At 61.1% G+C, this 112,452-nt stretch carries 102 protein-coding genes, 3 tRNA genes and 9 pseudogenes (1 of these 114 only partly in view); 55 read left to right on the top strand and 59 right to left on the bottom strand.

Annotation, left to right across the window (positions count from 1 at the left end):
* From gorA to ABI582_RS16020, 4 genes are all read left to right on the top strand, one after another.
* On the top strand, nt 1-188 hold the final stretch of the coding sequence (gene gorA / locus ABI582_RS16035) for a glutathione-disulfide reductase (RefSeq protein WP_442119683.1). Its footprint begins 1,168 nt before the window's first position; 188 of the gene's 1,356 nt are visible here — the last part of the coding sequence; its start codon lies beyond the left edge, outside the window; its stop codon occupies nt 186-188.
* Between the two features lie 313 nt (nt 189-501).
* The gene (gene ahpC, locus ABI582_RS16030) at nt 502-1,065 is read left to right on the top strand and encodes an alkyl hydroperoxide reductase subunit C (RefSeq protein WP_004375926.1); all 564 of its coding nucleotides are present in this window, start codon (nt 502-504) and stop codon (nt 1,063-1,065) included.
* 125 nt (nt 1,066-1,190) lie between these two features.
* Nucleotides 1,191-2,753, top strand: a complete 1,563-nt coding sequence (gene ahpF / locus ABI582_RS16025) for an alkyl hydroperoxide reductase subunit F (protein ID WP_442119682.1) — start codon at nt 1,191-1,193, stop codon at nt 2,751-2,753.
* Nucleotides 2,754-2,921: 168 nt separating this feature from the next.
* Entirely contained in the window at nt 2,922-3,110 is a 189-nt protein-coding gene (locus ABI582_RS16020) for a hypothetical protein (protein WP_016498965.1), read from the top strand.
* Nucleotides 3,111-3,114: 4 nt separating this feature from the next.
* On the opposite strand, the gene ABI582_RS16015 is transcribed toward ABI582_RS16020, so the two are convergent.
* The 3 genes from ABI582_RS16015 to nhaR all read right to left on the bottom strand — a co-directional run bounded on the left by ABI582_RS16015 (nt 3,115) and on the right by nhaR (nt 6,141).
* Nucleotides 3,115-3,762: a YceH family protein gene (locus tag ABI582_RS16015; protein ID WP_338744507.1), complete on the bottom strand. Its 648-nt coding sequence runs from the start codon at nt 3,760-3,762 to the stop codon at nt 3,115-3,117.
* Nucleotides 3,763-3,882: 120 nt separating this feature from the next.
* Entirely contained in the window at nt 3,883-5,094 is a 1,212-nt protein-coding gene (gene sstT / locus ABI582_RS16010; RefSeq protein ID WP_338744506.1) for a serine/threonine transporter SstT, read from the bottom strand.
* 153 nt (nt 5,095-5,247) lie between these two features.
* On the bottom strand, nt 5,248-6,141 hold the full coding sequence (nhaR, locus tag ABI582_RS16005) for a transcriptional activator NhaR (RefSeq protein ID WP_259139253.1): 894 nt from the start codon (nt 6,139-6,141) through the stop codon (nt 5,248-5,250).
* 131 nt (nt 6,142-6,272) lie between these two features.
* On the opposite strand from nhaR, the gene ABI582_RS16000 reads away from it, so the two are divergent.
* Nucleotides 6,273-6,512 (top strand): hypothetical protein, encoded by a 240-nt coding sequence (locus ABI582_RS16000; RefSeq protein WP_019473606.1) that lies wholly within the window; start codon nt 6,273-6,275, stop codon nt 6,510-6,512.
* Nucleotides 6,513-6,541: 29 nt separating this feature from the next.
* Nucleotides 6,542-7,294, top strand: a complete 753-nt coding sequence (locus ABI582_RS15995) for a TerC family protein (protein WP_391136514.1) — start codon at nt 6,542-6,544, stop codon at nt 7,292-7,294.
* 62 nt (nt 7,295-7,356) lie between these two features.
* On the opposite strand, the gene ABI582_RS15990 is transcribed toward ABI582_RS15995, so the two are convergent.
* On the bottom strand, nt 7,357-7,533 hold the full coding sequence (locus tag ABI582_RS15990) for a hypothetical protein (protein WP_176393894.1): 177 nt from the start codon (nt 7,531-7,533) through the stop codon (nt 7,357-7,359).
* Nucleotides 7,534-7,698: 165 nt separating this feature from the next.
* On the opposite strand from ABI582_RS15990, the gene ABI582_RS15985 reads away from it, so the two are divergent.
* On the top strand, nt 7,699-8,433 hold the full coding sequence (locus tag ABI582_RS15985; protein WP_338744505.1) for a peptidase C39 family protein: 735 nt from the start codon (nt 7,699-7,701) through the stop codon (nt 8,431-8,433).
* A gap of 93 nt (nt 8,434-8,526) precedes the next feature.
* Here the strand turns inward: ABI582_RS15985 and ABI582_RS15980 are convergent, their stop codons facing one another.
* Complete coding sequence (locus ABI582_RS15980; protein WP_172287248.1) at nt 8,527-9,810, bottom strand: NAD(P)/FAD-dependent oxidoreductase; 1,284 nt, start codon at nt 9,808-9,810, stop codon at nt 8,527-8,529.
* A gap of 203 nt (nt 9,811-10,013) precedes the next feature.
* Here ABI582_RS15980 and ABI582_RS15975 point away from each other — a divergent pair.
* Together ABI582_RS15975 and ABI582_RS15970 are read left to right on the top strand one after the other, a co-directional pair.
* Nucleotides 10,014-10,090, top strand: a tRNA-Val gene (locus ABI582_RS15975).
* 169 nt (nt 10,091-10,259) lie between these two features.
* Nucleotides 10,260-10,336: transfer RNA gene (locus tag ABI582_RS15970), tRNA-Val, on the top strand.
* Nucleotides 10,337-10,385: 49 nt separating this feature from the next.
* On the opposite strand, the gene ABI582_RS15965 is transcribed toward ABI582_RS15970, so the two are convergent.
* The 4 genes from ABI582_RS15965 to ABI582_RS15950 are packed head-to-tail and all read right to left on the bottom strand — an operon-like array spanning nt 10,386 to nt 14,061.
* The gene (locus ABI582_RS15965; protein ID WP_442119681.1) at nt 10,386-11,666 is read right to left on the bottom strand and encodes a TRAP transporter large permease; all 1,281 of its coding nucleotides are present in this window, start codon (nt 11,664-11,666) and stop codon (nt 10,386-10,388) included.
* Entirely contained in the window at nt 11,660-12,265 is a 606-nt protein-coding gene (locus ABI582_RS15960) for a TRAP transporter small permease subunit (protein ID WP_442119680.1), read from the bottom strand. The genes ABI582_RS15965 and ABI582_RS15960 overlap by 7 nt, the downstream gene beginning before the upstream one ends.
* 25 nt (nt 12,266-12,290) lie before the next feature.
* Nucleotides 12,291-13,340, bottom strand: a complete 1,050-nt coding sequence (locus ABI582_RS15955; RefSeq protein ID WP_442119679.1) for a TRAP transporter substrate-binding protein — start codon at nt 13,338-13,340, stop codon at nt 12,291-12,293.
* A gap of 49 nt (nt 13,341-13,389) precedes the next feature.
* Nucleotides 13,390-14,061, bottom strand: coding sequence for an RraA family protein (locus tag ABI582_RS15950; protein WP_442119678.1), 672 nt, complete (start codon nt 14,059-14,061; stop codon nt 13,390-13,392).
* Between the two features lie 112 nt (nt 14,062-14,173).
* On the opposite strand from ABI582_RS15950, the gene ABI582_RS15945 reads away from it, so the two are divergent.
* Nucleotides 14,174-15,073 carry a LysR family transcriptional regulator gene (locus ABI582_RS15945; protein WP_442119677.1) on the top strand — a complete coding sequence of 300 codons (900 nt, stop codon included), beginning with the start codon at nt 14,174-14,176 and terminating at the stop codon, nt 15,071-15,073.
* A 78-nt stretch (nt 15,074-15,151) separates the two neighbouring features.
* Here ABI582_RS15945 and ABI582_RS15940 read toward each other — a convergent pair whose 3' ends face one another.
* The 5 genes from ABI582_RS15940 to ABI582_RS15920 are packed head-to-tail and all read right to left on the bottom strand — an operon-like array spanning nt 15,152 to nt 19,649.
* The gene (locus tag ABI582_RS15940) at nt 15,152-15,952 is read right to left on the bottom strand and encodes an HpcH/HpaI aldolase family protein (protein ID WP_258653185.1); all 801 of its coding nucleotides are present in this window, start codon (nt 15,950-15,952) and stop codon (nt 15,152-15,154) included.
* An 18-nt stretch (nt 15,953-15,970) separates the two neighbouring features.
* Entirely contained in the window at nt 15,971-16,774 is an 804-nt protein-coding gene (locus ABI582_RS15935) for a carbon-nitrogen hydrolase family protein (protein ID WP_258653182.1), read from the bottom strand.
* Between the two features lie 51 nt (nt 16,775-16,825).
* Nucleotides 16,826-17,821: a TRAP transporter substrate-binding protein gene (locus ABI582_RS15930; RefSeq protein WP_442119676.1), complete on the bottom strand. Its 996-nt coding sequence runs from the start codon at nt 17,819-17,821 to the stop codon at nt 16,826-16,828.
* Between the two features lie 29 nt (nt 17,822-17,850).
* A complete protein-coding gene (locus ABI582_RS15925) occupies nt 17,851-19,134 on the bottom strand; it encodes a TRAP transporter large permease subunit (RefSeq protein WP_019473954.1) in 1,284 nt (427 codons plus the stop codon).
* The gene (locus ABI582_RS15920; protein ID WP_019473955.1) at nt 19,134-19,649 is read right to left on the bottom strand and encodes a TRAP transporter small permease; all 516 of its coding nucleotides are present in this window, start codon (nt 19,647-19,649) and stop codon (nt 19,134-19,136) included. Before ABI582_RS15920 ends, ABI582_RS15925 begins: the two co-directional genes overlap by 1 nt.
* 330 nt (nt 19,650-19,979) lie before the next feature.
* Between ABI582_RS15920 and ABI582_RS15915 the strand changes: the two genes are divergently transcribed.
* Complete coding sequence (locus ABI582_RS15915; RefSeq protein WP_063426967.1) at nt 19,980-20,549, top strand: SPOR domain-containing protein; 570 nt, start codon at nt 19,980-19,982, stop codon at nt 20,547-20,549.
* A 249-nt stretch (nt 20,550-20,798) separates the two neighbouring features.
* A complete protein-coding gene (locus tag ABI582_RS15910; protein WP_028613309.1) occupies nt 20,799-21,224 on the top strand; it encodes a bifunctional (p)ppGpp synthetase/guanosine-3',5'-bis(diphosphate) 3'-pyrophosphohydrolase in 426 nt (141 codons plus the stop codon).
* A 3-nt stretch (nt 21,225-21,227) separates the two neighbouring features.
* Here the strand turns inward: ABI582_RS15910 and ABI582_RS15905 are convergent, their stop codons facing one another.
* Nucleotides 21,228-21,920 carry an endonuclease gene (locus ABI582_RS15905; protein WP_442119675.1) on the bottom strand — a complete coding sequence of 231 codons (693 nt, stop codon included), beginning with the start codon at nt 21,918-21,920 and terminating at the stop codon, nt 21,228-21,230.
* A gap of 6 nt (nt 21,921-21,926) precedes the next feature.
* Nucleotides 21,927-22,169, bottom strand: coding sequence for a DUF1654 domain-containing protein (locus tag ABI582_RS15900; RefSeq protein WP_016498977.1), 243 nt, complete (start codon nt 22,167-22,169; stop codon nt 21,927-21,929).
* A gap of 200 nt (nt 22,170-22,369) precedes the next feature.
* Here ABI582_RS15900 and ABI582_RS15895 point away from each other — a divergent pair, with 200 nt between their 5' ends.
* Nucleotides 22,370-24,415, top strand: a complete 2,046-nt coding sequence (locus tag ABI582_RS15895) for a TonB-dependent receptor family protein (protein ID WP_442119674.1) — start codon at nt 22,370-22,372, stop codon at nt 24,413-24,415.
* 25 nt (nt 24,416-24,440) lie between these two features.
* On the opposite strand, the gene ABI582_RS15890 is transcribed toward ABI582_RS15895, so the two are convergent.
* The 6 genes from ABI582_RS15890 to ABI582_RS15865 all read right to left on the bottom strand — a co-directional run bounded on the left by ABI582_RS15890 (nt 24,441) and on the right by ABI582_RS15865 (nt 31,951).
* Entirely contained in the window at nt 24,441-25,736 is a 1,296-nt protein-coding gene (locus ABI582_RS15890) for an NAD(P)/FAD-dependent oxidoreductase (protein WP_442119673.1), read from the bottom strand.
* Nucleotides 25,737-25,790: 54 nt separating this feature from the next.
* The gene (locus ABI582_RS15885; protein WP_028613304.1) at nt 25,791-26,213 is read right to left on the bottom strand and encodes a RidA family protein; all 423 of its coding nucleotides are present in this window, start codon (nt 26,211-26,213) and stop codon (nt 25,791-25,793) included.
* Nucleotides 26,214-26,244: 31 nt separating this feature from the next.
* Entirely contained in the window at nt 26,245-27,384 is a 1,140-nt protein-coding gene (locus tag ABI582_RS15880) for a tyramine oxidase subunit B (RefSeq protein WP_442119672.1), read from the bottom strand.
* A gap of 125 nt (nt 27,385-27,509) precedes the next feature.
* Entirely contained in the window at nt 27,510-28,727 is a 1,218-nt protein-coding gene (locus ABI582_RS15875) for a multidrug effflux MFS transporter (protein ID WP_442119671.1), read from the bottom strand.
* A gap of 246 nt (nt 28,728-28,973) precedes the next feature.
* Nucleotides 28,974-30,284, bottom strand: coding sequence for an alginate export family protein (locus ABI582_RS15870; RefSeq protein ID WP_442119670.1), 1,311 nt, complete (start codon nt 30,282-30,284; stop codon nt 28,974-28,976).
* 179 nt (nt 30,285-30,463) lie between these two features.
* The gene (locus ABI582_RS15865; RefSeq protein ID WP_442119669.1) at nt 30,464-31,951 is read right to left on the bottom strand and encodes an aldehyde dehydrogenase family protein; all 1,488 of its coding nucleotides are present in this window, start codon (nt 31,949-31,951) and stop codon (nt 30,464-30,466) included.
* A gap of 375 nt (nt 31,952-32,326) precedes the next feature.
* Here ABI582_RS15865 and ABI582_RS15860 point away from each other — a divergent pair, with 375 nt between their 5' ends.
* The 3 genes from ABI582_RS15860 (at nt 32,327) to feaR (ending at nt 35,432) form a co-directional block, all read left to right on the top strand.
* A complete protein-coding gene (locus ABI582_RS15860; RefSeq protein WP_442119668.1) occupies nt 32,327-33,823 on the top strand; it encodes an APC family permease in 1,497 nt (498 codons plus the stop codon).
* On the top strand, nt 33,804-34,376 hold the full coding sequence (locus tag ABI582_RS15855; RefSeq protein ID WP_338744495.1) for a DUF3156 family protein: 573 nt from the start codon (nt 33,804-33,806) through the stop codon (nt 34,374-34,376). The genes ABI582_RS15860 and ABI582_RS15855 overlap by 20 nt, the downstream gene beginning before the upstream one ends.
* A gap of 114 nt (nt 34,377-34,490) precedes the next feature.
* Nucleotides 34,491-35,432: a transcriptional regulator FeaR gene (gene feaR, locus ABI582_RS15850; protein ID WP_442119667.1), complete on the top strand. Its 942-nt coding sequence runs from the start codon at nt 34,491-34,493 to the stop codon at nt 35,430-35,432.
* A gap of 18 nt (nt 35,433-35,450) precedes the next feature.
* On the opposite strand, the pseudogene ABI582_RS15845 reads toward feaR, so the two are convergent.
* Nucleotides 35,451-36,749: pseudogene (locus ABI582_RS15845) on the bottom strand (NAD(P)/FAD-dependent oxidoreductase).
* A 107-nt stretch (nt 36,750-36,856) separates the two neighbouring features.
* Here ABI582_RS15845 and hpaR (ABI582_RS15840) point away from each other — a divergent pair.
* Entirely contained in the window at nt 36,857-37,279 is a 423-nt protein-coding gene (gene hpaR, locus ABI582_RS15840; protein WP_442119666.1) for a homoprotocatechuate degradation operon regulator HpaR, read from the top strand.
* A gap of 11 nt (nt 37,280-37,290) precedes the next feature.
* Here hpaR (ABI582_RS15840) and ABI582_RS15835 read toward each other — a convergent pair whose 3' ends face one another.
* Nucleotides 37,291-37,890 carry a TetR/AcrR family transcriptional regulator gene (locus tag ABI582_RS15835; RefSeq protein ID WP_033741991.1) on the bottom strand — a complete coding sequence of 200 codons (600 nt, stop codon included), beginning with the start codon at nt 37,888-37,890 and terminating at the stop codon, nt 37,291-37,293.
* Between the two features lie 202 nt (nt 37,891-38,092).
* Here ABI582_RS15835 and ABI582_RS15830 point away from each other — a divergent pair, with 202 nt between their 5' ends.
* Complete coding sequence (locus ABI582_RS15830; RefSeq protein WP_442119665.1) at nt 38,093-39,262, top strand: p-hydroxyphenylacetate 3-hydroxylase oxygenase component; 1,170 nt, start codon at nt 38,093-38,095, stop codon at nt 39,260-39,262.
* Nucleotides 39,263-39,341: 79 nt separating this feature from the next.
* A complete protein-coding gene (locus ABI582_RS15825; RefSeq protein ID WP_442119664.1) occupies nt 39,342-40,271 on the top strand; it encodes a p-hydroxyphenylacetate 3-hydroxylase reductase component in 930 nt (309 codons plus the stop codon).
* 149 nt (nt 40,272-40,420) lie between these two features.
* Here ABI582_RS15825 and ABI582_RS15820 read toward each other — a convergent pair.
* The 9 genes and pseudogenes from ABI582_RS15820 to ABI582_RS15780 all read right to left on the bottom strand — a co-directional run.
* Nucleotides 40,421-40,546 (bottom strand): annotated as a pseudogene (locus ABI582_RS15820) (2-keto-3-deoxy-L-rhamnonate aldolase); the annotation flags it as partial.
* A 97-nt stretch (nt 40,547-40,643) separates the two neighbouring features.
* Nucleotides 40,644-41,447, bottom strand: a complete 804-nt coding sequence (gene hpaI, locus ABI582_RS15815) for a 4-hydroxy-2-oxoheptanedioate aldolase (RefSeq protein ID WP_442119663.1) — start codon at nt 41,445-41,447, stop codon at nt 40,644-40,646.
* A gap of 10 nt (nt 41,448-41,457) precedes the next feature.
* Nucleotides 41,458-42,261 (bottom strand): 2-oxo-hept-4-ene-1,7-dioate hydratase, encoded by an 804-nt coding sequence (gene hpaH / locus ABI582_RS15810; protein ID WP_442119662.1) that lies wholly within the window; start codon nt 42,259-42,261, stop codon nt 41,458-41,460.
* Between the two features lie 17 nt (nt 42,262-42,278).
* The gene (locus ABI582_RS15805) at nt 42,279-43,586 is read right to left on the bottom strand and encodes an MFS transporter (RefSeq protein ID WP_442119661.1); all 1,308 of its coding nucleotides are present in this window, start codon (nt 43,584-43,586) and stop codon (nt 42,279-42,281) included.
* A 55-nt stretch (nt 43,587-43,641) separates the two neighbouring features.
* Nucleotides 43,642-44,046, bottom strand: coding sequence for a 5-carboxymethyl-2-hydroxymuconate isomerase (locus ABI582_RS15800; protein WP_426808790.1), 405 nt, complete (start codon nt 44,044-44,046; stop codon nt 43,642-43,644).
* 62 nt (nt 44,047-44,108) lie between these two features.
* On the bottom strand, nt 44,109-45,032 hold the full coding sequence (gene hpaD, locus ABI582_RS15795) for a 3,4-dihydroxyphenylacetate 2,3-dioxygenase (protein ID WP_442119660.1): 924 nt from the start codon (nt 45,030-45,032) through the stop codon (nt 44,109-44,111).
* Between the two features lie 193 nt (nt 45,033-45,225).
* A complete protein-coding gene (gene hpaE, locus ABI582_RS15790; RefSeq protein ID WP_043199800.1) occupies nt 45,226-46,686 on the bottom strand; it encodes a 5-carboxymethyl-2-hydroxymuconate semialdehyde dehydrogenase in 1,461 nt (486 codons plus the stop codon).
* A 5-nt stretch (nt 46,687-46,691) separates the two neighbouring features.
* Nucleotides 46,692-47,456, bottom strand: a complete 765-nt coding sequence (locus tag ABI582_RS15785; protein ID WP_049274710.1) for a fumarylacetoacetate hydrolase family protein — start codon at nt 47,454-47,456, stop codon at nt 46,692-46,694.
* Nucleotides 47,457-47,466: 10 nt separating this feature from the next.
* Nucleotides 47,467-48,126 (bottom strand): fumarylacetoacetate hydrolase family protein, encoded by a 660-nt coding sequence (locus ABI582_RS15780; protein ID WP_442119659.1) that lies wholly within the window; start codon nt 48,124-48,126, stop codon nt 47,467-47,469.
* Nucleotides 48,127-48,297: 171 nt separating this feature from the next.
* On the opposite strand from ABI582_RS15780, the gene hpaA reads away from it, so the two are divergent.
* A complete protein-coding gene (gene hpaA, locus ABI582_RS15775) occupies nt 48,298-49,203 on the top strand; it encodes a 4-hydroxyphenylacetate catabolism regulatory protein HpaA (protein WP_442119658.1) in 906 nt (301 codons plus the stop codon).
* 155 nt (nt 49,204-49,358) lie between these two features.
* Nucleotides 49,359-49,781, top strand: a complete 423-nt coding sequence (gene hpaR / locus ABI582_RS15770) for a homoprotocatechuate degradation operon regulator HpaR (RefSeq protein ID WP_258909067.1) — start codon at nt 49,359-49,361, stop codon at nt 49,779-49,781.
* Nucleotides 49,782-49,931: 150 nt separating this feature from the next.
* On the opposite strand, the gene ABI582_RS15765 is transcribed toward hpaR (ABI582_RS15770), so the two are convergent.
* Nucleotides 49,932-51,020 carry an asparaginase gene (locus ABI582_RS15765; RefSeq protein WP_197899402.1) on the bottom strand — a complete coding sequence of 363 codons (1,089 nt, stop codon included), beginning with the start codon at nt 51,018-51,020 and terminating at the stop codon, nt 49,932-49,934.
* A gap of 405 nt (nt 51,021-51,425) precedes the next feature.
* Here ABI582_RS15765 and ABI582_RS15760 point away from each other — a divergent pair, with 405 nt between their 5' ends.
* From ABI582_RS15760 to ABI582_RS15730, 7 genes are all read left to right on the top strand, one after another.
* Entirely contained in the window at nt 51,426-52,385 is a 960-nt protein-coding gene (locus ABI582_RS15760; protein WP_442119657.1) for a sugar ABC transporter substrate-binding protein, read from the top strand.
* Nucleotides 52,386-52,405: 20 nt separating this feature from the next.
* The gene (locus ABI582_RS15755; protein WP_442119656.1) at nt 52,406-53,959 is read left to right on the top strand and encodes a sugar ABC transporter ATP-binding protein; all 1,554 of its coding nucleotides are present in this window, start codon (nt 52,406-52,408) and stop codon (nt 53,957-53,959) included.
* Nucleotides 53,956-54,951, top strand: coding sequence for an ABC transporter permease (locus tag ABI582_RS15750; protein ID WP_132841548.1), 996 nt, complete (start codon nt 53,956-53,958; stop codon nt 54,949-54,951). Before ABI582_RS15755 ends, ABI582_RS15750 begins: the two co-directional genes overlap by 4 nt.
* Before the next feature lie 4 nt (nt 54,952-54,955).
* Nucleotides 54,956-55,978: a LacI family DNA-binding transcriptional regulator gene (locus tag ABI582_RS15745; protein ID WP_028613277.1), complete on the top strand. Its 1,023-nt coding sequence runs from the start codon at nt 54,956-54,958 to the stop codon at nt 55,976-55,978.
* 15 nt (nt 55,979-55,993) lie between these two features.
* Nucleotides 55,994-56,902: a ribokinase gene (gene rbsK, locus ABI582_RS15740; protein ID WP_442119655.1), complete on the top strand. Its 909-nt coding sequence runs from the start codon at nt 55,994-55,996 to the stop codon at nt 56,900-56,902.
* The gene (gene rbsD, locus ABI582_RS15735; protein WP_043199736.1) at nt 56,899-57,297 is read left to right on the top strand and encodes a D-ribose pyranase; all 399 of its coding nucleotides are present in this window, start codon (nt 56,899-56,901) and stop codon (nt 57,295-57,297) included. Before rbsK ends, rbsD begins: the two co-directional genes overlap by 4 nt.
* A 181-nt stretch (nt 57,298-57,478) precedes the next feature.
* Entirely contained in the window at nt 57,479-58,480 is a 1,002-nt protein-coding gene (locus tag ABI582_RS15730; protein ID WP_442119654.1) for a nucleoside hydrolase, read from the top strand.
* Here ABI582_RS15730 and ABI582_RS15725 read toward each other — a convergent pair.
* Nucleotides 58,452-58,664, bottom strand: a complete 213-nt coding sequence (locus ABI582_RS15725) for a hypothetical protein (RefSeq protein WP_016499011.1) — start codon at nt 58,662-58,664, stop codon at nt 58,452-58,454. The two genes, ABI582_RS15730 and ABI582_RS15725, sit on opposite strands and share 29 nt — an antisense overlap.
* 274 nt (nt 58,665-58,938) lie before the next feature.
* On the opposite strand from ABI582_RS15725, the gene ABI582_RS15720 reads away from it, so the two are divergent.
* The gene (locus ABI582_RS15720) at nt 58,939-59,268 is read left to right on the top strand and encodes an I78 family peptidase inhibitor (protein ID WP_338744474.1); all 330 of its coding nucleotides are present in this window, start codon (nt 58,939-58,941) and stop codon (nt 59,266-59,268) included.
* Nucleotides 59,269-59,433: 165 nt separating this feature from the next.
* Here ABI582_RS15720 and ABI582_RS15715 read toward each other — a convergent pair whose 3' ends face one another.
* Entirely contained in the window at nt 59,434-59,646 is a 213-nt protein-coding gene (locus ABI582_RS15715; RefSeq protein ID WP_016499013.1) for a cold-shock protein, read from the bottom strand.
* Nucleotides 59,647-59,809: 163 nt separating this feature from the next.
* Entirely contained in the window at nt 59,810-60,115 is a 306-nt protein-coding gene (locus ABI582_RS15710; protein ID WP_016499014.1) for a hypothetical protein, read from the bottom strand.
* 337 nt (nt 60,116-60,452) lie between these two features.
* Here ABI582_RS15710 and thrS point away from each other — a divergent pair, with 337 nt between their 5' ends.
* The 9 genes from thrS (at nt 60,453) to ABI582_RS15665 (ending at nt 67,941) form a co-directional block, all read left to right on the top strand.
* Nucleotides 60,453-62,375 (top strand): threonine--tRNA ligase, encoded by a 1,923-nt coding sequence (gene thrS / locus ABI582_RS15705; RefSeq protein WP_442119653.1) that lies wholly within the window; start codon nt 60,453-60,455, stop codon nt 62,373-62,375.
* On the top strand, nt 62,375-62,926 hold the full coding sequence (gene infC / locus ABI582_RS15700) for a translation initiation factor IF-3 (RefSeq protein ID WP_016499016.1): 552 nt from the start codon (nt 62,375-62,377) through the stop codon (nt 62,924-62,926). Before thrS ends, infC begins: the two co-directional genes overlap by 1 nt.
* 61 nt (nt 62,927-62,987) lie before the next feature.
* Nucleotides 62,988-63,182 (top strand): 50S ribosomal protein L35, encoded by a 195-nt coding sequence (rpmI, locus tag ABI582_RS15695; protein ID WP_003250667.1) that lies wholly within the window; start codon nt 62,988-62,990, stop codon nt 63,180-63,182.
* A 27-nt stretch (nt 63,183-63,209) separates the two neighbouring features.
* Nucleotides 63,210-63,566 carry a 50S ribosomal protein L20 gene (gene rplT / locus ABI582_RS15690; RefSeq protein WP_009394046.1) on the top strand — a complete coding sequence of 119 codons (357 nt, stop codon included), beginning with the start codon at nt 63,210-63,212 and terminating at the stop codon, nt 63,564-63,566.
* Between the two features lie 109 nt (nt 63,567-63,675).
* Nucleotides 63,676-64,692: a phenylalanine--tRNA ligase subunit alpha gene (gene pheS, locus ABI582_RS15685; RefSeq protein WP_016487883.1), complete on the top strand. Its 1,017-nt coding sequence runs from the start codon at nt 63,676-63,678 to the stop codon at nt 64,690-64,692.
* A 31-nt stretch (nt 64,693-64,723) separates the two neighbouring features.
* Nucleotides 64,724-67,105 carry a phenylalanine--tRNA ligase subunit beta gene (gene pheT / locus ABI582_RS15680; protein WP_059395896.1) on the top strand — a complete coding sequence of 794 codons (2,382 nt, stop codon included), beginning with the start codon at nt 64,724-64,726 and terminating at the stop codon, nt 67,103-67,105.
* A gap of 4 nt (nt 67,106-67,109) precedes the next feature.
* Nucleotides 67,110-67,412 (top strand): integration host factor subunit alpha, encoded by a 303-nt coding sequence (ihfA, locus tag ABI582_RS15675; RefSeq protein ID WP_003250679.1) that lies wholly within the window; start codon nt 67,110-67,112, stop codon nt 67,410-67,412.
* The gene (locus ABI582_RS15670) at nt 67,393-67,749 is read left to right on the top strand and encodes a MerR family transcriptional regulator (protein ID WP_003250681.1); all 357 of its coding nucleotides are present in this window, start codon (nt 67,393-67,395) and stop codon (nt 67,747-67,749) included. Before ihfA ends, ABI582_RS15670 begins: the two co-directional genes overlap by 20 nt.
* Before the next feature lie 115 nt (nt 67,750-67,864).
* Nucleotides 67,865-67,941, top strand: a tRNA-Pro gene (locus tag ABI582_RS15665).
* A gap of 78 nt (nt 67,942-68,019) precedes the next feature.
* On the opposite strand, the pseudogene ABI582_RS15660 reads toward ABI582_RS15665, so the two are convergent.
* From ABI582_RS15660 to ABI582_RS15625, 8 genes and pseudogenes are all read right to left on the bottom strand, one after another.
* Nucleotides 68,020-68,151 (bottom strand): annotated as a pseudogene (locus tag ABI582_RS15660) (integrase); the annotation flags it as partial.
* Between the two features lie 431 nt (nt 68,152-68,582).
* Nucleotides 68,583-73,091, bottom strand: a complete 4,509-nt coding sequence (locus tag ABI582_RS15655) for an RHS repeat-associated core domain-containing protein (RefSeq protein WP_442119652.1) — start codon at nt 73,089-73,091, stop codon at nt 68,583-68,585.
* Nucleotides 73,088-77,938, bottom strand: a complete 4,851-nt coding sequence (locus ABI582_RS15650) for a hypothetical protein (protein ID WP_442119651.1) — start codon at nt 77,936-77,938, stop codon at nt 73,088-73,090. Before ABI582_RS15650 ends, ABI582_RS15655 begins: the two co-directional genes overlap by 4 nt.
* A 477-nt stretch (nt 77,939-78,415) precedes the next feature.
* A pseudogene (locus tag ABI582_RS15645) lies at nt 78,416-78,595 on the bottom strand (GFA family protein); the annotation flags it as partial.
* A gap of 197 nt (nt 78,596-78,792) precedes the next feature.
* Complete coding sequence (locus tag ABI582_RS15640) at nt 78,793-78,927, bottom strand: hypothetical protein (RefSeq protein WP_338744469.1); 135 nt, start codon at nt 78,925-78,927, stop codon at nt 78,793-78,795.
* A 96-nt stretch (nt 78,928-79,023) separates the two neighbouring features.
* Nucleotides 79,024-79,374 (bottom strand): annotated as a pseudogene (locus ABI582_RS15635) (polysaccharide lyase family 7 protein); the annotation flags it as partial.
* Between the two features lie 166 nt (nt 79,375-79,540).
* Nucleotides 79,541-80,572 (bottom strand): annotated as a pseudogene (locus tag ABI582_RS15630) (AAA family ATPase).
* Nucleotides 80,573-80,636: 64 nt separating this feature from the next.
* Nucleotides 80,637-80,801 (bottom strand): annotated as a pseudogene (locus ABI582_RS15625) (DUF3077 domain-containing protein); the annotation flags it as partial.
* Between the two features lie 442 nt (nt 80,802-81,243).
* On the opposite strand from ABI582_RS15625, the gene ABI582_RS15620 reads away from it, so the two are divergent.
* Nucleotides 81,244-81,753 carry a GNAT family N-acetyltransferase gene (locus tag ABI582_RS15620; RefSeq protein WP_442119650.1) on the top strand — a complete coding sequence of 170 codons (510 nt, stop codon included), beginning with the start codon at nt 81,244-81,246 and terminating at the stop codon, nt 81,751-81,753.
* Between the two features lie 116 nt (nt 81,754-81,869).
* On the opposite strand, the gene ABI582_RS15615 is transcribed toward ABI582_RS15620, so the two are convergent.
* Complete coding sequence (locus ABI582_RS15615) at nt 81,870-83,393, bottom strand: Fic family protein (protein WP_442119649.1); 1,524 nt, start codon at nt 83,391-83,393, stop codon at nt 81,870-81,872.
* 457 nt (nt 83,394-83,850) lie between these two features.
* Here ABI582_RS15615 and ABI582_RS15610 point away from each other — a divergent pair, with 457 nt between their 5' ends.
* From ABI582_RS15610 to ABI582_RS15580, 7 genes and pseudogenes are all read left to right on the top strand, one after another.
* Nucleotides 83,851-85,350 carry a DUF3375 domain-containing protein gene (locus tag ABI582_RS15610; RefSeq protein ID WP_442119648.1) on the top strand — a complete coding sequence of 500 codons (1,500 nt, stop codon included), beginning with the start codon at nt 83,851-83,853 and terminating at the stop codon, nt 85,348-85,350.
* Nucleotides 85,351-85,352: 2 nt separating this feature from the next.
* Nucleotides 85,353-86,090, top strand: coding sequence for a DUF4194 domain-containing protein (locus ABI582_RS15605; RefSeq protein ID WP_442119647.1), 738 nt, complete (start codon nt 85,353-85,355; stop codon nt 86,088-86,090).
* 2 nt (nt 86,091-86,092) lie between these two features.
* On the top strand, nt 86,093-89,383 hold the full coding sequence (locus tag ABI582_RS15600) for an ATP-binding protein (RefSeq protein ID WP_442119646.1): 3,291 nt from the start codon (nt 86,093-86,095) through the stop codon (nt 89,381-89,383).
* Nucleotides 89,380-90,570: a DUF3322 domain-containing protein gene (locus ABI582_RS15595; RefSeq protein ID WP_442119645.1), complete on the top strand. Its 1,191-nt coding sequence runs from the start codon at nt 89,380-89,382 to the stop codon at nt 90,568-90,570. Before ABI582_RS15600 ends, ABI582_RS15595 begins: the two co-directional genes overlap by 4 nt.
* A 22-nt stretch (nt 90,571-90,592) precedes the next feature.
* Nucleotides 90,593-90,838: pseudogene (locus tag ABI582_RS15590) on the top strand (hypothetical protein); the annotation flags it as partial.
* 20 nt (nt 90,839-90,858) lie between these two features.
* Entirely contained in the window at nt 90,859-91,524 is a 666-nt protein-coding gene (locus ABI582_RS15585) for an HD domain-containing protein (protein WP_442119644.1), read from the top strand.
* Nucleotides 91,525-91,731: 207 nt separating this feature from the next.
* Nucleotides 91,732-92,103, top strand: coding sequence for a hypothetical protein (locus tag ABI582_RS15580; protein WP_442119643.1), 372 nt, complete (start codon nt 91,732-91,734; stop codon nt 92,101-92,103).
* A 243-nt stretch (nt 92,104-92,346) separates the two neighbouring features.
* Here ABI582_RS15580 and ABI582_RS15575 read toward each other — a convergent pair whose 3' ends face one another.
* Nucleotides 92,347-93,102, bottom strand: a complete 756-nt coding sequence (locus tag ABI582_RS15575; protein ID WP_442119642.1) for a hypothetical protein — start codon at nt 93,100-93,102, stop codon at nt 92,347-92,349.
* A gap of 617 nt (nt 93,103-93,719) precedes the next feature.
* Between ABI582_RS15575 and ABI582_RS15570 the strand changes: the two genes are divergently transcribed.
* The gene (locus ABI582_RS15570; RefSeq protein ID WP_442119641.1) at nt 93,720-94,793 is read left to right on the top strand and encodes an aldo/keto reductase; all 1,074 of its coding nucleotides are present in this window, start codon (nt 93,720-93,722) and stop codon (nt 94,791-94,793) included.
* A gap of 55 nt (nt 94,794-94,848) precedes the next feature.
* On the opposite strand, the gene ABI582_RS15565 is transcribed toward ABI582_RS15570, so the two are convergent.
* Genes ABI582_RS15565 through ABI582_RS15555 form a run of 3 tightly spaced genes read right to left on the bottom strand, consistent with a single transcriptional unit; the run spans nt 94,849 to nt 97,097 of the window.
* Entirely contained in the window at nt 94,849-95,199 is a 351-nt protein-coding gene (locus ABI582_RS15565) for a hydroxyisourate hydrolase (RefSeq protein WP_416465322.1), read from the bottom strand.
* The gene (locus tag ABI582_RS15560) at nt 95,196-95,705 is read right to left on the bottom strand and encodes a nucleoside deaminase (protein WP_258652939.1); all 510 of its coding nucleotides are present in this window, start codon (nt 95,703-95,705) and stop codon (nt 95,196-95,198) included. Before ABI582_RS15560 ends, ABI582_RS15565 begins: the two co-directional genes overlap by 4 nt.
* Nucleotides 95,706-95,762: 57 nt before the next feature.
* Nucleotides 95,763-97,097 (bottom strand): nucleobase:cation symporter-2 family protein, encoded by a 1,335-nt coding sequence (locus ABI582_RS15555; protein ID WP_338744461.1) that lies wholly within the window; start codon nt 97,095-97,097, stop codon nt 95,763-95,765.
* Between the two features lie 183 nt (nt 97,098-97,280).
* Between ABI582_RS15555 and ABI582_RS15550 the strand changes: the two are divergent.
* Nucleotides 97,281-98,087, top strand: a pseudogene (locus ABI582_RS15550) (LysR family transcriptional regulator); the annotation flags it as partial.
* A complete protein-coding gene (locus tag ABI582_RS15545; protein ID WP_442119766.1) occupies nt 98,056-98,574 on the top strand; it encodes an anti-virulence regulator CigR family protein in 519 nt (172 codons plus the stop codon). The pseudogene ABI582_RS15550 and the gene ABI582_RS15545, both read left to right, overlap by 32 nt.
* Here ABI582_RS15545 and tnpB read toward each other — a convergent pair.
* The 5 genes from tnpB to ABI582_RS15520 all read right to left on the bottom strand — a co-directional run bounded on the left by tnpB (nt 98,507) and on the right by ABI582_RS15520 (nt 101,674).
* Nucleotides 98,507-98,803: an IS66 family insertion sequence element accessory protein TnpB gene (gene tnpB / locus ABI582_RS15540; RefSeq protein WP_442119640.1), complete on the bottom strand. Its 297-nt coding sequence runs from the start codon at nt 98,801-98,803 to the stop codon at nt 98,507-98,509. The two genes, ABI582_RS15545 and tnpB, sit on opposite strands and share 68 nt — an antisense overlap.
* Before the next feature lie 135 nt (nt 98,804-98,938).
* Nucleotides 98,939-99,844, bottom strand: coding sequence for an HNH endonuclease (locus ABI582_RS15535; protein WP_442119639.1), 906 nt, complete (start codon nt 99,842-99,844; stop codon nt 98,939-98,941).
* A gap of 497 nt (nt 99,845-100,341) precedes the next feature.
* Nucleotides 100,342-100,605: a DUF3077 domain-containing protein gene (locus tag ABI582_RS15530; RefSeq protein ID WP_003250694.1), complete on the bottom strand. Its 264-nt coding sequence runs from the start codon at nt 100,603-100,605 to the stop codon at nt 100,342-100,344.
* Nucleotides 100,606-100,767: 162 nt separating this feature from the next.
* Nucleotides 100,768-101,010, bottom strand: a complete 243-nt coding sequence (locus tag ABI582_RS15525; protein WP_442119638.1) for a hypothetical protein — start codon at nt 101,008-101,010, stop codon at nt 100,768-100,770.
* Nucleotides 101,011-101,494: 484 nt separating this feature from the next.
* Nucleotides 101,495-101,674, bottom strand: coding sequence for a hypothetical protein (locus tag ABI582_RS15520; protein ID WP_019471428.1), 180 nt, complete (start codon nt 101,672-101,674; stop codon nt 101,495-101,497).
* Between the two features lie 215 nt (nt 101,675-101,889).
* Between ABI582_RS15520 and ABI582_RS15515 the strand changes: the two genes are divergently transcribed.
* Complete coding sequence (locus ABI582_RS15515; RefSeq protein WP_442119637.1) at nt 101,890-102,606, top strand: hypothetical protein; 717 nt, start codon at nt 101,890-101,892, stop codon at nt 102,604-102,606.
* Nucleotides 102,607-102,758: 152 nt separating this feature from the next.
* On the opposite strand, the gene ABI582_RS15510 is transcribed toward ABI582_RS15515, so the two are convergent.
* The gene (locus tag ABI582_RS15510) at nt 102,759-103,922 is read right to left on the bottom strand and encodes an AAA family ATPase (RefSeq protein ID WP_338744457.1); all 1,164 of its coding nucleotides are present in this window, start codon (nt 103,920-103,922) and stop codon (nt 102,759-102,761) included.
* Between the two features lie 107 nt (nt 103,923-104,029).
* Nucleotides 104,030-104,857, bottom strand: a complete 828-nt coding sequence (locus ABI582_RS15505) for a helix-turn-helix transcriptional regulator (protein ID WP_442119636.1) — start codon at nt 104,855-104,857, stop codon at nt 104,030-104,032.
* Between the two features lie 531 nt (nt 104,858-105,388).
* Between ABI582_RS15505 and ABI582_RS15500 the strand changes: the two genes are divergently transcribed.
* Entirely contained in the window at nt 105,389-105,589 is a 201-nt protein-coding gene (locus ABI582_RS15500; protein WP_264359814.1) for a DUF1737 domain-containing protein, read from the top strand.
* Here ABI582_RS15500 and ABI582_RS15495 read toward each other — a convergent pair.
* Nucleotides 105,586-106,968: an aminotransferase-like domain-containing protein gene (locus ABI582_RS15495; protein ID WP_442119635.1), complete on the bottom strand. Its 1,383-nt coding sequence runs from the start codon at nt 106,966-106,968 to the stop codon at nt 105,586-105,588. The two genes, ABI582_RS15500 and ABI582_RS15495, sit on opposite strands and share 4 nt — an antisense overlap.
* 121 nt (nt 106,969-107,089) lie before the next feature.
* Between ABI582_RS15495 and ABI582_RS15490 the strand changes: the two genes are divergently transcribed.
* Both ABI582_RS15490 and glsB read left to right on the top strand, forming a co-directional pair.
* A complete protein-coding gene (locus ABI582_RS15490; RefSeq protein WP_338744454.1) occupies nt 107,090-107,959 on the top strand; it encodes a DMT family transporter in 870 nt (289 codons plus the stop codon).
* Nucleotides 107,960-108,105: 146 nt separating this feature from the next.
* Nucleotides 108,106-109,014, top strand: coding sequence for a glutaminase B (gene glsB / locus ABI582_RS15485; protein WP_338744453.1), 909 nt, complete (start codon nt 108,106-108,108; stop codon nt 109,012-109,014).
* Here glsB and ABI582_RS15480 read toward each other — a convergent pair whose 3' ends face one another.
* Entirely contained in the window at nt 109,015-109,938 is a 924-nt protein-coding gene (locus ABI582_RS15480; protein ID WP_442119634.1) for a LysR substrate-binding domain-containing protein, read from the bottom strand.
* 138 nt (nt 109,939-110,076) lie between these two features.
* On the opposite strand from ABI582_RS15480, the gene ABI582_RS15475 reads away from it, so the two are divergent.
* Together ABI582_RS15475 and ABI582_RS15470 are read left to right on the top strand one after the other, a co-directional pair.
* Nucleotides 110,077-110,901 carry a phytanoyl-CoA dioxygenase family protein gene (locus ABI582_RS15475; protein WP_442119633.1) on the top strand — a complete coding sequence of 275 codons (825 nt, stop codon included), beginning with the start codon at nt 110,077-110,079 and terminating at the stop codon, nt 110,899-110,901.
* Between the two features lie 80 nt (nt 110,902-110,981).
* The gene (locus ABI582_RS15470; RefSeq protein WP_442119632.1) at nt 110,982-112,373 is read left to right on the top strand and encodes an amino acid permease; all 1,392 of its coding nucleotides are present in this window, start codon (nt 110,982-110,984) and stop codon (nt 112,371-112,373) included.
* The last annotated feature ends 79 nt before the right edge of the window (nt 112,374-112,452 follow it).

Below are 112,452 nucleotides of genomic sequence, written 5' to 3'. Positions count from 1 at the left end.
TGGTGGTGGATGCCGAGACTGACAAGGTGCTGGGGTGCCACATGGTTGGCCCTGACGCAGGCGAGATCATCCAGGGCCTGGGCATTGCCTTGAAGGCCGGGGCGACCAAGCAGCAGTTCGACGAAACCATCGGCGTGCACCCGACGGCGGCCGAAGAGTTCGTGACCATGCGTACAGTCACTCGCTGACTCCTGCACGGACACTTGCCTGTGTAGGAGCGGCCTTGTGTCGCGATAGGGCCGCGCAGCGGCCCCAGCAATCTTTGCATCATGCTTGAAATCCTGGGGCCGCTTGGCGGCCCGATCGCGACACAAGGCCGCTCCTACAGGGGCAGCCCCCTCGGTTCGTGATCGTTTGCTCAGCCCATTCCCTTCTATTAATTAACCCCGGTTATAGCCAAAACCAATCGCAAGCATGAGCTTTGCCAATGAGCCTTCAGCGGGATGATTAGTTAGGATTCTATCCATCAACTGATTCCAACCCCATGAAGGAGCGTCTCTCATGCCAATCATCAACAGCCAAGTCAAACCGTTCAACGCCACCGCCTACCACAAAGGCGAGTTCGTCCAGGTCAGCGAAGCCGACCTGAAAGGCAAGTGGTCTGTCGTGTTCTTCTACCCGGCTGACTTCACCTTCGTCTGCCCGACCGAACTGGGTGACCTTGCCGACAACTACGCCGAGTTCCAGAAGTTGGGTGTGGAAATCTACGGCGTGTCCACCGACACCCACTTCACCCACAAAGCCTGGCACGACACTTCGGACACCATCGGCAAGATCCAGTACCCGCTGATCGGTGACCCGACCCACGTCATTTCGCGCAACTTCGACGTGCTGATCGAAGAAGCCGGCCTGGCCGATCGCGGTACCTTCGTGATCAACCCGGAAGGCCAGATCAAGATCGTCGAACTGAACGACGGTGGTGTAGGCCGCGATGCTGCCGAACTGCTGCGTAAAGTGAAGGCTGCCCAGTACGTCGCCGCCCACCCAGGCGAAGTGTGCCCGGCCAAGTGGAAAGAGGGCGAAGCTACTCTGGCCCCGTCCCTGGACCTGGTTGGCAAGATCTAAGACTGTGAGCCAGTCGCGGGCGGTACTCAGCCGCCAAAGCTGAAGTTGTTACCGCCCCGTCAAACGCCCGGGCGATATCGCCTGGGCGTTTTTGTATCCGAGTTTTAAAAAAAGGAATCGCCCGTATGTTGGACGCCACGCTTAAATCGCAACTGAAAACCTACCTGGAGCGGGTCACCCAGCCGATCGAGATCGTAGCCTCCCTCGACGACGGCGCGAAGTCCCGCGAATTGCACGACCTGCTGGTGGAAATTGCCGGTTTGTCGAACCTCATTACCTTCAGCGCGGACGGTACCGATGCCCGTCGCCCGTCGTTCTCGCTGAACCGCCCGGGTAGCGATATCAGCCTGCGCTTCGCCGGCATACCCATGGGCCACGAATTCACCTCGCTGGTGCTGGCGCTGCTGCAAGTCGGCGGCCACCCGTCCAAGGCCAGTGCCGAAGTGATCGAGCAGATCCAGGCGCTGGAAGGCGAGTTCACCTTCGAAACCTACTTCTCGCTGTCGTGCCAGAACTGCCCGGACGTGGTCCAGGCGCTGAACCTGATGGCAGTGCTCAACCCCAACGTGCGCCATGTGGCCATCGACGGTGCGCTGTTCCAGGACGAAGTGGAATCGCGCAAGATCATGGCGGTGCCAAGCGTGTACCTGAACGGCGAAGTGTTCGGCCAGGGCCGCATGGGCCTGGAAGAAATCCTCGGCAAGATCGACACCAGTGCCGGCGCTCGCCAGGCCGAGAAGATCAACGCCAAGGACGCTTTCGACGTACTGGTGGTCGGTGGTGGCCCGGCCGGTGCGGCAGCGGCCATCTATGCGGCACGTAAAGGCATCCGCACCGGTGTTGCTGCCGAGCGCTTCGGCGGCCAGGTGCTCGATACCCTGGCCATCGAAAACTTCATCTCGGTGCAGGAAACCGAAGGGCCGAAACTGGCCACGGCACTGGAAGAACACGTCAAGCAATACGACGTGGACATCATGAACCTGCAGCGCGGCGAAGCGCTGATTCCGGCCACCGATGGCGGCCTGCATGAAGTACGCCTGGCCGGCGGTGCCTCGCTCAAGGCCAAGGCCGTGATCCTGGCCACCGGTGCCCGCTGGCGCGAAATGAATGTGCCGGGCGAGCAGGAATACCGCGGCCGTGGCGTGGCCTACTGCCCGCACTGTGACGGCCCGCTGTTCAAAGGCAAGCGCGTGGCGGTGATCGGCGGCGGCAACTCGGGCGTGGAAGCGGCCATCGACCTGGCCGGTATCGTCGCCCAGGTGACGCTGATCGAATTCGACAGCCAGCTGCGTGCCGATGCGGTGTTGCAACGCAAGCTGCACAGCCTGCCGAACGTGAAAGTGATCACCAGCGCGCTGACCACCGAAGTGCTGGGCAATGGTGAGAAAGTGACCGGCCTGCGCTACAAGGATCGCACCACGGATGAGCAGCACGACGTGGCGCTGGAAGGCATCTTCGTGCAGATCGGCCTGCTGCCGAACACTGATTGGCTGAAGGGCACCGTCGAGCTGTCGCCGCGTGGCGAGATCATCGTCGATGCCAAGGGCCAGACCAGCATCCCGGGCGTGTTTGCCGCAGGTGACGTGACTACCGTGCCGTACAAGCAGATCGTGATTGCTGTGGGTGAAGGGGCCAAGGCGTCGCTGGCGGCCTTCGATCACCTGATTCGTACTTCGGCACCGGCGTAAGCCTGTACCGGCCTCTTCGCGGCTAAAGCCGCTCCTACAGGGACCGCACAGACTTCAAAATCTGTGCAGTACCTGTAGGAGCGGCTTTAGCCGCGAAAGGGCCGGTCCAGGCAAAGAAGAACCCGAGGGTGTCTATGATTAGTGCAGATCCCCTCAGGAATCACACCCATGACCCTGATCAGCCGCGAACCCTGGTGGTTAGTCCCCCCAAAGCCCGGTCAGCAAGAGCAGGACCTGCACTGGGGCTACCTGGAAATCTACGCAGACGGCCGCACCGTGTTCGTCGACCAGCGCCCCAGTGACCGGGAACTGGCCGAACGCAAGAGCTGCCGCAACTTCCCCGACCGCGAGCCGTAAAGGCTTAGCCTTCCAGCTCGGCCAGGCGCGCCTCCAGCGCCGCGATGCGGGCTTCAAGGGCTTCGATGCGGTCTTCCGAGACACTGCCGCCACTGCTGCGGGCGCCGCCTTCCTGCTGGCGTGCCGCGAGGATCACCTCGATTTCTGCCGGATCGCCCAGGGCGTGGGTGTAGCGGTCTTCACGCTGGCCGGCCTGGCGTGGCAGGTGCAAGGCCAGGCCGCGCGAGATCAGGCGTTCCAGCTGGTGCTGGATCTGATCGGTGTCGTCGAAGTCGTGCAGGCGGTTGCTGCGGGTAAGCAGTTCGTTGAGGGTTTGCGGGCCACGCAGGAACATCAGGCCCATCAGTATCAGCTGCGCCGGCACCAGCTCCAGTGCCTTGTCCACCCGTTGTTCCCAGCGGTCGGCACGGCTGCCCATCTGCAGGCGCGTCATGTCCTGCCCTTCAAGGGCGCGAAGCGCCTGGCCAACCTGGCCTTGGGTAAGGTTCATCACCGGCTCGCGGCTGGTTTTCTGGTTGCAGGCCAGGACCAGGGCATTAACGGTCAGCGGGTAGCTTTCCGGGCTGGTGGCCTGCTTTTCGATCAGCGAACCGAGAATGCGGATCTCAACGCTGTTGAAGCGGCCTTCACCTGCGGTTTCGTGTTCTGACATGGCCCTGTCTCATTACTGGGGAAAGGCCACTAGCCTAGGTAATGCGCCTGGCTTAAGCAATCACTGACATCACCGATGGTAGGCTTGCCTGCGAGGGGCCGCACAGCGGCCCCTTGTTCCTCAAGCGTTACGCCGCTCTTCGGCCTGGCAAGCCGCCGCTGTGAACAGCACATCGGTCGACGAATTCAGCGCTGTCTCGGCCGAGTCCTGCAGCACGCCGATAATGAAGCCCACCGCCACCACCTGCATGGCAATTTCACTGGGGATGCCGAACAGGCTGCACGCCAGTGGAATCAGCAGCAGCGAGCCGCCGGCCACACCCGAGGCGCCGCAGGCGCACACCGCCGCCACCACGCTGAGCAGCACGGCCGTCGGCAGGTCTACCGGGATACCCAGGGTATGCACCGCTGCCAGGGTGAGCACGGTAATGGTGATTGCTGCACCGGCCATATTGATGGTTGCGCCCAGCGGGATCGACACCGAGTAGGTGTCTTCATGCAGGCCAAGGCGCTCCGACAGTGCCAGATTGACCGGGATGTTGGCCGCCGAGCTGCGGGTGAAGAACGCAGTAATGCCGCTTTCGCGCAGGCACAGCAGGGTTAGCGGGTAGGGGTTGCGGCGGATCTTCCAGAACACGATCAGCGGGTTCATCACCAGCGCCACGAACAGCATGCAGCCGATCAGCACCGCCAGCAAGTGCAGGTAGCCGAGCAGCGCCTGCAGGCCCGACTGGGCGAGCGTGGAGCTGACCAGGCCAAAGATACCCAGCGGGGCGAAGCGGATGACCACGCGCACGATCAGGGTCACGCCATTGGACAAGTCTTCGACCACGGTACGGGTGGTTTCGCCAGCATGGCGCAGGGCCACGCCCAGGCCGATAGCCCAGGTCAGCACACCGATGAAGTTGGCGTTGAGCAGGGCATTGATCGGGTTGTCGACCGCGCTCAGCAGCAGGTTCTGCATCACCTCGGCGATGCCGCCTGGCGCGCTCAACGTTGCCTCGCCAGTGCTCAGCACCAGATTGGACGGGAATAGCATGCTGGCAACTACAGCCACCACCGCTGCGGCGAAGGTGCCCAGCAGGTACAGCCAGAGGATCGGGCGGATGTGGGTTTCCTGGCCGTGGCGGTGGTTGGCGATAGAGGCCATGACCAGGACGAACACCAGTACGGGCGCAACGGCCTTCAGGGCGCTTACGAACACCTTGCCAAGGAAGGCCAGGTCGCGGGCGACGGCGGGTGCGAGCAGGGCAAGGGCGATACCGGCGAGCAGGCCGATGACGATCTGAGTCACCAGGCTGGTGCGGTTGAGGAGGCGGAAGACAGGGGTCATGTGCAGCGGTATCTCGGAATCTGGAAAGGGCGAGACTTTACCATAGACCACCTGTAAGGCTGTTCTGGCCTCTTCGCGGGTAAACTCCCCGCGGGTATTGAGACCTATGCAGTAACTGCGGGAGCGGGCAAACCCGCGCAGCCACCACCACAATCACCAATGAAACAACTCCCGCCGCGCCCCCTCGGTAATCGCCACGATCCCTGGGTGCTTGACCTTGCGTTCCACCGAAATGGCATAGAACGACTCGTGCACGGCCTCGGTGTGGCCGATCAGCACCACGCCATACTGGCGGCACACTTCTTCGGCGATCACGCTGGGGGCGACGAATATGCCGCTGCCCGACTGGCCGAACGCCTGCATCAGGGCACTGTCATCGAACTCGCCGACGATGCGTGGCTGCACCTGTTGCTCACTTAGCCACCGCAGCAAGCGGCTACGCACTACGGTTTCCTGGCCGGGCACCAGCAGCGGCGCATCCTGCAGGCAGGCGGGGAAGGGGCCGTCCAGGCGCTGTGCCAGCGCCGGGGTAGCGAAGAAGCTCAGCCCGCACTCGCCCAGCTTCTGGCTATAGCCCTTGATGTCCAGGTTGCTGGGCATGGGGCTGTCGGAAATCACCAGGTCCAGGCGCTGGATGGCCAGGTCGGCCAGCAACCGCTCAAGTTTGTCTTCTCGGCAGTTGATGCGCAGCACTTCATCCAGCTCCATGGTCGGTGCCAGCAGGCGGTAGACAATGGATTTGGGCACCACGTCGGCCACCCCCACGCGGAACAGGATCTGCTCCTGCGGGCCTGCGCGCAGCATGGCTTCCAGCTCGCCGCCAATCTGGAACATCTGCTCTGCATATACCAGCGCCTGGCGGCCGGTCTCGGTCAGCTCCAGCTGCCGGCCGGCGCGCTGGAACAATTCAAGGCCGTAGGTTTGCTCGAACAGGCTGATCTGCCCGCTGATGGTCTGCGGTGTAAGGTTCAGTTGTTCGCTGGCGCGGGTAATGCTGCCCGTCTTGGCCACGGCCCAGAAGTAATGCAGCTGGCGATAGTTAAGCACCGTCGGTCGTCCCGATTCGTAAAAACCGAAGTATACGCCATGAAAATACGAATTTTCCTGAACTATTCGCGTCTCTAGAATGCACCGCATCAGGCGCCATGCGCCGACGGGATATTTCAAGCGAGGACACCATGCTGCAACTCAAATCCATCGGTACCCCATTGGTGCTGGCTTTGGCCCTGTTCACCCTGGCAGGCTGCGACCAGGCCGAGAAATCCGCCCAGCAGATGCTCGACCAGGCCGCGCAATCGGCCAAGCAGGCCATCGACGACACCAACAAGGCCGCCCAGCAGGCGTTGAACGAGGCCATCGGCGGCGAAGGGCAAAAGCCTGAAGACGCCGACAAGAAAAAAGACACCCAGGAAATCTGACCCTAAACCGCCGCTGCAGGATTTGAACAATGGAATACTTGCTGGAACTCGCCGCTAGCCCTACCGCCTGGATCGCCCTGGCTACGCTGGTCGCCATGGAAGTTGTACTGGGCATCGACAACCTGATCTTCATCTCCATCCTGACCAACAAACTGCCCGTGGAGTACCGCTCCAAGGCACGACGTATCGGTATCAGCATGGCGTTGGTCATGCGCCTGGCCTTGCTCAGCACGGTGGCCTGGATCGTACAGCTGACCGACCCGGTGTTCGAAGTGTTCGGTAACGCCTTCTCCTGGAAGGACATGATCCTGATTGCCGGTGGCCTGTTCCTGCTGTGGAAGGCGACCAAGGAAATCCACGAAAGCGTCGATCCGCACGGTGCAAAGGAAGAAGCTAAGGTCGGCTCGACAGTTACCCTGGGCTTTGCAGCGGCAATCTTCCAGATCCTGCTGCTGGACATCGTCTTCTCGGTCGACAGCATCATCACCGCCGTGGGTATGACCGAGCACTTGCCGATCATGATCATTGCTGTGATCACGGCAGTCATCGTCATGATGGTGGCCGCCGACCCGCTGGCCAACTTCATCAATGACAACCCGACGGTGGTCATGCTGGCCTTGGGCTTCCTGATCATGATCGGCATGACGCTGATCGCCGAAGGTTTTGGCGCTCATGTACCGAAGGGGTATGTGTATGCCGCCATGGCGTTCTCGACCGTGATCGAGATGCTCAACATTTTTGCTCGCCGGGCGCGATTGAAGCGTGAGGCGGCTGAAGGTTGATGTAAAGAAGGTTGATGCAAAAAGGCGGGGCGCATTGCGCCCCGTTCGCGTTTTCTGAAGCCTTAATGCACCCCGGCTGGCCGCCGTGCCCGGCGCACAGGTTGCGGCTTGGCAGGGGCCTGCGGTGGCAGGTGGTGGTGGGAATGGCGCCGCACGATGCGCAGTACGCCCCACAGCATGGCGGCTGCAACGCTTAGCCACATGCCTACAAGCATGAGAATTGCCATGGTCAGGCTCATCTGTGCCTCCATCTCTACGGCAAGCGCTCGATTGGCCAGCGCTGCCTTCCAGACACTGCTTTAGTCTAGCCCTTCGCCTGTGACGTTCCATCGAACAAAGGTCTATCTCTGAGTCCGATTCGCTCCAAGCCGCTGTCGGACTATACCCGCGCCGCTGTCGGACCTATGATCGGTGGCCAGAGCCGGGCGCTGCCTGCCTGGCGTTGGAACAAGCGAGTGTCCATGCAGCAACATTCCATCAAAGCTGCCCCACGGCGGCTGTTGGTCGCCTGTCTGATGGCGGCCACCTTGGCCGGCTGTGCCAGCGCACCGCCTGCCAACCTCAAAGGCCTGCCGCAGCGGGTCGAGATCAGCAGCATGCCGTTCTACCGTGGCAACGCCAACCACAGCGGTGCCATGGCGTTGGCAGCGGTGCTGTCGCAACAGGGCGCACCCATCACCCCGGGCCTGCTGGACAAACCGTTGAACCTGCCAGAGGGCGCCGAAGCGCTGGACACCGGCATCCCTCGCGTGGCGCGGGACTATGGCATGGTGGTGTACCCGTTGGACAAACAACTGGACGCACTGCTGGCCCAGGTGGCGGCGGGCAACCCGGTGTTGCTGCGTTACGAGGAGGGTTCGGCCTGGTGGGGTGAGCCACGTTATGCGGTGCTGATCGGCTATGACCGCTACAAGCAGCGTGTACTGCTGCGCTCGGGCATGCACCGGCGGCAGGTGATGGCGTTCGATGACTTTGCATCGGCGTGGGCGAAGCAGGGGAGTTGGGCGGTGCTGGTGCAGCCACCGCGGCAGTTGCCGGCCCAGGTGGACCGCCAGCGGTGGTTACAGGCTGCGGATGAACTGGCGCGGGCGGGGCAGGAAATTGCGGCGAAGCAGGCTATCAGCAGCCTGAACAAATAGCGGTGCCTGCTCCCACAGGAGCGCACTGGGTTCGACGCCTGTGCGGTACCTGTGGGAGCTGGCTTGCCGGCGATAGGGCCCGGCGTGCTTACATCAGAAGCCCAGGCGATCGCGCAGGCTGTAGTACCAGGCGCCAATGGCGCTGAACGGCACACGCAGCATCTGGCCACCCGGGAACGGGTAGTGCGGCAGGCCGGCGAAGGCGTCGAAACGCTCAGCCTGGCCGCGCAGGGCCTCGGCCAGCACTTTGCCCGCCAAGTGGGTGTAGGTCACGCCGTGGCCCGAGCACCCCTGCGAGTAGTAGATGTTGTCGCCGATACGGCCCACCTGTGGCAGGCGCGACAGGGTCAGCAGGAAGTTGCCGGTCCAGGCGTAGTCGATCTTCACGTTCTTCAGCTGCGGGAAGGCCTTGATCATCTTCGGACGAATGATCGCCTCGATGTTGGCCGGGTCACGCGCGCCGTACACCACGCCACCGCCGAAGATCAGGCGCTTGTCGCTAGTCAGGCGGTAGTAGTCGAGCAGGTAGTTGCAGTCCTCGACGCAGTAATCCTGCGGCAGCAGGGTGCGCGCCAGCTCTTCGCCCAGCGGTTCGGTGGTGATCACCTGGGTACCGCATGGCATGGACTTGGCGGCCAGTTCTGGCACCAGGTTGCCCAGATAGGCGTTGCCGGCGACGATGATGAACTTGGCGCGCACCTTGCCTTGTGGGGTGTGCACGACCGGGTTGGCACCGCGCTCGATGCGGATTGCCGGGGTTTGCTCATAGATGATGCCGCCCAGCGACTCGACCGCAGCAGCTTCACCCAAGGCCAGGTTCAGTGGGTGGATGTGGCCGCCGCTCATGTCCAGCATGCCGCCGATATAGCTGTCGCACGCGACCACTTCACGGATGCGCTTCTGGTCCATCAGCTCGAGCTGGTTGTGACCGAAGCGTTCCCACAGGCGCTTTTGCGACTCCAGGTGGCCCATCTGCTTGCTGGTGATGGCGGCGAACACGCCACCGTCTTTCAGGTCGCACTGGATGTTGTACTTGGCCACGCGCTCACGAATGATGCGCCCGCCTTCGAAGGCCATGTGGCCCAGCAGTTGTGCCTGCTGGGGGCCGACGGTGCGTTCGATGACGTCGATGTCACGGCTGTAGCTGTTGACGATCTGGCCGCCGTTGCGGCCCGACGCGCCGAAGCCGACCTTGGCCGCTTCGACGATGCTCACCTTGAAGCCGTTCTCCAGCAGGAACAGGGCGCTGGAAAGGCCGGTGTAGCCGGCGCCGATGATGCACACATCGGTTTCCACCTCACCCTGCAGCGCCGGACGTGGCGGCACCGGGTTGGCCGAGGCGGCGTAGTAGGACTGGGGGTAGGGGGTGTTAGCCATGCTGCAGGAACCTCGTGTTTTATATTTTTAACGAATGTACCGATGCTATCAATAATAATAAACACCCGCTAGTCGTCTGGTGAAAATCCTTTACGGCGAACCCTTCAACCAGCCTTTATATAAAGAGTTTAAGATTCAGTAGCTTAGCGCGAAAAAAAGTGTTGACAGGGCTTTTGGAATGCGTAGAATGCGCACCACACGACAGGCACATAGCTCAGTTGGTTAGAGCACCACCTTGACATGGTGGGGGTCGTTGGTTCGAGTCCAATTGTGCCTACCAAATCGAAGAAGGGGTGATCCGAAAGGGTCATCCCTTTTTTCATTGTCCATTTCGCGGGCATCGAAACCGCGGTGTGGGCAGGCACCGCTCACATCCGAAAGTTTTTGATTTTTCTCAAAAAAAAGCTTTACAGGTACGCATTGCATCACTAATATGCGCACCACACGACAGGCACATAGCTCAGTTGGTTAGAGCACCACCTTGACATGGTGGGGGTCGTTGGTTCGAGTCCAATTGTGCCTACCAAATCCCAAAAAGGGCGATCAGAAATGATCGCCCTTTTTGCATTCCGCCGCTAGAACGCTTTTGGCAGCCACAGCGCCAGTTGTGGGAAGGCAATCAGCAAGCCGATCAGCACCAGCAAAGCCAGGCAGAACGGCAGCGCGCCGTACACCACGTCCATGAAGTTGCCGCGGCCACGGATGCTCTGCACCACGAAAAGGTTCATGCCGAACGGCGGGGTGATCTGGCCCATTTCGCACAGCACGATCAGCACCACCCCGAACCACAGTGGGTCAAAGCCCAGGTTGACGACGATCGGCACGATCAGCGGCGCCGTGGTGATCAGCATCGCCAAGGTGTCCATGAAGCAGCCGAGCACGATATAGAACACGATGATCGCCAGCAGCGTGGCCGTAGGTGACAGTTGCAGGTCGGTGACGAAGTTGACCAGGGTGGTGGTCAGCCCGATGGACGCCAGCACGAAGTTGAGGAAAAACGCCGACAAGGTGATGAAGATGATCATGCCGGTGGTGCGCAACGTGGCTTCGAAGGCCTGGCCCAGGCTTTGCCAGGTGAGAGCCCGGCGCCACAGGCCCAAGCCCAAGGCGCTGAGTACCCCCAGTGCCGCCGACTCGCTGGCAGTGGCAAAACCGCTGTAGATCGAGCCGATCACCAGGGCGAAGATGGCCAGTGGTGGCAGCAGGTCGGGGACGCAGGCCAGGCGTTCTGCCCAGCGGGTGTGTTCTTTGCGCCCACCCAATTGCGGGCGCACCAGGCAGGCCAGCACGATCAGTGCGACGAACAACAGGCTGAGGATGATGCTGGGAATGGTTGCAGCCAGATACAGCTTGGGCACCGACACGTTGGCGATCAGGGCGAACAGGATCATGTTGATCGATGGCGGAATCAGGATACCCAGCGTGCCGCCAGCGGCGATCGAGCCCAGGAACAGCGGGGCGTTGTAACCTTTGCGTTCCTGCTCCGCAATGGCCAGGGTGGAAATGGTTGCGGCGGTTGCCACGCTGGAGCCACTGGTGGTGGCAAACAGTGCGCTGGCGCCGATGTTGGAGTTCATCAGCCCGCCCGGCAGCCAGGACAGCCATTTCTCGACCGCCTGGTACATGCGCCCGGCCACCCCCGAACACACCAGCAGTTCACCCATCAGTATGTATAGGGGAATGGCCACCAGCAGGAACTCGGCGCTGGTGTTCCAGGCGATTTCACCCATGGCATTGCTCAATGGCAGGGTCGAGAACAACTGCGACAGCGACATCCCCAGCAGGCCGACACTGACGGCGGCGGCCACGCTCAGCGCCAACAGGGCCAGCAGCAGCAACAGGGTAGTGCTCAGCATGGCGTGTGCTCCTTGACGGTGCTGGCAGCGGGGTGCAGCTCTTGCTCGATTTCCTGCTCGACCGTGTTAATACCGATCAGTGCACTGACTGCCCCCCAGCGCCCGTGCAATAAATGCCCCAGGCTCACCAGCGCCAGGCTGAGCAGGGTCAGGGCGAAGAACAGGTAGCCGGCAAACCAGATGGATTGCGGTATCCATTGCGGTACTTGCAACGGCGTGTTGGACACTGAGCGGTATTCGATTGAGTCCTGCAGCACATTCCAGGCGTGAAAGGCCAGGGTGCTGACCAGCGCGGCCATGCAGGCCAGGGCGAACAGGTCGAGCGCCACCCGTGGCTTCAGGCCAAGGCGAGCGTAGAGGATGTCGACGCGGATGTGCGAGCGCTTGAGCAAGGTGACCGGAAACGCCCAGGCGCTGGTGACTGCCAGGACATAGCCGGCAATCTCATCGGCGCCGCCCATGGAGATGCCCAGGGTCTTGCGCAAGATCAGGTCGATGCCAATCAGCAGGGCGCAGCCGAGCAGGGCAAAGCCACCTACCCAGGTGCTGGCCTTGGCGATGGCGGTGATGGCCGCCAGGCCGGAATGGGCCGTATTCATCACTGTATGCTCCGAGGGAAAGGGCTTATGGGGTCAGGCGCAGGCCGATGGCACGGCCTGCGCTGGCATTCCATTGCTCGACACAAACTGGGCCGCAACGCTTGCCCCAGTTGGTCGCGATTTCCAGCGCCACCTGGCGCACGCGCTGCTGTTCTTGTGGGTCGGGTGCCGACGCGCTCATGTGTGCCGGTTGGTGGATCTGGCAGTCGCGGCTGCCGACATTGCATGCCTTGGCGTAACGGTTCTCCCTGGCTGTCTCCTGCCACAGGGCATCTTCCAGCACCTTCGACTGCGCCTGCAGCAGTTGCTGCACCTCAGGCGGCAACTGTTGCCAGCGCTTGAGGCCGATACCATAGAAGCCGACCGACCAGTCCACCGGCAGGTCGTACAGGTACCCGGCCACGTCGTACCATTTGGCGGCGTTACCCGAGCCGATGCCGGTAATGGCGCAGTCGATGACGCCGGTCTGCATGGCGGTCACCACTTCGGCAAAGGGCAGCGTGACCGGGGCAGCGCCAATGGCCTTGACCAGTTCGGCCATGTTGCGCCCGCGCGTGCGGATTTTTCGGCCTTTGAGGTCGGCCAGCGATTGCACGGGCGCGCGGCAGAAAAACACCTGCGCCGTGTACGGCACGGTGGCCAGCAGCTTTATGCCATGGCGCTCGGCCATACGCTGTTCCAGCACCGGCTTGTAGGCGTTGGCAATGCGGCGGGCGGTGTCGATGTCGGCGGCCATGCCCGGCAGGTCGATGCCTTCGAAGGTGGCATCGTCACCAGCGACGAATGCGAACACGCCCATGCCGATGTCTACCGCGCCAAAGCGCATCAGGCGGATGATTTCCGGGCCCTTGAGGCCGCTCTCCGACAGCCCCAGCAGCTGGGCGGTGACCTTGCCGTGGGATGCGGTGGGCAAGGTGTTGGTCCAGAACGGCTGTTCAACGGCGCGGAACGTGTAGTTGTGGCTACCGCCACCGATCACGTTGAAACGGATTTGCGGGTAGTCCTGCGCCTGTGCGGCCGGGCTGCCCATCAGCGCGCCAAGCGCCAGCGGTATGAGCCGGGAGATGAGCTTCACGGTAGTCCTCTTGTTGTTGTTCGGGAGCTACTTCGGGTGCGGTCTGGCGCTATTGGCGAGGGCGGGTCGCCGCCTCGATGGTCGACCGCGACCCGACGATGTCGGGAAACTTCTCGCCCTTGGCCAGCCGGGCAAGGGTGTGCTTTTCGTTGCGCTGGAATTCGATTGCCCGTTGCGCCAGTTCTACCACCTTGCCTGGGCGCAGGAATACGATGCCGTTTTCGTCCGCCACCACGGCGTCGCCCGGGCGCACGATGACCCCGCCGCACTGGATGGCAGTGCAGAACTCGCCTTCGTGGCCGATCACCCGCGTGGTAATGGCACTGGCACCGCGTGACCATACCGGCACGCCGTGCTCGCGCAATTCGCCAAGGTCGGTGACATAACCGTCGACAATGATCCCGGCTACCCCGGCCTGCTTGGCGGCGTAGGCCATGGCCCCACCCAGCGCGGCGGTGATGCGCTCGCCGCAACGGTCCACGACCAGGAAATCGCCGGGGCGTGCGCAGCCCATGGCGTAGTGCAGGATGCCACCGTCATTGCCGGGCATGCGTACGGTTACGGCGGTGCCCACCGCCCGTACATTCTGCAAGTGTGCCTTGATTTGCGGGTTGGGTATGCCGTGGGTAATGAAATGGCCGATAGTTGCCGGTTCGGCATTGATCAGTAGTTCAAGTTCGTGGGCGTTAACCGGGGCAGGTAGAGCTTCGATGATATACATAGGGAGTTGTTGTTATGCCGGATGCTTTTTCGAAGGGTTTCGGTCATCCTAACAAGCGCCCTGAACGGTCGATAATAAAAATCCGTAAGCAGTAGCCGGAGCAGTTTTTATCATGCGTATCACGCTGATGCAGATCGAGGCATTCTACTGGACCGCCCGCCTGGGCGGTGTGCACGCGGCCTCACGGCATCTTCACCTGACGCAACCTGCGGTGTCGGCGCGCATCAAGGAAATGGAGTCGTTACTCAGCGTCAAGCTGTTCGACCGCAGCAAGCAGCGCATGAGCCTCACCCCCGACGGCCACACGGCGCTGCGCCATGCCGAACTTGTATTGAACAACAGCACGCAGCTGGAGCAGTTCGCTGCCCAGCAGAAGCAACACCGGCGCCTGCGCCTGGGTGCGGACGAGTGCTCGGCCATGGTCGGGCTGACTGCGGTAATAAGCGAAATCAAGGCGCACTTCCCGGAAATCACCCTGGAAATCACCATCGATGTGGGCGCCGCGCTCAACCGCAAACTGAACGATCACGAACTGGACATCGCCCTGCTGACCAACCCGGCCACACGCGAGGATGTGACCGATGTGTTCCTTGGCTGGATGACATTTCAGTGGGTGGCGGCGCGGCACCTGGAGATTGCCGACGGGCCGTTTCTGCCGCAGCAGGCGCGGCAGTATTCGATCGTTACCCACAGCGCGCCGTCGACATTGTATTCGGTGGTGGACCGTTGGTTGCAGGAAAGCGGCTCGGCGAGCCACGCTTTTCATTCCAGCAACTCGCTGGCATTTATTGCCAAGATGGTATCGGCGGGGCATGCCATTGGCATATTGCCGGTGCCACTGATTCGCGACATGTTGGCGGTGGACATGTTGAAGACATTACCGTGCGACCCGGCGATCCCTGCGGCAAAGTTCTGCCTTTCCTATTTGACTGAACGGCCGGACATGCAACTGGGTGAACTGGTAACGATCATTCGGGCGACACTGGTAAAACAGAACTTTCTGGTGGATTAGTTGCGCGCCCGCAGGCACCGTAGCAGCCCGAAAACTGCGTGGTGCCTGCAGGCGCCGGTTGCGTGGGGTGTCAGCCGGTCAGGTGAGTGCCTGTTTTACTGCAGCGATATGTTGCCCGGCCTGGTTGAGCCATGACAGATCGCTGCCCATCAGCAGCATGTCGCTGCCCATGTCCAGCAACCGCCTGGCGGTGACCCGGTCGGCCGGAAAACACGGCACCATCACCTTGATCGAGCGGGCATGGCATTTCTCGATCAGCAACTGCAAGCGTTGCAGCACCTCGGGGTTGCCCAGGCGGTAGTCGACCGGCAACCCGCGTGAAAGTGAGTAGTCCGCCGGCCCGAAGTGCACTGCATCGATCCCTTCCACATCGAGAATCTCATCGATGTTGTCGAAAAACTCATAGCTTTCGGCCATGGGCACGATCACGCTGCGGTCGTTTTCTGCCTGCGTGTAGCGCGCCCAGTCGAAACCTGGCCCGGCGAACCCGGCCGAGCGCACCGAGCTGTCGCCACCGCGGCGTCCCAGCGGCGGGAACTTGCTGTAGTGGATGATCTGGCGCATCTGCGCGGCGCTGTGCACTTGCGGCACGATCACCCCGGCAGCGCCCATTTCCAGGGCCTTGCGTATATCCCATTCCAGTGTGCCCCGCACCCGTACCAGGCTGGGGATTGCAGCGCTGCTGGCAGCCAGCAGCAGTTTCTCCATGTCGCGGTCCACGCCCAGCGCGGTGTGCTCGGCGTCAATGAAGACGAAGTCCAGGCCCCAGTTGCCGGCCACCTCGATGGCCATGCAGGCGGTGCTGTAGATGTTTATGCCGAAGGTGGCACCGCGCGCCATGCGGGCCTTCAGCAAGGTGTGTGTGGTGCTTTGGTTCATGTTCGATGCCGCCTTGGGTCAGATGCGATAGGTTTCAGGCAGCCGGTCGCGGAACGGGTGCACTTCGAATATGCCCGGGTCACGGATCAGCGACTTGTTGCGGGCCTTGGCCAGGTCGATCTCGGCGGTGTACACGCCGTCTTCCAGGCCGGCGCGCACCAGGGTGTTGCCAGACGGTTCGATGATGTGGCTGGTGCCGATGAACTGCATGCCTTCGTCCATGTCGTTGCGGTTGGGAGCAACGAAATACACCATGTTTTCGGCGGCGCGCACGGTGCTGAAAATGTCCGGCAGCATGCGTGCCTGTTCTGGCCAGGCAGCAGGTAGTACGACGATGTCGGCACCTTCCAGGGCCAGGGTGCGTACCACTTCGGGGAAGCGGATTTCGTAGCAGATGGCCAGGCCGATGCGGCCGATTTCGGTATCGAACACAGGCGGTGCCCATTCACTGGGGCGGTCGGTGAAGCGGTCGCCGATCATGAACGGCAGGTGGCGCTTGCGGTGCAGGCCGATGATGCCCTGCGCGCCGATCAGCGCAGCCGTGTTGTACACCGAGCTGGCGTGCCGCTCGTAGAAGCCGACCACGATCAGGATGCCGGTCTGCGCCGATACCTCCAGCAGCGGCGCCAGGGCGTCGAGGCTGATGGCGCCGCGCTCGAGGTCTTCACGGCTGTCGAACGCGCCACCGGTGATCAGGCATTCGGCAAAGGCGATTAGCCGCGAGCCTTCTGCAGCGGTCTGGCGTGCCAGCGTGGCAACTTTGTCGACGGTCAGGGCCGGGTTACCGGCCACCGGGTGAATCTGGGCTACGGAGATTTTCATGCTGTTCCTTGATGGCAGTTGAAAGGCGCCGCAATGCGCGGCGCGAGGGCGTCACTGTGGCTGGTAGCCCATGGCCTGGTAGACCTTGCTGACCAGTTCGGGGTTGATCTGTGCGGCGTACTTGTCGACCACGGGGCGGATTTTGGCCTGGATGCGCGCCACCTCTTCGGGCGGCAGCTGGTTGACTTGCATGCCCGCGCCCTGCAGCTCGGCGATGGCCTTGCTGTCGGCCTCCCGGGAGATGCGCCGTTGTTCCAGGCGCACTTCCTGGGCAACCTCGGTCAGCAGTTGCTGCTCGTCCTTGTTGAGGCTGTCCCAGAACGTCTTGCTGATCAGCACGATCTGCGGGTTGTAGTTGTGGCGGGTCAGGCTCAGGTACTTCTGCACCTCGTTGAAGCGCGAGGCGAGGATCAGCGCCGCCGGGTTTTCCTGGCCGTCCACGGTGCCGGTCTCCAGCGCCGTGTGCACCTCGGTGAAAGGCAGCGGCGTCGGGTTGGCACCGAGTGCCGCCCACACGTCGAGGAACAGCGGCGATTGCTGGGCGCGAATCTTCAGCCCGGCGATGTCTTCAAGCTTTTGCACCGGCCGCGCATTGTTGGTCAGGTTGCGCTCGCCCAGCTCCCAGAACGCCAGGCCTATCAGGTTTTTCGCCGGCAGCTGGTCGGTGAGCATCTTGCCCACCTCGCCGTCGAGCATGGCATCGACCTTGGCGGTGTCGGTGTACAGGAACGGGAAGTCGAGGATGCCGAAGTCGGTGACGTGGTTGAGCATCAGCCCGGCGTTCCAGGTCATCATTTCCACCACGCCACCCTGCAAGGACGACAGCACCTGCACGTCGCCGCCCAAAACACCGTTGGGGAAGGTGCGCACCTTGATCTTGCCTTCGCTGCGCTCCTGGACCTTCTTGGCGAACAGTTCCATGCCGATGGCCGGTGGCGTGCCCTTGGGGCTGGTGGCGGCGAACTTGATGACGCGGGCGTTGTAGTCGGCGGCCATGCTCAAGCTGCTGGACAGCAACAGGGCGGCGATGAGGGCGAGTTTCTTCATGGGCAGTACCTTTATTGTTATAGGGGGGATCAATGCCCGAACCACTGGGCGGGAACGGTGACCAGTTCGGGGAAGATGACCAACAGGAACAGCACGATGATTTCCGCGATCAGGAACGGGAACGTGCCTTTGAGCAGTGCCTCGTAACGCATGCGACCAATGCCGCAGACCACGTTGAGCACCGTGCCTACCGGCGGGGTGATCAGGCCGATCGAGCAATTGATCATGAACAGCACGCCGAAGTAGATCGGGTCGATGTTCGCAGCGGTCACCACCGGTACCAGGATCGGCGCCAGCAGCAATACGGTGGGGGTGAGGTCCATGACCATGGAAATCACCAGGATCAGCAGCATCAGCACTACGATCAGCAGCCGCGGGTTGTCCATCACCGGCTGGATCAGGTCGATGATTTGCCCGGGGATGTCGGCGATGGTGATCATCCAGGCCGGGATCGACGCGGCAGCCACCAGGAACATCACGGCAGCGGTGGTCTTGCCGGCGCGCAGCAGCAGTTCGTTGAGCGACTTCAGGCTGAGTTCGCGGTAGATCAGCGACGACACCAGCAGGGCATAGACACTGGCCACCGCACCGGCCTCGGTCGGGGTGACCACGCCAAAGCGCAGGCCGACGACGATGATCACCGGCAGCATCAGCGCCCAGAAGCTGTCAACCAGGGCCTTGAGGCGCTCCTTGCCGCTGGCTTTGGGGCTCAGTTCCACATCGTTGTTACGCCGCGACATCAGCCACCAGGCCACCACCAGTGCGGCGGCGATCATCAGGCCCGGGGCGATGCCGGCGAGGAACAGCTTGGTGATCGACAGCCCCGAAGCCACGCCCAGCACGACGAAACCGATGCTGGGTGGAATGATCGAACCCAGCACCGACACCGATGCGATCAGGCCCCCGGAGCGGTCACGGTTGTAGCCGGCGATAACCATCATCGGCAGCAACAGGGCGGTTAGCGAGGCGGCGTCGGCCAAGGCCGAACCGGACAGGCTCGACAACAGCACGCCGGCAAAAATGGTGACGTATCCAAGCCCGCCGCGCAGGTGGCCGACCAGGGTGATGGCCAGCTTGATGATGCGCTTGGACAAGCCGCCGCTGTTCATTACCTCGCCAGCAATGATGAAAAGCGGAATTGCCAGCAGCGGGAAGCTGCCCGCCGAGTTGATGATGTTCTGCGCGATGATCTGGCCATCGAACAAACCCAGCAGCCACATCAACGCCACGCCGCAGAGAATCAGGGCATAGGCGATGGGGGCGCCGATCAGGATGGCGGCCATCAGCACGCCGACGAAAACAGACAGGGCCATTATTCGACTGCTCCGTCATTGAGCGAAGTTTCGGTCTGGGCGGGTGCCGGGAGGGTGCCCGTGAGGTTCCTGACCAGCTGGGTGCAGATCAGCAGCGCGCTGAGGATGCAGAAGACCAGGCCCGCGCCGTAGAACAGCGCCATGGAAATACCCGTGGAGGGAGCGCCGACATGCAGGTTGATCAGGGTCTGCTTCCAGCTGCCGTCGAGAAACAGCCAGGTCACATAGAGCATCAGCAGTTGCGTCAGTGCCAGCAGGCAGCGGGCCACGCCAGGCGAGACGCGGCGGGTGACGATGTCGACGCCGATGTGGCCGTGTTCGTGCAGCATCAGCTGCGCGCCAGCAAACACCAGCCAGACAAACGCCAGACGGGAAATCTCTTCGCTGAAGAACAACCCCGAGTTGAAGCCATACCGCAGCACCACGTTGGTGAAGATCAGGCAGGTGATGCCGACCAGGCAACCTACCACCAGCGTCTTGAGGATAATGAAGTAACCATCGACCAGGGTTTTCATGGCGCCTCCAGGGGCAAAGCTGCCCAGCAAGCGCCAAAAGCGCCCGGTGCGATCATGCGGATGCGAGCATCCACCTGTATGTATGAACGGGACATGGGTTCACCTTTATTATTATTCGACATACGTCGTCGTATGACTGCCCCGATTCTTGTACGAAACGCCCGGTTTGCGCTGCCTCAAGTTTTTTATCAGCGGGATAAGAAATGGCGATCAGCGCCGCCGTCGGTGGTTGTCGTCCGATGACTTGGTTGCAAGGTGTAACGTATGGTCGCGGTCCTTGCGCGGGGCCGTCGTGCTAGAATCCGCCCCTTCGAATCTGGAGGTACACGCGTGCGCAAACTGGCTGTGGTAATGGCAGTGCTTGCCTTGGCGGGCTGTGAGAACGAGGTCGAAGGCGTGCACAAGCAGGTGGCCGAACACCTGCACAACCCCAAGACCGCCAAGTTCGGCAACGTGCGGATCGACACCCAGGGCACCATCTGCGGCCAGGTCCGCGGCAAGGACGATGCCGGGCAGTACGAAGCCTACCGCAGCTACGTGGCGATCAAGCGCGATGGCCAGTACGACATCATCGTCGACGACACCGGCAACAACCTGCGCATCCGTGAAGTGTGCGGCGGCGCCGACCTGCAACGCCGTGCCGATGCACTGGCTGGCCAGCCGGCACCCGAGGGCTGGGATGTGGAAGTGATCCAGGGCGCCAACATGGGCGCGCTGAGCGACATGACCGCGCGGCTGATCGAAAAGGGCATCCCGTCTTCGGTGGAATACCGCAACGGCAAGCCGGTGGTGCTGATGGGGCCGTTCCCTAGCCGTGAAGAAGCACAAGCGCGCAAGGACGAAGTGATGGCCAAGCTCGGCACCGATTCGGTGGTGATCCAGCACGGCGCGGCCCGCTAAGTACATACAAGTGCGCCGCAGGTTCGGGTGCACGCGGTACTTGTAGGAGCGGCCTTGCGTCGCGATGGGCTGCGAAGCAGCCCCGGCAAAACTAGCCGTGATGCCAATATCATGGGGCTGCTTTGCAGCCCATCGCGACACAAGGCCGCTCCTACAGGGGGCGCGCAAGCTTTGTGAGGCGTGTGTTAGACATTGTTCACACAAGTTTGGCTATGCTTGGGTGGAAGATGCCGAACGGGGAGGGGCCTCATGTCTACACTGGAGCGGGCCATTGCCGTGGCCGCCAGGGCCCATGAAGGGCAATACGACAAGGGTGGGGTGGCGTATATTCTCCACCCGCTACGCGTAATGATGCGGGTGTCCACACCCGAGCAGCGGATTGTCGCAGTGCTTCACGATGTGATCGAGGACACCCCGCTGACCCTGTCCGACCTGGCGCGCGAGGGGTTTGCGCTGAAAATCCTTGCCGCCTTGCTGGCGCTCAGTCGCCGTGAAGGCGAGCCGTACCAGGACTTCGTGGTACGCCTGGGCGACGACCCGTTGGCGCGAACCGTCAAGCTGGCCGATCTGGCCGATAACAGTGACCTTTCCCGCATTCCTTGCCCTGGCCCCGCCGACCTGGCGCGGCTGGCCCGTTACCGGGAAGCCAGCGCCTATTTACAAGCGCTTAGCTGAGGATCAACCACACGCCTTGAGGTTGACCGGCCCCACGAACTCGTTGCCCCGCCCCATCACGCACGCCACCTGTTGGTTGCGTTGCCGCTCCCATGCCTGCGGCGGGTAGGTCTTGTTCCAGGCCTCGTACAACTGGCGGTCCTGCCTGGACAGGCGCAGGTTGTACTGCTTGCTCATGTAGAAGTAGGTGCGTGCGATCATGCCGCGGATCGACGGGCGTGGCATCACCTTCTTGGCCTTGAAGTCGACCTGTGTCAGGCAACTGCCATACTGGCCCCGCTGTTCCGGCAGCCAGCCGAAACTGAAGTTGCTGCGGTCGCCGTTGACCTCGCCGATGCTCGGCACCAGGTTGTGCAGGTCGGCTTCGGCGCGTTTGTACACCTCGTCATGCTGCGAGCACTGCTTGCGCCCGCCGCTTTGCCAGCACTGGCGCTGATGGCCGATCTGCCAGGCGGGTACGATGTGTTCCCACTCGATGCGCGACGCACGCTGAGCGTTCTTGCGCGGGGCATAGCCGCAGGACGCCATGTCGACCTTGTTGCCCTTGTATTTGCAGCCGCAATAAAATTCGGTCGATTGCGGTGCATAGAGCTTCCAGGCGATCTTCTTGGCCTCCTGGAAGGTGCGCGGGGCGTCGGCTTGCACCAGTGGAGTGGTCAGTAACAGGCAGGCTACCGCGAAAAGCGAAACTCTCATGCGCGGTCAGTCTTCCTTCGGTACGGTCCAGAAAACCTGCACACCGCCGTCGTCACGGTGGGCGAGGGTGACGTTGTCGTTCTCGGCGATTTCCTCTAGCAAGGTTTCCCAGTCATCCGGGCTTTCCTGTTCCAGGCGAAAGATCAGCGCCGCACGGCTGCGCTGGGCGGTGGGGCTGTTGATGATCTTCTGGATGCGTACACCCAGCTGTTCATAGCTGCTCGGGGTGGCGGAGGCGGTGCTGGACACAGGAAATTCCTTGTTTTGCTGTATGCGTATACAGTATTTCAGCGTAAGTAAATTCGCAACAGCTTGCCAGGAAAAATCCTGCGTTCGCGCTGCCGCTGCTGGTCTGGTGTAATACCGGCAATTTCTGGAAGCTGCGCATGTATCGATTTCTTTCTCGTTTTCCTTCATCTACAAGCCTGGTCCTGCTGTTTGCAGGTGGCATGAGCGCCAATGGCGATGCCAAGGCCAGTTCACCCGATGTAGTCGTCATGGCACCACTGGTGGTGACCGGTGCCTATGCGCCCACCAGCACATTCGACCTGCCGTTTTCGGTGGATACCGTTGACCTGTCCCACGGCACCGATGGCCAGCTTGGCGTCAACCTGTCGGAAGTGCTCAACAAAGTACCTGGGCTGGTGGTGCAGAACCGGCAGAACTACGCGCAAGACCTGCAGATTTCCTCGCGGGGTTACGGTGCACGTTCTGCCTTCGGCGTGCGTGGCATCAAGCTGCTGAGTGACGGCATACCGGCCAGTACGCCCGACGGGCAAGGGCAGGCCGCCACGCTGAACCTGGATGTGGCCGACCGTATCGAAGTGCTGCGCGGCCCGGCAGCGACGCTGTATGGCAGCAACGCCGGTGGTGTGATCCAGATGTTTACCCGGGACGGGCAGGGGCCTGCACGCGTGGGTGCAGAAACCACCTTCGGCAGCGACGGCTTCAACAAGAACCACCTGTCGGCAGAGGGCGGTAACGACAGCGCAGGTTTCGTGCTGGATGCCTCGCGCCTGGATACAGATGGCTATCGCGACCACAGTGCCGCGCGCCGTGACCAGACCTTCGCCAAGGTCAATTTCAAGCCCGATGAAGACTCGCGCATGGCGCTGATCTACAGCAGCCTGGAGCAGAACAACACGCAGGACCCGCTGGGGCAGACCTGGGATGCCTACAAGCATGACCCACGTTCCACGGCGGCGGTGGCCGAAACCTACAACACCCGCAAAAGCATCGACCACCAGCAACTGGGCATGAACTACGAGCGCTACTTTGGCGATGCCACGCTACAGTTCAACCTGTACGCGGGGCGGCGCAGCGTGGTGCAGTATTTGTCCATCCCCAGAACGGTGGCCTCGAACAGCCAGCGTGGCGGCGGGGTGGTTGACTTCGACCGCGAGTTCCGCGGCGGCACCCTGCGCTGGATACAGCCGGTTGCGGACGTGCCCGGCAATCTTACCTTCACTGTCGGCGCCGATTACGACCAGAGCAAGGACGACCGTCGCGGCTATCAGAATTTCAGCGGTGACCAACTGGGCGTCAAAGGTGAGCTGCGCCGTGACGAGAAAGACACCGCTACCAGCCTGGACCCGTACCTTCAGGCGCATTGGGAAATCGGCAACTGGACCAGTGAGCTGGGGCTGCGCTACAGCACCATGGAAATGCGTGTCGACGACCATTACCTGGCCAACGGTGACTCAAGCGGCTCGAAGAAGTACCAGCAGGCCACGCCATCGCTGTCGGTGATGTACGCGTTCACGCCTGATTTGCGCGGTTACGTGAGTGTCGGCAAAGGCTTCGAAACCCCCACGCAGGCCGAGATGGCCTATGCGCCGGGCGAGGTCGAAAGCTTCAACTTCGGCCTCAAGCCCGCCACCAGCATGCAGTACGAAATGGGCGTGAAGTACCGGCTTGGCGAACGCACGCGCCTGAATGCGGCGGTGTATGAGATTCACACCGATGACGAAATCGTCGTTGCCAGCGCTACGGATGGTCGAACCAGCTATCGCAATGCGGGGCGTACTGTACGACGCGGCTTTGAGGCGAGCCTGCAAAGTGACTTGAGCGAGAAGTGGCAGACCACCCTGGTGTATACCCGCACCGATGCCCGCTATGCCGATGACATCAGCCAGACCATCGAAAGTGGCAACCGCTTGCCCGGTGTGCCGCTGGACAACCTGTATGGCGAGCTGGTCTGGAAGCCGGTGTCGTCCATCAGCATGGGGGTTGAAGGGCAGTACCGCAGCAAGGTGTATGTAGACGACAGCAACAACGCCAAGGCCTCACCTGCGTATGCGGTATTCAACTGGCGGACCCGGTTCGAGCAACATTTGGGGCCCTGGACGTTCCACCAGCTGCTGCGGCTGGACAACCTGTTTGACCGGCAGTATGTGGGGTCGGTGATTGTCGGCGACGGCAATGGGCGTTATTACGAGGCAGCGCCTGGACGGTCGTGGTATGCGGGGGCGGGGTTGGAGTACCAGTTCAGGTAACCGGCCTTGCCCACTCCCATTTGTGTCAGGCGAAACGCTCGAAGCGGTACGGGGCCGGGTCGATCAGCGGGGTGGCCTGGGCCACCAGGTCTGCCGCCAGCTGGCCAGCAGCAGGCGAGGTGCCGAAGCCATGCCCGGAAAAGCCGGTGGCCATGGTCAGGCCCGGGATACTGGCCACCGGGCCGATGACCGGGTTGGAGTCGGGGGTGACGTCAATCGTGCCGGCCCAGGCGCTGGCGATACGGGCCTGTTCGAACACCGGCCAGGCCGCTTTCAGGTTGCGCATGGCCTCGTCGTTGAGTGCCAGGTTGGCGTGCGGGTCTTGTACCCGCACCCGCTCGAAGGGGGATACATCGGTGGCCTTCCAGCGCCGGGCCAGGGCCAGGTCCTTGAAGAAATACTTGCCAAAGCTGATGCGCAAAAAATCCCGCTGGGCACGTAGCTGGGGCAGGTAACGCTTGCCCAGCAGCAGGTGATCGAGGGTGAGGAAGGCATCCAGCGCGCCGCGCTGAGTGATGATGTAGCCGCCATCGTTGTGCTTGCGGAAGGAAAAGTCCGGTGCGCCAACGGCGATGTCGGTTGGCCCGTCCATGGGCTCTGTGCGCAGCACGGAACAGGTCAGCGGCAAGGTCGGCAGGTTGATGCCCAGGTTGCCGAGGAACTTGCGCGACCACAGGCCACCGGCCAGCAACACCTGGTCGCAGCGGATTTCGCCTTGCTCGGTGACCACCCCGCTGACACTTCCGGCTGCGGTGACCAGCGTGCGCACCGCGCAGTTCTCCACCACCACCGCACCTTTGGCAATCGCCGCTCGGGCTATGGCGCTGGCGGCCAGGGTCGGTTCGGCGCGGGCGTCGGAGGGGGTGAAGATGCCACCTGCCCAATCCGCCCGACCACCTGGCACCATCTGCGCGATTTCCCGCGTGCTCAGCAGGCGCGAATCCAGCCCCAGCGCTTCGACGCTTTTCAGCCAGCCTTCGTGCATGCCCATCTGCGTGTCGTTACGGCCGATGAACATGATGCCGGCTTGGCGATAGCCAACGTCGCTGCCAACCCGTGCGGGCAGCTCGGCCCACAGCCGATCAGCCGCCAGTGCCAAGGGAATGTCATGGGCGTGGCGGTTGGTCTTGCGCACCCAGCCCAGGTTGCGCGACGACTGCTCGCCAGCGATGCGCCCCTTTTCCAGCACCACCACCGGTATGTTGCGTTCGGCGAGGCTCAGTGCGGCGGTGATGCCGATAATACCGCCACCGATGATTACCACGGTGGTGGCATCGGGGTGGCGGGTGCTGGTTTGCACAGGGGCGATCGTGGGAGACATGGCTTTACTCTTTGTTGTTCGTGCAGGGGGAGTGCTCAGCGCCAGCCGGTGGCATCACTGGCCAAGGCGGATCAGGGTCACTTGCGCTTGCCCCGCACCGCGGTAGGCGGTGACCTCCAGCTCGACCTTGTAAACGGTGGAGCCCAGCGGCGGGCAGGTGACCGTGGTAGCCGGGTCGATGCCGCGGAACTTCTCGCCGATCACGTCCATTACTCGTGGTACATCGGCAGGGTCCTGGATGAACACGCGTGAGTTGATGACGTCGGCCAGGCTGGCATCGACTGCGGCCAGCGCGGTTTCGATGTTGGCGAACACCTGGTGGGTCTGTTCGATGACGTCCTCGGGAATGACCTGGGTGTGCGGGTTGCGCCCGGCGGTGTTGGACACGTGAATCCAGTTGTCCACCGCCACCAGGCGGGAGTAGCTGGCCATGTCTTCGAACTTGGAGCCGGTTTTCAGTTTGATGATCTGTGTCATGGGCTTTGCCTTGTTATCCGGTTGCGGGGGATCAGCTGAGAACGGGGGTTTCCCAGAGGTTGAGCTTTACGCCGATGCCTTGCTCGAGCGCCTTGCGGTACACCACGGTGCCCCAGGCCACGTCTTCGACGGGCATGCCGCCCACGGACATCAGGATGATTTCGTCGTCATGCAGGCGGCCCGGCGCGTCGCCGCTGATGATCTTGCCGATGTCTTCCACCTGCTCGGCGGCCAGCGTGCCTTCGGCAATCATGTCCATGAAACGCACACCTACCAGCGGCACGTGGTTGTGCGCAGGCTTGGGCAGCTCTTCGAACCAGGCCTCGTAGAGGCCGGTGTTGTCCACCACCTTGCGCACGTCGTCCTGCTCCATGCCGGCGTCGATACTGCACGGGGCAGGCATGGCCAGGAACGCGCCAGGCTTGACCCACTCGCGTCGCACCAGCGGGTACTGGCTGGGGTCGCCGACTTCGCCCGAGCTGCAGTAGCTGACCAGGTCGGAACCGCGCACCACTTCTTCCAGGGTTTCAACCACCTGGACATGAGTGATTTGCGGGAAGCTGGTGTTCACCCAGGCGACGAAGGCATCCAGGTTCTTCTGGCCACGGCCCTTGATCTTGAGGGTGTCGATCAGCGGGCAGACGGCCATGAACGCGGCGACCGTGGTCTTGCCCATCACCCCCGGGCCGGCCAGGCCGATGACCTTGGCGTCCTTACGCGCCAGGTGGCGGGCGCCGACGCCCGGGATGGCGCCGGTGCGGTAGGCCGACAGCAGGTTGGCCGACATGTGCGCCAGTGGCGCGCCGGTGTCGGCATCATTGAGGGTGAACATCAGGATCGAGCGGGGCAGGCCTTTCTCGCGGTTGGCGATGTTCGAGCCGTACCACTTGACGCCTGCGGTCTGGAAGTTGCCGCCCAGGTACGCCGGCATCGCCATCATGCGCCGGTCGGCGGTGGGCTTGGGCATGTTGGGGAATGGCGAGTGCTCGGGGAAGGTGATCATCGCGCCGTGCGAGTCGCTGTTCGGGCCGGCCATGCGGTAGTCACCCTGGTACAGCAGGCCGAACATTTCTTCCATGGTGTCGACACAGGCCGGCATGTCAGTGACGCCGGCGCGGATCATGTCCTGCTCGGACAGGTAGATGAAGTCAATTCTGGTATCGAGGGTCATGGCGGGTCTCGCAGGGCTGGCTGCCGTCGGATTTGTTGTTGGTTTCGAGGCAACCAGTTTCGCTAACGACTGGTAGGTCGTCTTGTGTCTGCCTGCCAGCCGAGTTGACCGTCAGTGCCAGGGCTTCAATGGACCGCGAGCGAGAAGCTGGCCGGGGTGTCGCGCAGGCTGAGGGCGGTCAGCAGGCACACCACCAGGGTGCACAGGGCCAGCAGCGCGGCCCATGCGGTCGGGCCGTGGTTGAGTACCACGGCGGCCAGTGGGGCTGCGCCGGCAGACGCCGACAGCTGGATGGCGCCCAGCAGCGCTGCGGTGGAGCCCAGTGCTTTTTCTTGCGAGGCCATCACCAGCGACATCAGCGTCGACTCGGCTATCCCCAGGCCGAACAGGGCTATCACCATGCCGCCGGCCACACCTGGCAGCCCCAGGCCGGTCAGTGCACCGAGCAGGCTGATGCAGGCACCGCCGGCCATGCACAGCGCGCCTACCCGAGTCAGGGTATTGAGGCCCAGCCGGCTGATCAGGCGGCTGGCCGTCATGGCGCCGAACAGGATCGACACACCGGTGGCGCCAAACAGCAGGCCGAAGGCCTGGGCGCTCAGGCCGTAGTGGGCCTGGTAAACCAGGGTGGCACCGCCGATGTAGGCGAACAGGAAGAAGAACACCGCAGCCACTGCCAGGGTCGGGCGCAGAAAGCGGCGGTCGCCGAGGATGGCCACGTAGGTGCGGCAGGCGTGGCCCAGGCGCAGGGGTTCGCGTTTGCTGGGTGGCAGGGTTTCCGGCAGATTCAGCAGGCTGTTGACCAGCACCGCCACGCCCATGCCGGCGAGTACCAGCATCACCGCGCGCCAGCCGAAATGCGCGTCGATCACGCCGCCCAGGGCGGGTGCCAGGATCGGCGCCACGCCTTCGATGGTCATCAGCAGGGCGAACAGTTTGGTCGCGGCTACGCCCTGGCTCACATCACGCACCATGCTCATGATCACCACCAAGGTCAGCGCACTGCCCAGGCCTTGGAAAAAGCGCAGCATGATCAGGGTGTCGAGGCTGGGGGCTGCGGCTGCGCCCAGCGAGCACAGGATGAACAGCAGCAGGCCGGCCAGCAGCGGTTTGCGCCGGCCATAGGCGTCGACGATGGGGCCGAAGACCAACTGGCCGGCACCCATGGCCAGCAGGAAGAAGGTTAGTGTCAGCTGCACACGGGTGAAGCTTGCCTGATAGTGGCTGGCGATTTCCGGCAGGCTCGACAGGTACATGTCGACGGCCGATGGGCCGAGGGCGCCGATCAGGCCAAGGCCCAGGGCGAAGCTGAAGGGTATGGGAGGGGAGGGATTGGCTTGCATGGTTTTCTCTGGCTGATTTTTCGCCTACCGTCCGGTAGGTTGGCGAATAATATGCGCCTGCCCAGCCAAGGTCAAATCCATCGGGACGCTACGAGGTCAGGGTAGGAGCGGCCTTGTGTCGCGAAAGGGCCGCAAAGCGGCCCCCGGATTTCAGCGTCACACCCACCATTGCTGGGGCTGCTGCGCAGCCCTTTCGCGACACAAGGCCGCTCCTACACTGACCGCATTCAAATCACCTGATGTGCGTCAGAACGGCACAGCTACCGTCAGCTGGCTATACACATTGGTCCCGTTACCCCCCACCTGGTTGCCGCCGTTGCTCTCGTCCTTGCGCGGCTGGTACAGGCCCACCAGCGGGCTGATGATCAGGTGCTCATTGACTGCCCATTCCACATACAGGTCCAGCTCCCGGGCATCGAGGTTGAGGCTGTCGCGGGTGCGCACGGTGTCGAAGTCGAAGTACAGCGCCCCGACTGTGAGGTTTTCCAGCGGTTTCGCCTTCACGCCCACATGGTGGATCCCGGTGTTGCTGTTGAAGGGCCCGGCGTAGTTGGCCGCGACTTCACCCTGGAACCAGGTGCCGTAGCCGGTGGACAGGCCGCTGAACAGCGCGTCCCAGTCTGCCGAGTAGCGGGTATAGCGGTAGGTAACCTGCGGTGCCCACGGCAGGTCGGCGAAGGTGTAGCCGGCCTGCAGGTACCAGGCTTGCTCGGGGCCGTCGGTCTTGTCCTGCCAGGCGTATTCGAAGGCGAAACTGGCATTGTCGATGCCGGCGTTGCCTTCGCCGCGCACGCTGTACACGTCCATGCCTTCGCGGGCTTTCTGGAAGTCGCTGGCCCACTGGTCGGCGACGTCGATGCCGTGAATCCAGGTCAGCCCCAGGGTGCCCAGGACGTGGGTGTAGTCCAGCGTGCCGGCGGCCAGTTCGGTTTCGGCCTGGGCGCGGTTGTCGGATTTCAGCCACAGCAGGCTACCATGCAGGCCATCGCTGCCACCCAGGCGCAGCATCGCGGTGCGGTCGAAAGCGTGGCGGGCCGCCAGGTAGTAGGCGCCACCACGGTCCAGCGCACCGTCGGCGACGCCATTGCCCAGGTTGGGGCCGTCGTCGTTGATCAAAAATCCACTGCCCAGGCGAATGGTCTGGCGGCCGGCGGAAACGTCCACCCCATCCTTGCCCAGCACCGGGAACAGGTCGGCCGAGCGCCAGCCGAGGAAGGCGTCTTCGATCTTGGTGGTACGTTCGGAGCCGTCAGTGTTGCCGGCCGCATCGCCGTCGCCCCAGGTGGCCGAGCTCACCCAGTTCAGGCTGCCGTACAGCGTGCCGTTGCCGGCCAGGCCCTGGTCACCGCTGAGGCCATACTTGATAAAGCCTTCACGCCAGGTCGAACCACCTGTGGTGCCGTCGTAGTTCTTGCGGCTGTTGAACATGCCCCATACCGCCAGCATGTCGGCGTTCAGGTGGCTGTCATCGTCGGCGTACAGCTCAACTGCCGGCACGGCCTGGCTGGCCAGCAAGGTTGCCAGGGCCAGGCTGGACAGCGTCTGTGGTTTGACCATTTGCACATCCCTCGTTTGTTCTCGGCCACCTTCACAGGGGCCTTTGTTGTTCGGGGGCACCCTCGGTTCTGGCGAGGGGCCATCGCGGTTGGCGGCGATGGCCTATTAGGGCGTGTGCGGTGGGGCGGGGTCTTGTTCGTGGCTGCCAAGGCGCTTGCACGCCTTGGCCACAGGCGCGGTCAGTAGCGGATCATCACCGACTTGAGCTCGGTGAAGTCATCGATGAAGGCCGAGCCGAACTCGCGGCCAATGCCAGAAGCCTTGATGCCCCCAAACGGGACAGCCGGGTCGAGCAGGGTGTGCATGTTGACCCACAGGGTACCGGCCTGGATTTGCGGGATCATGCGCATGGCCTTGCTCAGGTCGTTGGTCCACAGGCTGGCGCTGAGGCCGTAGGGCGAGGCGTTCATCAGGTGCAGCAGTTCGTCTTCGTCGTCATAAGGCAGGAAGGTCGCCACCGGGCCGAAGGTCTCCTGGTTGAGCAGGGTGTCGCTGGCCGACCTGGCGAGGATTACCGTGGGTTCGACGAAACAGCCGGGGCCGTCGCCCAGGGTGCCGCCGTGAATGATCTGGCTGCCTTCGGCGCGGGCGATGGCGAACAGTTCGGCCAGCTTCTGCTGGTGCGGCTTGTTGGCCACCGGGCCGAACTGGGTGGCCTCGTCCAGTGGCGAGCCGATTTTCAGTTGGCCCAGGCGCTGGGACAGGGCGTCCAGTAGCGGGTCGATGCGCGAGCGGTGCACGAAGAAGCGCTCGCCAGCGGCGCAGATCTGCCCCGAGTGCAGGAAGCCGGCCTCGATGATGCCATCGACCGCTTTGTCCACGGCCACGTCGGGCAGGAAGGCCACCGCGTTCTTGCCGCCCAGTTCCAGTGTCGCCCGGGTCAGCTTGGCGCCCATGGCAGCCTGGCCTACGGCGATGCCAGTGGGCACGGAACCGGTGAACGAGACCTTGTCGGTATCTGCGTGCTCAATCAGTGCCTTGCCCACCAGGCCACCACCGGTCAGCACGTTCAGTGCACCGGCCGGCAGGCCCGCTTCGGTGGCCAGTTCGGCAATGCGCAGCAGCGTCAGCGGGGTGAATTCGCTGGGCTTGAGGATGATGCTGCAGCCGGTGGTCAGGGCTGAGGCCAGCTTCCAGATGGCGATCATGGTGGCGAAATTCCACGGCACGATGCCCACCACCACGCCAATCGGCTCGCGCAGGGTGAAGGCGCTGTAGCGCTCACCGGCGAACGAGGGCAGCGACGGGGTGATGGTCTGGCCGGTGATCTTGGTCGCCCAGCCGGCGTAGTAGCGCAGGAAGTGCGCGGCCTGCTCGACTTCGAAGGCGCGGGAAATGCCGATGAGCTTGCCGGATTGCAAGGTTTCCAGCTGCGCCAGTTCTTCGCGGTTGGCTTCCAGCAGGTCGGCCAGCTTGAACAGCACGGCGGCGCGGGCGGCGGGGCTGGTGTGCGACCAAGCGGCAAACCCTTGGCGCGAGGAGCTGACGGCATGGTCGACATCGGCCTGGCTGGCGTCGGCGATGTGGGCGATGGTCTGGCCGTTGGCCGGGTTGACCACGGCAATGTTCGACGACGACTGGCTGGCGAGGTGCTGGCCGTGGATGAACACGCCATGCTCGCGGGCCAAAAAGGCCGTGACGGCAGGTAGGAGGGTGATGTCGCTCATGCAGACTCCGGGGCAGGTGGCCAAAGTTTGCAGCTTAGTGAGCGGGGCAGAGCGGTGCTTGTGCCTGCGTGACAGGTGCATGACTGTGGCTGCCAAGCGATGAGTCAGCCTTGCGCGATCCCTTGTAGGAGCGGCCTTGTGTCGCGATCGGGCTGCGAAGCAGCCCCCGTTTTTGCATCACAGCCAATATCGCCGGGGCCGCTTTGCGGCCCGATCGCGACACATGGCCGCTCCTACAGGGGCGGCGCCAGAGTCTGGAGCTGATTGCTGGCAGGCAGCAACAAGCCCGGCGGCAGCCATTGGCAAGACGCCATGCCACCCGCAGCGCACAGTATTCACTCGTTCAACGCCACAAAAACAAGCCGGGGCATAACGATGTCACTCAATAACAAGCTCACCGAGCACCTCAACCGCGGCACGGTCGGTTTCCCCACCGCACTGGCCAGCACTGTCGGGCTGATCATGGCCAGCCCGGTGATCCTCACCGCGACCATGGGCTTTGGCATCGGCGGCAGCGCCTTCGCCGTGGCCATGGTCATCGCCGCACTGATGATGCTGGCGCAGTCCACCACCTTTGCCGAGGCAGCGTCGATCCTGCCGACCACGGGCTCGGTATACGACTACATCAACTGTGGCATGGGCCGCTTCTTCGCCATTACCGGCACGCTGTCGGCCTACCTGATCGTGCATGTGTTCGCCGGTACCGCCGAAACCATCCTGTCGGGGGTGATGGCACTGGTGAACTTCGAGCACCTCAATACCCTGGCGGAATCCGCCGGCGGTTCGTGGCTGCTGGGGGTGTGCTTCGTGGTGGCGTTTGCGGTGCTCAATGCCTTTGGCGTCAGCGCCTTCAGCCGCGCGGAAGTGATCCTCACCTTCGGCATGTGGACCACCTTGATGGTGTTTGGCGTGTTCGGCCTTGTCGCGGCTCCGGCAGTGGAACTGGACGGCCCGTTCGGTGTGTCGCTGGTGGGCACCGACCTGATGACCATCCTCTCGCTGGTCGGCATGGCCATGTTCATGTTCGTTGGCTGCGAGTTCGTCACGCCGCTTGCCCCCGAACTGCGTCGCTCGGCCTGGGTGCTGCCGCGGGCCATGGCGCTGGGCCTGTTTGGCGTGGCCAGTTGCATGTTCATCTACGGTGCTGCGATGAAGCGCCAGGTGGAAAACGTGGTGCTGGATGCCGCCAGCGGCGTGCACCTGCTGGACACGCCCATGGCCATCCCGCGCTTCGCCGAACAGGTGATGGGTGATATCGGCCCAGTGTGGCTGGGTATCGGCTTCTTGTTCGCCGGCGCGGCCACCATCAACACGCTGATGGCCGGTGTGCCACGCATTCTTTACGGCATGGCGGTCGACGGCGCGTTGCCCAAGGTGTTCACCTACCTGCACCCGCGCTTCAAGACGCCGCTGCTGTGCATCCTGGTGGTGGCGTTGATCCCTTGCCTGCATGCCTGGTACCTGGGCGGCAACCCGGACAACATCCTGCACCTGGTGCTGGCCGCCGTGTGCGCCTGGAGCACCGCCTACCTGCTGGTGACCCTGTCGGTGGTGCTATTGCGCATCCGCCGCCCAGACCTGCCGCGTGCCTACCGCTCGCCGCTGTTCCCGTTACCGCAGATCTTCTCCAGCAGCGGTATCCTCATCGGCATGGCGTTCATCACACCGCCGGGCATGAACCCTGCCGATGTCTATGTGCCGTTCGCCATCATGCTTGGCGCCACTGCGGCCTATGCATTGTTCTGGACGCTGTGCGTGCAGAAGGTCAACCCGTTCAAGCCGGCGCGGGTCGAGGATGTGCTCGAGAAAGAGTTTGCTGCCGAGCCTGGCCACGCCGTGGAGCATGTGCTGCATGATCAGGAATTTGCGTGAACGCTTGCTGGCGCCCCGAGCGCCTTCCGGCTATCGCCCAGGCGCCACGCTGGCATGCCTGGCGCGCAACCTGGGGCAGCAGAACCTGGTGGCGGCCGGGGTGATCCACGACCCGGCCCAGGGCTGGCAGGCCAAGGTGCACGAACGCGTCGAAGCCCACCTGCTGATGCACATCGTCACCTGTGAGTTCCAGCTGCAGTTGCCTGCTCCGCAAGTGGGCGAGGTCAGCCTGGAACTGCGCCATACCGGTGCGCTACGCCGTACCGGCCTGGCCTGTGTGTACCGCAAGGGCGACCGGGCGCGCTTCGCCCAACTGCGCGACCGGTTGCTGCAGCAGACGGCACTGGTGGCGGCGCTGATGCCGCTGGATTTCAAGCGCCTGACCTTGGCCTGGCGCGACGGCCAATGGCTGCTGACGCTGGAGCACATGGGCGGTAGCGAAGTGGTCAACCGCATGCCGGCGTTTCGCCGCTACATCCCCATCAGCCCGCAACAGCGGGCGCACCTGATGGCCAGCCTGGCCCAGTTCAACGCTTTGCTGCCCAACCTTTGAAGCAAACTGGCATACGCCTTGCTGTATCTCCCGACGAATGATGACAGTTGTGCGCACATAGATAACATGTTAACAATGTGCGCATAACAACAAAATCCTGCGTCGAGGGCAGCCATGCATACTCAACAATCCAACCGTCAGGGGCTGGAACGCTGGACCACGGCCATGCAACAGATCTGTGGCCGTTTCGAGACGGAACTTGCGTCCAATCACTCGCTGTTCATCGGCGAAATTTCCACCTTTTCCCGCGCCGGCCTGCCGCTGGCCAACCTGCGCACCAACGCCGGCAACATCCGCCGGCTGGGCGAAAACTCCACGCTTGACGATGACCAGCATTGCTTCCTGGTCAGCCAGCGTGCGGGGCATTCCACCGTGGCCCAGGGTGGCGTGCAGGTCAGCCTGGCGCCGGGTGAACTGCTGTTGATGGATTCGGTCGGGCGTTGCGAAATCACTCCAAGCGGCCTGATCGAGCATGTCTCGCTGGCCCTGTCGCGTGAGCAGGTGCGCAAGTATGTGCAAGGCAGCGGCCCGATGTTTGGCAAGATCTCCTCGAGCAACGCCTGCGGGCGCATGCTGCATGTGCTGATGGACCAGCTGTGCAAGGACGGTAACGTGAGCGGCGATGGCGCCCAGGGTGATGCGCTGCAGACCGCCTTCATCGCCCTGCTGGAGCCGGGCTTCGAGCGCAATGGCGAAGCGCCGGGCAACTTTGGGGCCTTGAACGGTGCCAACTTGCGCGGCTACGTGCAGCAGGTGATCGACGAGTCGCTGTCACAGCCCGGGCTGACCCCGTCCAACCTGGCCGGTCGCCTGAACATCTCGGTGCGTCACCTGTACCGGCTGTTCGAGGAGGAGGGCGATAGCGTGTGCCGCTACATTCAGCGGGCACGCCTGAAACGCAGTGCGGATGACCTCGCCAACCCGTTCTTCAGGAGCGAGTCGATTACCTCGATCGCCTACAAGTGGGGGTTTACCGACTCGGCGCATTTCAGCCGCTCGTTCAAGAAACAGTTCGAACGCTCGCCCAAGGACTACCGGGCGCAGGCGATGGGTTGAGTGTGATGGGCAATGGTCTCAGCGGCGGCCATTGAAGTAGCCCGACAGCTGGTGCAGGGTCTTGCCGGCAGTAAGCAGCAACGGGCGGAAACGGTCCTTGCCGAAGATGCGCGCATGCTTGACCGAGCTGACCAGGTCATAGCGCTTCGACCCCTCCTGCATACCCTCGGCGAGGATCTTGCAAATGATGTGGCTGGGCGTGACGCCAAAGCCGGAGTAGCCCTGTACATAGAAGGCGTTGGGGCGGTTGTCGAGGGTGCCTATCTGCGGAAACAGGTTGGCACTGATGGCCATCGGGCCGCCCCAAGCCAGGTCGATGCGCACGTCTTTCAGGTAGGGGAAAATCTTCAGCATCAGGGCGCGGTTCCAGGCCTTCAGGTCCAGCGGGAAGTGCTCGACGAAGGGCGTGGCGGCGCCAAACAGCAGGCGGTTCTCGCGGGTGACCCGGTAGTAGTCGATGACCGGGCGGATGTCGCTGTAAGCCCCGCGTATCGGGCTGATGCGCTCGATCAGCTCATCCGGCAACGGCTCGGTCATCATCTGGAAGGCATAGGTGTTGATGGTACGTGCGTGCAGCTGCGGCTCCAGCTTATTGAGGAAGCTGTCGCACGCCCACAGCAGCTTGCTGGCGCGTACCGAGCCACGGCCGGTGCGGACCGTGATGCGCTCGCCGTAGGTCACTTCCAGGGCCGGGCTGTGTTCGAAGATGCGCGCACCATGGCCGACCAGTGCCTGCGCTTCGCCCAGCAGCAGGTTCAGTGAATGCACATGGCCACCGCCCATGTGCAGCAGGGCGCTGCTGTAGGCGTTGCTGCCGATGATCTGGCGCACTTCGCTGCCACCGAGAAAACGGATCTCGTCGCGGGTATTGATCGCCTTGAACGCCTTCTCCCATTTGCGCAGGGTCTATTCCTGACGGCGGTTGAAGCCCATGTAGCCATAGCCGTGGCAGAAGTCGGCGTCGATGGCGTAGCGGGCGATGCGGTCCTTGATGATGCCGGCGCCCAGTTCGCTGATTTCGAAAATATCCCTCACGCCCTGATCACCAACGCTGCTGCGAATCTTCTCCAGGTCGTGGCCGATGCCCGCCATGATCTGCCCGCCGTTGCGCCCGCTGCCGCCGTAGCCCAGGTAACGGGCCTCGAGCACAACGATATTGGTCACGCCTTGTTCCGCCAGCTCCAGGGCGGTGTTAATGCCGGAGAAACCACCACCGATCACCACGACATCGGCTTCGATGTCGCGTTCCAGGGTTGGGAAGCTCAGGTTGTACTTCTTGGTCGCCGAGTAGTAGGTGGGGCTCTCGAGGGTGATCATGACGCCGCCTGCTGACTGGAAATGGGTAGAAATCATTCTATTAATGTATTAATGATTGTGCACTGGCATACTCGCCGGTTTGCTATTTCCAGCCTTCTTGAGCCCGCATGACCACACCAAGACCCTCCCTGACCCTGACCTTGCTGCAGGCCCGCGAAGCCACCATGGCGTTCTTCCGCCCGGCGCTGAATGCCCATGACCTGACCGAGCAGCAATGGCGGGTAATCCGTATCCTGCGCCAGCAAGGCGAGCTGGAAAGCCATCAGTTGGCGGAGCTGGCCTGTATCCTCAAGCCCAGCATGAGCGGGGTGCTCAAGCGCCTGGAGCGTGACGGCATCGTAGCGCGGCGCAAGTCGCCGGAAGACCAGCGCCGCGTGTTCATCAGCCTGACCGAAGCCGGCCAGCAAGCGTTTCTGGCGATGAGCGAGCAGATGACGCGCAACTACGACAAGATTCTCGCCCAGTTTGGCGAGGACAAGCTGCAGCAGCTGATGCAGCTGCTGGATGAAATGAAGAAGATCAAACCCTGACGCGCCAAGCGTCAGCGGTTGAGTGACAGCGAGTCTTCCAGCACTTTCAGCAGGGCTGCCGCGCGCCGCTCATAGGCGTCGGGGCCTGCGTACATCAGCTCTACATACAGGCTGTCGATGATGCCCAGGTAGGCATCGGCATACAGCGCCAGGCGGCTGTGCTGCTCATCAGCCCAGCGGTGGCGAGTTTGCAGGGCCTGGCAGAACCCTTCTCGTATACCGTCCAGGTATTTTTCGAAGCCCGAAGTCACAATCGGCTTGATACCCGATGGGGGCAGGAACGCTGTGCGCAACACAAAGCGCAGCTCGGCCGAGTCGCGATAACGCTCAGCCAGGTGCAGCGCCAGCCAGTGCCCCGGCGCCAGGCCGTCGCGGGCTTCCTGCGCGAAGCCGTGCTCGACAAAGGCCGTTTCCTGCACCAGCGCACGCTGGAACACCTCCACGAACAAGGCGTCCTTGTTGGCGAAGTGCGCATACAGCGATGCCTTGCGCATGCCCGCCAGCTGGGCGATTTCGTTCAGCGAAGAGGCGTCGTAGCCGTACTCGGCGAAGTGGCCGACGGCGGCGTCGCACACACGCACCGCAGAAGGGGAAAGGTCTTTCAACAGCATCACTCCGTCAGGGGCGCGGCGGGCCGCGCGCGTCTTGAGGGGGGGATTGTGGTGATCGAAAATGCACGGGTCAATGCTTGTTGCAGGGCAATTTCAGCGCGCCATGGAAAGTGCAATGTTCCCCTCGTAACGTGCATTCCGCCGCCCCATCGCCGCTCACATACTGACCGCGTCTTCGAATCCAATAAGAAAGAGACCGCTCATGAAAAAGCCAAACCCCCTGCTGGAAGACCTGAAATCCGTCCTGCCGACCATCGCCGCCAATGCCATGCGTGCAGAGCAGGACCGCAGCGTGCCGGCAGAGAACATCGCCTTGCTGAAAAGCATCGGCATGCACCGCGCTTTTCTGCCCAAACACTATGGCGGCATGGAAATCACCCTGCCGGAATTCGCCCAGTGCATCGCCTTGCTGGCGGGGGCCTGCGCCAGCACAGCCTGGGCCATGAGCCTGCTCTGCACCCACAGCCACCAGATGGCAATGTTCTCGCCCAAGCTACAGCAAGAGGTATGGGGCAGCGACCCGGATGCTACCGCCAGCAGCAGCATCGCGCCGTTCGGCCGCACCGAAGAGGTTGAGGGTGGCGTGTCGTTCAGCGGCGAAATGGGCTGGAGTTCCGGTTGCGATCACGCCGAATGGGCGATTCTCGGTTTCCGCCGCAAGAATGCCGAAGGCGCTCAGGATTACTGCTTCGCCGTCCTGCCTCGCAGCGACTATGAAATCCGTGATGACTGGTATGCCGTGGGCATGCGCGGCAGCGGCAGCAAGACCCTGATCGTGCGTGACGCCTTCGTGCCCGAGCACCGTATCCAGAAGGCCAAGGACATGATGGAGGGCAAGTCGGCGGGCTTTGGCTTGTACCCCGACAGCAAGATTTTCTTCGCCCCGTATCGCCCGTATTTTGCCAGCGGCTTCTCCACGGTCAGCCTGGGCGTTGCCGAGCGCATGCTGGAGGTGTTCCGCGAGAAAACCCGTAACCGGGTGCGTGCCTACACCGGTGCTGCCGTGGGCGCCGCCACTCCTGCGCTGATGCGCCTGGCCGAGTCGACCCACCAGGTGGCTGCCGCCCGGGCACTGCTGGAAAAGAGCTGGGACGAGATTGCCGAGCACAGCGCCCGCCACGAATACCCGTCGCGTGGCACGCTGGCCTTCTGGCGTACCAATCAGGGCTACGCCGTGAAGATGTGCATCCAGGCCGTCGACCGCCTGATGGAAGCGGCCGGTGGTGGCGCCTGGTTCGAGAGCAACGAACTGCAGCGGCTGTTCCGCGATTCGCACATGACCGGTGCCCATGCCTACACCGATTACGACGTGTGTTCGCAAATCCTCGGCCGCGAGCTGATGGGCCTGGAACCTGACCCGGCGATGGTCTGAGCCGCCACCTTTTTTCACCCATCCCCTACAAGCACAACAACAAACAGGGCAGGCTGCCAGGCCTGCCCGGGAGTCTTGCATGTCCAACGAAACCTTCGATTCACGTGCCTTCCGCCGCGCCCTGGGCAACTTCGCCACCGGCGTGACCGTGGTGACTGCCGCCGGCCCCAGTGGCCGCAAGGTCGGCGTTACCGCCAACAGCTTCAACTCGGTGTCGCTGGACCCGCCGCTGATCCTGTGGAGCATCGACAAGCGCTCCACCAGCCATGAAGTGTTCGAAGAGGCCTCGCACTTTGCCGTGAACATTCTGGCAGCGGACCAGATCGACCTGTCCAACAACTTCGCCCGGCCAAAGGAAGACCGCTTTGCGGGTATCGACTACGAGACCGGCACTGGCGGCGCGCCATTGTTCGCCGATTGCGCGGCGCGCTTCGAGTGTGAAAAGTACCAGCAACTGGACGGTGGCGATCACTGGATCATGGTGGGCAAGGTGGTGGCCTTTGATGACTTTGGCCGCTCGCCGCTGCTGTACCACCAGGGCGCCTATTCAATGGTACTGCCGCATACCCGCATGACCCAACGCGCAGAGGGGCAGGCACCTAGCAGCCACTTCCAGGGCCGCCTGCAGCACAACCTGTACTACCTGATGACCCAGGCGTTGCGTGCCTACCAGGCTGACTACCAGCCACGCCAGTTGTGCACGGGCCTGCGCACCAGCGAGGCACGCATGCTGATGGTGCTGGAGAACGATGCGGGCCTGAGCCTGAACGACCTGCAACGCGAAGTGGCGATGCCGGCGCGGGAGATCGAGGAAGCGGTGGCCAACCTCAAGCGCAAAGGGCTGATTGCCGATGACGAGGGGCGTGTGCGGTTGTCGGTGAAGGGCGTGGACGAGACCGAGGCGTTGTGGACCATTGCCCGGCAACAGCAGGACAAGGTGTTCGGGCAGTTCAGTGAACAGCAGCTGGAGACTTTCAAGACCGTGCTCAAGGCGCTTATCAACATCTGAACATTGCTTTGGATGGCACCGGCTGTGCCGGTGTTCGCGGGTGAACCCGCTCCCACAGGTCCAGCGCCAGTAGCAACTACGGCGCGGTCCCTGTGGGAGCGGCTTTAGCTGCGAACACCGGCAAAGCCGGTGCCATCCAACCAGAAGCCTCAGTAGACACCACCCCCGGTACTGGGGACTATCACTGTACCTTTGAACTTCCCCGCCAGCTCGCGCAGCCCGCGCATCAGCACCGTGGTATCCACACCCACTGCCACAAACGCCGCACCCAGCTCCCACAGGCCCAGCGCCAGTAGCAACTACGGCGCGGTCCCTGTGGGAGCGGCTTTAGCCGCGAACACCGGCAAAGCCGGTGCCATCCAACCAGAAGCCTCAGTAGACACCACCCCCGGTACTGGGGACTATCACTGTACCTTTGAACTTCCCCGCCAGCTCGCGCAGCCCGCGCATCAGCACCGTGGTATCCACACCCACCGCGACAAACGCCGCACCCAGCTCGATGTAGCGCCGCGCCAGCTTCTCATCGGCACTGAGAATGCCGGCGGCTTTGCCCGCCTTGCCGATACGCACGATGGCGTCCTCGATCGCCGCCTGCACGTCCGGGTGCCCGGGGTTGCCACGATGCCCCATGGCCGCACTCAGGTCCGCAGGCCCGATGAACACGCCATCCACACCTTCCACCGCAACGATCTCGTCCAGGTTGGCCAGGCCTTCCTTGTTCTCGATCTGCACCAGCAGGCACATCTGCTCATCGGCGTGGTCCAGGTAGCCGGGGATGCTGTTCCAGCGCGAAGCCCTCGCCAGCGCGCTGCCCACCCCGCGAATGCCCTTGGGCGGGTAATGCATGGCCTTGACCAGTTGCTGCGCCTGTTCGGCAGTTTCCACCATCGGTACCAGCAAGGTTTGTGCGCCGATATCCAGCACCTGCTTGATCAGCGCGGTATCGCCGATCACCGGGCGGATCACTGCCTGGCTGGCGTAGGGCGCCACCGCCTGCAACTGGGCGAGCATGCCGCGCAGGTCGTTGGGCGCGTGTTCGCCGTCGATCAGCAGCCAGTCGAAACCGGCATTGGCCGCCAGCTCGGCGCAGTAGGCATCGGCCAGGCCGAGCCACAGGCCGATTTGCGGTTCACCGCTGCGCAGGCGTTGCTTGAAGTGGTTGATGGGCATGTCCATGGGCAGGTCCTCAAACGAAGCGGCAGGCAATGGAGCCGAGCATGTCGTAGTCGACGTGGAAGGTGTCACCTGGGCGAGCGGCGACCGGGCGGGTGAACGAACCCCCGAGGATGATCTGGCCGGGCTGCAGGGTGACGTCGTACGGCGCCAGCTTGTTGGCCAGCCAGGCAACGCCTTTGGCCGGGTGGTTGAGCACGGCAGCGCTGACCCCGGACTCCTCGATCACGCCATTGCGGTAGAGCACCGCCGGCACTTTGCGCAGGTCGATTTCGGTGGGGCGCACGGCCCGCCCGCCCATCACCACGCCGGCATTTGCGGCATTGTCGGAGATGGTGTCGAACACCTTGCGGGTGGCCTGGGTTTGCGGGTCCACCTGCTGGATGCGCGCATCAATGATCTCCAGCGCCGGGATTACCCACTCGGTGGCGTTCAGCACATCAAACACGGTGATGTTCGGGCCCTTCAGCGGCTTACCGAGGATGAACGCCAACTCCACTTCAACCCGCGGCACGATGAAGCGCTCGAAGGGGATGTCGCTGCCTTCGTCGAACAGCATGTCGTCGAGCAAGGCGCCGTAGTCGGGCTCGGTGATGTTCGACGACACCTGCATGGCGCGCGAGGTCAGGCCGATCTTGTGGCCCACCAGCTTGCGCCCGGCGGCGATCTTTTTTGCCACCCAGGCGCGCTGGATGGCGTAGGCGTCTTCGATGGTGATTGCCGGTTGCTCCAGCGAGAACTGGCGCACTTGCTCGCGGGAGCGTTCTGCCTGGTCGAGGCGGTCGGCGGCGTGCTGGATGAAAGCGTTGTCTAGCATGGGGACGGTCTCTTGATTCAAGGGTTGACGATGGCAGCGTGGGTGCGTAGCACCAGCAGGCCGCCCAAGGCGATGAATACGGCGAGTACGTACAGGGCCAGGCTGGCGCTGTGGGTGGTGTCGCGGACCCAGCCGATGAAGTAAGGGGTGAAGAACGAGGCGATGCTGCCCAGCGAGCTGATCAGGGCAATGCCGGCGGCCTGGGTGCGGGCGTTGAGAAACGCTGGCGGCAGTTGCCAGAACATCGGCAGCGCAGCACTGGCGCCCATGCCGGCCAATACCAGGCCAGCCAGTACCGGCACCGCCTGCCCGGGCGCAATCGCGGCAATGGCAATGCCGGCGGCGGCCATCAGCAGGGGTACGCACAAGTGCCAGCGGCGCTCGCGGTGGCGGTCGCTGGAGCGCCCGCACGCCAGCATGAACACGCAACCGGCCACGTAGGGCACAGCGCTGAGCAGGCCGACACTGGCGTCGCTGGCCACCCCGGCGCTGTGAATCAGGCTGGGCATCCAGAACGCCAGGGTGTTCACCGCCAGCATTACCGCGCAATACACCGCCACCAGTAGCCACAGCGCCCGGCTGGCGAAAATGGCGCCGAACGAGGTTACTGGCTTGCGCTGTTCCTCCTCGCCGAATTGCGCGCGCAGCGTGGCTTTTTGCTGCTCATTCAGCCAGCTCACCCGCTCGTAGTGCTCCGGCAAAACGGCCAGCACCACCAGGCCCAGCAGCACCACCGGCGCGCCTTCGAGCAGGAACATCCACTGCCAGCCACGCAGCCCGCCCGTGTCGTGCATGAAGGCCAGGATGGCCCCGGAGACCGGCCCGCCGACCACTCCGGCCAACGGCACGGCAATGGCGAACAGCGCGGTGACCTGGGCGCGGCGCCCGGCCGGGTACCAGCGGTTGAGGTAAACCAGAATGCCCGGGAAGAATCCGGCCTCGGCCGCGCCCAGGGCAAAGCGCAACAGGTAGAACGCGCTGCTGCTTTCGATCAGCAGCATGCTGGTCGACAACAGCCCCCATACCACCATCAGGCAGGCGATCCAGCGGCGTGGGCCAACGCGGTCGAGCATCAGGTTGCTGGGGACGCCGAACAGCGCATAGGCAATGAAGAACAGCCCGGCGCCCAGGCCATAGACCGTGTCGGACAAGTGCAAGTCCTGGCTCATCTGCATCTTGGCGAAGCCGATGTTGATGCGGTCCAGGTGGGCGAACAGGTAGCACACCAGCAGCAGCGGCAGCAGCCGCCAGGTGACTGCCCGATGGGTACTGTCGGCCCGTTCAACGTGTGCCTCGCGCGGCGAGGCGTGTTCGAGTGTGCTCATGTTTTTGTACTTGTTCTGTAATGAGTCGGGGGAGGGCGTGGTTTGAGCCGCCGCGCTAGCGGTTGAACAGTGGGTGCAAGGTGCTGTGCTTGGCGTCGTAGACCTGGGCGGTGCTGTGGTCGATCTGCACGGTGATGCCGATTGGGCGCTGCTGCAGCAGTGGGTCCAGGCGGGCTTTCAACACCGCCAGCAAGCTGTCGCCCACGGCTTTGTGCACCTCGGCGCTACGGCCGGTAGCCATGCGCAGGTTGGCGTACAGAAAGCCGTATTCGCCTTTGCCGTCGGCCACCGCGCAATGGGCGGCGGGGTAGGCCAGCACGCGGGTACCGCCAGTGGGGAACACGGCTTTGCCTTCGGCATCGCGCTGTTCGAGCATGGTGTCGGCCAGGGCGCGGCACAGGCCGGGGATGTCGGCGTCGGTTTCCAGGTCGGGGGTGTAGAGCAGAACCAGATGTGGCATGGGGCCTCCTCGGTGAGGAGCGGCTGGCCACCCGCCAGGGCGACCAGCCGCGAACGGGTGGGTTACAGGCGGCTGGTGGGCACCACGGCGGCCGGGTTGGCGGCCTGGGCAGCAGGGATGGCCGAGCCGTCCTGGGGCGTGACCGGGAAGATCGCGTTGATCTGGCCGGTGCCGGAAGAGCCGAAGTAGGGCGTGACCACTTCGGCCTTGCCGTCGTAATCGGACCAGCCCAGCGCGCCCAGCAGCATCGCCGTGTCGTGCATGAAGCCTTCACCGTGGCCTTTGGCGGCGTACTCCGGCAGCATCCCGCAGAACGCTTCCCACTCGCCGTCCTGCCACATTTGCACCACACGGTGGTCGAGGGTTTCGAGGAACGGGCTCCACACCTTGGTGGCAAAGTCCGGCGCCTGGCCGTTCTGCGCAAAGCGGTGCGACAGCGAGCCGCTGGCCAGGAACGCCACGGTGCCGTCGTAATGGTCTTCCACGGCCTTGCGCATGGCCCAGCCCAGGCGGGCACTGTCGGCCAGGTAGTGCGAGGTGCACAGTGCCGAGACCGAGACCACTTTGAAGTGCTGGTCCTGGTTCATGTAGCGCATGGGCACCAGGGTGCCGTATTCCGGGGCGAGGGTGGTGGCGTGGTGGGCCATGGTTTCGACGTTGAAGCGGTTGCACTCTTCGGCCAGCAGCTTGCCCAGCGCGGGGTTGCCGGGGAAGGCGTAGGGCATGTTGCTGATGAAGTGCGGCAGTTCGTTGCTGGTGTACACGCCCTCGAAATGCGGCCCGCACAGCACGTGGTAGTTGGCGTTGACCAGCCAGTGGGTGTCGAACACGACGATGGTGTCCACCCCCAGCTCACGGCAACGCCGGCTGATTTCGTGATGCCCGTCGATGGCCGCCTGGCGAAAGCCCTGGCGCGGGCCTGGCAGCTCGGACATGTACATGGACGGTACATGGGTAATCTTGGCAGTGAGAGCGAGTTTGCCCATGGGGGTCTCCGATAAGACGCTGTTGTTGTTTTGGGGCTGACGCGGTCCCTTGTAGGAGCGGCCTTGTGTCGCGATGGGGCGCGCAGCGGCTCCGGCAATATCTGCGGCATGGCTGAAATCCAGGGGCCGCTGCGCGCCCCATCGCGACACAAGGCCGCTCCTACAGGGACCGCATCAGCCTTGCAGGGTCAGGTCACACGCCCCAGCGCGGGATGTGGTGGCTACCCATGGAAATACACACGTTCTTGATCTCTGCAAAGACCTCGAAGCTGTACTGCCCACCTTCACGCCCGGTACCGGAGCCTTTCACGCCGCCGAACGGCTGGCGCAGGTCGCGTACGTTCTGGCTGTTGATGAACACCATGCCGGCCTCGATGCCACGGGCCAGGCGATGGGCTTTGCCGATGTCCTGGGTCCAGATGTACGAGGCCAGGCCATACTCGGTGTCGTTGGCCAGTTGCAGCGCCTCGGCTTCGTCCTTGAACGGGATCAGGCACACCACCGGGCCAAAGATTTCTTCCTGGGCAATGCGCATCTTGTTGTTCACGTCAGCGAACACGGTGGGCTGGATGAACTGCCCCTTGGCCAGGTGCGCAGGCAGGTTGGCCGGGCGCTCCAGGCCCCCGGCGACCAGGCGTGCACCTTCTTCGATGCCAATGCGGATGTACCCGGTGACCTTGTCATAGTGCTGCTGGGTGATCATCGAACCGACCTGGGTTTTCGGGTCGGTCGGGTCACCTACGATCAGGCGCTTGGCGCGCGCCGCAAACTCGGCGACAAACTGCGGGTACACGCTTTCCTGGATGAAGATGCGGCTGCCGGCGGTGCAGCGTTCGCCGTTCAGCGAGAAGATGGTGAACAGCGCGGCGTCCAGCGCACGTTCCAGGTCGGCGTCCTCGAAGATCAGCACCGGCGACTTGCCGCCCAGTTCCATCGAGTACTTTTTAAGGCCAGCGGTCTGCATGATCTTCTTGCCGGTGGCGGTGCCGCCGGTGAAGGAAATGGCGCGCACATCGGGGTGGCGGACCAGTGCATCGCCGGCGGTAGCGCCGTAACCCTGAATCACGTTCAGCACGCCATTGGGGATGCCGGCTTCTACAGCCAGGCGGCCCAGTTCGTTGGCGGTCAGCGGCGACAGTTCGCTCATTTTCAGCACGGCCGTGTTGCCCAGCGCCAGGCATGGCGCGGTCTTCCAGGTGGCGGTCATGAACGGCACGTTCCATGGGCTTACCAGGCCGCACACACCCACCGGCTGGTACAGGGTGTAGTTGAGCATCTGATCGTCGACCGGGTAGGTGTGGCCATCCATGCGCGTGCACACTTCGGCGAAGAAGTCGAAGTTGTGCGAGGCACGCGGGATCAGCACGTTCTTGGTCTGGTGGATCGGCAGGCCGGTGTCGAGGGTTTCCAGCTCGGCGAGTTTCGGCACGTTCTGTTCGATCAGCTCACCCAGCTTGCGCATCAGCCGGGCACGTTCCTTGGCCGGAGTGTTGGCCCACTTGGGGAAGGCTTCCTTGGCCGCAGCCACCGCCTGGGCCACTTCCTCGGCGCCACCGCTGGCGACTTCACAGATGGCGTCGCCGGTGGCCGGGTTGTAGTTGACGAAAGTATCTTTGCTTTCGACCTCACGGCCGTTGATCCAGTGCTTGATCATGCTGCTCATGCCTTGTTGTTCTTGAAGAAGTCAGCTTCGCTGACGATACGGTTGACCAGGCGACCGACGCCTTCCACTTCCACCACTACTTCATCGCCCGGCACCACATCGGCCAGGCCTTCTGGCGTACCGGTGGCGATCATGTCGCCCGGTTGCAGGGTCATGAAGCTGGAGAAGTATTCGATGAGGTGCGGGATGTCGAAGATCATGTCCGCGGTGGTGCCTTCCTGCTTCAGCTCACCGTTGATCCAGGTGCGCAGCTTCAGGTTGCTGACGTCTGGCACATCGGCCGCATCGACGATCCACGGGCCGACTGGGGTGGTGGCATCGCGGTTTTTCACCCGCAGGTTGGGGCGGTAGTAGTTTTCCAGGTAGTCGCGGATGGCGTAGTCGTTGCACACGGTGTAGCCGGCAACGTAGGCCAGGGCGTCCTCACGCTTGACGTTCTTCGCCGCTTTGCCGATCACCGCCACCAGCTCGCACTCGTAGTGCATGTATTCGACGTTGTCCGGGCGCCAGGTGACCTGGTTGTGACCGGTGTAGGTGCCCGGCGACTTGATGAAGGCCAGTGGTTCGGTGGGCGGCGCGAAGGCCAGCTCCCTGGCGTGGTCGGCGTAGTTCAGGCCCAGGGCGAACATGCTGCCGGTGGCGGGTGGCAGCCAGGTGACCTGGTCCTGATGGACCAGGCGGCCGTCGGCAAGGCGCAAGTGATCGTCTTCGACCGTGACATCGTGGGCCTGGCCGTCGAACTGGATACGGGCGTGTTTCACAGGTAATTCCTCACTCGGCGACGATGTGGTTGGTCAGCTTGCCCAGGCCGTCGATCTCGATGTCGACGCGGTCACCTGGCTGTACATCGACGCGGCCCTCGGGGGTGCCGGTGATCAGGATGTCGCCGGCGTGCAGGGTCATGAACTCGCTGATTTCGGCAATCAGCTGCGCCACCGTGCGTACGCAGTTGGCGGTGTTGTTGTGCTGGCGCAGTTCGCCATTCACATACAGGCGCAGGCCCAGGGCATCGGGGTTGGCCACTTGGCTGGCGGGCACCAGTTCAGGGCCGACCGGGCAAAAGCCATCACGGCACTTGGCCTTGACTGCCGGGCGGTAATAGCTGTCTTCGGGCAGGCTCACTTCGTTGACGATGGTGTAGCCCGCCACATGCTCCAGGGCTTGCGCCACGCTGACGCGGCTGGCGTCCTTGCCAATCACCACGCCCAGCGCCGGGCCGGGTTGCACGCGCTGCACGCCGGCCGGGAACACCACCTGGCCTTCATGCTGGTTGCGGGTGTTCGGGGTCTTGACGAACAACACCGGCTTGACCGGCAGTTGCTTGTACGGTGCTTCGACGAACGCCGCTTGGTGCTGCTGCAGCAAACCCTGGTAGTTCAGCGCGACGCCGAACAGGGTGCCGTTGGCAACGTCATGCAGGGCATGGCTCATGCTCTTCTCCTGGCAGTGCAGGGCGGTGGCCGTCCTGCGGATTTTGTTAATGTGTTAATGTTATAGTTAATATGTTAACGATGGTCAAGGGGTGGCCAGTGGCGCCTGCCGGCAAGGCAAGGCACCATGGGCCATCGTCAACAGGGTCAAGTGATTTGCGAGCAAGCAGCCATGAGCGACCGGCATCCGATACCCAACATCAACATCGGCCAGGTGTACGACCAGCGCTACAGCGACAGTGAGGTGCATTACGACCGGCTGGGCAACCTGGCGGGCTTTTTCGGGCGCAATATGCCGGTGCACCGGCATGACCGGTTTTTCCAGGTGCATTACGTGAAGTCGGGGACGGTGCGGGTGTATCTGGACGACCAGCAGTACATCGAGGCAGGGCCGATGTTCTTCCTCACACCGCCCACGGTCGCCCACGCGTTCGTCACCGAAGCTGACAGCGATGGGCATGTGCTGACCGTACGCCAGCAACTGGTGTGGCAACTGATCGAAGCCGATGCCAGCTTGCTGCCGGCAGGCATGCAGGTGCAGCCTGCCTGTGTGGCGCTGGGCAACCTGCCGGCCGAATTCAAGGCCGAGGCGCAGCGCCTGCAAGGCTGGCTGGACGCGTTGAGTGACGAGTTTGCCACGCAGCAACCGGGTCGCGAGGCGGCGTTGCAGTCGCTGACCCGCCTGATCATGATCAGCCTGCTGCGGCTGTGCCCCAACTCGCTGGAATCGACCCCGGCGCGGCATGAAGACCTGAAGATCTTCCACCGTTTCAATGCCCTGATCGAAGCGCATTACCTTGAGCATTGGCCGCTGGCTCGCTACGCGCAGCAGATTGGCGTGACCGAGGCACGGCTGAACGATGTGTGCCGGCGCATCGCCGACCTCCCGTCCAAGCGCCTGGTGCTGGAACGGCTGATGCAGGAGGCCAAGCGTTTGCTGTTGTTTTCCGGCAGCACGGCCAACGAAATCTGTTACCAGCTCGGCTTCAAGGACCCGGCCTATTTCAGCCGCTTCTTCAACCGCTACGCCAAGCTCACACCCGGGGAGTACCGCCAGCGGCAGGCAGAATTGCAGTGAAATGGCCATGGCGGCTCACCCGGTTGCTGTTGTTGTTTGTACCGGATGGTGGCAGCTGGGGCGCGTGGCCTGAATGGGTTTTCCATGGAACAGATTGCACTTTCCAGCCTGCATGCCCTTAAATTTGTGAATTGAGAAAAACCACAGGCTCGACCATGACCAAGACACAACCTTCGCTCACGCTAAGCCTGTTGCAGGCTCGCGAAGCCGCGATGGCATTTTTCAGGCCGCTGCTGAATGAGCACGACCTGACCGAGCAGCAATGGCGGGTAATCCGCATCCTCAAGCAGCAGGGTGAGCTGGAGAATTACCAGCTGGCGGAGCTGGCTTGCATCCTCAAGCCGAGCATGACCGGGGTACTGGGGCGCCTGGAGCGAGACGGGCTGGTGCGGCGGCAGAAGGCCGCGCAGGACCAGCGGCGGGTGTTCGTCAGCCTGACCGAAGGCGGGGAGGCGTGCTTTGCCTCGATGAAGGAGGGGATGGAGGCCAACTACCAGAAGATTCAGGCGCAGTTTGGTGAAGAGAAGCTACAGCAGCTGATGGGGTTGTTGAATGACCTGAAGCGCATCGCGCCATAACGTTCTTCTGGTCTTGTAGGAGCGGCCTTGTGCCGCGAATGGGCTGCGCAGCAGCCCCGGCGATTTCTGCGGCGAAGCTCAAATCCTGGGGCCGCTTCGCAGCCCATTCGCGGCACAAGGCCGCTCCTACAGGGGATGGCGGCGAGGTACTCAGTACTCCCAGAAAATCCGCTGCAGCTCTTTGCTGTCCTGGGTCTTGGTCATGGCGACCATCGCCAGAATCCGCGCCTTCTGCGGGTTCAGGTCGTGGGCCACCACCCAGTCGTTCTTGTCATCCGGCTGTTCGGCGTTGCGCAGCACGAAACCACCCTGGTTGACGTGCGACGAGCGGATGATCTGCACGCCGTTCTTGCGCAGTTCCTGCAACGCCGGCACCACCCGCGACGACACCGAACCGTTGCCGGTACCGGCATGGATCAGCGCTTTGGCACCGTTCTGCGCCAGTGCCTTGTAGGCGGTGTCGGTCACGTTGCCATAGCCATAGGCAATGTCCACCTGTGGCAGGCTGCTGATCTGCTTGATGTCGAACTCGGAATTGACCGTGTGGCGCTTGGCCGGCAGGCGGAACCAGTAGGATTTGCCTTCCACCACCATGCCCATCGGGCCCCAGGCGCTCTTGAAGGCTTCGGTCTTGATGTTGACCGACTTGCTCACGTCACGGCCCGACTGGATCTCGTCGTTCATGGTCACCAGCACGCCCTTGCCGCGCGACTGCTTGTCGCCGGCCACGGCCACGGCGTTGTACAGGTTGAGCATGCCGTCGGCAGACATGGCGGTGCCCGGGCGCATCGAGCCGACCACCACGATTGGCTTGTCGGTCTTTTCCACCAGGTTGAGGAAGTAGGCGGTTTCTTCGAGGGTGTCGGTGCCGTGGGTAATGACGATGCCGTCGACGTCCTTGCTCTCGGCCAGTTCGGCAACCCGCTTGCCGAGCTTGAGCAAGTCCTCGTTGGTGATGCTTTCAGAGGCGATCTGCATCACTTGCTCGCCGCGTACGTTGGCGATGTCGGCCAGTTCCGGCACGCCGGCAATCAGCTTGTCGATGCCCAGCTTGGCAGCCTGGTAGGTGGCGCTGTTGGCCGCGCTGGCGCCGGCGCCGGCAATGGTGCCGCCAGTGGCGAGGATGACCACGTTGGCCAGCTTCTGCTGGGTTTCGGCTTCTTTGGCAGAGGCGGTGGTTGGCAGGATCAGCAGCAGGGCGAGTGCGCTGGGGGCGAAGGTTTTAAGTGCGGCATTCATCGTTATTGTTCTCTCTCTTCCTAGTGAGATAGTTATTGAGTCGCGCAGGGTTGCAGGCATGTTTCGTACCAGCTTGCGCGGACGGCTCTTTGTGTGGGAGCGGCCTTGCGTCGCGATGGGCTGCGCAGCAGCCCCAGAATGCTGGCTTCAGCACACAATGCCGGGGCTGCTGCGCCGCCCATCGCGACACAAGGCCGCTCCTACAAGGGGCAGTTTTCCATTCGCAATTCCGAACAAGAATAGGAAAAGGTGTTCGGTTTTCCGGAAAAATCTGCATAATCGGCCACAGCAGTGCTTGGCCTCCGAAAGCCAAACGGATTTGACAAACCGCGGTCCTGTTTCCATAGTTAGTCAACGCAAACGTTTGCGATCCGATAAAAAACACAAGATTCGGAGTCATCGTCCATGAAACTGCCGTTCCCCGGTCGTCTGCTGGCCCTCGCTGTCGTATCCTCCCTTTCCCTCGCACTGCCACTGTCTGCCGCCCACGCCGAAGACAAGCCCAAGGTCGCCCTGGTGATGAAGTCTTTGGCCAACGAGTTCTTCCGCACCATGGAAGACGGCGCCAAGGACTACCAGAAAACTCACGCCAACGAATTCGACCTGGTCGCCAACGGCATCAAGAACGAGACCGACACCGGCGAGCAGATTCGCATTGTCGAGCAGATGGTCAATGCCGGCGCCAAGGCGCTGGTGATTGCCCCGGCAGATTCCAAGGCGCTGGTGTCGGTGGTGAAGAAGGCCATGGACCAGGGCGTGGTGGTGATCAACATCGACAACCGCCTTGACCCTGATCTGCTCAAGAGTAAAGGCATCAGCGTGCCGTTCGTTGGCCCCGACAACCGTAAAGGCGCGCGCCTGGTCGGCGACTACCTGGCCAACGAGAAGCTCAAGGCCGGCGACCAGGTGGGCATCATCGAAGGGGTGCCGACCACCACCAACGCCCAGCAGCGCACCGCCGGCTTCAAGGACGCCATGGATGCCGCGCAGATGAAAATCGTCTCGGTACAAAGCGGCAATTGGGAAATCGACAAAGGCAACGCCGTCGCCGCCGCCATGCTCAACGAATACCCCGAGCTGAAAGCCTTGCTGGCCGGCAACGACAGCATGGCGCTGGGCGCCGTGTCGGCCGTGCGCGCCGCCGGCAAGACCGGCCAGGTGCAAGTGGTGGGCTATGACAACATCAACGCCATCAAGCCGATGCTTGCCGATGGTCGCGTGCTTGCCACCCTCGATCAGGCCGCCAGCCAGCAGGCGGTGTACGGCATTCAGGCTGCGCTGAAAATGGTCAAGGGCGAGAAACCGGATGTGGATGCCGACAAAGTCATCCAGACCCCGGTCGAACTCATCACCAAAAAGCCCTGACGCAGCCAGGAGAAACGGCCATGCCTGCATCGGCCCATGAAGTGGTGCTGTCCGCTGGCGGGCTGGGCAAGACCTACGCCCAGCCCGTGCTCGGCGAGGTCAGCCTGAGCCTGCGCGCCGGCGAAGTGCTGGCCCTGACCGGCGAGAACGGCGCGGGCAAAAGTACGTTGTCCAAGCTCATCAGCGGCCTGGAGGTGCCCACCACCGGGCACATGACCTACCGCGGCCAGGCCTACGCCCCCGGCAGCCGCAGCGAGGCCGAGCGCCTTGGGGTGCGCATGGTGATGCAGGAGCTGAACTTGCTGTCGACGCTGACCGTGGCGGAAAACCTGTTTCTCGACAACCTGCCCAGCCGCTTCGGCTGGATCAGCCAAAAGCGCCTGCGCCAGTTGGCCACCGCCGCCATGGCGCAGGTCGGGCTCGATGCCATCGACCCGGATACCCCGGTGGGCGAGCTGGGCATCGGCCATCAGCAGATGGTCGAGATTGCCCGCAACCTGATCGGCGACTGCCATGTGCTGATCTTCGACGAGCCCACCGCCATGCTCACTGCGCGCGAGGTGGAGTTGCTGTTTACCCAGATCGAGCGCCTGCGCGAGCGGGGCGTGGCCATCGTTTATATCTCCCATCGCCTCGAGGAATTACAGCGCGTGGCCCAGCGCATCGTGGTACTGCGCGATGGCAAGCTGGTGTGCGACGAGCCGATACAGCGCTACAGCAGCGCCGAACTGGTCAACCTGATGGTCGGCCGCGAGCTGGGCGAACATATCGACCTGGGCCGCCGGCAGATCGGCGCGCCGCTGCTCAAGGTCGACAAGCTCAGCCGTGCTGACAAGGTGCGAGAGGTGTCGTTTGAGGTCAGGGCAGGGGAGATCTTTGGCATCTCCGGCCTGATCGGCGCCGGGCGTACCGAGCTGTTGCGCCTGATCTACGGTGCCGATCGCGCCGACAGTGGCAGCATCGCGCTAGGCCAGCCGCCGCAGGCGGTAAGCATCGACTCGCCCAAGGCCGCAGTGCGGGCCGGTATCGCGCTCATCACCGAAGACCGCAAAGGCGAGGGCTTGCTGTTGACGCAGTCGATCAGCGCCAATATCGCCCTGGGCAACCTGGGTGCGGTATCGCGGGCCGGCGTGCTCGATGGTGAGGCCGAACAGGCCTTGGCCGAGCGCCAGATCCAGGCCATGCGCATTCGCAGTGCTGGCGCGCAGCAAGTGGTGGGCGAGCTGTCTGGCGGCAATCAGCAGAAGGTGGTGATAGGCCGCTGGCTGGAGCGCGATTGCCAGGTGCTGCTGTTCGACGAGCCCACCCGGGGCATCGACGTGGGTGCCAAATTCGACATCTACGGCCTGCTGGCCGAGCTGGCCCGCCAGGGCAAGGCGCTGGTAGTGGTGTCCAGCGACCTGCGCGAGCTGATGCTGATCTGCGACCGTATCGCCGTACTATCGGCCGGCCGCCTGATCGACACCTTCGAACGTGACCATTGGAGCCAGGACCAGCTGCTTGCCGCCGCTTTTGCCGGTTATCAGAAACGTGACGCACTGCTGCACGATGCAGCCCCCAGGATGGATGTATGAAAACCACCCCGCTGGACACTCAAGGCGCCGCCCCCGTGCGCCGCAGCGGCACGTACTTTGGCCTGGGCACCTACCTGGGCCTGGCCGGCGCCTTGCTGGCGATGATCGTGCTGTTCTCGTTCTTAAGCAGCCACTTCTGGTCGTACAGCACCTTCAGCACCCTGGCCAATCAGATCCCCGACCTGATGGTACTGGCCGTGGGTATGACCTTTGTGCTGATTATCGGCGGTATCGACCTGTCGGTGGGCTCGGTGCTGGCCTTGGCTGCTTCTGCAGTGAGTGTGGCGATTCTTGGCTGGGGCTGGGGCGTGCTGCCGTCGGCGCTGCTGGGCATGGCTGTGGCCGCGCTGGCCGGCAGCATCACCGGTGGCGTTACCGTGGCTTGGCGTATTCCCTCGTTCATCGTCTCGCTCGGGGTGCTGGAAATGGCCCGCGGCCTGGCCTACCAGCTCACCGACTCGCGCACCGCCTACATCGGCGATGCCTACGCCTGGTTCTCCAACCCGATTGCCTTCGGTATTTCGCCAGCGTTCATCATCGCCTTGCTGGTGATTGTGCTGGCCCACCTGGTGCTGACCCGCACGGTGTTCGGCCGTTACCTGATCGGCATTGGTACCAACGAAGAGGCCGTGCGCCTGGCTGGCATCGACCCGCGGCCATACAAAGTGCTGGTGTTCGCCCTGATGGGGCTGCTGGCAGGCCTGGCCGCGCTGTTCCAGATTTCGCGTCTGGAAGCAGCCGACCCCAATGCCGGCTCTGGCCTGGAGCTGCAAGTGATCGCCGCCGTGGTAATTGGTGGCACCAGCCTGATGGGCGGGCGTGGCTCGGTCATCAGCACCTTCTTTGGCGTACTGATCATTTCCGTATTGGCGGCCGGGCTGGCGCAAATTGGCGCCAGCGAGCCGACCAAACGCATTATCACCGGGGCGGTGATCGTCATCGCCGTGGTGCTCGACACTTACCGTAGCCGGCGTGCAGGCCGGCGGAACTGACACTATGGCAACCATCAAAGACGTCGCGGCATTGGCGGGCATTTCCTACACCACCGTGTCCCATGTATTGAACAAGACCCGCCCGGTGAGCGAACACGTGCGGCAGAAGGTTGAAGCCGCCATTATCGAGCTGGACTACGTGCCCAGCGCGGTGGCGCGTTCACTGAAGGCGCGCAGCACGGCCACCATCGGCCTGCTGGTGCCCAACAGCGTCAACCCGTACTTCGCCGAGCTGGCAAGGGGTATTGAAGACGCCTGCGAACGCAACGGCTATTGCGTGATTTTGTGCAACTCGGACGACAACCCACAGAAGCAGCGCAGTTACCTGCGCGTGCTGCTGGAAAAGCGCATTGATGGCCTGGTGGTGGCCTCGGTTGGCCAGGACAGTGACCTGCTGCAAAGCCTGGCCTGCGTGCGCACGCCGATGGTGATCGTCGACCGTGAGCTGGAAGGCGTGGATGCCGACCTGGTGCGCATCGACCACGAGCACGGCGCCTACCTGGCCACCCAGCATCTGCTGGAGCTTGGCCACCGCGATGTCGCCTATATTGGCGGCCCTGCAGAAACCGGGGTTACCCAGTTGCGCCTGAACGGCTTCCGCCGTGCCATGGCCGAAGCCGGCGTGCCGGTGCTGGGCAGCCGTGTGCTGCACTGTGACTTTACCAGCCCGGGTGGGCATGCCGCAGCAGCGCAGGTACTGGAGGGCAAGCGGCCCACGGCGATTTTTGCCGGCAACGACATGATCGGCTTTGGCGTGCTGCGTGCTGCGGCCGAACGCAATATCAGCGTGCCCGGCGAGCTGTCGGTGATCGGCTTCGACGACATCGAGCTCAGCCGCTATGTGTACCCGCCGCTGACCACGGTAGGCCAGTCGATTCGCGAGCTGGGCGAGAGCGCCGCCTCGCTGCTGCTGTCGCGCATCGGCACACCCCGCCACGGTGCGGCGGAGCAACGCATCGTTGCCCCGCGCATTGTGCTGCGTGAGTCCACCGGGCCGCGCCCGGACCTGTTCAACGATTACCGCTAACGCTAAGGAAACGTCATGAATGCCAAGGTTGTGGTGGTCGGCAGCCTCAATATGGACCTGGTGGCCCGCGCCCAGCGCCTGCCCCGGGCCGGCGAAACACTCCCCGGCGAAAGCTTTTTCACCGTGCCGGGCGGCAAGGGCGCCAACCAGGCCGTGGCGGTGGCACGGCTGGGCGGCAGCGTGGCGATGATCGGCAACGTGGGTGACGATGACTATGGCCGGCAACTGCACCGGGCCTTGTATGTCGAGGGCATCGACTGCCAGGGCGTCAGCACCTGCCCGGGAATGTCCAGCGGTGTGGCACTGATCACCGTGGATGCTGCCAGCCAGAACTGCATTGTCATCATTCCTGGCGGCAACGGCCTGCTGACGCCGCAGTCGGTACAGCGCTTCGATGCGTTGCTGCAGGCGGCCGAGGTGGTCATCTGCCAGCTGGAAGTGCCAGTCGACACCGTGGCCTGGACCCTGACGAGGGCGCATGAACTGGGCAAACAGGTGATCCTGAACCCGGCGCCGGCCACCGGCCCCTTGCCGGCGGACTGGTTTGCGCGCATCGATTACCTCACGCCTAACGAAAGCGAGGCCGAAGCCCTGACCGGGGTGCCGGTGACCGACCAGGACAGCGCCCGGCGCGCCGGTGAGCGCTTGCTGCAGCTGGGGGCGGGCAAAGTGATCATTACCTTGGGCGCGCAAGGGGCCTTGCTGGTGACTGCCAAGGGCCACCAGCATTTCCCGGCGCCTGTGGTGCAACCGCTGGATACCACTGCTGCTGGCGATACCTTCATTGGCGGCTTTGCTGCCGGGCTGGTTCGAGGGCTGGAGGAGAGCGAGGCCATTGCCTTTGGTCAGCGTGCCGCCGCCTTGTCGGTTACCCGTGCCGGTGCCCAGCCGTCCATTCCCTACCTGGCGGAGCTGACACCATGAAGAAAACCCCCTTGCTGAACGTTGCCCTGTCGCGGGTCATTGCCGGCATGGGGCATGGCGATATCCTGGTAATCGGCGATGCCGGGCTGCCGGTGCCGCCGGGCGTGGAAATGATCGACCTGGCCATCACGCCCGGTCTGCCGGATTTCGCCAGCGTGTTGCGGGTAGTGCTGAGCGAGTTGCAGGTAGAACGGCATGTGCTGGCTGAAGAAATGCAGAAAGTGGTGCCGCCGGCGCTGGTAGAGATCGAGCGGCTGAAGGGCAAGCTGGGCAAGCGCGAATGGCTGAGCCATGAAGATTTCAAGGTGCTGTCGCGCAGCGCCCGCGCGGTGGTGCGTACCGGTGAATGCCAGCCTTACAGCAACATCGCCCTCATCTCCGGCGTGACTTTCTGACAGCCACCGCGCTTTTTGTAGGAGCGGCCTTGCGTCGCGATGGGGCGCGAAGCGGCCCCGGAAAGTTTTGCTGCGAAGCTGAAAATCTGGGGCCGCTTCGCGCCCCATCGCGGCACAAGGCCGCCCCTACAGGGGGCTGCGGTGTGTTTGTGTCCTGTGTTCTGGCAACAAGGAGTGCCCCATGCTCAAACCCCTGCTACAAGGAATCGCCTTCATGGCCACAGCCACTACCCTGCAGGCGGCCCCCATCGACCTGATCATCGACACCGACCCCGGCGCCGATGACGTGGTCGCGCTGTTCCTGGCCATGGCCTCGCCTGACGAGCTCAATATCCGCGCCATCACCACCGTGGCCGGCAACGTGCGCCTGGACAAAACCTCGCGCAACGCCCGCCTGGCCCGCGAATGGGCGGGCCGCGAAGACATTCCTGTGTATGCCGGCGCCGGCCGCCCACTGGTGCGCACACCGATCTACGCCGCCGACGTTCATGGCGAAGAAGGCCTGACCGGTGTGCAGGTGCACGAGCCGAAAGCGCCCCTGGCCCAGGGTAATGCCGTGCAATACCTGGTCGATACCCTCGGCGCAGCCAAACCGCACAGCATCACCGTCGCCATGCTCGGCCCGCAGACCAATCTGGCCCTGGCGTTGATCCAGCGGCCGGACATCGCCAAGGGCATCAAGGAGGTGGTGGTCATGGGCGGTGCCCATTTCAACGGCGGCAACATCACTCCGGTGGCGGAATTCAACCTCTATGCCGACCCGCACGCCGCCGAAGTGGTGCTGGCCAGCGGCGTACCACTCACCTACCTGCCGCTGGACGTCACCCACAAGCTGCTGACCAGCGACGCCCGCCTGAAACAACTGGCAGCCGTGAACAATCAGGCCAGCAAGCGCGTGGTCGATATCCTCAATGCCTACATCACCCACGACATGGACCTGTACGGCATGCCCGGCGGCCCGGTGCATGACGCCAGCGTCATTGCCTACCTGTTAAAGCCTGAGCTGTTCAGCGGCCGGCGCATCCATATCAGCATCGACAGCCGCGAAGGCCCGACCTTCGGCCAGACCATTGCCGACTGGTACGGCGTACTCAAGCAGCCGGCGAATGTGCTGTGGGTGGAGCAGGGCGATGCCCAGGGGCTGTTCGACCTGCTCAGCGCACGTCTGGGGCGATTGGAATAGCTGCGTGCGGCGCGTAGCGCTCGAACACCTGGTCGATAAAGCTGCGTGCCGCCTCGGCGCCGTTGTCGCGTACCAACAGGTCGATGGCGATCAACAGCAATTCTTCCGGTGTGCCAGGGCTGTACGCGCTCTGGCCCTCGGCCCATTTGACCTTGATGTCGGCATCGATGCTGTGGGTACTCATGAAAAGCTCTCGCTGGGGGCCCGGAACGAAGGGGGAACACCTGACCCTGGTGCTCGTTGGAGGCGGGATGCGCTCCACTTCTTGCAGCAAATCATGGCTTTGCGCCAGTGACCGTGCGCGCTAAGCATATGGCAAACGCAGTGGCTTGTGCAAAATCCAGTCACGATTGCTTTTCGCCTCGGCGCCAGAGTTCAGGCAGACTTGACCGGTTTTGCAACGAATACCCAGCGGAGCTGTCGGAACAGACAGTTCCCGGACCCATTTAGGAGGCTTCATGTTCCGTACCCGTGCTTACCTGGCAACCCTGGCGGTGGCTGCTGTTCTGGCTGGTTGCAGCACTGGTGGCAATGCTGGCGGCAACGCTGGCGGCGATGCCCCGGCGGCATCGGCTGGCAACGATGGCCGCTGCGACGCCAGCGGCGCCGATTTTGCCATTGGCAAGCCCGCCAGTGCCGAACTGCTGGAGCAGGCGCGCAAGGCCAGTGGCTCGCAGATGGCACGTATTCTCACGCCGCACGACGTGGTTACCCTGGAGTACCGCTCCGAGCGCCTCAACCTGAATGTGGACGAGCAGGGCAAGGTGACCCGCGTCAACTGCGGTTGATCCAGCTCCAAAGGCCCATGCGGTCCCTGTAGGAGCGGCCTTGCCGGGGCGCCGGACCGGCCGGAAAGGGCCGCAAAGCGGCCCCAGGTTTTTACCTTCGCCGCATGCGGGTAAGCGCCCATAAAAAAACCCGCCACAAGGGCGGGTTTTTTCACAGCTTCCGAATTACTCCGGACGAACCTGAGCAGCCTGCATGCCCTTCTGACCGCGCTCGGCGACGAAGGAAACTTGCTGACCTTCTTTCAGGCTCTTGAAGCCGTCGGATTCGATGGCCTTGAAGTGAACGAACAGGTCGTCGCCGCCGCCTTGTGGGGTGATGAAGCCGAAGCCTTTCTCATCATTGAACCATTTGACGGTGCCGGTTTGGCGATTGGACATGGGATGAATCTCCAGAAACTTGAAATTTTTCGAAGTGCCTAGACGCCTGAGCTGTCTGGCACAGATGACATCATAGTCTAATTCTGCGGAAGTAGCGCCTTTTACCTTCACCGGATGTTGATCCAGCGCAAAATAATCGTCAGCCACCACCGACTTTAAGGTTTCAGCGCTTCGGTGCGCAGGCCTGTTGCACCACGGTCTGGGCCTTTTGCATCAGCTTGGCGTCAACGCCATCCTTGCTGTCCAGGTCGGCAATCTCGGCGTCGGTGAAATTCTTTTTGATCGCTTGTGCGCCGCAGTCGCAGTGTTTTTTCGCGGTGGCAGCGTCAACGCCCTGGCTGCCTGCCACTTGCGTGCACTGGGCGGTGTAGGCGGCCTCCTTCCCGGCTGGGAAGTTGCCGGCGTTCGCAGCCACGGGCAGCAGCAGGGCGCCAGCGGCCGCCAGGGCCAGAAGAGACGGAACTCGCATAACCAGTTACTCCTTGGGTTAAGGTCTCATCAAGAGTAGGTTGCTTCCCAAAGTCTGAGCGGTATTTTTCCGCGTTAGTTCACCGCTGCGGTTCAATTTCCAAATATTTCTGCCTGGGGTGCAACCCGCGTGCTAGCATGCTCGGCTTGTGGTCGCGCTGTGCCGGCTGCAGCTATCTTTTTTCTTTCCAGTCACTCTGGTTCGTCCCTTGCAAGCCGAAAGGCTTCTGCCACTGTGAGGCAGGCTTCCTTATAAAGGAGGGCAGGTCGGATCTTGTACTGGCTCATCCCAACCCACGTGACCTTTGGTAGGGGTCACCACTAGGAGAGGAGGCGCCATGCCCACTATTACTCTTCCCGATGGCAGTCAACGTTCGTTTGATCACGCCGTATCCGTAGCCGACGTTGCCGCTTCCATCGGCGCCGGCCTGGCCAAGGCCACCGTCGCCGGCAAGGTCGACGGCAAACTGGTCGATGCTTGCGACCTGATCAGTCACGACGCCACCCTGCAGATCATCACCCCTAAAGATGAAGAGGGACTGGAGATCATCCGTCACTCGTGCGCCCACCTGGTCGGCCACGCAGTGAAGCAGCTGTACCCGACCGCCAAGATGGTGATCGGCCCGGTTATCGACGAAGGCTTCTATTACGACATCGCCTACGAGCGCCCCTTCACCCCTGAAGACATGGCCGCCATCGAAAAGCGCATGATAGAGCTGATCGAAAAAGACTACGACGTAGTCAAGAAGGTGACCCCGCGCGCCGAAGTCATCGATGTGTTCAAGGCCCGTGGCGAAGACTACAAGCTGCGCCTGGTCGAAGACATGCCGGACGAGCAGGCCATGGGCCTGTATTACCACGAAGAATACGTCGACATGTGCCGTGGCCCGCACGTGCCGAACACCCGCTTCCTCAAGGCCTTCAAGCTGACGAAGCTGTCCGGTGCCTACTGGCGCGGTGATGCCAAGAACGAGCAGCTGCAACGCGTGTACGGCACCGCCTGGGCCGACAAGAAGCAGCTGGCTGCCTACGTTCAGCGCATCGAAGAAGCCGAAAAACGCGACCACCGCAAGATCGGCAAGCAGCTCGACCTGTTCCACCTGCAGGAAGAAGCCCCGGGCATGGTGTTCTGGCACGCCAACGGCTGGACCGTGTACCAGGTGCTCGAGCAGTACATGCGCCAGGTTCAGCGCGCCAACGGCTACCTGGAAATCAAGACGCCGCAGGTTGTCGACCGTATTCTCTGGGAGCGTTCCGGCCACTGGTCCAACTACGCCGAGAACATGTTCACCACTTCGTCGGAAAGCCGTGACTACGCGGTAAAACCGATGAACTGCCCGTGCCACGTGCAGGTGTTCAACCAGGGCCTGAAAAGCTACCGCGACCTGCCGCTGCGCCTGGCCGAGTTCGGTGCCTGCCACCGTAACGAGCCGTCCGGCGCCCTGCACGGCATCATGCGTGTGCGTGGCTTCGTACAGGATGACGCGCACATCTTCTGCACCGAAGAACAGGTGAAGAAAGAAGCCGCCGACTTCATCAAGCTGACCCTGGACGTGTACAAGGACTTCGGCTTCAGCGACATCGCCATGAAGTTGTCCACGCGTCCGGCCAAGCGTGTTGGTTCCGAAGAGCTGTGGGACCGTGCCGAAAGCGCACTGGCCGACGCCCTGAACGAATCGGGCCTGGAGTGGGAATACCAGCCAGGCGAGGGCGCCTTCTACGGCCCGAAAATCGAGTTTACCCTGCGCGACTGCCTCGGCCGTAACTGGCAGTGTGGTACCCTGCAGTACGACCCGAACCTGCCAGAGCGTCTGGACGCCAGCTACATCGCCGAAGACAACAGCCGTATTCGCCCGGTCATGCTGCACCGCGCCATCCTAGGTTCGTTCGAGCGCTTCATCGGCATGCTGATCGAACATTACGCTGGCGTGTTCCCGGCGTGGCTGGCTCCGACCCAGGCGGTGATCATGAATATCACCGACAAACAGGCCGATTTCGCCCTCGAGGTTGAGAAATCTCTGAACGGTAGCGGTTTCCGTGCCAAGTCGGACTTGAGAAATGAGAAGATCGGCTTTAAAATCCGCGAGCATACTTTGCTCAAGGTCCCGTACCTTTTGGTTATAGGGGATCGCGAAGTCGAAACGCAGACCGTTGCAGTGCGTACTCGCGAAGGCGCAGACCTGGGCTCCATGCCCGTCGCCCAATTCGCTGAGCTTCTGACACAAACGGTTTCCCGGCGTGGTCGCCAAGAATCGGAGTAATGACTATTAAGCGTGAAATGAGAAACGATAAGCGTGCTGTACCGAAGGCCCCGATCAACGAGAATATCTCGGCCCGCGAGGTTCGGTTAATTGGCGCAGACGGCGAGCAGGTTGGCATCGTCTCGATTGATGAAGCGCTGCGTATCGCTGATGAAGCGAAGCTGGACCTGGTAGAAATCTCTGCAGACGCGGTACCGCCTGTCTGCAAGGTCATGGACTACGGCAAGCACCTCTTCGAAAAGAAGAAGCAGGCCAACGAAGCCAAGAAAAACCAGAAGCAGATCCAGATCAAAGAAATCAAGTTTCGTCCAGGGACGGAGGATGGGGATTACCAGGTAAAACTACGCAACCTGGTACGTTTCCTTACCGATGGGGACAAGGCCAAGATCTCTCTGAGATTCCGTGGTCGTGAGATGGCCCACCAGGAGCTGGGCATGGAGCTGTTGAAGCGGGTTGAAGCTGACCTGCTTGAATACGGCACCGTTGAGCAGCATCCGAAGATGGAAGGACGCCAGCTTATGATGGTCATCGCCCCCAAAAAGAAGAAGTAATCTCCCGGGCACGGCAGGCCTGATGATTATTGTGTAATTTTTTTCGAATGCGGAGTTCAACATGCCAAAAATGAAAACCAAGAGCGGTGCTGCGAAGCGCTTCCTGAAGACAGCTTCGGGCTTCAAGCACAAGCACGCTTTCAAGAGCCACATCCTGACCAAAATGTCGACCAAGCGTAAGCGTCAACTGCGCGGTGCCAGCTTGCTGCACCCGTCTGACGTGGCAAAAGTCGAGCGCATGCTGCGCGTTCGTTAATTCTGGTTAAGATAGAGGAAGTTACTCATGGCTCGTGTTAAGCGTGGCGTCATCGCTCGTAAGCGTCACAAGAAAATTCTGAAACTGGCTAAAGGTTACTACGGTGCACGCTCGCGCGTATTCCGCGTAGCCAAGCAAGCGGTCATCAAGGCAGGCCAATACGCCTACCGCGACCGTCGCCAGAAGAAGCGTCAGTTCCGCGCACTGTGGATCGCTCGTATCAACGCCGGTGCTCGCAACAACGGTCTGTCCTACAGCCGTCTGATTGCTGGCCTGAAAAAGGCTTCGATCGAAATCGACCGTAAGGTTCTGGCCGATCTGGCAGTGAACGAAAAAGCGGCGTTTGCTGCGATTGTCGAGAAAGCTAAAGCCGTTCTGGCTTAAGTACCCGCGACAATCACCCGGCGGCGCTAGCGCCGTCGGGCATTGAACGTCATCGATAGGGGAAGAGCCTTCAAAGCTCTTCCCCTATTTTCGTATCTGGAGTCTGTACATGGAAAACCTGGATGCGCTGGTCTCCCAAGCCCTAGAGGCCGTGGAGCGCGCTGAAGACATCAATGCCCTGGAACAGATCCGGGTTAATTATCTCGGCAAGAAGGGCGAGCTGACCCAGGTGATGAAGACCCTGGGCAACCTGCCAGCCGAAGAGCGGCCGAAAGTCGGCGCGCTGATCAACGACGCCAAAGAGCGCGTCACCGTTGTGCTCAATGCCCGCAAGGCCGCCTTTGAAGAAGCCGAGCTCAGCGCTCGCCTGGCTGCCGAATGCATTGACGTCACCCTGCCAGGCCGCGGCCAGGCCACCGGTGGCTTGCACCCGATCACCCGTACACTCGAGCGCATCGAGCAGTTCTTCACCCACATCGGCTACGGCATTGCCGAAGGCCCAGAGGTCGAAGACGACTACCACAACTTCGAAGCGCTCAACATCCCCGGCCACCACCCGGCCCGGGCGATGCACGACACCTTCTACTTCAATGCCAACATGCTGCTGCGTACCCACACCTCGCCGGTGCAGGTGCGGACCATGGAGTCCACCCAGCCGCCTATCCGCATTGTCTGCCCAGGCCGCGTATACCGCTGCGACTCGGATATCACCCACTCGCCGATGTTCCACCAGGTCGAAGGCCTGCTGATCGATCGCGATATCAACTTCGCCGACCTCAAGGGCACCATCGAAGAATTCCTGCGCGTATTCTTCGAAAAAGAACTGGCGGTGCGTTTCCGCCCATCGTTCTTCCCCTTCACCGAGCCGTCCGCCGAAGTCGACATCCAGTGCGTGATGTGTTCCGGCAACGGCTGCCGCGTGTGCAAGCAGACCGGCTGGCTGGAAGTGATGGGCTGCGGCATGGTGCACCCAAGCGTGCTACGCATGTCCGGCATCGACCCTGAAGAGTTCCAGGGCTTCGCCTTCGGCATGGGCGCCGAGCGCCTGGCCATGCTGCGCTACGGCGTCAACGATTTGCGTCTGTTCTTCGATAACGACCTGCGGTTCCTTGCCCAATTCCGCTAGGCCCAATCGACGCACATTCTAGGAGAACAGCATGAAATTCAGTGAACAGTGGCTGCGCGGTTGGGTAAACCCGCAAGTCTCCCGTGACGAACTGGTCGCCCGCCTGTCCATGGCCGGCCTCGAAGTCGACAGCGTTACCCCCGCTGCCGGCCAGTTCAGCGGCATTGTCGTGGGCGAAATCCTCGCCACCGAACAACACCCGGACGCCGATAAACTGCGCGTGTGCCAGGTGACCAACGGCCAGGAAACCTTCCAGGTCGTGTGCGGCGCCCCTAACGCCCGCCCAGGCATCAAGATCCCGTTCGCCATGATCGGTGCCGAGCTGTCTGGCGACTTCAAGATCAAAAAGGCCAAGCTGCGCGGCGTCGAGTCCTTCGGCATGCTGTGCTCGGCGGCCGAGCTGGAAATCAGCGAAGAGAACGACGGCCTGCTGGAACTGGCGGCTGACGCCCCGGTTGGCGAAAACATTCGCACCTACCTGAGCCTCGACGACGCCAGCATCGAAATCGGCCTCACGCCGAACCGTGGTGATTGCCTGTCCATCGCCGGCCTGGCCCGTGACGTCAGCGCCCTGTACGACACCCCGGTCACCCGCCCGGTGGTGCCTGCCGTAGCGCCTGCCCACGACGAAGTGCGCCCGGTCGAAGTCAGCGCCCCGGCGGCCTGCCCACGCTACCTGGGCCGCGTTATCCGTAACGTCGACCTCAGCAAGCCGACCCCACTGTGGATGGTCGAACGACTGCGCCGCAGCGACGTGCGCAGCATCGACGCCGCCGTCGACATCACCAACTACGTGATGCTCGAACTCGGCCAGCCGATGCACGCCTTCGACCTGGCAGAAATCAACGGCGGCATCCGCGTACGCATGGCTGAAGAGGGCGAAAAACTCGTCCTGCTCGACGGCCAGGAAGTTGCCCTGCGCGCCGACACCCTGGTCATCGCCGACCACACCCGCGCCCTGGCCATCGCCGGCGTCATGGGTGGCGAGCACAGCGGTGTGAACACCGAAAAAACCCGCGACCTGTTCCTGGAAAGCGCCTTCTTCGAGCCGATTTCCGTTGCCGGTAAAGCCCGTTCCTACGGCCTGCACACCGATGCCTCGCACCGCTACGAGCGCGGCGTCGACTCGCAGCTGGCCCGCGAAGCCATCGAGCGCGCCACCCAGCTGCTGCTGGACATCGTCGGCGGCGAAGCCGGCCCTGTGGTTGAAGCCGTCAGCGAACAGCACCTGCCGAACGTTGCCCCGGTCACCCTGCGTGACGAACGCATCACCCAGATGCTCGGCATGCAGATGGATCCAGCCCAGGTAGAGCAACTGCTCAACGCCCTGGAGCTGACCACGACCCGTGATGGGGAAGGGCAGTGGACCGTAACCGTCCCAAGCCACCGCTTCGACATCAGCCTGGAAGTGGACCTGATCGAAGAGCTGGCCCGCCTGTACGGCTACAACAACCTGCCGGTTCGCTACCCGCAAGCCCGCCTGGCCCCACAGGGCAAGCCGGAAACCCGCGGTGACCTGCCAACCCTGCGCCGCCTGCTGGTTGCCCGCGGCTACCAGGAAGCCATCACCTACAGCTTCATCGACCCGAAACTGTTCGAACTGTTCAGCCCGGGCGTAGAGCCGCTGTTGCTGGCCAACCCCATCTCCAGCGACATGGCCGCCATGCGTGCGTCCCTGTGGCCGGGCCTGGTCAAGGCACTGCAGCACAACCTGAACCGCCAGCAAGACCGCGTGCGCCTGTTCGAAAGCGGCCTGCGCTTCGTCGGCCAACTGGGTGACCTGCAGCAGCAGCCAATGATTGCCGGCGTTATCACCGGCAGCCGCCTGCCAGAAGGCTGGGCCAACGGCCGCGACGGCGTCGACTTCTTCGACGTCAAAGCCGACGTCGAAGCCCTGCTGGGCTACTCCGGCGCGCTGAGCGACTTCACCTTCAGCGCCGGCAAACACCCAGCCCTGCACCCAGGCCAGACCGCCGCCATCGAGCGCGACGGCAAACTGGTTGGCTACCTTGGCGCCATCCATCCGGAGCTGGCCAAGGCCCTGGGCCTGGACCGCCCGGTGTTCCTGTTCGAGCTGGTGCTGGGCGACGTGGTCGAAGGCCGCCTGCCGAAATTCAGCGAGCTGTCGAAGTTCCCGGAAACCCGTCGTGACCTGGCTTTGATTGCAGGACGTGATGTAGCTTCTAGCGCGGTGCTTGAATTAATTCGTGACAATGCAGGCGAATGGCTCACAGACCTCAGGCTGTTTGATGTCTACCAAGGTAAAGGCATTGATCCTGATAGAAAAAGCCTTGCCGTTGGCTTGACCTGGCAGCATCCATCGCGCACTCTTAACGACGATGAGGTGAACACTACCCTGCAAAACATCCTCACCTCGCTCGAACAAAGGTTGAACACCACGTTAAGGAAATAACGGCATGGGTGCTCTGACGAAAGCTGAGATGGCCGAAAGGCTGTACGAGGAGCTGGGGCTTAACAAGCGTGAGGCCAAGGAGCTGGTCGAGCTGTTTTTCGAAGAAATTCGGCACGCACTTGAAGAGAACGAGCAGGTCAAGCTGTCCGGTTTCGGCAACTTCGACCTTCGCGACAAACGCCAGCGGCCGGGCCGCAACCCCAAGACAGGGGAAGAGATCCCGATCACTGCACGGCGCGTCGTCACCTTTCGTCCAGGGCAGAAGTTGAAGGCCCGGGTTGAGGCCTATGCTGGAACCAAGCCATAACGACGAACTGCCCCCCATACCGGGCAAACGCTACTTCACCATTGGTGAAGTAAGCGAGCTTTGTGCGGTAAAGCCGCACGTGCTGCGGTATTGGGAGCAGGAGTTCGACCAGCTTAACCCTGTGAAGCGGCGGGGGAACCGGCGGTATTACCAGCGGCAGGATGTGCTGATGATCCGCCAGATTCGTGCGCTGCTTTATGACCAGGGGTTCACCATTGGCGGGGCGCGGTTACGGCTTTCCAGTGATGAGGCTAAGGATGAATCTAGCCAGTACAAGCAGCTGATTCGGCAGATGATTGTTGAATTGGAGGATGTGTTGGTGGTTTTGAAGAAGTGAGCTGGGCGTTTCTGATGAGTGGAAATTTTTTTGAGAAAAAGCTTTCATTTATCAGAGGGTTAGGGTACATTCTTCAAAGTTCTTGGCAAGATTGAGAACATGCTTCAAGCCCAGTCGGGGCGTAGCGCAGCCCGGTAGCGCACTTGCATGGGGTGCAAGGGGTCGAGTGTTCGAATCACTCCGTCCCGACCATTATTCCTGAGTAAAATCAGACACTTAAGCCGGTTAGCTAAACCGGCTTTTTTGTGCCCGCGCAAAACACGCACAAAACTATCCGGCGATTTCGCCGATATCGAGGTCAGCTTCGACCTCTGACCACACCACGTCCTCATGCCCCTTCTGATAGTTTTTGGTCATCCCTTCAGTGGCATGACCGGCGATCTTTTGCCCGTCTTTCCCTGAGTGGTAGGCCTTGATCGTGACGTCTTTGATCGTTCGGCTCATGCGCTCGACCTGGCCATTGGTCCATGTTCAGGTCCAGCGCGACCACAACCGGTATCGATCAGTTTCAGGTTGTAGATGCCGCACTTGGAGGACATAAACCGTGTTCGGAACGAGCGTCAGGTCGCGCAATGTCAGCTGATGCAGGAGTTGACCCAGGCGATGCTGGAATCTCGTGGCGCCCCCACGCCACCGGCAGTGCTGAGCTGTCGCAGCCATCTGGGGCGTCTGCAAGTTGACTGAGATGAGCGGGTGGTGGGTGGCAGCCTGCCGTCTGCTCAATTCCGAGGAAGGGAGCCAAACGCTCATGTGGATGAGCCTGTGCCGGTTCTTTCGCGGATAGACCCGCGATGAGGCCGGTACAGGCGCCAGAACAAGAAAAGCTATGAACGCTATTTCGGAGGGTCTCTGAAAAAGAGCCCTTTCTTCATGTTATCGGCCTCTTGTGCACCTGAGAACATGGCACCTCCAAAGTTGAACGCCGCGCCGACCATCCGGTCAGGTACCGACGAAGTCTTATCGGTTGCCCATCCACCGGCCGACTCAAAGAATGCTGTAGTGTTACTGATTTTGCCGGCGTTTACGTCCTCCGTTAATCGTACGTACTGTCCTAGCTTCGCTTGCGAAATATCGGCAGCTCCGTTGGATGCCAGGTTTGAGTTCACCATATCGACTGCCTGGCTGAAAGGTTTTGTGCTTTCGACCCTACCCAGATGTTCGGCCAGCGCAGTACGGTTTGGGATCGCCGCTACCGGCGGTTTTTGAATGCCGGGCATGAGTGATTTTCTGGCGGTAGAAAATGCACTGGAGAGCCAAGATGAATTGTTCGATGCTGAAGGCGCAGCAGGGGGAACTTGGCTAGAGGCACCGGGTAGGGGGGGTCTATCTCCCCCCGCAGGATAGCCAATCTTGCCGTTGACTCTTTGCGGCATGCGCATTCCCAGTTTTTTCATTAGGGATGCTCCTAGTCTTTGGTTAAGGCTGGGGCGAGCCACAACACCCGGCGTGTACATCCAGCTACGCGAGCGCCCCACCATTCTACTCATGCTATTGGAATGTATTGAAAGGCGAATGGAGCGTAAGGCGGTCAATGCTCTTGAACCCAATTTTCCAACTACGTGTCCCAGATATCTGGCTCCGCTATGAGCCAAGTTGAGAAGGCCAGCAGCCATTGCCGCCCATCCCAGCTTCTCTGCCAGTTCAGGGTTGCTCTGTTGCACCGACACCTGCGCGATGGTCAAACCTGCATACGCCATCGTCGATCCATACATCACCGCCCTCGCCACCCCGGCCATTTGCGAGCCTACCGCCGGCGCACCGGCCAGTGCCATCATCACTTGCCCCACAGGTTCCAATGTCCGCGACAACTCCGGGTTCGACTGCCTCAACGCCATCCCCGTCGCCGTGACGGCGGCACCTGCTGTATAGACGATCATCAGGCCGGCGATCACCGGCGCACTGAGGGTGCCCGCCGAACCTATGATCAGCAGTGCGCCCAAAACCGTCAGGGCACCGAACAACAGCCAGTCCCCGACGCTGGCAGCCTGGGGCGGCGCTGCCTCCGTGCTGGGAGACAGCGCGGCAAGAATGGTATCGAGCCTTGCCAGGCTGTCTGCCTGGGCCTGGCGGCTGAGCATGATGTGGCCACTGGGGTCCTCGAAGTTGACCGGATCGGCTTTGGGGCAGTAGGCACGGTCATTCGGGCCAGCCGCACCCAGGGGACTCCAGTCGTCGGGCTGGCAGAACACTTTGTGCTGGGCGTCGTAGAAGCGGTAGCCGTCGCCCAGATGGAACCCCCCCGTCACCAGATCCACCCGCTGGCGGTTGTAGCCGACGCCCACCGATTGAGTGTTGAGAGTGGCCAGATGGGTTACGCCCCAGGGCGTGAATGTGACCGAATCGCGAACCCAAGCGCCATCCTTGAACTGGTATTCGTCACCGCCCCCGGTCTGCGGGTCGCCGAGCACGAACAGCCATTGATCGTCCAAGGCAACTGCAAGGCCTGCCTGGTCATCCAGTGTCAGGCGCTTGAGCACCTTGCCTGCACCATCTAGCCAGGTTTCCCCACTCAGGCCATTGGCACCATAGTTGAGGATGCGCCGCTGGTTGTTGACGACATCACACTGGGCGATCAGCCGGTCATGTTCGTCGTACTCGTAATAGGTCAGCGGCGTCGTGCCATTCTTGGCAGTCACTGACCTCAGGCGACCGCTGTCGGTGTAGGCCAGGGACTGTTCCCGCTCGTTGGTCGCCAGGTTGCCGTTGGCGTCGTACGTAAGGGAGACCGTGCGGGTACTGGTCTTGCCGGCAAGGGTCGCGATAAAGGTGATCGCGGTACGCCGTGTTGGATGCTTCGCATCTGCGTAGGCATAGTCGCGTACAAGCGTGTCGTTGTTGCTACGCGTGGTCGAGCATTTAGTCATGCTGCCCAGTTCGTCGTATTGGTAAGTCTCTTCCTTGATGGCATAGCCTTCGTCATCCTTGACCTCTTCGCCCGCCACTGCGTCCACCGTCCATTGCTGCAACTCGTCGCTGGTGCCGGTCACGCTGGTGTAATAGACGAATGTCTCGGTTCTCGCCCGCGTGCCGTCACGGTACAGCGTCTTGCTTAGCAGCTGGCTGGCCGGCGACCAGGATTGCTCGTAGCGCACCTTTTCCTGGCCGTTAAGCGCATAACTGCGCTTGGTCTCGCAGCCGAAGGCGTCGTAGTCGTACTGCACCTGCAAGCACTGGCCGCTGCGCATGTCCTGCACCGTCAGGCAGGCCAACTGCCCCAGTGCGGTGTATGTGTAATGGTATTCGAGTGATCCCCGGCGCAACCGGCTGCGGTAGCCTTGGGCATTGTCCCAGGCCTGCAGGGGCAGGCCGTTGCTGTGCCATGTGCCGCTCTGGACGCCGCGCAGGGAGGCAGAACCCTCATTGCGCTGCTGTTGCCCGCGCACTGTCCGTTTGAAGCGCCAGGTGCCCAGCAGCAGCGGCTGCAAGGTTTCGCTGGTGACCAGGCTTTGATAATCCCCCTGCACCGGGCGTTCGGCTTGGATGGCCTGTGTGACGGGGCTCAACTTGAAGGTCACCAGGGGTGTTTTGCTCGCGGTGCTGCTGCCGCTTTGTGCATACCAGGACAGGCTGCCATCCTCGTTGCGTGCATGGTAAAGGCTGGTGCCATCTGGCTTCACGTAACCGTCTGGTCGGGTTCGCAGCGTTTGGCCGGTATCGCTGCCCCTGACCAGCGTCGACACGGTGCCCTCATTGAACGTGCGGCTGGCCAGTACTCGTTCCGAAGCCTTCGCCGACTTCTTCACGCTCATGCGGGTCGGGGCGTCGTTCAAGCCTTCATAGGCCCAGGCAATGATCGATTTGTCCGGTTGGGTCAGCGTCTCTGGTCGCCCCAGGCCGTCGTAGGTGATATCCCAGGTTCTGGTTTGCTTCGCATAGCCGGGAATGTCCTCGGTCACCTGGGTACGTTGGCCTTTTTGGTTGAGGGTCTGGGTGGTCGTGATGGCAGCACTGGCGGCAGGTTTCACCAGGCCTTTCCAGGTTTCCTTCGTCAGGGTGACCGACCCGTCCGCCAGGTTGCGCTGGGTGGATTGCTGGGTGGTCAGTGCGCCTTGCGAGATCAGCCCCAAGGTGGAGCGGGTGGTCAGCGACACATTCCGGTTTGCATCGGTAACCACCGGGTCATGCCCGTGGGCCTGCCAGAACCAGTCCTTGCTCTGCTGGGGCAGTGCTTTGACATTGTCGATGCGCAGGCCACCCGGCAAATAGTCGAACATCACTTGGCTAGCCATTTGCCCATCGCTGTCCCAGGATGTTTCTTCCACCGTGCAGTAGTTTTCGGCACTGTGGTCAGGCCCTGGCACGCGTTGCAGCTCACGGCGCACGATGCGTTGTTGGCCATCGTAGTAACACTGCTGGTGACGCCCCTGGGCATCGCAAGTCCTGACCCGCTGACCCTTGCCGTCTTCCGCGTAATGGACGGATTGCGAGTGGGTGGCTTTAAGCTCAGTAACCACGCCGCTGGTAAAGGCCTCTTCATTGAACGCATAGGTGTCACTGCGTACGCCCCGGCCCCGGCTGTCGTATCGATGGCAGCTGAACGCTATGGCCTTGCCCTCGTTGTCTTGCTGGGTTTCACGCAGTAGGCGGCCGGTGCGCGCCGACACGATCTGGCGTTGCAGGGTGGCCGTTGACGTCGAGTAGGGCGTGGTGCGCAGCAGTTCGTAAGTGGCGGCTTGTTGGCCGATGGTCACCACCTCGGTCACGGTCTGGGTGCTGCGAGCGTTGTCGTTCTGGTACCACTGGGTGGCGATGCGTTCGCTGCTACGGACCGCGCCGGCCTGGTGCTGGTAGTTGGCCTGCACCAGGGAGACGGACAGCGCTGCCGGTTTGACCAGCTTCACGTCCTCCAAGGCCAGGGCGTCGCTGTCGGCAAAGGCTTCGAAACCTTCAAAGGTCAGCACGGTGTTGGGCAGCAGGGTGCCGTGCTCGTCGCGCTGGTTCAGGGCGTAGCCGAACAGGTTCAGTACCGGGGCCTGGCGGGTACCGTCGGGCAGCAGCAGGTACTGGTATTGCGCGCACAGTGGCAGCAGGCCTTTACCAGCCTCCGGGCGCTGGGTGCAGCTGAGCTGGGTGGCATCGGCCAGTGTCCTGCCGGTGCTGCCCGCTGTGGCGTTGGTACCGGTGGTGACCTTGGCCAGTGTCAGCCCTGCAACCAGCTTGCTGATGTCCAGTGGATGGGCGTCGGTTTCGTAGTACCAGAGCCGTGTGTGCAAGCCGTCGTCAGTGATGAACTGTATAGGTTCCAGGCCGCCTGGGCGGTAGCGGGTAAGTGCGGTTTCCGTGAGCGAAGTCGCTGCAAGGGTGGGCGATGGGCTGGCGGTGGTCTGATCCATGCTGGTCATGGCTGCTGTTCCTCGGCAGTGGCGGCGACGCGGAGATCTTCTACGGTGATGTGCTGCTCTGTTTGCCGCGGCTGGCGCAGCGGCTCGGGCACGGCGTTGTCGGTCTGATAGACATGACGCGTGATGCGCTGCTGCTCGCCGGGGACCTTCTCGATCACGCGCGCAAGTTGCGTCGCACCGTCGGCGCTGTGAGACCACTCCCAGCGGGTGGATGGGATCTGTTCCAGGTCGCTGCCGACTGGCGCGTGTGCGTAGCGGGTGGCTGCGGTGATCCGCTCTTCACCTTCCCAGGCCCAGGCGTGGTGGGTGTTCGGTTGTTGGCCACCAGGGATCAAGGTTTGCAGAACGACGCAAGGTAATGGACAGGAACCCTGCCACCCGTAGGCGACCACTTCCCGTGAACCGTCGTCCTCGGTAACGCCGCACAATATATTGTCGAGCACTGGCGTCACCGCATACTGGAAGTGCAGGCGCTGGTCGGGCTGGTGGGGCTGGGAGCCGCTGGATCGAGTCAAACGCCTGAGCAGGCAGTTCTTGATGTCCAGGGTGATGCAGCAACGCTCATCAGTCTCTGGCCAGAGGGTGAAAACGCTCTGTTGGCTACCCTCCAGCATTGGCTCGGCGGAGTGTTCGGCCTTGAGCAGAACGTTGACGCCGTCCTTTATGCTCGTCAGGCGGACATGGCCCTTCACACCTTGCCAGGCCAGTTGCAGCGCTCGGCTGTCGGCCTTGAGTTGCAGGGGCACCAAAATCAAGGCATTGCGCTCTACATCGGCAAGTAGCAACGCCATTTCGGTTTTCAGTTTGTTCAGATCTGTTCTATTTGCGGTGACCTGTTGGAGTCTTTCCAGATTCTTACCTAATAAATCGGCGCCCCACGTGGTGTTGATAGAGGCCGCCAAAATGGAAGAGAACTGTATACTTCGGGTTTTTTGGTGTTCATCAATTGCTGAACCACCCGTGACACCCACGCCTCCGGCAAGCAAACCACCGAGAATGGACCATATCGGCACTGCATCTTTTGATGGTGTTTTCAACGCTTCCAATGCTTTATCGATTGCCTCGACAATCTCATTGACCTTGCTTTTGAGGCGGTCTTTATATGCTCCGCCACTTTCCAGGTTGTCATGAGTCTGGGGGAGGCCCAAGACTTCCTCGTGGCCGTTCGGGAGTTCGATCGTGAGAGTGCTCAGGTGATAGACCTTTCGCTTGCCACCTCCAGCGCTCAACTCTTCGGTGGTCCCTTGGCCTGCTTTGAGGGTATAGCCAAGGCGTACTATCGGCTCGCCATCGATCAGTTGCTTGATGTTATCAATGCTGAGCTCATGTAAGGTGCCGTTGCTCAGTACCAGGCGCCGGTTTCGATTGTCGTAAGAAGAAAAACCGGAGAGCGCGAAGCCATCGCCGAGTGCGCTTTCGTTGGCACGTAACGGCGAGTAGTTGAACGCCAGTGGGATCGCCGGCGTGTTGCCGGAGAGGCTGGACAGCGTTGCAATTGTGTGATGGAAGTGGAACAGGCCTGTCTGCGGCGAGACGCCATGGGGCTGCGGGCCGCTAGAGGCAAAGAGCTCGACCCCTGCGGTATTGGCCATATCGGCACACAGTGTGTCCTGCGCAGGTATTTCAAATACTTCTTTCGTTGTGGTGCAGCGTTGAATCTTCTTCCAAAGAGAAGTTGGCGATAAGATGCCGATCAAGAGGCCTGCTGTAGCGCTATCTTCATCGGGTGCGAAAGGGAAGTTTAAATCGAGTGTGAGTTCGCCGTCATGTTGGCTGCAGGAGGCTATAGAGAAGCCTTTATCGATGGTTTGAGTGTCGAGTGCAATGCAGAGTTGCTCCCGTGGTGAGGAGGTGAGGATTTCGATAGTTGCGAGGTGGCGTTGGGTGGTTGCTACATCTGAGAGGGTATTTTTGATGAGCTTTCTGCTAAGAGAGGCCTGCGCAAGAAGTATAAAGAACCCGCTGCCTGGAGATTTAAGCAAGTGATGGTAGCTGCTTATAATATAGGTGAAGGCATCAGGAGTATTCTGAGGGTCGTTCGTGGTTATAGTTGATGCAGATAAGTTCGGTGCTTCGTGGTGTGATTCAATGAGCTCATCTATGTCGTGATCTGTTGGTGTTCGTGGAATGCTTATAATGATTTTTATCGATTGTTCGTCGATTTCTCTTGCGAGCCAAACACAGAAGCCTAATCCTTTCTGATAGATATCCAGGTATAAATAATGTATGGGGTCTATGTAATCTTCGTGAAATTCCAGGTCGCGGTTGTCGGTCGTGAAGATGTTAGTGTTATTCTTATATCTCTGGGTTAGTCCAGGCGTGGCGAACTCGTCAATGTAAAATGTAGTGCCGTGGTTGTCAGCCGCCATGGGTGCTGGAATTATTTTTTCCAGTGTTGTTTGTAAATGAAGCGCAGTGGCTTCGCTTAATTTCCAATGGTTCAAGGAGGTGCCGGAAACATTGGGTTCGATGCTGAGTCCAAGCCAAACAACGCCGTTTTGTTTCAAGTGCCCTTCAAGCGTTTTCGCCAGATTGGCCCGCTTTGCTGCCTGATCGAGTGAAGACTCCATCGCCGACAAAGTAATGGATGAAGCGTGGCAGAGGTATCCCGTGCGCGTGTCGCGGCTCTCAATGAGCAACTGGATACTGTCGTCGTCAAGACAGGCGTCAAGCACGTCATCGATATCCGCGCCGGAGCGGCTTGACCAGGCAGGTGATGCCAAGGGCTCGCTCATCCAGATACGGAGTGGCACCGCTGCGCGTAGGCAACGCCATGTCGAAGCAGGGGCCGTGCCGCCGCTACTTGCCTGTTCCAGTTTTATGTAGGGTGCCAAGGGACTGCCAGCCAACTGGCTGGCCAACGCGCTCGGCCACTGGCCCTGCGCTTGTGTTGCAGCACTTGGGCAGAACGTGAACGGCGATCCCGGTAGCGGTGCGCCCGTCACATGATCGTGTACCGCAATCATCACCTCGTTATCCAAGGCCAGGCCCGAGTTCACGGTGAATGATGCGTGCTCAAGCCAATTGACGGATTCAAGTTGCACAGAAAGGTCGGACAGTTGCGGTATCCAGAGCTGATTATCCTGCTCCGCGGGCGTGATGCTGATGCCATCGTCCTGGAGTTTGCCCGCCCTTAGCATCGCACTGTGCTGGTTAAGGAATTCGCACATCTGTTTGTTCCAGCTGCCGCGGGTGCTGTTCGCTTCGGGCTGGAAAAAATGAGATTCGTACAGGTGCTGGCTGGTCCTGTGGCGTACTTGTATGCAAATACGTTCTCCCAAAGGCGGCGGTGCATCTGGAAGCCGGAGTGCACTGACCTGGTTGGCCTTGAACGGGAGGTTGCTGAGCAGCTTGCAATGCGAATCAAATGCCCACAAACGATCGACCTGGCTTTTCTCGATGTTGTTGTAACCCGTAAAAGTTTGCGAGGTGGGGGCATCGGTGTTTTCGGTAAATTCGGCGTCGTCCGAGAGATGCCCGGCCTGGAGCAGCACGGAACCCTCGACCAGCGTGCGGTCGGCTTGGATCGCCTTGACCAATGCAGCCGGCCAGGCCAGGCGGGCTTTGTTGGCGTCGGTCGCTTTCAGCGAGACGGTTTTCAGCACGCGCCCGTCGATGGGGTCGACGGCCCACACGTGAATCTGCTCGTCGGGCTGCAAATCTCGATCTGCCAGGACAAAACATGGGCTGGTCCATAGGCAGGGACCTTCGCCGAGCAAGGCTGGTGCGAATCCGGTCATCTCTGGCAGCGTGTAATTAATAAGTGACGCTGCGCTGTCGCCCGACTCATCAGGGGGAGAGCTGCCGGGCTCTTGAGGGGCAGCGCTCTGATCCGGTCTGGAGCCTTCTTCAATAGCTGCCTCAATCAGTCCGTCCAAGCCCGGTATTTCGAAATCATAGGGAACTTCTGGAAATGGCAGCGCGTGGGTGATCTGATCGATCAGGTATTGCTCCTGCAAGGATGACCTGCGCGCAACCATGATCATTGAAAGCCTGGCTTCTGTAGTGGACGCTTTCCAGTACGTTTCCTGCCTGACAAGTGTGGCTAAAAGATCGTATTTCGAGTAATCCGCATTCTCAATACTCAGCCCGAAGAGGGTCGCGCCATTTTCTTGATTGAGTTCAGTAGGCGCCAGCTCATGCTCGAATGGCCATTGGACCGGGGCTGCTTGTACATCGCTATTATCTGTAACTGATTGAGCGATCTCCCAGGCTACAAACGCTTTAGGTAGCTTCGACAAATAGTTTCGGGCAACGGTGTGGGGCAACACGGTGGGGAATTTCATGCCCTGATAGAAGTCGTCGGCAAAGTCTAAAATGCCGTAGAGGAAGTCACGGTCAGTGATCAGCCGGCGTTGGTGCAGTAGCGCGCGGACTTGCTCCTTGTTGGGCGAGCTGTTGAACATAAGCTTGACGCGGCTCTTTACGTCAACCTCTGTACACGCCAAAACCTGATCAATGTCGGATTCGGTTCCCCATAGGAACCTAGGAGCGCCTTCATCAATTGTGTAAGTGCATACAACCCAGACAGTGGCTTCTTTACCAAACAGGACAGCTTCATCAGGCGAAAGCACGGTGGGCAGCGCAAGTTTCTGGCGTCTCGCAGTGAGCGCTTCATCCGCTTCGCGGATGTTGAAAATTGACTCAAAAGACAATATCTCCCGGTACTTCCTTGCGACGTTGAAATTTTCTTTATTTTCACTGGATAGAACTTCGATACGGTCCTCATAGAGGGCTTCAATGAAACAATCATAACCAGCCTTGTCGTCAGAAAAGAATGAATTCAGTATGTGTACATGGCTTCCCTGCTTTATGCCAAGTACTTCAAGCATTGCTTTGCTGTACATGCGCACCTCCATTGGCTCTGCATTACACCAAGCTACTCATGCAGGCGGCTTGGCAGTTTGTCGAGCAATGAAAATATTTCGGCATAATTTAAAGAGGGTCAACTAGTAGAAATATCAGTTGACAGAGTAGGCCGTAGGCGCACTCCCTTGCCTCTGCCGAAAATAGGGCATCGGATTGGATGGGCCTTTGGTGATGATGACGGCAAACGCTTTGAGATGTCAGGCTTGGATATCTTTGCATGCAGAGGCGAACGGTGTGGCGCTCTGGCTACCCGCTTCGTACCGCGTTTTGGATGTTGACATGTAAATCTCCGGCAGTGGCCGGTTGGTGAAACCCTCCAGCACGACAAGCTGACCGCCAGATGCGAAGGAGGCCGCCTTGACGGGCCTCGGTGCAACGATCTTGAAAACCGCTAGCGGACACCGGCTTGCGGCAAGTGGTCGCCATCAATCCTTAGACCTCATTTGCCCTGAATCCGAATGCCCGCCGCGAATCACGCGCAGCAAGCTCCGCGGGATGCTTGCGTAAGATGCGAATGCAGCTCCATGACCTTTACGGCACTGGCTGCAATGGTAGTGACTCACCGCCTTTGGCTCGGCGATTAGCTCGAAACTCACTGCTGAGCACAAGCAGCTCCCTTGGTATGTATTTGTCATTGGCGCGTGCGTGCAAATTACTGGAGCGTAACCGCCCCGACTGTATTGGTCGACAGGTTGTGAGGCAGCCTCCAAAGACGGCCGCTTCCTCACGCCAGGCCAGCCGGTCGATGCGATGGGAAGAGGTATATGGAGAGCGTTGGAAGTGGCAGCGGCCGGCGGTTGAGCCTATGCCCAACCGCCGGCAATAAGGACGATTACTCCACGCTACAAATCCAGCGATGGTTATGCCGGTATGCCGCTTTGGTAAATGCAACGTCTGTTACAAGGGTCATGCCGCGCTCTTGAAGGGCTTCGGTCAGTTGAGCGAGTGTCTCTGCTTCGATAGTCATTGCTGTTACCTCGTCAGATTTACTGCGTTCATAAATCCTGACCGGTTGGGCAACCGCGGGATTCATTTTTTTGATTGCGGCTTCGAGGCTGTGCGGCTACACGTGGGTCAGTGAGAGGGCGCTCACGATGCAGATTGAGCCGTCGTCTGCTGCAGTGGCGTCGGTGTAATCAACCTGGTTGTAGACGCCGCCATGGAAGTTCAGCAGCGATGAGCGCCACGAACTGTCCATATGGAGGCTGCCAGACGATCCGGCCTTGCCATTGCAAATGGCAGTCACGGTCAAAGCGCCCGAGGCGAGCACGCGGAGGGTGACGGTGAACTTTGCACCCAGGGGCACGCCTTTGAGCAGCGTGGTGTTGACCGGGGTGGCCTGGTTGAACGTTTCGCGGAACCCCAGGGTGATGTTGCCTTTGCTCCAGAACACCTTCACTGGCGGGCTGTCATCGTCCTGTTAGATTGCTGATGTTCACGGTCATGAGTATGTCTCCTGACGATAAAGATCCTGGTCAGTGCTTGCGCCTGCTCATGGAGGCAATCCTTACGTGCCGGGGGAAAACCGTCGAATTTCAGGGCAAGCACTCGCGAATACTTTAGACAGTGCAACGTCAGCGTCAATCAACCCAGCGCCACAGCGGCTCGTCTAATAGCCCAACCCCACTAAGCTGGGTCTGGCCTTGAATCTTCTCCAGTTCCAGCACATTGCACCCGTCACACGCTGGCAGCGCCTCAATCAACGGGGCGCTGTGCGATACCACCCAAACCTGGCTACGTTGCGAGGCGCGAATGATCACCCGCGCCAACGCAGGCAGCAGGTCAGCATGCAAACTGGTTTCCGGCTCGTTAAGCACCATCAGCGACGGCGGCCGTGGCGTTAGCAGTGCGGCCATCAACAACAGGTAACGCAAGGTGCCATCCGACAGCTCCGCACCACCCAACGGCCGCAACAGCCCATGCTGGTGCAGGCGTACGCTGAACAACCCACCCGGCGGCGCATCGATTTCCAGGCGGCTACCCGGAAACGCGTCGTCCAGTGCAGCTACCAGGTCTTCAACCTCCCAATCTCGATGATGGTCTGCAACGCAGAGGCAAGGCTGCGGCCACCGTGATGCAGCACTGGCGAGCGCGTGCCCAGCTGCGGTTGGCGGCAGGGCGCGTCGCGGTCGATGCGAAAGTGATCGTAGAACCGCCAGCTATTGATGAACGCGCGCAGCTCGCCGATCTCCGGTGCCTGGCGTGGCCGGCCGACGATGTTGAAAAAGCTCTCGCAACTGTCGGCATGCTGATCCAGCACCGTCCAGCTGTTGGCCTCTCGGGCACGAACCATCGCGTTTTTACGTTCAACCAATAGGGACGCTGGCCGGTACGCACCGGCGCCCCAGATGGCTTCGGTTTTGATCTCCGGGTCGAGCATGAATGCGGTGGGATAGGGCAGGGGGATCGGCCCACCAGGTCGAATCCAGGCCGCCTTCGCGGGCGAGCGCTTCGATCACGCCGCCTTGGGCGGTTTCGGCGAGCAGGCGCAGGGCCTTGTAGAGGTTGGATTTGCCGCTGCCGTTGGCACCCGTCACCAGGTTGAGTTGGCCTAACGGCAGCACGAGGTGGTTGATCGAGCGGTAGTTGCCGATGGCGAGGGTGGTGAGCAGGTGGTGCGTCCCAGCTTGAACTGAGTGGCCGATTGTGGCGGAACTGGGGCTCGCTTACTACCGATCAAGATGACTTCGGCAGTGGGGGACGGTCGCCTTCGAGCTGGTCCAACAGGGCACGAACCATCGTGTTCAGGTGATGGGACGCGGCGACCATGCGCTGGTCGCCTAGCATGACGCCCGTGTGGTTGAGATGGCGGGCACAGTCCATCAGTTTTGTGGCTTGGGCTTTGGCTACCGTGCTAGGTGTCGGCGGCCATTACCAGCGTGTCTTCAAGGGAGTGGAGATAGTGGGGTGGATCAGGGACTACTTTCAGCATAAACCCTCTCAGTGCCGTCAAGGGCTGCCGCATTCCCGCTGTCAAACGGAAGGGTGGCAGCTGTTCGTGGGTTGACAGACCGAGGGCACTGAGAATCCCGGCGCACACAAAGGTGCCCCACGTACAGCTGCCATAACTGGCATTGCACATGCACTCAGTGACTCACGGTCTGTCAAAACCGTATCGCTGATTAGTAGCGACTGGCCGAGACTATGATTCACCCTTTGCGGGTGCAACGAAAAACAGACGTCGGCAGTATGTTTGGGAAATGCCCTACAAGAAAGGGGTCTAATCTGATTTTTTTAGCCGGTGGCTGTAACAGGATATTAGGAAAATCAACTGGATGATCAAATGGTAAACGTACACCCACTAACGGCGACGGAATGGCGGATTTATCGAGGGTTGCGCCTACAGGCCTTGCGCGAATCACCCGATGCGTTCTCAAGTACATACGAACAGGAGGCCGGAAGAGACGATGCAACCTGGGCAGCCCGAGTCCATGCGGCCGCCACATCCCCTAATGTCCAAGTCTTGATTGCATGCCAGCACACTGAACCTTGTGGTCTGGTGTGGTACAAATTCTCAGACAGCGAACCGCCCGTCGTTGCGTTTTTCCAGATGTGGGTAGCCCCTTCGTCGCGCGGAACAGGCGCCGGACGCGCTTTGCTCGATGAAGCCATCGCGTGGGCTACAGGTCTCGGAGCGCAGTGCGTCTGCTTGGGCGTAACGCTCGCCGTCAGCCCGGCGATGCATTTGTACCAGTCGCGTGGCTTCTGTAGTGTCGGCGTGCCAGAGCCGCTGCGAGAAGGCTCGACATTGACGTCGCAATCGATGGAGCTGCAATTGAAGCGCTCCAGGTGACGCCGCGTCGGGCCCAAAAATCCAGACGTCATTCAAAGCCGTTTGCTTCTACCTGCACCGCTGTTCGGTGCTACGGCCTCCCGGCAATCGCCGTGAATATGGGCCGCACTCATTCATCAGTGATCCGCTTCTGGACCGATGTCCTGACGTTCTTCGCCCGCTGCTCGCCGGGCCGCCAGCACTTGCTGCGCCGTCAGTTCGATAAAGTCGAATACTTTCTCAGGCACTCTGTATAAATATTGCTTACGCCGGTTGTTCGATACGATGCCTCCATTGTTGAGGCACATCATGACCAAGTTTGCGAGATCGCTGCCGCGAACATCGAATCGCTCATCCACGGCCCTGAATACGGCATCATAGTTTTCCAGAAAGGCAGTTTCATCGCGGAGCTCGACCTCCAGCGCGCGCTTGGCCATTAGGCAGGTGAATACAACACACGACGTGGCATCCCAGAATCGGTAGATCGCGTCTGCCCCCTTAAACTCGAAGGTAAACTGTTCGTGATCGATCCAGTGCACTTGCCAGAATTCACGTACTGGTCCGGAATACCCCTGCAGCGTTTCCAGATACATGCGTTCCTCGCGTTTCATCGCAACCGAAACAGGAAGAAGCAGACCGTTTTCCAGCGCTCCAGAGAGGCATAGAGCTTGGTGGATCAAAAAACGTGATAACCGTCCGTTTCCATCCATGAACGGGTGGAGGAACACGAAGCCGAACGAAATGATACCTGCGGCCACGAGCGGATCTATTTGTGTAGGGCCTTCATTGGCGAAGCGCATCAGGCTTTCCATCAACTCGCGGCACAGGTCCGGTGGAGGCGGAACATAGGTCACCCCGGCGGCGCCATGCATGCCATTGCTAAGGTGGTTTTGCTCATGCCGGAATGCCGCTGCAAGATCTAAAGGGTTAGCCACCGTCGCGTTCTGTAGCGTAACGAGATAATCCTCGGTCAGCGGGTGCCGGTCATGGGCCTGGCGCAGGAGCTTGATGAAACGGCGGGATTTATCTTCGGTTGGGGCTTCTTTCTCGATTGCAAACGAGTCCTGGGTCTCGTGCAGATACGCCCAATTGATAGTCCGGTCTATCATCAGTGGTGGAAGTGTGACCATGAAACGCTTGGCTTTGCCCAGGATGTCATGTTCGAGAAGCTCGGTGACCTCCGGGGTGCGCTCCACGGTCGCGCAATAATGCAGATCTCCGAGCCCATTGAATTCCAGCCGCCACTTCGAGTTTCGATCACCCGGCCGAGTAATATAGTGCTCTGGATCAAACAGCTTTACGAAGGCACCTCGCACAGGTGAAGGCTGCTCGATGTTCTCCCCGGTGAATGCTTCTCTGAGGTAGCAAGCCTTACGAATGTAGACGCCATTGGGCGATGCTTTCAGCGCTTCGGAAAAAAGGCTGGCAGGGATCTGTGGCAGCGCCTGAGCCAGAATCGAGAGGTTCACACCTTCGTGCTTCAGTGCAAAAAGCACATTCCCAAGAAGGTCATCTTCTGAGGGGGCCATGCGTTGGGGCACGGCGAGCGTGTTGCCGATTCTCTCAATTCGGGTGACTGGTTGTACGATCGCAGGTCGGCCGAGTGCAACCGCAGAAATCGGTAGCCTATTGATTAGTAATGAATAGCCCGCAGCCCGCATTTATCTTTCCTTCACTTCTCGTGTGAGCGACGTTTTTTTTTTGAGTGAGCTCACAAAATCTTCAGATCTCGCGATTATGCCGATTTTTTCTTCACTTGCCACTGAGCCTAAGGGTTGGCGCACGTACTGCTGATTTTTTAATCACACGCATAATTATCGGCTCTCTCAATTTACGCATGTTTCGTTGTGCTGCCCCGGACTTATCGCTGTAGGCGTGTCCCCATAGCCGTAGATGTAGGAAAACGCCCCCACCTACTGTGAGACTTCGATGCGGAAAACCCAGGCCTGGCCTTTTTTCTGAAGGCTGGGTCTGAAACACGCAACACAGAACACTCCACGATTGCAGCCAGCAAACAGGCCATCTAGTCTGGCCTTTCGTCGCAGTCCAAATGACTTGGACCCGCACTTCTGTACTGTCTATCAGGCAACGTTTCCTGATGTGAACCGGGCGGTGACCATGGAAGACAAAGCACAAAAACACTCCGAACGTTATGTCTTGGCGCGCAATCAACACCCCGCATGGAGGCTGCTAGCATCACCTCGAGCGCCGCTGGTATTGGGATGCCTGCGCACGCTGTTCGAGCGGTCGCCGGACGGTATTGTGATGGAAGATGCGTTGCAGGCACTCTCCGACATGCTGGCTGCCTACGCCAGCGAGGAGTTATACAACATCGACCCCGAGGCAACGCACGTTCAAGCTGGCCGGGAACTGCGCGAGTGGATCAAGCGCCGATTGGTGGTGGAGCGGGAGGGGCGCGTGCACGCTACCGATGCACTGGAGTCGGCGATCAAGTTCGCGGATTCGCTGGATAACCGCATTATGACGTCCACCGCCTCCCGGCTTTCGGTGGTCCAGCGCGAGATCGAGAACCTCGAAACCAACTTGAATCCCAGCCCCACCAGCCGCATCGCCAGCCTGCGGCGTCGGATCACTGACCTGGAGCACGAGTTGCAGAAGGCACAGGCCGGGCATGTGAACGTACTGGGCGAGGCGCAGGCGGTCGAAGGCATCCGCGAGATCTTTAACCTTGCCACCAGCCTGAGGGCGGATTTTCGCCGGGTCGAGGACTCCTGGCGGGAAGCGGACCGCGCCCTGCGACAATCCATCATCAGCGAGCAGGCCCACCGTGGTGAAATCGTCGACCGCTTGCTGGACGGCCAAGACGCATTGCTCAACACGCCGGAAGGGCGTGTGTTCGACAGCTTCCAGCAACAGCTGCGCCAATCGAACGAACTGGTCGTGATGCGGGAACGCTTGCGCACCATCCTGTCTCACCCGGCGGCACCCAAGGCGCTGACGCGACCGCAACAGCGTGAACTGCGCTGGCTGGCCTTGCGCCTGGTGAAGGAGTCTCAGGCCGTTCTGCAGGCACGGGCCCGCAGTGAGCGGGACGTTCGGGGGTTCATGAAAACCGGACTGGCTGCCGAGCACCATCGGGTCGGCCATCTGCTCAATGACTTTTTTACCTTGGCGCTGAACGTCGATTGGCAGCGCCAGTCCGAACGCCGCAGGCCCGTGTCCTTGCCGCCGATCGGCGTGGCCATCACTGGCGTACCCGCCATCGAGCGGCTGCGGTTCAAAGACATGGACAGCGATATCAACGCAGAACCTGACCTACGGCATACGCCCATCGGCCTGGAACAGATCGAGGACGACTTCTGGGACGCGTTCGATGGGCTGGATCGTGAAGCGCTCATTCAAAGCACGTTGGCGCTGCTTGCCGAGAAAGGTCGTCCTGTCAGCATTGCAGAATTGGCGTCATTGCTCCCGCCCGCCCACGACCTGGAAACTTTCGCATTGTGGTTGGCGATGGCGCGCGAGGCCGGCATCGAGGTGCTGGCGCAGGAGCGGCAGACGGTGGAGTTGGTCGACGAAGATGAGCGTCGTTGGCGCTTCACATTGCCATACGTCGAGCTCGAGGCAAAAGCGCTTAAAGATATTGACTGGGAGTCGTAGAGATGACAGGGATTTTTGACCGGATAACGGGTGGCGAGCGTTCAGATGACGTCGTGCCTGACGCGGAGGTCGCGCAAGACGACGAGCGCCTCAACGCTCAACCGCCGCAAGCCCAGGAAGAGGAGAGGCGCACGCCTCACAAGGTGCGCGAGGCTGTTCAAGAGATGCTCAAGTACGGTTTGCTGGAGGAGAGCCAGAAGCCCAACCTCTACCGTGCGGCCCTGGCCGACAGCGAAGCGGTGTCGCGCATTCTCGAGCCGCTCGACCTGGCCATGGGCATCGATGATGTGCGCGGGTTGCTGTTCGTGACGGTGCGTCAGGCGGCGGTGGAAGACGACAACGATTGGTCGCATCCGTTGGTCCGCCGGCAACGGCTGAACCTGGAGCAGTCGCTGTTGATCGCCATCCTCAGGCAGCACTTCATCGTCTACGAGCAGGAAAGCGGGACGGGTGCCAACATGGCGCAAGTAGCGGTGGACGAGCTGATTCCGCAACTTCAGGTGTACCTGGGTGAACTCGGCAGTGAAGCGGGGGAGCGTAATCGCGTCATTACCTTACTGGACCAGCTCAAAGGACATGGCCTGGTATCAGCGGTGGATACGCACGACAGGATCGTGATCCGTCCCATCATCACTCACCTGGCCAACCCGGAAAATCTGCAAGCCCTGGTGGCATGGCTACGCGCCCATCTGGAGGGTGCTGGCGAGGCGGATGCTGAGGGTGCGGGGGATCAGGCATGAACATGAAGCAGACACTGCTTTGGCAGGATAGTGAGACGTTCATTCTGAGCAGCCTGGAGTTTTACAACTGGGGTGGCTTTCAGGGGTATCACAAAGCCGAGATTGACCCCAGCGGCACCGCAGTCATTGGGCCGACTGGGAGCGGCAAGACCACGCTGGTCGACGCCCTGATGACGCTGCTGTGCGCCAACCCTCGCTATAACCTGGCTTCTACGGGTGGCCATGAAAGTGATCGTGATCTGGTGTCCTATGTGCGTGGGGTATCTGGCCCCGGTGACGGCGGGGCAGCGCAGTCGCACATCGCCCGCCAGGGCAAAACAGTAACGGCCATTGCCGCTACGCTCCAGCGTCAAGGTGCCCAGGTCCGCATCGGGGCTGTGCTTTGGTTCGAGGGCAGCAGTTCGTCGGCAACGGACTTGAAAAAGCTGTGGCTGCTGGCGGAGTCTCCTGAGCAGACCATTGAACACTGGCTCCATCAGCACCATGCCGGTGGTATGCGCGCATTGCGTCATATGGAAAAGGAAGGTACGGGTATCTGGCCTTACCCCAGCAAAAAAAACTTCCTGGCCCGGTTGAGGGAGTACTTTGAAGTCGGTGAAAACGCCTTCACCTTGCTTAACCGCGCCGCCGGCCTGAAGCAGCTCAACAGCATCGACGAAATCTTCCGTGAATTGGTATTAGATGATCGCGCGGCGTTCGAGCGGGCAGATGAGGTGGTTAAAAGTTTTGATGACCTCACCGATATCCATCGGGAGTTGGAAATCGCCCGCCAGCAGCAACGCTCGCTGCAGCCGGTTGCTGAGGGTTGGCAACGCTACCAGACCTTGCAAGCGCGATTCAATGACAAGCAGGTGCTCGACAACATCGTGCCTGTCTGGTTTGCCGAACAAGGTCATCGGCTGTGGCTCGCGCAGACGCACAGGTTGGAGCAGGCACTCGAACGGGCTGAAGGGGCGCGTGAGTGTTGCCAGCATCAGCTCATTGGGCAAAAGGGCGCGGTGGATCAGCTTCGCCAGCGCTACTTGCAGGTCGGTGGTGCTGGTATCGATCAGCTCCGCCAACGTATCGAGGAGCGGGATGAGGAATGCCAACGTCGTGGCCGACAGGCGGAGCAGTATCGCCGTCTGGCCGACAGGCTGGGGATGCCAGAAGCGTTGACGGCCAGCACCTTCCAGGCCAACCAGAGGCAGATCCGCCAGCGTTTGGAGATGCTCGCGGAGGAGATCGAAGGCGCTCGCAATCGGGCGTTTGAAGCAGGTGTTGCGCAGAAAGACCTGAACGACAAGCTCGAAGCGCTGCAGCTGGAGCACGCTGACGTCGAACGGCGGCCAGGTTCTAACCTGGGTGGCCAGTTCCAGGCGTTTCGCAGTCACCTTGCTCAAGCGCTGGGTCTCGATGAATCAGCGTTGCCCTTTGTTGCCGAGCTGGTGCAGGTAAAACCTGAGGAACAGGCCTGGCGCGGGGCCATCGAGCGCGCTATCGGCAGCCATAGGTTGCGTATCCTGGTGCCAGCGGCTTCGTCGCAGGCGGCGTTGCACTGGGTGAACCAGCGCCACAACCGTTTGCATGTGCGTTTGCTGGAAGTGAAGTTGCCTGACTCACCGTCGGTGTTCTTCGAGGACGGCTTCACCCGCAAGCTGCATTTCAAGGACCATGCCTACCGAGAAGCAGTCAAGGCGTTGCTGGCCGACAATGACCGGCATTGCGTGGCAAGCTCGGAGCAACTGCGTCATCTGCCCCATGCGATGACCGTTCAGGGGTTGATGTCCGGCAAGGCACGGTTTTTCGACAAACAGGATCAGAAGCGCCTCGAGGATGATTGGCTGACCGGTTTCGACAACCGTGACCGCCTGGCTTTTCTCGCCGAGCAGGTGCGAGAGGTGAGTGAACGGCTCCAACCGGTAAAGCTCGCTATGGCGGCGGCCCGGGACAAGGTGCGTGAGCTGGAAGATTCGACGATATTGCTCAAACGCGTCGAAGAGCTGCAATTCGAAGACATTGACGTACCAGGGGTGCAGGTGCAGTTGCAGCTGCTGCGGGCGCAACTCGAAACCCTCACTCGGCCTGACTCCGACCTGGCCTTGGTCAAGGCTGAACTTGATGATGCACAGAAGGCGCTCGAAGGCCTGGAAGAACAGCTTGGTCAGCACTTGGGCGAATGTGCAGCATTCAAAAACAGTTTCGAGGCGGCCGCCGCTAATACCCGCAAGGCTTTCAATAACGCGAAAACAGGCTTGACCGACAGCCAGCGCGAATTGGCTCAGGCGCATTTCCCGGCACTGACGGAAGACAATCTGGGTGAAATCTACGATCTCGAACGCCAACACTTGCAGGTGTTGCGTGATGAACTCAAGGTGCTGGGCGAGAAGCTGAACCTGCAGCAGGTGGAGCTTGCCAACTGCATGTCCGATGCTTTGAAGGTGGACACCGGGACGCTCACCGAGGCGGGGAGGGATCTTGCCGACATCCCTAAGTACCTGGAGCGCCTTCGGGTACTGACTGAAGAGGCACTGCCCGAGAAGCTGAAGCGCTTTATGGAGTACCTCAATCGTTCGTCGGACGATGGCGTTACCCAGTTACTCAGCTATATCGACCATGAAGTATCGGTGATCGAGGAGCGCCTGGAGGATCTGAACAACACGATGCGGCGCGTCGATTTTCAGCCAGGCCGTTACCTGCGCCTTATCGCCAACAAAGTCATCCATGAAAGCCTGCGCACGCTCCAGCGCGCGCAACGGCTGTTGGCCACGGCGCGCTACAACGAAGACGATGGCGAAAGCCATTACCGCGCCCTTCAGGAACTGGTCATGCTGCTCAGGGATGCCTGCGATCACCGTCGCAACTTGGGACCTAAAGCGCTGTTAGATCCACGTTTTCGCTTGGAATTCGCGGTGTCCGTCATTGACCGGGAGACCCGAGAGGTCATCGAGACGCGCACTGGCTCACAAGGGGGGAGCGGTGGCGAAAAGGAAATCATCGCATCCTATGTGCTGACCGCTTCACTGAGCTATGCCCTGTGCCCGGATGGCAGTAGTCGGCCGCTGTTCGGCACCATTGTGCTCGATGAGGCGTTTTCGCGCAGTTCTCATGCGGTGGCCGGGCGGATCATCGCGGCGCTGAGGGAGTTCGGCTTGCACGCCGTGTTCATCACGCCCAACAAGGAAATGCGCCTGCTTCGCCACCACACCCGTTCAGCCGTAGTCGTTCATCGTCGGGGGGCAGAGTCCAGTGTGGTATCGCTGAGCTGGGAAGCACTGGACGAGCATCACCAACAGCGCAAAGGCCAGTCATGAAGTCACCGACTGAACTGCGGCACAAATTGGCCAGGCAATGGCAACAGTCCAGCGCCCGGGTCGAGCGCTTGCTCGGCCCAGGCGGCTGGCCGCGTAGTATCCCCATCGGAAAGCCTCCGGCACGCCTGTTCGCAGAAAATGCACAGGCGGTTCAGAGGCATGTGGAAAGCTGGCGCAGGGTAGAGATCGGCAAGGTTGAGTGGGCGCCGGTGAGCTATCGGGCCGGCTTGGGGGCCGTGTCCATGCCGCTGCACTGGCAGTTGCGCAGCCCTTCCGAATGGGTTGCCGCGATCGGTGACCCGCAGGTCAGCCTGGAGTACGCCAGGCTGGAGCATGTGGTGGAACAAATCGACAGCGCCTTTCACGCGCTGTTGGTGGCTCAGCGGAAGCTGTGGATGACCAAGGCGTGCGACGAGGTGATTGCCACTGCGCAATTAGCCATGCGGCTCAGCCCGGGCTGTGCCGGCGGTCGTCCGCTGAGGTTGTTGGCCGACTACGGAGTCGATACCAAATTCTTCGAGCGCAATTCGGTCCTGCTTACCCGGCTACTCGACGAGCGCTTCGAAGGTGCCGTTTCCGAGCAGGGATTGGCAACCTTCCTGGACGCATTAGAGGAAAATAACCACTGGGTGCTGATCGCGCCTTTGGAACATGACCTTCTGCCTTTTAAGCGGCTAAGGCTGACCACGGCCGAACTCGCCGAAACATCATTACCTGGCGCTCGTCTGCTCGTCGTAGAAAACGAACAGTGCCTACATCTGCTACCAGAAGTGAAAGACACGGTTGCTGTATTGGGCGCGGGTTTGGACCTTCAGTGGCTGGGGGCAGCACACTTTGCCATGAAGCACATAGCTTACTGGGGCGACATGGACAGCTGGGGGATGTTGATGCTGGCGCGAGCACGGCTTCAACACCCCCGCATCGAGGCGTTGTTGATGCAGCAGGCATTATTCGAGAAGTATGCTCCGGGCAGCGCGGTGATTGAGCCGATCCGAGCGCAGGACGCCATTCCCCCAGGTTTGCTGGATGAGGAAGGTGATTTCTATCACTATTTGCTTCAGCAACCTCGGGGACGCCTTGAGCAGGAATATCTGCCTAAGGCGCAGGTGGAGCGGGTGATCAGGATTTGGGCCGGGAATGCTTTCAATTCAAGCAGCGATGAGCGCGGAATCACTAACGCACGGTAGCGGCGTGGTGTAAGCACCCGCCGCACGCCCATCGCCTTAGGACATCAACAGCGACGAAGTGCAGCGCAACATCCCCAAGATGACCAACAAGCGCTACGGCTCTGCCTATGTGATTTTCCAGACCGACAAGTTCGATGCCGATTCCAAATGGACCATCCACCTGGGCGCGCTCGAGGTGCAAGGCCAGAAGCTACCAATCCCACCGCTGGAGCTCTGCTACCACCCTGTGAAGAAGTGGATGGGTATCGAGCCTTTGATGCGGCCATGAGCTGATGGAATGTCCCAAAAATGACGATTGAACCCTTCGCCCCATACCAGCATCTTGCCGCCGAGCTGCTGAAGCATCTGCCAAGCGGGCAGCAGGACGGCTCCCACGACCTGTCCCACATCCATCGCGTATGGGTCAACGCTCAGCGAATCCGGCAGGTAGAGGGCGGCGACCTTGAAGTGCTGTTCGCGGCCACGGTGCTGCACGATTGCGTGGCGGTGGAGAAGAATTCGCCACTTCGCGGGCAGGCATCGACGCTGTCGGCAGAAAAGGCCGCTTCAGTCCTGGCTGCCATGGGCTGGCCCGTGCAGCGTATCGAGCAGGTGGCGCATGCGGTCAAAACCCACAGCTATTCGGCTGGCTTCGAGCCTTTGACGCTGGAGGCCAAAATTCTGCAAGACAGCGACCGCCTCGATGCAATCGGGGCGGTGGGTATCGCCCGGTGCTTCTATATGGCGGGGCGCATGGGTTCGTCGCTGTACGATTTCACCAACCCCAGCGCGCAGGGTAGGGCGTATCAGGACACAACCTTCGCCATCGAGCACTTCCATACCAAGCTGCTGCAGCTTGCGTCAGGGTTCCAGACCGGCGAAGGCGCGCGGCTTGCGGCCTTACGCCATGCGAGGCTCCAAGCGTATCTCGGCGATTTCATGGATGAGGTCGGCACGCTCGGCAAACTCGCTTGAACTGCCCAACAACAGGTGTGCCTAACGAACATCACCCAGAGGGCAGCACCATGACCGAGCAGAAAGACGACCCCAAACAAAGCCAGGTACCGGCGCATTCCACGGAAGAGGAAAAGGCCAAGCTCAAGGACAGGAACAAGGACGGCATCCCGCCCGGCGCCGAGTGAAGCTCGCACCCTGAACCCTAAGCGCAACTGGAGAACCATCATGGCAATCGATCACAATGGCCCCGATGCCCCTTACCCCGGCCCCGCCGAGGGCGCACCCGATACTGGCGCAGGCCACGGCTCGGGGCTGGAGCAAGCCGAGTCCGAACCCAAGCAAGGCGTTGGTGAGAAATGGTCGGAGAACTGGCCCGAAGACTGGAACCCGCCACCTGGCAATCCCGGGTCGGATCAGGATGCCCAGGTCGAACGGGAGAACGGCACCGCGCGCACAGACGAGGACAAACTGCAGCAGCGCGGGAGCAGGGAAGGCGAAGTGCCGCTGCCTGCCGACGACCAGTCGCCGGTAGATGAAGAGATGAGGGATGTGGACGCCAACAATTCGGTCTCCAGCGAGCACCTGAAACCCCGCTGAGCAACGCGACGAGGGATGCAGCGATGAACATCGAGCAAACCGTACCAGGTGGGAGCGACCGCGACATGCCCCCTTCACCCGACCCGGCAGTGGACCCTGACCACCCCACGGTCCCTGATCCGGATGACGATCCGCTGATGAATGAGGAAGAGGGCGGGGGGTGGCAGGAGGCCGATGGTGTGCCGGCTGACGCCGAGTCGGGTACACAGCAGTATCACGCGGATGCCTTAGTCGGATTTATTTTTAAGACGAAACGAAATCCTGCTCGATGTAGCAAGCGACCAGCCAAATGAGCGCAGCTGGAGTGATCCAGATCATGATGACGATACCTAGGTAAGTAGCTAACTCAAAGGTGTCGGGAGAATAGCCATTGTTCTGAATGGTCATATACACGGTTGTAGCAAACATGAGCATTGCCAAGACAATTTCGAAAAGGACAATTGCGAATGCATTTCCATGCTCACGCATGTGTCGATATGAGTCAACGAATCCGCCTTTTGCGTAAGATCTATTAATGGATAAGTTCTTGTAAAAAGCGAAGAGGTCAGAGCGCTTTGAGTGGCAGTTTAATATAATCGCGCCTTGGCCGGACAGAACCAGGCTCGCTAGAAACACAAATGGGCAAATCGCAAGTGTTGGAGCAGATGGGATTGTGCTGAAGTAATAGAAGGCTATGGGGGTGATTAGATTAAGAAGTATAAATGTTAAGGATTTGCTTGCGCGGTTGGAGCCTTTAGGGATTAAGAACCTTCCGGCATGGAGAACTAACATTGGTGCGCTGGATAGATAAGCGTACAGAAGCCCCAGGGCGAGAAATATACCAACTTGTATTATATCTATAGGTTCGCCGGCTTTGATGAATACAAAGTCTGATAGCGATTGGTTCTTTTTGACCAATAGGAATAGGATTAAGGCGCCAAGAACTGCACCAATGCTGTATCTGACGGCGTAGAACTCCCAGAAACGTGATGAGTTTTCTTCCGTGTTACTTCCAGGCATAAGCACTCCGTGAATTTATGTATTGAACTTCAACCAGTAATTATTCTACTAAATTATAAGGATGATGGCTACTGGCCATCTAGGTAGTGGTCTTATGTGCCTTGGAACTGCATTTTGACGGACCAGCCAGCCGGGGCTGGCCAGATCGATCATCTAACCCTCGCGCTGCTTGCCTCGACCTACGGGTGGCAGTATGTGCTTCCGGGGTTTTTGTTGAAGTTCATCCACAAGGACAACGCAGCGCTCGTCACCTCCTTGTCTGGCCATCGGGCGTTCAACCCGCCGGGCGTTGGCGGGAGGGCATCGCAGGTTTGGCAAGGGCGATCAAGGTGGCTGCTCTCGCTCACTTCCAACATGCGCCTTGCACTTTGGCGCAGTGAACAACGGCCAAGCGGCCTGTTCTCGCGAATGGGCTGCGCCCCGCCAATTTGCGCGGCGGGGCCGAAACCCTGGGGCCGCTGCGCAGCCCTTTCGCGACACAAGGCCGCTCCCACACACATACACACGCACATCCCCAAAGCCTCATCCAGATCAAAGCGCTTGAGTCATCCGATTGAACGTTTCAGCACCCCACGCCGTCGGTACTTCCAAGTCTTTCGCATTTGGAGGTAATCCCCATGAAGTACCGCGCACTCGGCAACACCGGCCTGCTCGTTTCCGAACTGGTCATCGGCACCGTCCCATTCGGTGGGCGGGGGGCGTTCGAAAAGACCGGTAGCGTCGATGTAACCCAAGCCAGGCGCATGTTCGACATGGCCTTCGACGCCGGGGTGAACCTGGTCGACACCGCAGACCTTTACTCACAGGGCCTGGCCGAGGAAATCGTCGGCCAGGCCCTGGGCCAGCGGCGCGATTCGATCATCCTGGCCAGCAAGGCGCGCAGCCCGATGGGCGACAACCCCAACGACAGCGGCGCCTCGCGCTACCACCTGGTCCGCGCCTGCGAAGCCAGCCTCAAGCGCCTGGGCACTGACCATATCGACCTCTACCAGATCCACAACTGGGACGGCATCACGCCGGTGGAAGAAACGCTGTCGGCCCTGGATCACCTGGTGCAAAGCGGCAAAATCCGCTACTTCGGCACCTCCAACTACACCGCCTGGCAAATGATGAAAACCCTCGGCAGCGCCCAGCTCAACGGCTGGCAGCAACCCGTTTCCCAGCAGATCTACTACACCCCTGAAGCCCGCGAGGCCGAGTACGAGCTGCTGCCCATGGCGCTGGACCAAGGCTTCGCCACCCTGGTGTGGGGGCCGTTGGGGGAGGGGTTGTTGACCGGCAAGGTGCGGCGCGGGCACAAGACGCCGGCCGGCACGCGCCAGGGCAATGACTGGCCAGAGCCCTACGTGCACGACAAAGAGCGTGCGTACGACATCATCGAAGCGCTGATCGAGGTTGGCCAGCGCCACGGCTGTTCGCCGGCGCGGGTTTGCCTGGCCTGGCTCAAGGACCGGCCGGGCATCACCAGCGTGATCACCGCCGGGCGCACGGTGGAGCAGTTGCAAGACAACCTGCAGGCGGTGGAGCTGGTGCTGACGGCTGAAGACCAGCAGGAGATCGAGCGGGTGACGCGCATTGCGCCCCAGTACCCGTACTGGCACCGGATTGCGGCGGGCATGGACCGGATCGACCCGGCAGAGGCGCCGTTCATCGAGCTGCACCGGCAGACGATGAAGCTGCAGTCGGAGTAAAGGCTGAAGCGGCGGGGCGGCGCTGGTCTTTCAAGGCTGCCCCGTGCCCGCCGTATCAGGCACCGCCGCGGAAACAGCTCACGCCCCATGCCGTAAGCTTGAACGGCAGATGAAAGTGCTCCCCGGTATCGCCAATGCCAAAGCGGTAGATCAGCTCGTCCATGAATGGCGTGTCGGGCAGTGCAGCACCCCGCGCCCGATAAAACGCCGCTACCTGAAGGCGCACCTCGTAAACACCCACAGCAAACCGCTCGTTGAGCTCATCCAGTTGCGGCAGCAGCCCCCGCTCGTCCACGTGACCTTCAATCATGGGCGCTTGCCCGACCGCGCCGATACTCACCGCCATACCCTGCGCCACGCGCCCGCTGGCAATATCGACGACATGGATCGAAACACCCCGGTTCATTTCCAGAACCCGTCATGCGCGGTGGCCGCCTCGTCCTCAAGCATCGGGCCGTGCACGCACACATCCCGCTGGCCACGGGCAAACACCTCGCGGCAGGGCAGGGAGAATGTCGGGTTCTCCGGATGCGCGCCGGTCAAGCCCAGCAGCGTGTGTTCCGACAGCGCGTACACCACGCGGCCGATGCCAGTCCAATAGACGGCGCCGGCACACATGCAGCAAGGCTCGGCACTGGTATAGAGCGTGCACTCGGCCAGCGCCTCCGGCGGCAGCGCTTTGGCGGCCAGGGCGGCGGCGACCAGTTCGGCGTGCTGGGTGGGGTCGCCTTCGGGTGGCATGGAGTTGTTGCCGGCGCTGGCGATCACCCGGCCGCTGGCATCGGCGACGATCGCCGCAAAAGGGTGTCGCCCGCGTTCGCGGGATTGCTCCGACAGGCGAATCGACTGGCGCAGCAGGTCCAGGTCGAGGGCGCTAACCCCGCTGGCAGCAGGCTGGTTGGAAGTGGTCATGACGGCTCCTTGGGTAGGCAGGTGGTAAGCGCGCCGTTGGGCGCGCATCAAAACGGGTCACTTGGCCACGCTGGCATCGGCGGCGTGCGGGCCAGTGGCCTTGTCGTTGTTGAGCAGCAGGTTGAGGGTGATGGCGGCGATGGCGCCGAGGAAGATGCCGCTTTCCAGCACCAGCTTCAGCGGGCCGCTCAGGTGGTGGAACAGCGCGGGGAACGACATCGGCAACACACCGATACTCACCGACACGGCGACGATGATGCCGTTGCGGGTGCCTTCGAAGCGCACGCGTGACAGCTCCTGGATGCCCGCCACGGTGGTCATGCCGAACATGACAATGGCGCAGCCGCCCAGCACCGGCGTGGGCACGGCGGCGATCAGTGCGCCGAGTTTCGGGAACAGGCCCATCAACACCATGATCGCGCCGGCGGCGGCCACCACGAAGCGGCTCTTGACGTTGGAAAGTGCGATCAGCCCGGTGTTCTGGGTGAAGGCGTTGTACGGGAAGCTGTTGAACAGGCCGCCGAGCATGGTCGAAAACCCGTCGGCGCGGAACGCGTTGCCGAGCGTGGCCTGGTCGGTGGGCTTGCCGACCAGTTTGCCGATGGCCAGGCAGTTGCCGGTGGTCTCGGCCATGATCACCAGCATCGCCAGCAGCATGATCAGAATTGGCACGCTGGAGAACTGCGGCGCACCAAAGGCCATCGGCGGGCTGAGCTCGAACCACGCGGCTTGGCCGACGTTGCCGAAGTGCGTCATGCCGAAGGCCGCCGCCAGCAGGCTGCCGCACACCAGGCCGATCAATACGCTGAGGTTGCCGATGAAGCCTGAGAAGCGTGCGTACACCACCAGCGTGATGGCCACGGTCGCCATGCCCAGCAGCAAGTTGGCGGGCTTGCCGAAGTCCGGCGCGTCCGGGTTGCCGCCACCCAGCCAGATGGCTGCTGCGGGCATCAGCGAGATGCCGATGATGGTGATCAGGCTGCCGATTACCACGGGCGGAAAGAACCGCAGCAGCCGGCTGAACAAGGGTGCGATGGCGATGGTGATGGCCCCCGCGGCGATCACTGCGCCAAACACCTCCTGCAGGCCGAACTGCTTGCCGATCATGATCATCGGCGCCAAAGCGATGAACGAGCAGCCCTGAATCAACGGCAGCCGCGCGCCGAAGCGCCAGAAGCCGAGGGTCTGGATCAGTGTGGCGATGCCTGAGGTGAACAGGTTGGCGTTGATCAGCGTGACGATCTGCGCCTGGGTCAGGCCCAGCGCGCTGCCGAGGATGAGCGGGACCGCGACCGCGCCGGCATACATCACCAGCACGTGCTGCAGGCCAAAGGTGAACAGCTGCCGCAGCGGTAACACTTCGTCCACAGCGTGGACCGGGGTTGGGCTCATGGCGTGAATCTCCTGTAGGTGCGGCTCTTTTCGTTGTTTTCGGCGCCTGGAGTGACACGCAGTGCAGAGAAGCACGGGCAGCTGCCAGCGTTGTCGAGGGTGATAATCCTGCGAAACAAGCGATGGAACAAATGAGTAACCATCGTTAGCATCGATGGTTCACGTCACCATGCGGGGTTGGAGATGCGCTTTTCGCTGGAGCAATTGCAGGTGTTCGTCGCAGCGGTGCAGGCAGGGTCATTTTCAGCCGCAGCCAGGCGGCTGGGGCGTACTCAGTCGACGGTCAGTGCGGCGATCAGCAACCTGGAGGCCGACCTGGGCGTGGAGCTGTTCGACCGCAGCAGCCGCATCCCCGCATTGACTGCGGCTGGCCATAAATTGTTGTTGCGGGCGGAAGGTATTCTTGAGCGTTGCTATGCCCTGGAGGGCAGCGCCGACAGCTTGGCGGAACAGGCGGAACCCGCGCTCACGCTGGCCATCGAGGTGCCTTACGGTTCACTGATCCCGGCGCTGAAAGCGTTTGACGAGGCCTTCCCTTTTGTCGACCTGCTGATTCGCCACCCCGTGCACGGCGATGTGAGCGAAATGGTGCACAAGGGCGAGGCAGACCTGGGCATCGCTTTTTCCCAGCCGGGTTACCCGCCGACGCTGGCCTTCCAGCAGCTGGGCAAGCTGATCATGGCCCACGTCTGCCATGCCAGGCACCCGCTGGCGCAGCTGCAAACCTGCCCCTTCGCTGCCCTGCATGCCCACCGCCGCCTGGCGTTCTTCGGCCACGCCCAAAAGCTGCCCAGCAGCGAATACTTGCGCGCCGCGCAGGTGTGGCAGGCCGAGAGTTACCTGGCGCTGGTGGAGATGGTGCGCGGTGGCTTGGGCTGGGCGACGTTGCCGCGGCAGTTGGTGCAGCGCGAGCTTGGTTCGGGGGAGCTCATCGAGCTGCAGCTGGAGGCCTATCCGCATACTGACTGGCTGGTGGGCGTGGACCTGCTGTGGCACCAGAAGCGCCGGCCGGGCAGGGCGGCGCAGTGGTTGCGGGACTGCCTGCGGCGGACCAAGGTGTTCGAGCTGGACCGGCGAGGTATGCCAACCACGCTGTAGGGCGCAAGGTAATGCGGGGGGTAAAAAGCCCGGTTCTGGCGATGCGGATTGGCATGGCGGGCCATCCATCGATCGGGGTGATGTGCTCGGCATCCTTGGCGGTCACCGCAGCTACTGGAGCCCAGGCCCCGCCTTGCCACCTGGCATCCAGAAAAACCTGGCCGGGGGCAAGCCACTGCCGCCCGGTATCGCCAAGAAGCTCGATGGCCGGCTGCTGGGGCAACTGCCTCACTATGACGGCTACGAGTGGATGCAGGCCGGGGTGGACCTGATACTCGTGGCAGTCGCGACCGGGATCATCTACGAGGTCGTTAATTGCAGTTCAGTTCCTGAACGGTCAGGACAATGGCGACGTCAGTCGGATCGGGTGAGGTTTTGAACCGTTCGGAGTCCAGGCGCTTGAGCCAGAGGCAGAAGCCGTTCGGCTCCCAATACAGGATCTTCACGCGGTTGCGCGGCTTGTTGAGGAAGACGAAAAGCACCGGGTCGAACACCGCCACCTTGATATCGAGTTCGACCAGCGCAGCCAGGCCATCGATGGACTTTCGGAAGTCGACGGGCTTGGGGGAGGGGGACACTTTTTCGACTTTGGCGTCAGGTCGCATCATGGTCGGCGAGCTCCAGAAAGAAATCGGGAGCACAGCATCGGGGATGAGGTAAGCGCTTTGAATGTGGGGTTCATGGAGCGCTTACTTCGGATCGAGTCTAGCAGTTTCTGAGGCGAATCTTGCGACTGAGGACCACTATCGATTAGCAATAGCGCTGCGTCTGAACTCAAGCGCCGACCGGCTTGGGTGCTCTGACTCATTTTTTGGTAAAGCCAACGATCGACCTTCAATCGAACCGTATTCGCCGCCCATCAGCACCTCGGATATTTCGATGCGCAAGCTCACTGGGTTGATCCACCACAATCCCAAGTCGAATAGAGTATGCAAGTCTGTTCTGAGGAGTAGTCCATTGGAAACGACGTTCGTCTCAGCGCCTAAGTAGGGATGAATATGAGCGGCTTCCAGTACCTGCTGTAGTGGGCAGGCTGTGACTGCACATCGTCCTTGATAGGCCTCTAGCAATTGCTTTCTGAATTGAGGCTGACCGCGTCGACGAACGATGGATGACAATACGCGTGTGCGTGCATCTCTGAGGTCGTTAGGATTGAAATCGCCTTGATTGTCCAGTTGCCGCCCGATCTCGTGTGAGAAATCTTCATTAGCCGTAGCCTGACTGCGGTTCAATACAAAAGAAGTAGGGGTGCTGCCAGTATGGCTGTGATAGTTGAAAATCCCTTCATACCGAAAGCCGGCAAATGGATGTTCGTATTTCGCTTTTCTGTAGAAAACAAGTAGTTCCAGGCCTCGCAGACGGTGGTCCTTTATGAGTGCATCGGTCCTGCCTAAACGCTGACCTTGCATATGGAGGGTGTCACCTTCCAGTGAGTCTACGTATGGAGTTCTATCTGATGTCTTGTGCTCGGTAATAAACAACCAGACGGAGTCATATTCTTTCAGCCTGAATATGCCATTGTTGAGGGATGCATCTTTTATAGCATAAATTGCACTGAGGTCTTTTCGAGTATAAATGGAGCCTTGCTTCAAGCGTTCTGATGCCAACGGTCGATTTGTATTTGGCGTTGGAGTAGATGGGGTAATCACGGGAGGCTTCCATGCGGGCTGCGCAGGCGAAGTGATGGTGCCATCGTTCGCCTCGGTTGAAGATCCTCGATACCATACGTCTTTCAGAAAATATTCGGAAGGGTGTAGGAAAATTCCTTTCTGTACTGGCAGCTAGACCATGATGGACGCAGCTGTGTTGAGAAATGGGCTCGTTATAAAAAAGGAAAGGTCTCGCTCTCAGTGTCAGCCTGTGGGTTAGGCGAGGAAGTATTCAGAGGTAGCCTGAGGTACCCTCGTCCCATAGCCGCAAGTGATTGGCGTGTTTATTTCGATCTACGTCTGCGGCGCCTGCGTGACTCACAGGATGCGTTCGGGAGGACTACGAGCGCAAATCAGCTGGAACTATGATGGTTGGTGAACCCTCGGGTGGGTCACAGCTAGCGAAACAGGGGTAGGGGTAGGGGTAGGTCTATGGTTCGCCTTCAAAACCGGGAGTCGCATTGGGTTTTGAAGGCATTCAGTCAATCATGAGTAAATCAGCGCATCATGCCCAGTTCCGCATCATCCATCAGCGCCTTGGCCAAAGCGCATAGGTAGTGCGAAGCCCAAATCAGCTGTGGCTTGTCTTCCATCAAGCCATCCAAGGTCATATCCCGTGCATACCCCATCAGCTCCGATGCCTGTTCCCGCGCGCTCTGGCAAGGGATACCGGCTTCAATGCGAAACAGCGGATGGGTCTGGTTCTCACCCTGATAGAAGGTGGTTTTGCCGACGGTGAATTTGGTTTCTTCTGTGGACATTGGTCAATCTCCCCGAAATCTCTAGTGCCTGGGCTGGCCTCTCGCCGGCAAGCCAGCTCCTACAAGTGCTGCGTAGGCTTCACGATCTGCTACATGGCTCAGATCCATGTGGAGGCTCGGCTTGCAGACGTTTGGGTGCCTGGGCAACACATCAATTGGGCTTCAGTGCGAAGTCCCAGGCTCAGGGGGCATCTGCACTTGGGCTATTGCGGACTCCAGTAAAGCCCGCAGCGTCTCCAGTTCATGCATGGAGGTCATCATCAAAATCGAGGCTGGAGACTTTGGCTGTAGCAGCATTGCCTGACGCACGACAGTCGCAGCGCAAAGCGCGTAATCCGAAGCTTCGATGAGGGTGTCTTCGAGGCAGAGAGTCTTGTGGGGTGGATCTGGAACGATCTTGAGCATGGTGAAACTCCAACGTCGGAAAGTGGAGCTACCTCAACCTTGCTGTCAAACAAGATGGTGGCAGCTGTACGCGGGTTGACAGACCGAGACGTTGGCACTCGGCGCACCAGAAGGTGCCCACACGTACAGCCGCCATGAAAGCGAGCACATGAGGACAACGTCAGCGGTCTGTCAAAACCGGTCGCTGAATTGGCAGCGACAGGTCGAGACTAGGGCTGACTATTTCCATGTGCAACGAAAAACAGGCGCGAGGAGTATCTTTGGGAAACGGCCTACAAGGAAGGGGTTATTTCTGATTTTTCGACCCGCTGCCGTTCCTCAAGACGTCGACAGGAAACATGCGGGCAAAAGAAAGCCCGCCGAGGCGGGCTAAGTACTATCACGTAGGGATAGCTTGATACTGCCTAAGCCACTGTGAAAATTGGGTGAAAGAAAAGTCCCCAGAACGTGATCAACGAGCGACGTTAGCGGGGCCTCGCGCCCTTTACAGCTGGGCTTTCTGCCGCTGGTAGCGCTGAAAACGGGTAACAGCGATCTGGACGGCAGCTGCCACGAGGCACAGCAGGCCGATTTTCCAGCTGCCCTCCAGGCCGTAATGCTCGGCGATTTTCCCAGTGAGGAGGACGCTAACGAAGATGGCGAAAGGCAGGATCAATTTGTTCATCGGGTCTTCCAGCAGGCTACAAATGGCTTGGGTGAGGATGCAGTTCACCCAGCGGAAATGCCGCGATCTTAGCAAATCCGTTTGCGGCTTTGTGGTCATATCCACAGCGGCTGCGCGGTCTGCTGTCTGTAGCGCGATAATGGCAAAGGGGCAGCATGGACTTCCGCCATTCGGCCCTCGAAACTGACCCACTCTCATCTCGACCAGGGCAGGTCATGAATAACCTGAAACGGATCACCTATCTCATGCTAGTGCTGGCAGTAGCCTCGTTAACCGCCTGCGTCCCCTGGAAACGCGAACGTGCCGCCTACGCGGACCTCTGCGAGTCCGAGTTCGAGTTCAAGGTGCCGGGGCCGCAGGGTGAGACCACCCTCTACCTGGAAACCTACCTCTACGACCACGCCGCCCTATGGGGCGACAAGTCCTACAAGCAAGCCCTGTACGTGCAGTACCCGGGCGAGAAGTACTCGCGGCAGGAATTTTATGTGCAAATGGTCGCCTACAACAAAGACCGTCAGCGCCCGTCGATTGATTCCAAGCGTGGCGAGCCGCCGATACCGGTGTTGTACGACAGCCGTCAGGCCTACATTACCTTTGAAGACGGTTCGCGCTTGAATGCACGGCCCGAGGTATACGTGGGCGTCAACGAGACCTACGACTTTCCGTTGGTGAATGAGAAGACCGCCCGGCCATCGCCGTACGACATCAACAGCGATGAAGTGCACCGGATGATTCCCAAGATGACCAACAACAAGCGCTATGGCTCGGCGTATGTGATTTTCCAGACGGACAAGTTTGATGCGAACTCAAAATGGACGATTCAGCTGGGGGCACTGGATGTGCAGGGCCGTAAGGTGGAGATTCCGCCGCTGAAGCTCTGCTATCACCCGGTGAAGAAATGGATTGGGATTGAGCCGCTGATGAGGCCTTAAGGGTATCTCCGAAGTGGGCCGGGGTGGGGCCGAGCCTGAGGTCGGACAGCTATGGCCAATGGGGCCGCTTTGCGGCCCATCGCAGGCAAGCCAGCTCCTACAGGTGCGGTGCATGGCTTGGTATTTGGGGTTTGAGGCTTGGTTAGCCGTGGTCAGTCCACCCATCGCCACAGTGGCTCGTCCAGCAAACCGACCCCTCGCAACTGCGTTTGCCCGTGGTGCTTCTCAAGCTCCAGCACATTGCACCCGTCGCACGCGGTCAATGCGTCGATCAGCGGCTTGCTGTGCGACACCACCCACACCTGGCTACGTTGCGAGGCGCGGATGATCAGGCGGGCCAGCGCAGGTAGCAGGTCGGCATGCAGGCTGGTTTCCGGTTCGTTCAGCACCATCAGTGACGGCGGGCGGGGTGTCAGCAGCGCTGCCATCAGCAACAGGTACCTCAAGGTGCCATCCGACAATTCAGCACCCCCTAGCGGGCGCAGCAGCCCATGCTGGTGTAGCCGCACGCTGAACAGCCCGCCCGGCGGTGCATCAATCGCCAGGCGGCTGCCGGGAAACGCGTCGTCCAGCGCCGCTACCAGGTCTTCGACATCACCTATCTCGATAATGGTCTGCAGCGCCGAAGCGAGGTTGCGGCCGTCGTGATGCAACACTGGCGACCGGGTACCCAGCTGTGGCTGTCGACAAGGCGCGTCGCGGTCGATGCGAAAGTGGTCGTAGAACCGCCAGCTGTTGATGAACGCACGCAGCTCACCAATCTCCGGCGCCTGGCGGGGTCGGCCGACGATGTTGAAGAAGCTCTCGCCGCTGTCAGCATGCTGATCCAGCACTGCCCAGCCATTGCCTTCGCGGGCCCGCACCATGGCGTTCTTGCGCTCGACCAGCAAGGAGGCGGGCCGATAGGCACCAGCGCCCCAGATGGCCTCGCACTTTATCTCAGGGTCGAGCATGAACGCGGTCGGATACGGCAGGGGAATCGGCAGGCCGAGGGAGATGGCAAAACCGAAGTCCTCGGTGGCAAAGCCCAGGCGCAGGCGCCTGGCTTCGCTCGGGTGCTGGCCTTGGATGGGCACTTCGCCGCGCTTCATCCGTGCGCTGGTTGCCGGGCCGGCCCACCAAGTCGAATCCAGCCCGCCTTCACGGGCGAGGGCTTCGATCACGCCGCCCTGGGCGGTTTCGGCCAGCAGGCGCAGGGCCTTGTACAGGTTGGATTTGCCGCTGCCGTTGGCACCAGTTACCAGGTTGAGTTGGCCCAGCGGCAGTACCAGGTGGTTGATCGAGCGGTAGTTGCCGATGGCGAGGGTAGTGAGCATGCAGTGCTTTCCAGCGTGTACCAAGCGACCGATTGTGGCCGAAGCGGGGCTGCCTTGCCAGCTTCATCAGGTGCTCAGAGGCGTGCCTGCAAGGCCGCTGGCTAGCGTTAATGCACCTGGCCAGGCCACTTGCGCTGGGTAGCCAGCGCAAGCAACTCACGCTGCCCCGAAATACCCAGCTTGCGGTACAGCCGCTTGATATACGTGGCGGCACTGGACAACTGAATGCCCATACTTGCGCTGATGGCCTCTACCTCACAGCCGGCCAGCATCAGTTGCAGCAACTCCTGGTCACGCCGGGTCAGTTCCGGGTACAGGCTGACAACCCGCTCGCTGAGCAGTGCTGGCATCTCATTGGCTTCGAGATAGGCGCGGTAATGAAGGCGTGAGATTTGTACGATCAGCGGGGCGGCTGTTTCGATGACGTTGATCTCGTTGGGTGAGAAGCGGCCGTGCTCGCGGCCTCGGTAGAAGTTTACCGACAGCCAGCGGTTGCCTTCGCAATGGGTCAGCAAGGCGACGCGTTCGGAGATTTGCGGCAGCTCGTAACAGATGCGTCGGTAGTCGCGGTGGGCGATGTCTTCGATGGCCTGGCGTTGCACCATGATGCGGTCGGCGGTCGACAGGGCAGGGCGCGCGGTCATTGCCTGTTGGTTGCCATCCATGCTGTAGAAGCGTTCGGCGTAGTTGCTGGAGATTCTGGGTAGCTCGATCATCCGCGCACGGTCGGCGAACGAAATGATCTGCGGGCTGCGGTTGGGGCTGTAGGCGAAGATGGTGCATTGGGCCAAGGGGACTTGGGCGCTGACCAGTTTCAGCATGTCGGCGGCCAGCAGCTTGCCGTGGCGTTCGCTTGTGCGCGAGAGCAGGGTGGCGGTTTGCTCGATGGGGAGGCGGAAGTCGGTAGTGGAGGGGCGTAATGGCCAGAATTCCATGCTGTACTCCCTGGGGACAAGGCATGACTTATTGTTAGGCGGCCGCTCGGGGCTGTTGGGCAGGATAACCAAATTGGGAGCGAGGCGCTTGGCTTGGGCGCGCGTCCTAGGCTCAAATGTGTAAACCATGTCCCCGGTTTACGGTGTGAAGGGTCTCCGGTCATGCACTGCTCAGAATCTGACACGGTGTACGGCACCGGCTTCGCCGGTGTTCGCGGGTGAACCCGCTCCCACAGGTACTGTGCAGGCTTCGAGCTCATCTTTTACTTGTGGGGGCGCTCAGCGCCGCAGCCTGGACCGCGTCGCCTGTTTCGCGGGCTTGCCCGCTCCCACAGGTATTGTGCAGGCTTCGGGTTTACCCTTTACCTGTGGGAGCGGCCTTGGCCGCGAACACCGGCGAAGCCGGTGCCGTGCACCGCGCTGTCTGCAGCATCAGGTCTGAGAAGGTTGGGAGTGAAAGGACGTGTAGCCGTAGCCCGGCAGTTACCAGTACTCTTGGAGGACTCACCGACTTCTTCAAGGACCGAACAGATGACTCAACCACCGGATGGGCTGCCGATTTACCGGGTGCTGACTGGCCCCGATGACGCTTCGTTTTGCCATAGGGTCAGTGATGCCTTGAAGCTGGGATATCAACTCCATGGCGGACCTGCGCTCACGTTCAATGGCAAAGATGTGATCGTTGCGCAGGCGGTTACCTGGCCCGGGGCGCAGAATGGGGCCCGCGACTAAGCATTCAGGGCGCGTTTCAGCACTTCATAGATTCTGGCGTCACCCGATTGCGCAACGTTGAAACGGAGAAAATCGCCTGCAGTCATCGACTGGCTAAACGCATTTCCGGGCGCCAGTACTACACCTTCATTCAAACAGGCCCTGGCCAGCGTTGCTGCATCCTTGCCTTGAGGCAGCTGGCACCAGAGGTACAGGCCTGCCTGGGGCATTATCCAGGGCTTGATACCGATGGCTTGAAGCTTGGTTGCCGTCCTGTCCATTGCCTCGGCTAGCCGAAGGCGCACACTCTCCATGTGCTTTCGGTAGCCGCTATCGGTAATAGCGTGATGGATGATGTCTGCGGCCAAGCGTCCACCGCCGAATGTAGTCGCAATCTTGAGGTCGACCAAGCTCTCGATCCATTCACCACGGGCAGCGATGTAGCCGCATCGCACCGAAGCGGAGATGGTTTTGGAAAAGCTGCCAATCTGGATGACGCGAGAGAGGCCATCAAAGGCAGATAGGCGTGGCGCGGGCGTATTCTCGAAATCCCCGAAGATGTCGTCCTCGACGATCACCAAGCTAGAAGCGTCGGCCAGTTTTAGCAGCCTGTGCGCCGTGACCGGCGACAGGGTGGCCCCGGTGGGGTTGTGGATGCCGGAATTTGTTATGTACAACCGGGGCGCGTGTTCGAGCAGGGCAGCGCCGAAGGCATCGATATCCGGGCCCGTCGCCGTGTAGGGTACGCCTACAATCTTTACCCTGTGTGCTTTCAACAGTGCGTGAAAGTTGAAATAGCAGGGGTCGTCCACCAGCACAGTGTCGCCCGGTTCCAGCAGAAAACGGCAAATCAGGTCGATGGCGTGCGTGCTGGATTCGGTGAGCATGATCTGTTCAAGAGCGGCCTCGGTGCCGATGCCAGCCAGCCGCCGCGACAAGAATTGCCGAAGGGGCGGGCTGCCAAGCGGTGATGCGTACTCAGCCAGTTTCTCTGTGTCAGAACGGGCAACGACCCGGAGCGCTTTACGCATGCCAGCTTCGTACATCCAGGAGGGAGGAAGCCACCCGCACCCGGGTTTCAATACATCGCCGGCGGTTTCAAGCGACTGGCGGGAGATCCACAGCGGGTCGACAACACGATCCAGTTTGGGGCCGAGTTCGGTCAGTGCCAGTGGCGCCGCTGGCCCGGCTACGTAAAAGCCGGAGCCAGGGCGAGAGCTGAGCACACCTTCTGCCATTAACCGTTCATAGGCTTCAAGCACGGTAGAAACCGACACTTGCATGGTCTGCGCCATGGCGCGGACGGAAGGAATTCTTGCGCCTGGTGTGTAGGTTCGAGCGGCTATCCTGGACTGGATTTCAGCCATGACAGTGTGAATTCGCGTGCAGTTACGTTTCATCGCACCCTCAACTGTGCTGGATTCATATGCATAACAGTTCGGTTTAACTGTATTGGATTGTACGTGGCCTTGCTGAGCCTGTCAGTGGTGTACTGAACCTTGGCTTATCGAGGATGTACCGATGGAAAAATCAACAAGCGGGTGGATCAACGGCTTCATAGGCGTCGCGATCTTTGCGGGATCGTTGCCGGCAACCCGTGTGGCAGTGGCGGCCTTCGAACCTACGTTTCTGACCTGTGCCCGGGCAACCATTGCCGCCTTGTTGGGTGCGCTTTTTTTGATCGTGCTACGCCAGCCACGCCCTTCACGTGGTGATTTGTCGTCATTGGCTTTAACCGCGCTTGGCGTTGTTATCGGCTTTCCGCTGCTGACGGCATTGGCCCTCCAGCACGTCACCTCCGCCCATTCCATTGTTTTTGTCGGGCTCCTGCCACTCTGCACCGCAGGGTTTGCCGTTTTGCGGGGCGGTGAGCGGCCTCGGCCACTGTTCTGGTTGTTTTCGATGGCAGGTGCTGGGCTGGTGGTTGGCTATGCGTTGATGAATGGGGGAGAGGCGTCGGCGGTGGGCGATCTGCTGATGATGGCGGCGGTGGTTGTGTGTGGGTTGGGTTATGCGGAAGGGGCGCGTCTGTCGCGCACGTTGGGTGGTTGGCAGGTAATCAGTTGGGCATTGCTTCTGGCGTTGCCGTTTATGCTGCTGCTGACGATCGCTAATTTCCCAGCGCCGGATGCCTTCGCCAAGGTGAGCGCCCCTGCGTGGTTCAGCTTCGGTTACGTTTCACTGTTCAGCATGCTGATCGGGTTTGTGTTCTGGTATCGAGGGCTCGTGCAGGGTGGCATTGCAGCGGTGGGGCAATTGCAACTGGTTCAGCCGTTCATGGGGCTTGGTCTGGCAGCGTTGCTTTTGCATGAGCGCGTCAGCTGGATGATGCTTGTGGTGACGCTGGGGGCTGTGATCTGTGTGGCCGGGGCCAAGAAATATGCCCGGTAGATGAAGGCCCAGGTGTTCGTCATGGGCGCTGCAAATCTACATGGTGCACATGCGTTTCTTGCCGAATGTGTGATCTATGCCGCTCAGTCTTCGTCAAGCATGCGACCCCTTACCGACGTCTAAAGGGGATTGAGCCAGGGCCTTTCATGCAAACGCTGTTGAACGAGATTCTTGAAGAAGTACGCCCCTTGATCGGCAAGGGCAAAGTGGCTGACTACATCCCTGCGCTGGCCGACGTATCGGCGCAGCAGTTGGGCATCGCGGTCTATAGCAACGATGGCAGCCATTACTGCGCAGGCGACGCAAGGGTGCCTTTTTCGGTGCAGAGTATTTCCAAGGTGTTCAGCCTGGTTCAGGCAATAGGCCACTCAGGTGAAGCCATTTGGGAGCGGCTTGGCCATGAGCCTTCAGGCCAGCCATTCAATTCGTTGGTGCAGCTGGAGTTCGAGCGCGGGCGCCCGCGCAACCCGTTTATCAATGCGGGGGCGTTGGTGATCTGCGATATCAACCAGTCACGCTTCGCAGCACCCACGTTGTCGATGCGTGATTTTGTTCGACGGCTGTCGGGCAACCCTCACATTTCGATCGATGCCCGTGTCGCCGATTCGGAATATCAGTTCCGCGCGCGCAACGCTGCCATGGCTTACCTGATGCAGTCTTTTGGTAACTTCCATAACGAGGTCGAGCCGGTGCTGCGCAGTTACTTCAGTTACTGCGCGCTGCAAATGAACTGCCTGGACCTGGCCCGGGCATTCTGCTTCCTGGCCAACGACGGGTTCTGCAAGCACAGCGAAGAGCAAATTCTTACCCGGCGCCAGGCCCAGCAGGTGAACTCGATCATGGCCACCAGCGGGCTGTATGACGAAGCCGGTAATTTCGCCTACCGAGTGGGGCTGCCAGGCAAGAGCGGCGTGGGTGGCGGCATTGTGGCGATTGTGCCGGGGCAATTTACCGTATGCGTCTGGTCCCCCGAGTTGAATGCTGCGGGCAACTCCCTCGCGGGCATGGCGGCGCTGGAGTTGCTGAGTTCACGGATTGGGTGGTCGGTGTTTTGATCAGTGGGCGGGCTCGCGGCTAACAGCGCCTGCTATCTCCCGAGTCACCCAACCCTTGAACGCCTCAGCTACCGGCGACGGGTGCATGGCGCCTGACTGGGCCAGCACCACTTTCTGCGGTGACACCTCTTCCAGTAATGGTCGGCACAGCAGCGGTGTACCGTCATAGCAGTGGTCGCCGGCGGGGCGGGTGCATGACAGGGCAACCCCGTAGCCATGCGCGACCAAGCCTCGTTGCATCTCGAAGGTCTGAGTGTATTGCTGTGCGCGCGGTTGCAGGTTGTGCGCCCAGAACAGTGAAAGGAAATACTCACGCGTTTGTGCGATGTCCTCAAGAATCAGGCATTCCTGGGCCAGTTCATGCAGCGGTATCGCTGCCAGGTGGGCCAGGCGATGGTCTGTAGCGATGAGCGCGTAGGGTTTCAACTCCGCCAGTACATGGCGCGGCAGCGAGGGATCAAGGCCTATGTCGTAAGTAAGCGCAAGCTCTGCTTTACCGGCGCTCAGGTGGCGGTGCACGCCTGCCAGGTCCGTTTCGAACAGTGTTACCTCGACATCGGGGTACTGCTTGCGAAAGCTCGATAGCAGCCGCGGCGCGTAATAAGGGCCGAGGTCCTGAAAGCAGATAAGCGACAGGTTGCCGCGAAGCGAGCCTTGCGCCGTATCGGTGTTCTGATTCATGGCGATGGCCATGCCAATGATATCGCGGGCCTGGGCCAGCAAACGCGTGCCCGCTGATGTCAGCTCCAGCCCTCGGCTGACCTGGCGCCGGAATAGCCGCTCATTCAACGCCTCTTCAAGTTGGGCAATAGCGACCGATACCGACGGCTGTGAAACGTGGCGGGCTCTCGCAGCAGCGCTGATGCTGCCGTGTTCGGCCACGGCGACGAAGTACTCTAACTGCCGGAACGAAAAACCTATCATTTTTTCCTATACTCCGGATTAGGAAATATATTCTTTTCCTATTGGTGCCGAAAAGCAATACTCGCCGTGCACCCTGCTTGTCCCGCTTAACTTCTGGCAGTGGTGCTGTTGCCCAATAAAAAGACCAAAGGGTGCTTTATGAAACAGTCCGCCGAATTTCAACTCAGCGAAGTAACCATCGAAGCTTTCCAGCGTGATGGTGCTGTCTGCGTACGTAATCTGTTCACGCCCGAGGAAGTTGCACTGCTCGAAACCGGCATCGAACAGAACCTGAAAACCCCCAGCGAGCGCGCCAAAGTGGCGAGCCGCCCCGATGACCCGGGTTGGTTCTTCGAGGACTTCTGCAACTGGGGCGATATCGCGGCCTATCGCCAGTTCATCTTCGAAAGCCGGGTGGGTAGCGTTGCCGCTCAACTCATGAACAGCGAAACAGCCCGGCTTTATCACGATCATCTGCTGGTCAAGGAGCCCAACACGCGCCAGCGCACGCCTTGGCACCAAGACCAGCCGTACTACAACATCGATGGGCGCCAGAACTGCAGCATGTGGATGCCTATCGACCCCGTTGCCAGGGAGTCCACCCTTGAGTTTGTAGGAGGCTCGCACCTGGGGCCGTGGCTGATGCCGCGCAGCTTCCTCGACAGCCAGGCGCAATGGTTTCCGGAAGGCAGCCTGGCCGACTTGCCGGATATCGAGGCCGATCGCAGCGCCTGGAACATCCTCGGCTGGGAGCTTTCCCCGGGCGACGCCGTGTTCTTCCACATGCTGACATTGCACGCTTCGGGAGGTGTCGGGGGCAATCGCCGGCGCCGTGCCTTCTCGGTGCGTTTCCTGGGCGACGACATCACTCACGCACCGCGCCAGTGGAAAACTTCACCACAGTTCCCCGGGCTCGAAGCACAATTGGCGAGCGGTGCCCAGATGAACCATGAGTTGTTCCCGGTGCTGTGGCCCAGAGCTTGATGATTGAATAAATGCGTGCCTGATTAAAACGCACAGCATCTGCGTTGTGCGGACCTGATAATAAAATCAAGAAGGTATCTATGAGCGCTCAATCTTCACAACAGCTGAAGCGGGGTCTCTCTACCCGGCATATTCGCTTCATGGCATTAGGTTCTGCTATCGGTACGGGGCTGTTCTATGGCTCGGCATCGGCAATTAAACTGGCAGGGCCATCAGTGTTGCTCGCCTATTTGATAGGGGGTGCAGCCATTTACATGATGATGCGCGCCCTTGGCGAAATGGCAGTTCATAACCCGGTGTCAGGCTCGTTCGGCCACTACGCCAGCCAATACCTGGGCCGCTATTTTGGCTTTCTGACTGGTTGGAGCTACGCGTTCTCCATGTTGGTGGTGTGCCTGGCAGACGTGACGGCGTTTGGCGTCTACATGGGGCTGTGGTTCCCGGAAACACCCGCCTGGATCTGGGTGCTTGGAATAGTGTTCTTCATCGGGGCGTTGAACCTGTGTAGCGTGAAAGTGTTCGGCGAGATGGAGTTCTGGCTGTCGTTGCTGAAGGTGACCGCTATCGTTGCCATGATTGTAGCGGGTGGGGCCGTGCTGCTGTTGGGTATCCAGTTGAATGACGAGGCAGGCACTGTTGCCGGCATCTCGAACCTGTGGAGCCACGGCGGGTTCTTCCCTAATGGCATCGGTGGGATGATTGCTTCGTTCACCGTTGTGATGTTCGCTTTTGGCGGGGTCGAAATGATCGGCATTACCGCAGGCGAGGCAAAGGACCCGAAGCGCGTGCTGCCTAAGGCCATCAACTCGGTGCCTCTGCGCATTCTGCTGTTCTATATCCTTACCCTGTTCGTGCTCATGGCCATTTACCCCTGGACCAGCATTGGCAGCCACGGGAGCCCATTCGTTCAGATCTTCAGTGGCCTTGGCATCAGCTCAGCGGCAACCGTGTTGAACATCGTGGTAATTTCCGCTGCGGTATCCGCCATCAATAGCGACATATTCAGCGCCGGGCGAATGATGTACGGCATGGCTCAAAACGGCCAAGCCCCTGCCGGCTTCGCATCACTGTCGCGTTTCGGTGTGCCGTGGATGACGGTTGCAGTGATGGGCGTCGCTCTGCTTTTGGGTGTGGTATTGAATTACCTGGTGCCAGAAGACTTGTTCCTGGTGCTTGCCGCGGTGGTCACGTTCTCCATTGTCTGGGTCTGGTTGATGATCCTGCTATCGCAAGTGGCCATGCGGCGCGGCATGAGTAAGGAGGAGGTTGCTGCACTGGGCTATCGGGTGCCGCTGTGGCCGGTAGGGCCGGCTTGCGCGATCGCGTTCATGGTGTTCATCTTTGGTGTTCTTGGTTGGTTCCCGGCCAGCCGCACCGCCATGTATGTCGGGGTTGGCTGGTTGGTCCTTCTGTCTTTGGGCTACTGGCTGTGGGGTGTACGTACACCGCGGCCAGTGTCAGCCAGCGCATGAGGCATTGAACCGCGTCCGCATTGCGAGCTTTTGTCTGGGCAGCTGCTCTTGCAGAAATATGCAAGTCATGTGCTGTACC

It is taken from the genome of Pseudomonas sp. SAS7 (genome assembly GCF_052112345.1).
In the GTDB taxonomy this organism is placed as follows: Bacteria; Pseudomonadota; Gammaproteobacteria; order Pseudomonadales; family Pseudomonadaceae; genus Aquipseudomonas; species Aquipseudomonas putida_Q.
The sequence above is the reverse complement of the archived record's forward strand: the minus strand, read 5'-3'. Positions and strand labels throughout refer to the sequence as shown.

Bases quoted from the DNA above. Each gene is read 5' to 3' on its own strand.
- ABI582_RS15480 (WP_442119634.1), bottom strand. From the start codon at position 109,938: ATGATAGGTTTTTCGTTCCGGCAGTTAGAGTACTTCGTCGCCGTGGCC.
- ABI582_RS15910 (WP_028613309.1), top strand. From the start codon at position 20,799: ATGTCTACACTGGAGCGGGCCATTGCCGTGGCCGCCAGGGCCCATGAA.
- ABI582_RS15730 (WP_442119654.1), top strand. From the start codon at position 57,479: ATGCTCAAACCCCTGCTACAAGGAATCGCCTTCATGGCCACAGCCACT.
- ABI582_RS15800 (WP_426808790.1), bottom strand. From the start codon at position 44,046: ATGCCACATCTGGTTCTGCTCTACACCCCCGACCTGGAAACCGACGCC.
- ahpF (WP_442119682.1), top strand. From the start codon at position 1,191: ATGTTGGACGCCACGCTTAAATCGCAACTGAAAACCTACCTGGAGCGG.
- ABI582_RS15490 (WP_338744454.1), top strand. From the start codon at position 107,090: ATGGAAAAATCAACAAGCGGGTGGATCAACGGCTTCATAGGCGTCGCG.
- ABI582_RS15865 (WP_442119669.1), bottom strand. From the start codon at position 31,951: ATGAGCGACATCACCCTCCTACCTGCCGTCACGGCCTTTTTGGCCCGC.
- ABI582_RS15520 (WP_019471428.1), bottom strand. From the start codon at position 101,674: ATGAACAAATTGATCCTGCCTTTCGCCATCTTCGTTAGCGTCCTCCTC.
- ABI582_RS15560 (WP_258652939.1), bottom strand. From the start codon at position 95,705: ATGACCACTTCCAACCAGCCTGCTGCCAGCGGGGTTAGCGCCCTCGAC.
- rplT (WP_009394046.1), top strand. From the start codon at position 63,210: ATGGCTCGTGTTAAGCGTGGCGTCATCGCTCGTAAGCGTCACAAGAAA.
- ABI582_RS15620 (WP_442119650.1), top strand. From the start codon at position 81,244: ATGGTAAACGTACACCCACTAACGGCGACGGAATGGCGGATTTATCGA.
- thrS (WP_442119653.1), top strand. From the start codon at position 60,453: ATGCCCACTATTACTCTTCCCGATGGCAGTCAACGTTCGTTTGATCAC.
- ABI582_RS15580 (WP_442119643.1), top strand. From the start codon at position 91,732: ATGGCAATCGATCACAATGGCCCCGATGCCCCTTACCCCGGCCCCGCC.
- ABI582_RS15880 (WP_442119672.1), bottom strand. From the start codon at position 27,384: ATGACCCTCGATACCAGAATTGACTTCATCTACCTGTCCGAGCAGGAC.
- ABI582_RS15710 (WP_016499014.1), bottom strand. From the start codon at position 60,115: ATGCGAGTTCCGTCTCTTCTGGCCCTGGCGGCCGCTGGCGCCCTGCTG.
- ABI582_RS15615 (WP_442119649.1), bottom strand. From the start codon at position 83,393: ATGCGGGCTGCGGGCTATTCATTACTAATCAATAGGCTACCGATTTCT.
- ABI582_RS15765 (WP_197899402.1), bottom strand. From the start codon at position 51,020: ATGAATGCCGCACTTAAAACCTTCGCCCCCAGCGCACTCGCCCTGCTG.
- ABI582_RS15995 (WP_391136514.1), top strand. From the start codon at position 6,542: ATGGAATACTTGCTGGAACTCGCCGCTAGCCCTACCGCCTGGATCGCC.
- ABI582_RS16020 (WP_016498965.1), top strand. From the start codon at position 2,922: ATGACCCTGATCAGCCGCGAACCCTGGTGGTTAGTCCCCCCAAAGCCC.
- ABI582_RS15495 (WP_442119635.1), bottom strand. From the start codon at position 106,968: ATGAAACGTAACTGCACGCGAATTCACACTGTCATGGCTGAAATCCAG.
- ABI582_RS15650 (WP_442119651.1), bottom strand. From the start codon at position 77,938: ATGTACAGCAAAGCAATGCTTGAAGTACTTGGCATAAAGCAGGGAAGC.
- hpaA (WP_442119658.1), top strand. From the start codon at position 48,298: ATGAGCGACCGGCATCCGATACCCAACATCAACATCGGCCAGGTGTAC.
- ABI582_RS15595 (WP_442119645.1), top strand. From the start codon at position 89,380: ATGAAGTCACCGACTGAACTGCGGCACAAATTGGCCAGGCAATGGCAA.
- ABI582_RS15565 (WP_416465322.1), bottom strand. From the start codon at position 95,199: ATGAACCGGGGTGTTTCGATCCATGTCGTCGATATTGCCAGCGGGCGC.
- ABI582_RS16015 (WP_338744507.1), bottom strand. From the start codon at position 3,762: ATGTCAGAACACGAAACCGCAGGTGAAGGCCGCTTCAACAGCGTTGAG.
- ABI582_RS15930 (WP_442119676.1), bottom strand. From the start codon at position 17,821: ATGAAGAAACTCGCCCTCATCGCCGCCCTGTTGCTGTCCAGCAGCTTG.
- ABI582_RS15585 (WP_442119644.1), top strand. From the start codon at position 90,859: ATGACGATTGAACCCTTCGCCCCATACCAGCATCTTGCCGCCGAGCTG.
- hpaE (WP_043199800.1), bottom strand. From the start codon at position 46,686: ATGATCAAGCACTGGATCAACGGCCGTGAGGTCGAAAGCAAAGATACT.
- pheS (WP_016487883.1), top strand. From the start codon at position 63,676: ATGGAAAACCTGGATGCGCTGGTCTCCCAAGCCCTAGAGGCCGTGGAG.
- ABI582_RS15510 (WP_338744457.1), bottom strand. From the start codon at position 103,922: ATGCTCACTACCCTCGCCATCGGCAACTACCGCTCGATCAACCACCTG.
- ABI582_RS15825 (WP_442119664.1), top strand. From the start codon at position 39,342: ATGTCCAACGAAACCTTCGATTCACGTGCCTTCCGCCGCGCCCTGGGC.
- ABI582_RS15920 (WP_019473955.1), bottom strand. From the start codon at position 19,649: ATGAAAACCCTGGTCGATGGTTACTTCATTATCCTCAAGACGCTGGTG.
- ABI582_RS15980 (WP_172287248.1), bottom strand. From the start codon at position 9,810: ATGGCTAACACCCCCTACCCCCAGTCCTACTACGCCGCCTCGGCCAAC.
- hpaR (WP_442119666.1), top strand. From the start codon at position 36,857: ATGACCACACCAAGACCCTCCCTGACCCTGACCTTGCTGCAGGCCCGC.
- ABI582_RS15870 (WP_442119670.1), bottom strand. From the start codon at position 30,284: ATGGTCAAACCACAGACGCTGTCCAGCCTGGCCCTGGCAACCTTGCTG.
- ABI582_RS15945 (WP_442119677.1), top strand. From the start codon at position 14,174: ATGCGTATCACGCTGATGCAGATCGAGGCATTCTACTGGACCGCCCGC.
- rbsK (WP_442119655.1), top strand. From the start codon at position 55,994: ATGAATGCCAAGGTTGTGGTGGTCGGCAGCCTCAATATGGACCTGGTG.
- ABI582_RS15715 (WP_016499013.1), bottom strand. From the start codon at position 59,646: ATGTCCAATCGCCAAACCGGCACCGTCAAATGGTTCAATGATGAGAAA.
- infC (WP_016499016.1), top strand. From the start codon at position 62,375: ATGACTATTAAGCGTGAAATGAGAAACGATAAGCGTGCTGTACCGAAG.
- ABI582_RS15935 (WP_258653182.1), bottom strand. From the start codon at position 16,774: ATGAAAATCTCCGTAGCCCAGATTCACCCGGTGGCCGGTAACCCGGCC.
- hpaR (WP_258909067.1), top strand. From the start codon at position 49,359: ATGACCAAGACACAACCTTCGCTCACGCTAAGCCTGTTGCAGGCTCGC.
- ABI582_RS15725 (WP_016499011.1), bottom strand. From the start codon at position 58,664: ATGAGTACCCACAGCATCGATGCCGACATCAAGGTCAAATGGGCCGAG.
- ABI582_RS15525 (WP_442119638.1), bottom strand. From the start codon at position 101,010: ATGCTCAAGATCGTTCCAGATCCACCCCACAAGACTCTCTGCCTCGAA.
- ABI582_RS15895 (WP_442119674.1), top strand. From the start codon at position 22,370: ATGAGCGCCAATGGCGATGCCAAGGCCAGTTCACCCGATGTAGTCGTC.
- ABI582_RS15720 (WP_338744474.1), top strand. From the start codon at position 58,939: ATGTTCCGTACCCGTGCTTACCTGGCAACCCTGGCGGTGGCTGCTGTT.
- ABI582_RS15990 (WP_176393894.1), bottom strand. From the start codon at position 7,533: ATGAGCCTGACCATGGCAATTCTCATGCTTGTAGGCATGTGGCTAAGC.
- ABI582_RS15960 (WP_442119680.1), bottom strand. From the start codon at position 12,265: ATGAATACGGCCCATTCCGGCCTGGCGGCCATCACCGCCATCGCCAAG.
- ABI582_RS15470 (WP_442119632.1), top strand. From the start codon at position 110,982: ATGAGCGCTCAATCTTCACAACAGCTGAAGCGGGGTCTCTCTACCCGG.
- ABI582_RS15835 (WP_033741991.1), bottom strand. From the start codon at position 37,890: ATGCTGTTGAAAGACCTTTCCCCTTCTGCGGTGCGTGTGTGCGACGCC.
- ABI582_RS15905 (WP_442119675.1), bottom strand. From the start codon at position 21,920: ATGAGAGTTTCGCTTTTCGCGGTAGCCTGCCTGTTACTGACCACTCCA.
- hpaI (WP_442119663.1), bottom strand. From the start codon at position 41,447: ATGGACATGCCCATCAACCACTTCAAGCAACGCCTGCGCAGCGGTGAA.
- hpaD (WP_442119660.1), bottom strand. From the start codon at position 45,032: ATGGGCAAACTCGCTCTCACTGCCAAGATTACCCATGTACCGTCCATG.
- ABI582_RS15745 (WP_028613277.1), top strand. From the start codon at position 54,956: ATGGCAACCATCAAAGACGTCGCGGCATTGGCGGGCATTTCCTACACC.
- ABI582_RS15755 (WP_442119656.1), top strand. From the start codon at position 52,406: ATGCCTGCATCGGCCCATGAAGTGGTGCTGTCCGCTGGCGGGCTGGGC.
- ABI582_RS15985 (WP_338744505.1), top strand. From the start codon at position 7,699: ATGATCGGTGGCCAGAGCCGGGCGCTGCCTGCCTGGCGTTGGAACAAG.
- ABI582_RS15655 (WP_442119652.1), bottom strand. From the start codon at position 73,091: ATGACCAGCATGGATCAGACCACCGCCAGCCCATCGCCCACCCTTGCA.
- ABI582_RS15805 (WP_442119661.1), bottom strand. From the start codon at position 43,586: ATGAGCACACTCGAACACGCCTCGCCGCGCGAGGCACACGTTGAACGG.
- ABI582_RS15925 (WP_019473954.1), bottom strand. From the start codon at position 19,134: ATGGCCCTGTCTGTTTTCGTCGGCGTGCTGATGGCCGCCATCCTGATC.
- ABI582_RS15885 (WP_028613304.1), bottom strand. From the start codon at position 26,213: ATGACACAGATCATCAAACTGAAAACCGGCTCCAAGTTCGAAGACATG.
- ABI582_RS15505 (WP_442119636.1), bottom strand. From the start codon at position 104,857: ATGGAATTCTGGCCATTACGCCCCTCCACTACCGACTTCCGCCTCCCC.
- glsB (WP_338744453.1), top strand. From the start codon at position 108,106: ATGCAAACGCTGTTGAACGAGATTCTTGAAGAAGTACGCCCCTTGATC.
- rpmI (WP_003250667.1), top strand. From the start codon at position 62,988: ATGCCAAAAATGAAAACCAAGAGCGGTGCTGCGAAGCGCTTCCTGAAG.
- ABI582_RS15475 (WP_442119633.1), top strand. From the start codon at position 110,077: ATGAAACAGTCCGCCGAATTTCAACTCAGCGAAGTAACCATCGAAGCT.
- ABI582_RS15830 (WP_442119665.1), top strand. From the start codon at position 38,093: ATGAAAAAGCCAAACCCCCTGCTGGAAGACCTGAAATCCGTCCTGCCG.
- ABI582_RS15605 (WP_442119647.1), top strand. From the start codon at position 85,353: ATGACAGGGATTTTTGACCGGATAACGGGTGGCGAGCGTTCAGATGAC.
- ABI582_RS15500 (WP_264359814.1), top strand. From the start codon at position 105,389: ATGACTCAACCACCGGATGGGCTGCCGATTTACCGGGTGCTGACTGGC.
- ihfA (WP_003250679.1), top strand. From the start codon at position 67,110: ATGGGTGCTCTGACGAAAGCTGAGATGGCCGAAAGGCTGTACGAGGAG.
- ABI582_RS15570 (WP_442119641.1), top strand. From the start codon at position 93,720: ATGAAGTACCGCGCACTCGGCAACACCGGCCTGCTCGTTTCCGAACTG.
- ABI582_RS16000 (WP_019473606.1), top strand. From the start codon at position 6,273: ATGCTGCAACTCAAATCCATCGGTACCCCATTGGTGCTGGCTTTGGCC.
- ahpC (WP_004375926.1), top strand. From the start codon at position 502: ATGCCAATCATCAACAGCCAAGTCAAACCGTTCAACGCCACCGCCTAC.
- ABI582_RS15530 (WP_003250694.1), bottom strand. From the start codon at position 100,605: ATGTCCACAGAAGAAACCAAATTCACCGTCGGCAAAACCACCTTCTAT.
- pheT (WP_059395896.1), top strand. From the start codon at position 64,724: ATGAAATTCAGTGAACAGTGGCTGCGCGGTTGGGTAAACCCGCAAGTC.
- ABI582_RS15855 (WP_338744495.1), top strand. From the start codon at position 33,804: ATGATCAGGAATTTGCGTGAACGCTTGCTGGCGCCCCGAGCGCCTTCC.
- ABI582_RS15575 (WP_442119642.1), bottom strand. From the start codon at position 93,102: ATGCCTGGAAGTAACACGGAAGAAAACTCATCACGTTTCTGGGAGTTC.
- ABI582_RS15670 (WP_003250681.1), top strand. From the start codon at position 67,393: ATGCTGGAACCAAGCCATAACGACGAACTGCCCCCCATACCGGGCAAA.
- sstT (WP_338744506.1), bottom strand. From the start codon at position 5,094: ATGACCCCTGTCTTCCGCCTCCTCAACCGCACCAGCCTGGTGACTCAG.
- ABI582_RS15950 (WP_442119678.1), bottom strand. From the start codon at position 14,061: ATGTATATCATCGAAGCTCTACCTGCCCCGGTTAACGCCCACGAACTT.
- ABI582_RS15875 (WP_442119671.1), bottom strand. From the start codon at position 28,727: ATGCAAGCCAATCCCTCCCCTCCCATACCCTTCAGCTTCGCCCTGGGC.
- tnpB (WP_442119640.1), bottom strand. From the start codon at position 98,803: ATGATGCGACCTGACGCCAAAGTCGAAAAAGTGTCCCCCTCCCCCAAG.
- ABI582_RS15600 (WP_442119646.1), top strand. From the start codon at position 86,093: ATGAAGCAGACACTGCTTTGGCAGGATAGTGAGACGTTCATTCTGAGC.
- hpaH (WP_442119662.1), bottom strand. From the start codon at position 42,261: ATGCTAGACAACGCTTTCATCCAGCACGCCGCCGACCGCCTCGACCAG.
- ABI582_RS15860 (WP_442119668.1), top strand. From the start codon at position 32,327: ATGTCACTCAATAACAAGCTCACCGAGCACCTCAACCGCGGCACGGTC.
- ABI582_RS15760 (WP_442119657.1), top strand. From the start codon at position 51,426: ATGAAACTGCCGTTCCCCGGTCGTCTGCTGGCCCTCGCTGTCGTATCC.
- rbsD (WP_043199736.1), top strand. From the start codon at position 56,899: ATGAAGAAAACCCCCTTGCTGAACGTTGCCCTGTCGCGGGTCATTGCC.
- ABI582_RS15940 (WP_258653185.1), bottom strand. From the start codon at position 15,952: ATGAACCAAAGCACCACACACACCTTGCTGAAGGCCCGCATGGCGCGC.
- ABI582_RS15640 (WP_338744469.1), bottom strand. From the start codon at position 78,927: ATGACTATCGAAGCAGAGACACTCGCTCAACTGACCGAAGCCCTTCAA.
- ABI582_RS15610 (WP_442119648.1), top strand. From the start codon at position 83,851: ATGGAAGACAAAGCACAAAAACACTCCGAACGTTATGTCTTGGCGCGC.
- ABI582_RS15965 (WP_442119681.1), bottom strand. From the start codon at position 11,666: ATGCTGAGCACTACCCTGTTGCTGCTGCTGGCCCTGTTGGCGCTGAGC.
- ABI582_RS15890 (WP_442119673.1), bottom strand. From the start codon at position 25,736: ATGTCTCCCACGATCGCCCCTGTGCAAACCAGCACCCGCCACCCCGAT.
- ABI582_RS15555 (WP_338744461.1), bottom strand. From the start codon at position 97,097: ATGAGCCCAACCCCGGTCCACGCTGTGGACGAAGTGTTACCGCTGCGG.
- ABI582_RS15750 (WP_132841548.1), top strand. From the start codon at position 53,956: ATGAAAACCACCCCGCTGGACACTCAAGGCGCCGCCCCCGTGCGCCGC.
- ABI582_RS15515 (WP_442119637.1), top strand. From the start codon at position 101,890: ATGAATAACCTGAAACGGATCACCTATCTCATGCTAGTGCTGGCAGTA.
- feaR (WP_442119667.1), top strand. From the start codon at position 34,491: ATGCATACTCAACAATCCAACCGTCAGGGGCTGGAACGCTGGACCACG.
- ABI582_RS15780 (WP_442119659.1), bottom strand. From the start codon at position 48,126: ATGAGCCATGCCCTGCATGACGTTGCCAACGGCACCCTGTTCGGCGTC.